Source organism: Streptomyces sp. NPDC020845, from assembly GCF_044334165.1.
Lineage (GTDB): Bacteria > Actinomycetota > Actinomycetes > Streptomycetales > Streptomycetaceae > Streptomyces.
Genome location: NZ_JBIRSJ010000028.1, coordinates 1 through 103,160 on the forward strand (window position 1 = coordinate 1; position 103,160 = coordinate 103,160).

General features: G+C 69.7%; 80 protein-coding genes and 7 pseudogenes. 42 read left to right on the forward strand and 45 right to left on the reverse strand.

Features of this window, described 5'->3' with window-relative positions:
* The 3 genes and pseudogenes from ACH4U7_RS48365 to ACH4U7_RS48375 form a co-directional block, all read right to left on the reverse strand.
* Positions 1-324 (reverse strand): transposase (locus ACH4U7_RS48365; protein ID WP_398534125.1); only part of this gene is annotated, 324 nt, incomplete at its 3' end.
* 442 nt (positions 325-766) lie between these two features.
* Positions 767-1,875 (reverse strand): annotated as a pseudogene (locus ACH4U7_RS48370) (IS701 family transposase); the annotation flags it as partial.
* A 524-nt stretch (positions 1,876-2,399) separates the two neighbouring features.
* Positions 2,400-3,095 (reverse strand): TetR/AcrR family transcriptional regulator, encoded by a 696-nt coding sequence (locus ACH4U7_RS48375; protein WP_398534126.1) that lies wholly within the window; start codon positions 3,093-3,095, stop codon positions 2,400-2,402.
* 105 nt (positions 3,096-3,200) lie between these two features.
* Here ACH4U7_RS48375 and ACH4U7_RS48380 point away from each other — a divergent pair, with 105 nt between their 5' ends.
* From ACH4U7_RS48380 to ACH4U7_RS48395, 4 genes are all read left to right on the forward strand, one after another.
* Complete coding sequence (locus ACH4U7_RS48380; RefSeq protein WP_398534127.1) at positions 3,201-4,577, forward strand: serine hydrolase domain-containing protein; 1,377 nt, start codon at positions 3,201-3,203, stop codon at positions 4,575-4,577.
* Between the two features lie 100 nt (positions 4,578-4,677).
* On the forward strand, positions 4,678-5,760 hold the full coding sequence (locus tag ACH4U7_RS48385; protein WP_398534196.1) for an integrase core domain-containing protein: 1,083 nt from the start codon (positions 4,678-4,680) through the stop codon (positions 5,758-5,760).
* Positions 5,757-6,938, forward strand: coding sequence for an integrase core domain-containing protein (locus tag ACH4U7_RS48390; RefSeq protein ID WP_398534128.1), 1,182 nt, complete (start codon positions 5,757-5,759; stop codon positions 6,936-6,938). The genes ACH4U7_RS48385 and ACH4U7_RS48390 overlap by 4 nt, the downstream gene beginning before the upstream one ends.
* 234 nt (positions 6,939-7,172) lie before the next feature.
* On the forward strand, positions 7,173-7,454 hold the full coding sequence (locus ACH4U7_RS48395) for a hypothetical protein (RefSeq protein WP_398534129.1): 282 nt from the start codon (positions 7,173-7,175) through the stop codon (positions 7,452-7,454).
* A gap of 27 nt (positions 7,455-7,481) precedes the next feature.
* Here the strand turns inward: ACH4U7_RS48395 and ACH4U7_RS48400 are convergent, their stop codons facing one another.
* The 6 genes from ACH4U7_RS48400 to ACH4U7_RS48425 all read right to left on the reverse strand — a co-directional run bounded on the left by ACH4U7_RS48400 (position 7,482) and on the right by ACH4U7_RS48425 (position 16,297).
* On the reverse strand, positions 7,482-8,450 hold the full coding sequence (locus tag ACH4U7_RS48400; RefSeq protein WP_358644658.1) for a PDR/VanB family oxidoreductase: 969 nt from the start codon (positions 8,448-8,450) through the stop codon (positions 7,482-7,484).
* 25 nt (positions 8,451-8,475) lie between these two features.
* Positions 8,476-9,912: a glutamine synthetase family protein gene (locus ACH4U7_RS48405; RefSeq protein WP_398534130.1), complete on the reverse strand. Its 1,437-nt coding sequence runs from the start codon at positions 9,910-9,912 to the stop codon at positions 8,476-8,478.
* A gap of 5 nt (positions 9,913-9,917) precedes the next feature.
* Positions 9,918-11,270 (reverse strand): Rieske 2Fe-2S domain-containing protein, encoded by a 1,353-nt coding sequence (locus ACH4U7_RS48410; RefSeq protein ID WP_398534131.1) that lies wholly within the window; start codon positions 11,268-11,270, stop codon positions 9,918-9,920.
* An 820-nt stretch (positions 11,271-12,090) separates the two neighbouring features.
* Positions 12,091-14,058 (reverse strand): primary-amine oxidase, encoded by a 1,968-nt coding sequence (locus ACH4U7_RS48415; protein ID WP_398534132.1) that lies wholly within the window; start codon positions 14,056-14,058, stop codon positions 12,091-12,093.
* The gene (locus ACH4U7_RS48420) at positions 14,055-15,647 is read right to left on the reverse strand and encodes a gamma-glutamyltransferase (protein WP_398534133.1); all 1,593 of its coding nucleotides are present in this window, start codon (positions 15,645-15,647) and stop codon (positions 14,055-14,057) included. Before ACH4U7_RS48420 ends, ACH4U7_RS48415 begins: the two co-directional genes overlap by 4 nt.
* Entirely contained in the window at positions 15,644-16,297 is a 654-nt protein-coding gene (locus ACH4U7_RS48425) for a cyclase family protein (protein WP_358706879.1), read from the reverse strand. The genes ACH4U7_RS48420 and ACH4U7_RS48425 overlap by 4 nt, the downstream gene beginning before the upstream one ends.
* 83 nt (positions 16,298-16,380) lie before the next feature.
* Between ACH4U7_RS48425 and ACH4U7_RS48430 the strand changes: the two genes are divergently transcribed.
* On the forward strand, positions 16,381-17,085 hold the full coding sequence (locus ACH4U7_RS48430) for a GntR family transcriptional regulator (RefSeq protein ID WP_398534134.1): 705 nt from the start codon (positions 16,381-16,383) through the stop codon (positions 17,083-17,085).
* A 29-nt stretch (positions 17,086-17,114) separates the two neighbouring features.
* On the opposite strand, the gene solA is transcribed toward ACH4U7_RS48430, so the two are convergent.
* The 16 genes from solA to ACH4U7_RS48510 form a co-directional block, all read right to left on the reverse strand.
* Complete coding sequence (gene solA / locus ACH4U7_RS48435; RefSeq protein ID WP_398534135.1) at positions 17,115-19,562, reverse strand: N-methyl-L-tryptophan oxidase; 2,448 nt, start codon at positions 19,560-19,562, stop codon at positions 17,115-17,117.
* Positions 19,559-21,016 carry an aldehyde dehydrogenase family protein gene (locus tag ACH4U7_RS48440; RefSeq protein ID WP_398534136.1) on the reverse strand — a complete coding sequence of 486 codons (1,458 nt, stop codon included), beginning with the start codon at positions 21,014-21,016 and terminating at the stop codon, positions 19,559-19,561. The genes solA and ACH4U7_RS48440 overlap by 4 nt, the downstream gene beginning before the upstream one ends.
* 65 nt (positions 21,017-21,081) lie before the next feature.
* Entirely contained in the window at positions 21,082-21,930 is an 849-nt protein-coding gene (locus ACH4U7_RS48445) for a creatininase family protein (protein WP_398534137.1), read from the reverse strand.
* 29 nt (positions 21,931-21,959) lie between these two features.
* On the reverse strand, positions 21,960-22,418 hold the full coding sequence (locus ACH4U7_RS48450) for a cytidine deaminase (protein ID WP_398534138.1): 459 nt from the start codon (positions 22,416-22,418) through the stop codon (positions 21,960-21,962).
* The gene (locus ACH4U7_RS48455) at positions 22,415-23,179 is read right to left on the reverse strand and encodes an amidohydrolase family protein (RefSeq protein ID WP_398534139.1); all 765 of its coding nucleotides are present in this window, start codon (positions 23,177-23,179) and stop codon (positions 22,415-22,417) included. The genes ACH4U7_RS48450 and ACH4U7_RS48455 overlap by 4 nt, the downstream gene beginning before the upstream one ends.
* Positions 23,180-23,190: 11 nt before the next feature.
* Positions 23,191-24,153, reverse strand: coding sequence for an ABC transporter ATP-binding protein (locus ACH4U7_RS48460; protein WP_398534140.1), 963 nt, complete (start codon positions 24,151-24,153; stop codon positions 23,191-23,193).
* Positions 24,150-25,169 (reverse strand): ABC transporter ATP-binding protein, encoded by a 1,020-nt coding sequence (locus ACH4U7_RS48465; RefSeq protein ID WP_398534141.1) that lies wholly within the window; start codon positions 25,167-25,169, stop codon positions 24,150-24,152. Before ACH4U7_RS48465 ends, ACH4U7_RS48460 begins: the two co-directional genes overlap by 4 nt.
* The gene (locus tag ACH4U7_RS48470; protein WP_398534142.1) at positions 25,166-25,855 is read right to left on the reverse strand and encodes an alpha/beta hydrolase; all 690 of its coding nucleotides are present in this window, start codon (positions 25,853-25,855) and stop codon (positions 25,166-25,168) included. Before ACH4U7_RS48470 ends, ACH4U7_RS48465 begins: the two co-directional genes overlap by 4 nt.
* A gap of 5 nt (positions 25,856-25,860) precedes the next feature.
* Positions 25,861-26,955 (reverse strand): ABC transporter permease, encoded by a 1,095-nt coding sequence (locus ACH4U7_RS48475; RefSeq protein ID WP_398534143.1) that lies wholly within the window; start codon positions 26,953-26,955, stop codon positions 25,861-25,863.
* On the reverse strand, positions 26,952-27,914 hold the full coding sequence (locus ACH4U7_RS48480; protein WP_398534144.1) for an ABC transporter permease: 963 nt from the start codon (positions 27,912-27,914) through the stop codon (positions 26,952-26,954). Before ACH4U7_RS48480 ends, ACH4U7_RS48475 begins: the two co-directional genes overlap by 4 nt.
* Positions 27,907-29,562, reverse strand: a complete 1,656-nt coding sequence (locus ACH4U7_RS48485; protein WP_398534145.1) for an ABC transporter substrate-binding protein — start codon at positions 29,560-29,562, stop codon at positions 27,907-27,909. The genes ACH4U7_RS48480 and ACH4U7_RS48485 overlap by 8 nt, the downstream gene beginning before the upstream one ends.
* A gap of 97 nt (positions 29,563-29,659) precedes the next feature.
* The gene (locus tag ACH4U7_RS48490; RefSeq protein ID WP_014174036.1) at positions 29,660-30,469 is read right to left on the reverse strand and encodes an N-acyl homoserine lactonase family protein; all 810 of its coding nucleotides are present in this window, start codon (positions 30,467-30,469) and stop codon (positions 29,660-29,662) included.
* A complete protein-coding gene (atzF, locus tag ACH4U7_RS48495) occupies positions 30,466-32,145 on the reverse strand; it encodes an allophanate hydrolase (RefSeq protein WP_398534146.1) in 1,680 nt (559 codons plus the stop codon). The genes ACH4U7_RS48490 and atzF overlap by 4 nt, the downstream gene beginning before the upstream one ends.
* Before the next feature lie 98 nt (positions 32,146-32,243).
* Entirely contained in the window at positions 32,244-35,828 is a 3,585-nt protein-coding gene (gene uca, locus ACH4U7_RS48500; protein ID WP_398534147.1) for an urea carboxylase, read from the reverse strand.
* Positions 35,825-36,484 (reverse strand): urea amidolyase associated protein UAAP2, encoded by a 660-nt coding sequence (locus ACH4U7_RS48505; RefSeq protein ID WP_398534148.1) that lies wholly within the window; start codon positions 36,482-36,484, stop codon positions 35,825-35,827. The genes uca and ACH4U7_RS48505 overlap by 4 nt, the downstream gene beginning before the upstream one ends.
* Positions 36,481-37,305: an urea amidolyase associated protein UAAP1 gene (locus tag ACH4U7_RS48510; protein WP_398534149.1), complete on the reverse strand. Its 825-nt coding sequence runs from the start codon at positions 37,303-37,305 to the stop codon at positions 36,481-36,483. Before ACH4U7_RS48510 ends, ACH4U7_RS48505 begins: the two co-directional genes overlap by 4 nt.
* A gap of 141 nt (positions 37,306-37,446) precedes the next feature.
* On the opposite strand from ACH4U7_RS48510, the gene ACH4U7_RS48515 reads away from it, so the two are divergent.
* Positions 37,447-38,127, forward strand: a complete 681-nt coding sequence (locus ACH4U7_RS48515) for a helix-turn-helix domain-containing protein (protein WP_358644612.1) — start codon at positions 37,447-37,449, stop codon at positions 38,125-38,127.
* 11 nt (positions 38,128-38,138) lie between these two features.
* Here the strand turns inward: ACH4U7_RS48515 and ACH4U7_RS48520 are convergent, their stop codons facing one another.
* A complete protein-coding gene (locus ACH4U7_RS48520) occupies positions 38,139-39,743 on the reverse strand; it encodes an amino acid permease (protein WP_398534150.1) in 1,605 nt (534 codons plus the stop codon).
* A 471-nt stretch (positions 39,744-40,214) separates the two neighbouring features.
* On the opposite strand from ACH4U7_RS48520, the gene ACH4U7_RS48525 reads away from it, so the two are divergent.
* Positions 40,215-40,631, forward strand: coding sequence for an integrase core domain-containing protein (locus tag ACH4U7_RS48525; protein ID WP_398534151.1), 417 nt, complete (start codon positions 40,215-40,217; stop codon positions 40,629-40,631).
* A 57-nt stretch (positions 40,632-40,688) separates the two neighbouring features.
* Here ACH4U7_RS48525 and ACH4U7_RS48530 read toward each other — a convergent pair whose 3' ends face one another.
* Entirely contained in the window at positions 40,689-40,838 is a 150-nt protein-coding gene (locus ACH4U7_RS48530) for a hypothetical protein (protein ID WP_398534152.1), read from the reverse strand.
* 434 nt (positions 40,839-41,272) lie between these two features.
* On the opposite strand from ACH4U7_RS48530, the gene ACH4U7_RS48535 reads away from it, so the two are divergent.
* On the forward strand, positions 41,273-44,191 hold the full coding sequence (locus tag ACH4U7_RS48535; RefSeq protein WP_398534153.1) for a SpoIIE family protein phosphatase: 2,919 nt from the start codon (positions 41,273-41,275) through the stop codon (positions 44,189-44,191).
* A 161-nt stretch (positions 44,192-44,352) separates the two neighbouring features.
* On the opposite strand, the gene ACH4U7_RS48540 is transcribed toward ACH4U7_RS48535, so the two are convergent.
* The gene (locus ACH4U7_RS48540; protein WP_398534154.1) at positions 44,353-45,546 is read right to left on the reverse strand and encodes an IS481 family transposase; all 1,194 of its coding nucleotides are present in this window, start codon (positions 45,544-45,546) and stop codon (positions 44,353-44,355) included.
* Positions 45,547-45,960: 414 nt separating this feature from the next.
* On the opposite strand from ACH4U7_RS48540, the pseudogene ACH4U7_RS48545 reads away from it, so the two are divergent.
* Together ACH4U7_RS48545 and ACH4U7_RS48550 are read left to right on the forward strand one after the other, a co-directional pair.
* A pseudogene (locus ACH4U7_RS48545) lies at positions 45,961-46,389 on the forward strand (condensation domain-containing protein); the annotation flags it as partial.
* A 118-nt stretch (positions 46,390-46,507) separates the two neighbouring features.
* Positions 46,508-46,648, forward strand: a complete 141-nt coding sequence (locus tag ACH4U7_RS48550) for a hypothetical protein (RefSeq protein WP_398534198.1) — start codon at positions 46,508-46,510, stop codon at positions 46,646-46,648.
* A gap of 38 nt (positions 46,649-46,686) precedes the next feature.
* On the opposite strand, the pseudogene ACH4U7_RS48555 reads toward ACH4U7_RS48550, so the two are convergent.
* The 3 genes and pseudogenes from ACH4U7_RS48555 to ACH4U7_RS48565 form a co-directional block, all read right to left on the reverse strand.
* Positions 46,687-46,734 (reverse strand): annotated as a pseudogene (locus ACH4U7_RS48555) (hypothetical protein); the annotation flags it as partial.
* A gap of 282 nt (positions 46,735-47,016) precedes the next feature.
* Positions 47,017-47,880 (reverse strand): TetR/AcrR family transcriptional regulator, encoded by an 864-nt coding sequence (locus ACH4U7_RS48560; RefSeq protein WP_398534155.1) that lies wholly within the window; start codon positions 47,878-47,880, stop codon positions 47,017-47,019.
* Complete coding sequence (locus ACH4U7_RS48565; RefSeq protein ID WP_398534156.1) at positions 47,877-49,175, reverse strand: amidohydrolase family protein; 1,299 nt, start codon at positions 49,173-49,175, stop codon at positions 47,877-47,879. The genes ACH4U7_RS48560 and ACH4U7_RS48565 overlap by 4 nt, the downstream gene beginning before the upstream one ends.
* A 273-nt stretch (positions 49,176-49,448) precedes the next feature.
* On the opposite strand from ACH4U7_RS48565, the gene ACH4U7_RS48570 reads away from it, so the two are divergent.
* The 10 genes and pseudogenes from ACH4U7_RS48570 to ACH4U7_RS48615 form a co-directional block, all read left to right on the forward strand.
* Positions 49,449-51,071, forward strand: a complete 1,623-nt coding sequence (locus ACH4U7_RS48570) for an ABC transporter substrate-binding protein (RefSeq protein WP_398534157.1) — start codon at positions 49,449-49,451, stop codon at positions 51,069-51,071.
* A gap of 1 nt (position 51,072) precedes the next feature.
* The gene (locus ACH4U7_RS48575; RefSeq protein WP_398534158.1) at positions 51,073-52,896 is read left to right on the forward strand and encodes an ATP-binding cassette domain-containing protein; all 1,824 of its coding nucleotides are present in this window, start codon (positions 51,073-51,075) and stop codon (positions 52,894-52,896) included.
* The gene (locus tag ACH4U7_RS48580; protein ID WP_398534159.1) at positions 52,893-53,753 is read left to right on the forward strand and encodes an ABC transporter permease; all 861 of its coding nucleotides are present in this window, start codon (positions 52,893-52,895) and stop codon (positions 53,751-53,753) included. The genes ACH4U7_RS48575 and ACH4U7_RS48580 overlap by 4 nt, the downstream gene beginning before the upstream one ends.
* Positions 53,754-53,789: 36 nt before the next feature.
* Positions 53,790-54,785: an ABC transporter permease gene (locus ACH4U7_RS48585; RefSeq protein WP_398534160.1), complete on the forward strand. Its 996-nt coding sequence runs from the start codon at positions 53,790-53,792 to the stop codon at positions 54,783-54,785.
* A 72-nt stretch (positions 54,786-54,857) separates the two neighbouring features.
* Complete coding sequence (locus tag ACH4U7_RS48590) at positions 54,858-55,505, forward strand: isochorismatase family cysteine hydrolase (protein ID WP_358644595.1); 648 nt, start codon at positions 54,858-54,860, stop codon at positions 55,503-55,505.
* Positions 55,506-55,722: 217 nt separating this feature from the next.
* Positions 55,723-56,742, forward strand: coding sequence for a hypothetical protein (locus tag ACH4U7_RS48595; protein ID WP_398534161.1), 1,020 nt, complete (start codon positions 55,723-55,725; stop codon positions 56,740-56,742).
* A gap of 41 nt (positions 56,743-56,783) precedes the next feature.
* Complete coding sequence (locus ACH4U7_RS48600) at positions 56,784-57,800, forward strand: phosphotriesterase (protein ID WP_398534162.1); 1,017 nt, start codon at positions 56,784-56,786, stop codon at positions 57,798-57,800.
* Positions 57,797-58,300, forward strand: a complete 504-nt coding sequence (locus ACH4U7_RS48605) for a RidA family protein (RefSeq protein WP_398534163.1) — start codon at positions 57,797-57,799, stop codon at positions 58,298-58,300. Before ACH4U7_RS48600 ends, ACH4U7_RS48605 begins: the two co-directional genes overlap by 4 nt.
* Before the next feature lie 337 nt (positions 58,301-58,637).
* Positions 58,638-59,024 (forward strand): cytochrome P450, encoded by a 387-nt coding sequence (locus ACH4U7_RS48610; protein WP_398534164.1) that lies wholly within the window; start codon positions 58,638-58,640, stop codon positions 59,022-59,024.
* Positions 59,025-59,117: 93 nt separating this feature from the next.
* Positions 59,118-59,924: pseudogene (locus ACH4U7_RS48615) on the forward strand (FAD-dependent oxidoreductase); the annotation flags it as partial.
* Positions 59,925-59,975: 51 nt separating this feature from the next.
* On the opposite strand, the pseudogene ACH4U7_RS48620 reads toward ACH4U7_RS48615, so the two are convergent.
* A pseudogene (locus ACH4U7_RS48620) lies at positions 59,976-60,184 on the reverse strand (IS481 family transposase); the annotation flags it as partial.
* 104 nt (positions 60,185-60,288) lie between these two features.
* Here ACH4U7_RS48620 and ACH4U7_RS48625 point away from each other — a divergent pair.
* Positions 60,289-60,486 carry a hypothetical protein gene (locus ACH4U7_RS48625; RefSeq protein WP_398534199.1) on the forward strand — a complete coding sequence of 66 codons (198 nt, stop codon included), beginning with the start codon at positions 60,289-60,291 and terminating at the stop codon, positions 60,484-60,486.
* Between the two features lie 117 nt (positions 60,487-60,603).
* Here the strand turns inward: ACH4U7_RS48625 and ACH4U7_RS48630 are convergent, their stop codons facing one another.
* Together ACH4U7_RS48630 and ACH4U7_RS48635 are read right to left on the reverse strand one after the other, a co-directional pair.
* Entirely contained in the window at positions 60,604-61,146 is a 543-nt protein-coding gene (locus ACH4U7_RS48630; protein ID WP_398534165.1) for a cupin domain-containing protein, read from the reverse strand.
* Positions 61,147-61,554: 408 nt separating this feature from the next.
* The gene (locus ACH4U7_RS48635; protein ID WP_398534166.1) at positions 61,555-62,193 is read right to left on the reverse strand and encodes a TetR/AcrR family transcriptional regulator; all 639 of its coding nucleotides are present in this window, start codon (positions 62,191-62,193) and stop codon (positions 61,555-61,557) included.
* 292 nt (positions 62,194-62,485) lie between these two features.
* Between ACH4U7_RS48635 and ACH4U7_RS48640 the strand changes: the two genes are divergently transcribed.
* From ACH4U7_RS48640 to ACH4U7_RS48655, 4 genes are all read left to right on the forward strand, one after another.
* On the forward strand, positions 62,486-63,448 hold the full coding sequence (locus tag ACH4U7_RS48640; RefSeq protein WP_398534167.1) for an MBL fold metallo-hydrolase: 963 nt from the start codon (positions 62,486-62,488) through the stop codon (positions 63,446-63,448).
* Between the two features lie 313 nt (positions 63,449-63,761).
* Positions 63,762-65,441 (forward strand): thiamine pyrophosphate-binding protein, encoded by a 1,680-nt coding sequence (locus ACH4U7_RS48645; protein ID WP_398534168.1) that lies wholly within the window; start codon positions 63,762-63,764, stop codon positions 65,439-65,441.
* 131 nt (positions 65,442-65,572) lie between these two features.
* Entirely contained in the window at positions 65,573-66,154 is a 582-nt protein-coding gene (locus tag ACH4U7_RS48650; RefSeq protein WP_398534169.1) for a carboxymuconolactone decarboxylase family protein, read from the forward strand.
* A 9-nt stretch (positions 66,155-66,163) separates the two neighbouring features.
* Positions 66,164-66,763 carry a carboxymuconolactone decarboxylase family protein gene (locus tag ACH4U7_RS48655; RefSeq protein WP_398534170.1) on the forward strand — a complete coding sequence of 200 codons (600 nt, stop codon included), beginning with the start codon at positions 66,164-66,166 and terminating at the stop codon, positions 66,761-66,763.
* Between the two features lie 184 nt (positions 66,764-66,947).
* Here ACH4U7_RS48655 and ACH4U7_RS48660 read toward each other — a convergent pair whose 3' ends face one another.
* Positions 66,948-68,447 carry a cellulase family glycosylhydrolase gene (locus ACH4U7_RS48660; RefSeq protein WP_398534171.1) on the reverse strand — a complete coding sequence of 500 codons (1,500 nt, stop codon included), beginning with the start codon at positions 68,445-68,447 and terminating at the stop codon, positions 66,948-66,950.
* A 238-nt stretch (positions 68,448-68,685) separates the two neighbouring features.
* On the opposite strand from ACH4U7_RS48660, the gene ACH4U7_RS48665 reads away from it, so the two are divergent.
* Positions 68,686-69,741: a LacI family DNA-binding transcriptional regulator gene (locus ACH4U7_RS48665; protein ID WP_398534172.1), complete on the forward strand. Its 1,056-nt coding sequence runs from the start codon at positions 68,686-68,688 to the stop codon at positions 69,739-69,741.
* Positions 69,742-69,919: 178 nt separating this feature from the next.
* Here the strand turns inward: ACH4U7_RS48665 and ACH4U7_RS48670 are convergent, their stop codons facing one another.
* The 5 genes from ACH4U7_RS48670 to ACH4U7_RS48690 form a co-directional block, all read right to left on the reverse strand.
* Positions 69,920-72,385, reverse strand: coding sequence for a family 78 glycoside hydrolase catalytic domain (locus ACH4U7_RS48670; RefSeq protein WP_398534173.1), 2,466 nt, complete (start codon positions 72,383-72,385; stop codon positions 69,920-69,922).
* Positions 72,382-74,685 (reverse strand): beta-galactosidase, encoded by a 2,304-nt coding sequence (locus ACH4U7_RS48675; RefSeq protein WP_398534174.1) that lies wholly within the window; start codon positions 74,683-74,685, stop codon positions 72,382-72,384. Before ACH4U7_RS48675 ends, ACH4U7_RS48670 begins: the two co-directional genes overlap by 4 nt.
* A 429-nt stretch (positions 74,686-75,114) precedes the next feature.
* Positions 75,115-75,942, reverse strand: a complete 828-nt coding sequence (locus tag ACH4U7_RS48680) for a carbohydrate ABC transporter permease (RefSeq protein ID WP_398534175.1) — start codon at positions 75,940-75,942, stop codon at positions 75,115-75,117.
* Positions 75,939-76,865, reverse strand: coding sequence for a carbohydrate ABC transporter permease (locus tag ACH4U7_RS48685; protein WP_398534176.1), 927 nt, complete (start codon positions 76,863-76,865; stop codon positions 75,939-75,941). Before ACH4U7_RS48685 ends, ACH4U7_RS48680 begins: the two co-directional genes overlap by 4 nt.
* An 80-nt stretch (positions 76,866-76,945) precedes the next feature.
* Positions 76,946-78,262, reverse strand: a complete 1,317-nt coding sequence (locus ACH4U7_RS48690; RefSeq protein WP_398534177.1) for an ABC transporter substrate-binding protein — start codon at positions 78,260-78,262, stop codon at positions 76,946-76,948.
* Positions 78,263-78,666: 404 nt separating this feature from the next.
* Between ACH4U7_RS48690 and ACH4U7_RS48695 the strand changes: the two genes are divergently transcribed.
* The 9 genes from ACH4U7_RS48695 to ACH4U7_RS48735 all read left to right on the forward strand — a co-directional run bounded on the left by ACH4U7_RS48695 (position 78,667) and on the right by ACH4U7_RS48735 (position 90,070).
* Complete coding sequence (locus ACH4U7_RS48695; RefSeq protein ID WP_398534178.1) at positions 78,667-81,117, forward strand: glycoside hydrolase family 2 TIM barrel-domain containing protein; 2,451 nt, start codon at positions 78,667-78,669, stop codon at positions 81,115-81,117.
* Between the two features lie 21 nt (positions 81,118-81,138).
* A complete protein-coding gene (locus tag ACH4U7_RS48700) occupies positions 81,139-83,256 on the forward strand; it encodes a hypothetical protein (RefSeq protein WP_398534179.1) in 2,118 nt (705 codons plus the stop codon).
* A gap of 300 nt (positions 83,257-83,556) precedes the next feature.
* Positions 83,557-83,718, forward strand: coding sequence for a TetR/AcrR family transcriptional regulator (locus tag ACH4U7_RS48705; protein ID WP_398534180.1), 162 nt, complete (start codon positions 83,557-83,559; stop codon positions 83,716-83,718).
* A gap of 34 nt (positions 83,719-83,752) precedes the next feature.
* Complete coding sequence (locus tag ACH4U7_RS48710; protein WP_398534181.1) at positions 83,753-83,881, forward strand: hypothetical protein; 129 nt, start codon at positions 83,753-83,755, stop codon at positions 83,879-83,881.
* 84 nt (positions 83,882-83,965) lie between these two features.
* Entirely contained in the window at positions 83,966-84,181 is a 216-nt protein-coding gene (locus ACH4U7_RS48715; protein WP_398534197.1) for a hypothetical protein, read from the forward strand.
* A 267-nt stretch (positions 84,182-84,448) separates the two neighbouring features.
* Positions 84,449-85,651 carry a glycoside hydrolase family 1 protein gene (locus ACH4U7_RS48720; protein ID WP_398534182.1) on the forward strand — a complete coding sequence of 401 codons (1,203 nt, stop codon included), beginning with the start codon at positions 84,449-84,451 and terminating at the stop codon, positions 85,649-85,651.
* A gap of 204 nt (positions 85,652-85,855) precedes the next feature.
* Entirely contained in the window at positions 85,856-87,676 is a 1,821-nt protein-coding gene (locus ACH4U7_RS48725; RefSeq protein WP_398534183.1) for a flavin-containing monooxygenase, read from the forward strand.
* Positions 87,673-89,322 (forward strand): SMP-30/gluconolactonase/LRE family protein, encoded by a 1,650-nt coding sequence (locus tag ACH4U7_RS48730; protein ID WP_398534184.1) that lies wholly within the window; start codon positions 87,673-87,675, stop codon positions 89,320-89,322. The genes ACH4U7_RS48725 and ACH4U7_RS48730 overlap by 4 nt, the downstream gene beginning before the upstream one ends.
* Positions 89,303-90,070, forward strand: coding sequence for an SDR family NAD(P)-dependent oxidoreductase (locus ACH4U7_RS48735; protein WP_398534185.1), 768 nt, complete (start codon positions 89,303-89,305; stop codon positions 90,068-90,070). Before ACH4U7_RS48730 ends, ACH4U7_RS48735 begins: the two co-directional genes overlap by 20 nt.
* 143 nt (positions 90,071-90,213) lie before the next feature.
* On the opposite strand, the pseudogene ACH4U7_RS48740 reads toward ACH4U7_RS48735, so the two are convergent.
* A pseudogene (locus ACH4U7_RS48740) lies at positions 90,214-90,819 on the reverse strand (hypothetical protein); the annotation flags it as partial.
* A 315-nt stretch (positions 90,820-91,134) separates the two neighbouring features.
* A complete protein-coding gene (locus ACH4U7_RS48745; RefSeq protein WP_398534186.1) occupies positions 91,135-92,091 on the reverse strand; it encodes a LacI family DNA-binding transcriptional regulator in 957 nt (318 codons plus the stop codon).
* Between the two features lie 351 nt (positions 92,092-92,442).
* On the opposite strand from ACH4U7_RS48745, the gene ACH4U7_RS48750 reads away from it, so the two are divergent.
* The 5 genes from ACH4U7_RS48750 to ACH4U7_RS48770 all read left to right on the forward strand — a co-directional run bounded on the left by ACH4U7_RS48750 (position 92,443) and on the right by ACH4U7_RS48770 (position 99,828).
* Positions 92,443-93,915 carry an MFS transporter gene (locus ACH4U7_RS48750; RefSeq protein ID WP_398534187.1) on the forward strand — a complete coding sequence of 491 codons (1,473 nt, stop codon included), beginning with the start codon at positions 92,443-92,445 and terminating at the stop codon, positions 93,913-93,915.
* A gap of 195 nt (positions 93,916-94,110) precedes the next feature.
* Positions 94,111-96,375, forward strand: coding sequence for a beta-glucosidase (locus ACH4U7_RS48755; protein ID WP_398534188.1), 2,265 nt, complete (start codon positions 94,111-94,113; stop codon positions 96,373-96,375).
* Positions 96,372-98,135 carry a family 43 glycosylhydrolase gene (locus ACH4U7_RS48760; protein WP_398534189.1) on the forward strand — a complete coding sequence of 588 codons (1,764 nt, stop codon included), beginning with the start codon at positions 96,372-96,374 and terminating at the stop codon, positions 98,133-98,135. Before ACH4U7_RS48755 ends, ACH4U7_RS48760 begins: the two co-directional genes overlap by 4 nt.
* Positions 98,136-98,189: 54 nt before the next feature.
* Complete coding sequence (locus tag ACH4U7_RS48765; protein ID WP_398534190.1) at positions 98,190-98,957, forward strand: SDR family NAD(P)-dependent oxidoreductase; 768 nt, start codon at positions 98,190-98,192, stop codon at positions 98,955-98,957.
* 91 nt (positions 98,958-99,048) lie between these two features.
* Positions 99,049-99,828 carry an SDR family NAD(P)-dependent oxidoreductase gene (locus ACH4U7_RS48770; RefSeq protein ID WP_398534191.1) on the forward strand — a complete coding sequence of 260 codons (780 nt, stop codon included), beginning with the start codon at positions 99,049-99,051 and terminating at the stop codon, positions 99,826-99,828.
* Here the strand turns inward: ACH4U7_RS48770 and ACH4U7_RS48775 are convergent.
* Complete coding sequence (locus ACH4U7_RS48775) at positions 99,818-100,432, reverse strand: RICIN domain-containing protein (protein ID WP_398534192.1); 615 nt, start codon at positions 100,430-100,432, stop codon at positions 99,818-99,820. The two genes, ACH4U7_RS48770 and ACH4U7_RS48775, sit on opposite strands and share 11 nt — an antisense overlap.
* Before the next feature lie 42 nt (positions 100,433-100,474).
* Between ACH4U7_RS48775 and ACH4U7_RS48780 the strand changes: the two genes are divergently transcribed.
* On the forward strand, positions 100,475-100,873 hold the full coding sequence (locus ACH4U7_RS48780) for a hypothetical protein (RefSeq protein WP_398534193.1): 399 nt from the start codon (positions 100,475-100,477) through the stop codon (positions 100,871-100,873).
* Here the strand turns inward: ACH4U7_RS48780 and ACH4U7_RS48785 are convergent.
* Positions 100,842-101,198 (reverse strand): annotated as a pseudogene (locus tag ACH4U7_RS48785) (acetoacetate--CoA ligase); the annotation flags it as partial. The gene ACH4U7_RS48780 and the pseudogene ACH4U7_RS48785 sit on opposite strands and share 32 nt — an antisense overlap.
* A 288-nt stretch (positions 101,199-101,486) precedes the next feature.
* A complete protein-coding gene (locus tag ACH4U7_RS48790; RefSeq protein ID WP_398534194.1) occupies positions 101,487-102,431 on the reverse strand; it encodes an integrase core domain-containing protein in 945 nt (314 codons plus the stop codon).
* 131 nt (positions 102,432-102,562) lie between these two features.
* Between ACH4U7_RS48790 and ACH4U7_RS48795 the strand changes: the two genes are divergently transcribed.
* Entirely contained in the window at positions 102,563-103,015 is a 453-nt protein-coding gene (locus ACH4U7_RS48795; protein WP_398534195.1) for a hypothetical protein, read from the forward strand.
* Positions 103,016-103,160: the final 145 nt, after the last annotated feature.

The window sequence follows — 103,160 nt, forward strand, 5'->3', positions numbered from 1 at the left end:
CGCCAGGACCAGGGCGTCGCCGGGGTCGGACTTCTTTCGCGAGACACTGTGGCGGTCGCGGTAGCGGGCAGCGGCCATGGGATTGATCGCGTACATTTTCCGCTTGCCGGTCCGCAGGACGGCGACCAGCAGGCCGCGGGAGGTCTCGATCGCCACCGGGATCGGATTCTCCTCGCTGTCGCCGTACTCGGCCAGAAGTTCCAGCAACAGCTGGTATCCAGCCGCGTCGTCCGTGATGTGTCGCTTGGCCATCAGCTGGCCTGACTCGTCGACCAAGGCAACGTCGTGTGTCTTCTCCGCCCAGTCGATACCGCAGTAGATCACTGTTCCCTCCCCATGGCGTTGATAATTGCGCTGGTCACGAGCGCTTGCGGGGCCACGCGTCGGACTAATCCCAGGCCTCGACCATGCAGGGGTCGGGCCGACACCTCACTAGTCGTTCGTGGCACCAGCGCACCACACGGGCCTCTGTCTGTGCAGGAGCTCAGGGGCTCACGTGCTGCGAGAGGTCACCGTGCAGCGGGCTCGCACCACCAATGTCAACGAGTCACGGGTATAGGGGTCGTGGACGCTGGTGGGTGCCGATCTACCGCTAGGCCTGGCAGGTCCATCGTGCTCAAGACATCCCCCCGGCGCCCCGGGCACCCGATCGCGCACCGATCTACGGGAAGACGGCGAACGCCTGTCTGTAGGTAAGCGTCACGAGCGAGGCTCGAACGGCCGACAGTCCAGATGTGAGGTCTGGGGCCGCCGTAGCAACGGATTAGTCGTGCTCGATGCGCCAGCGCAGTTTCGCGGTGCGTACCAGGGTGGCCAGCGGGGTGTCGGCGGGCAGGTCGGACAGCCAGAACTGGACGGGTTCTGGTGCGGTGGCTGGCCATTCGGCCAGCAGCCAGCGTTCGGGCAGTTCGGGGCCTTCGGCGGCTTTGCGGATCTCGCGTCCGGCGGGCCTGACCCGCAGGGCCACGAACCGTGAGTACATGCGCTTGAAGCCGCTGCGGCCGCTGCCGGGGCGGGAGCCTTCCCGCCACTGCACGGGCCGGGCGGCGGTCCGGCCAGCCGCGATGACCAGCCTCTTCACCGTCTGGGCCGCCTCGGGGTAGCCGGGCCGGGGCCGGGGGCCACGGCCGCTGTAGGGCGGGGTGTGCGGCCGCGCCTGTTCCGGATGGGCCGTGGTCGTGGTGGAGATGCCCACCACGTAGTCGAGCCCGCGTGTCTCCAGGCCGAGCCGGAAGGCTGCCGTATCGCCGTACCCCCGTCGGCGACAGCGAGGGGGACGTCAATACCCCAGGAGCAGGTTTCGTCGATCATGTCCAGGGCCAGTTGCCACTTCTCGACGTGGCCGACCTCTTCAGGGATGCCGCACCTGGTGCGGCGGGCCGTCTTGGCGGGGTCGGCCTTCGGTGAGGCGGGATCCCAGCTCTCGGGCAGGAACAGGCGCCAGTCGATGGCCGCCGACGCGCTGTCGCAGGCCAGGTGCAGTGACACCCCGGCCTGGCAGTTGGTGACCTTGCCGGCGGTGCCGGTGTACTGCCGGGTCACACAGGCCGAGGCGTCGCCGTCCTTGAGGAAGCCGGTGTCATCGATGATCAGCGCGGTCGGCTTGATCACCTGCTGCATCCTCCAGGCGAGGCGGGCGCGCACGTGCGCCGCCTCCCATGGGCTGGAGGTGATGAAGTTCGCCAGGGCCTGCCGGTTGCCGTCCTCGCCCAGCCGCGCGGCCATCGGCTCCACCGACTTGCGCCGCCCGTCCAGCAACAGGCCCCGCAAATACACCGCTCCCCACCGGCGCTGATCCGCTCGCGCGAACGACTCGAACATCTCCGCCGCGAAGTCCTCCAGATCACACCGGACCGCAGCCAACTCCCCACCCATCACAACAGGTCAACGACACACCCGATCAAACAGACACGCCACCGACGAGTGAACCTGACCAAGCCCTACTAGGTAGTACGCGTAGGTCTTCTGCGTGCCCGAACCCTCGTGCTCACGCAGGAACCGATCTGCCTCCGTGTGGAGCGTGCCCTCGGGCCAGACGATCGTCCATGATCTCCGCCCGTCCTTCCTCTCGATCTGCTGGACCCTCAAGTCCCCGACCACCACGTGCCGTACCACTTGTCCTCCGTACCGACTCCGGAACATGACAGACGTCCCTGTCCCGGTCGGTAAACGAGCCCATGACGTCCTGGTCACAGGTCCAGACGGACATCACGGGCGGCACAACCCGCGGTCGGTAAAGTCGACGTTACCGACCTGGGATTGCCCGCCCCTGCTGTCCCAGTACCGGCCTGAGCGCTCCACCTAGTACGGAGTCATGTGCACCGCTCAGGGGCATGCCGGTGTCCCGTTCTGCTGAAAGGGGCCGTGGGCTGGTCGGGCGGGTGTTGTCCGGGCGCAGGTCACTCGCGCTGGCTGGGGCGGTCGGCGGTGAGGCGGGCCTCGAAGCCGTCGAGGAGGGACTGAAGGCCGAACGCGAAGGTGTTGTCGGGCGCCGCGGCGTACTCCGTGGCGGCTGTGGTGCCGAGGCGTTCGCGCAGGCGCGGGAATTGCATGGCGGTCTCGGTGGCGCGTGTCATGGCGTCGGCCATCAGTTGCTCAGCATCTGCACCGTTCTTGCTCAACTGGCGGTTCAGCGAGACCTGCGCGGCAGGGCCGAGCCCGCTGCCGAGCACGAAGGTGAACACAGCGGCGGCCGCCCGGTCCGCGTCGGCGGCGGCGAAGCCCGCCTTTTCATAGATGCCGAGGCCGAGGTCGTTGTGCCGGGCCTGGCGGGATCCGTGCAGGAGGTGGCTGCCGAATGCCTGGACGAGCCAGGCGTGCCGGGCGAGCATCGCGTGCATGCCGGAGGCATGAGCGGTGGCGGCCGTGCGCCAGTCGGTGGCGTCGAGATCAGGCAGTTCGACCTCGGACCAGATCGCGTCGCTGGCAAGTCGGACCAGGTCGTCCTTGGTCTTGATGTGCCAGTAAATGGCTGTGGCGGACGAGCCGAGCCGTTTCGCCAGGCTCCGCATATTGAGGCCGTCCAATCCCTCGTCGTCGAGCAGCTCGATGGCCGCACGGACGATCCGGTCTACGGTCAGGGTGTCTCGCGGCATGGCTACCACCTTACTTGAACTTAGTTCATGGCAAATCTTGCACTTAGTTCGAGTGGCCGCCTACACTCCATCTCGTACTTAGTTCAAGTGCCCGAAGGGGGAGCCATGTCGCAGGACAAGCTGTCGGAGTTCGTCAAGGCGCATGCCACGGAGCTCGGCGTTCCTGGTGTCGCCGTCGGGGTGCTCCTGGACGGCCAGGAGATCTACGCCTCGCACGGTGTGACGAGCCTCGGCAACCCGCTGCCGGTCGACGAGAAGACGCTGTTCCCTCTGGCGTCCGTGTCCAAGACCTTCACGGCGACCGCGCTGATGCGCCTGGTCGCCGAGGGGAAGGTGGACCTGGACGCGCCAGTACGGAGCTACGTGCCCGAACTGAAGCTCGCCGACGAGCAGGCCGCGGCGCAGATCACCGTCCTGAACCTGCTCAACCACACCGCGGGCCTGGACTGGAACCTGATCGACGACGGCGAGGGCGACCGCTCCCTGGCCGGGCTCGTGGCGAAGCTGCCCAAACTGCCGCTGATCGCACCGCCCGGGGCCCGCGCCTCGTACAGCCAGGCCGGTTACAACCTGGCCGGGCGGATCATCGAGAAGGTCACGGGTCTGCCCTTCGAGCAGGCCATGGCCTCGCTCGTCCTGGAGCCTGTGGGCCTTGCGGACACCGTGTACGGCCTGGCGGAGGTGATGGTCCGCAAGTTCGCGGTGGGCTACAACCGCGGCGACGACGGCGAACTGCGCCCCGCCCGGCCCTGGGCAGCGTTCAAGGAGGGCGCGCGCGGCGACAACCCCGGCGGCGGCCTCGCCTCCTCGGTGAGCGATCTGCTGCGCTGGGCACGGTTCCAACTCGGCGACGGCGAGGGCGTGCTGCCAGCCGCGGAGCTGCACCGCATGCGGGAGCAGACGGTCGGGCTGCGCGCCAGCACGCTCGGCGACGGCTTTGGTATCTGCTGGTTCCTGCACAACCTGGACGGCCTGCACGGGATCGGCCACGGCGGCTCGGGCAACGGCCAGTTCGCCGAGCTGCTCATCGTGCCCGAGCGCAACTTCGCGGTGGTCTCTCTGGCCAACCTCGGCCCGGACGGCTACCCCTTCAACCAGTCCGTCGTGCGGTGGGCGCTCGAGCACTACCTCGGCATCGTCGAGAAGACGGCGGAGCCGGTTCCGTACGACGAGGGACAGGCCCAACAGGTCGTCGGCCGCTACGAGATCGACGCTATGAACCTCGTCATCGCCACCGACGGCACCCGTCTCACCCTGGCGGTCGGGATCAAGCCGGAGATCCGCGAGGCATCGGACGAGGAAATGCCCCCGGACTACCCCGCCGCAGACATCGGCTTCCTTCCCGGCGACGGTGACGAGTACATCGTCACTGAAGGCGGCCTCAAGGGGCAGCGCGGCTACTTCTCCCGCGACGCCAACGGCTCGGTCACAGGCGTCGACCTCGCCGGCCGGCTCTTCAACCGGGTCGCGGAAGCATCCTGATCCAACGCTGGCAGGGGCGGTCTCAAGCAGCCTGTGCCGCTCGAAAAGTCATCGCCGCAGGTAAGGGGGATGCGGTCAGTCCGCTGGGATCATGTCCTCCGTGATCGTGTCCTTGTTGTACAAGGTGACCCGGAAGCTGCTGACTGTTCCATCGGTGCTCCTGCGTCGTGGGACGGCGAAGGACGCGGAACTGCTGGTGCTGCGGCACGAGAACGCGGTCCTGCGTCGCCAGTTGGCCGGATCGGTCCGCTATGAGCCTGCCGACCGGTTCTGGTTCGCCGTCCTGTCCGGGCTGATACCCCGGTGCCACTGGCGCGAGATTTTCCCTGTCACCCCCGGCACCTTGCTTGCCTGGCATCGTAGGTTCATCGCCGCGAAGTGGGACTACACCGTGCGCCGACGCGCGGGACGACCACCCACCCCGGTAGCGATCAGGACGCTCGTTATGCGGTTGGCCCGGGAGAATCCGAGGTGGGGGCACCGGCGAATCCGAGGGGAGCTGACCCGGCTCGGACACCGGATTGCCGCCTCGACGGTCTGGCAGATCCTCAACGCGGCCGGCATCGACCCTTCTCCACGTCGCTCAGGTCCCACCTGGCGCGAGTTCCTGACCGCGCAAGCCGAGGGCATCATCGCGGCAGACTTCTTCCACATCGACACCGCCCTCGGCAGGCGGTTGTATGCGCTGGTGTTCCTCGAGCACGGCACCCGGCGGCTGCGCATCACCGGGGTCACCGCCCACCCGACCCGGGACTGGGCGGTGCAGCAGGCGCGGAATCTCACCGCCGACCTGGGCATACGCATCGAGACCCTGCGCTTGTTGCTGCGCGACCGCGATGGCAAGTACGGCGAGGCCTTCGACGCCGTCTTCGAGGCCGAGGACATGGAGGTCCTCAAAAGTGCGAAACAGGCTCCCCGTATGAACGCGCACTGCGAACGCGTCATCGGCAGCATCCGACGCGAAGCCCTCGACCACGTCCTCATCATGAGCGAGACCCACGCCCGCCACGTCCTCGCGGCCTACGAGCGGCACTACAACGAACACCGACCTCACCAGGCCCGCAACCAGCTACCACCCGACGCCCCCGAACAACCCGCCGCAGCGCATGGCTTCAGCGCCGGCAAAGTCCTGCGCACCCGGATCCTCGGCGGCCTCATCAACGAGTACAGATATGCAGCATGACATGCAGCGATGACTTTTCGAGCGGTACAGGCTCGTACCGCTTCAGAATTGCTGCACGCTCTCTGACCTGGGGCGATGCCTGCAGGGCCGATCCGGCACCATCGGAGCTTGTGCTTGTACGAATGGTCTACCTGATCGCCACGCGGATCTTCACGTGGCTGGTTCTGCTGTCCCGAACCTCCGTGGCCAAGGAGGCCGAGATACTGATCTTGCGGCACGAGGTCGCGGTCCTGCGTCGGCAGGTCGCCGCTCCCAAGCCCACATGGCCCGACCGGGCGCTGCTCGCCGCCCTGGCCCGGCTCCTGCCGCGGGCGTTGCGCCAGCATCGCATCGTCTCCCCGCGCACCCTCCTGGCCTGGCACCAGCGTCTGATCAAGGACAAGTGGAGGCAACCCGCCTCGCTGGGAGGCCCGCCTATGCCCGAGGAGCTGCGCGACCTGATCATCCGGTTCGGCGCCGAGAACCCACGATGGGGCTTCCGGCGAGTCCACGGCGAACTCCGTCGCCTGGGACACAGCGTCAGTCAGGCCAGCGTCCGCCGGACCCTGCGTGCCGCTGGGCTCGGCGCAGCCCCGCGGCGGCATCCGGTGCGCGGCGAATGGGCCGCCTTCCTCAAGACCGAGGCTCATGGCCTGCTTGCTACCGATCTCTTCCATGTCGACACCATCAGCCTGCGGCGGCTGTACGTTCTGTTCCTTACGGAGGTACGCACCCGCACGGTGCATATCCTGGGTGTCACCGCCCACCCCACCGCCGTCTGGGCCACGCAGCAGGCCCGACAGCTCATATGGCAACTCGGCCAGCGTGCTGGCGACTTCACCCACCTGATCCGTGACCGGGACGCGAAATTCACCGCAGCTTTCGACGCCGTCTTCGCCAGCGAGGACATCACCGTGACCAAGATCCCTCCGCGGAGCCCCAACTGCAACCCGCACGTCGAGCGGTTCGTGCGCTCGGTCCGCGAAGAATGCACCGACCGGCTCCTGATCTTTGATCGGGGCCATGCCGAGAAGATCCTCCACGACTACTCGAGGCACTTCAATGCTCATCGGCCGCACCAGGGCCGGAACCAGCTCGCGCCCCTCGACGACCCCAATGTCATCCCGCTGCCCGCAGCTCGGATCCGGCGCCGACAAGCCGTCGCGGGCCTCATCAATCAGTACCACCGAGCAGGCTGATCACCCGGCAAAGCCACAGCTCACGGGCTGTGCAGAGAATATGAATCGATACGGGCCCCACCGCAGCCTCGACCTACGAGCCCCAGACGACGACCCGCACATCATCCCCCTACCTGCCGGCACAGTCAGGCGCCGACAGGTGCTCGGTGGACTGCTCAACGAGTACCACACCACGCCGCGCCGACCGCCTCACCATCGGCAGAGAAAGCCCAGCTCAGCAGCCTGATCGGAATAATGACACCCTTAAAGGCCAAAGCCCAGGCAGGCTTCGCCGCCCTCGACTGCATCCCCTGCCCCTTCAAACCCCAGTGCACCACCAGCACCATCCGGCAGGCCACCGCTGTCACCGGCACACGCCGCGCTCGCTATCGAGGTCTGGCGAAGACCCATCTCGAACACATCTACTCCGCCGTCGCACTCAACCTGATCCGCCTGAATGCCTGGTGGAACGACCGCCCTCTGGACCGCACCCGCACCAGCCACCTCACCCGACTCGAGCACACCCTCACCGCATGACCACGATGGGCAACAGGACCGTACCCCCTACAGGTCGAGCTCCAGCACGGGGGAGGCAGACCGGCTCACACAGATCATCATGGTGGTGGCGGTGGGACGTTCGGACGGGTCGATCACCGTGTCACGATGGTCGGGGATCCCGGCCGTGACCGATGTTTCGCAGCTGCCGCAGTAGCCCTCTTCGCAGGAGTAGGGCACATCCGGCAGCTTCTCGCGGACGACGTCCAGCACGGAGCGGTCGGCGGGCACGGTCGTGCGCAACCCGGAACGGCGCAGCACGACCTCGAACTCATCGCTCTGCGAGCCGGATCGCTCCGGGAGCCCGGAGTCGGCGGGGGCGAAGCGTTCCAGGCGAGGCGTCCGTACCGGGTCCGCGGCCCGGCACAAGGCCGTCACCGCGTCGAGCATCGGTTGCGGGCCGCACGCGTAGACGGCGTGAGTGGGCGGGGAGGCGGCGAGTTCGGCGGCCAGGTCCGGCAGACCCGCCTCGTCCTGCGGTACGAGCAGCACCCGATCCCCGCCCAGCGCCACCAACTCCTCGGTGTATGCCAGACGGGACCGGTCGCGGGCGCCCAGGACCAGCCGCCAGGGCAGGCCGCGGGTGGTGAGCTCGCGTGCCATCGGCAGCAGCGGGGTGATGCCGATGCCGCCGGCCAGCAGCAGATAGCCCTCCGCGGGCACCAGCGGGAACCGGTTGACCGGGCCCCGGACCTCCAGCTCTCGGCCCACCAGGGCGGTGTCGTGGATCTCCCGTGACCCGCCGCGCCCGTTGGGCACCCGGTGGACCGCGACCGTCCACGACTCGGTGTCTGCGACGTCCCCGCACAGCGAGTAGGCCCGGCGCAGCCCCGAGGGCAGGGTCAGTTCCACGTGTGCTCCGGGCTCCCACGACGGCAGGGCGCCACCGGCCGGCCGGATCAGCCGCAGTTCCACCACGTCGCGGGCGACCCAGCGGGCCTGTTTCACCAGGAGAGGTTCGGTGGTCGGTGAGGTCATGGGGACTCCGTCGGCGCGAAGGGTGTCAGAAGACACGGAAGTACTCCCGCTGTTCCCAGTCGGTGACCTCCTGGTCGAAGCGGCTGATCTCGGCGCGCTTGATGCTCGTGTAGTAGGACACGAAGTCCTTGCCGAGGCGGCTCGCGAGCGCCTGGTCCGCCTCCAGCGCGTCGAGGGCCTCGCCCAGTGAACGGGGCAGCGGTTCGGCCCGGGTGGCGTACGGCTCGTCGGCTGCGGGGCCGGGGTGGATGTCGCCCGCCACACCGTCCAGTCCGGCGGCGAGCTGGGAGGCGAGGTAGAGGTAGGGGTTGGCGGCGGGCTCTCCGATCCGGTTCTCCAACCGCACCGACGCCGGCCCGTCACCGAGCACGCGCACCATCGCCCCGCGGTTGTCGCACCCCCACACCGCGCGGTCGGGGGCCAGCGACAGCGAGCGGAAGCGTTTGAAGCCGTTGAGGGTGGGTGTGGAGAACGCGCTCGTGGCCCGCGCGTGCCGCAGCAGTCCGCCGAGGAAGGCGGTGCCGTACGCGGACAGCGGCGGGCCGGCCGCGGCGCGGCTCCCGTCCTCGGGGGCGAAGACACCGACGCCGTCCCGCAATACGCTCTGGTGCAGATGCCAGCCGCTGGAGAACACCCCGGGCAGATGGGGGCGGCACATGAAGGTGGCGTGGTGGCCGTGGCGGGCGGCGACCTGCTTGACGGCGCCGCGCAGCAGCACCATCGCGTCGGCTGTGTCCAGCCCGTCGGCCGGCTGGAGGGTCAGCTCCAACTGGCTCGGGCCGAACTCCACCTCCAGGCTGCGCAGCGGTAGTTCCAGGCCCTCCAGGTGCGTGCGCAGGAGGTCGAGCATGGGGTCCAGCTCGTCGTACCGCAACTCGCTGAGGTACTGGTAGCCGTGGTTGAGCATGCCGACCTCGGGCGCGGCGCCGGGCTGTCCCAGATCACCGGGGCCCAGCCGGGGGTCGTCCAGCCGGAAGAGGTGGAACTCCACCTCCAGTCCGGTGCGGTACGTCATCCCGTCGGCCTGGGTCAGCACCGAGCGCAGCAGCCCTCGGGTGCAGAGCGGGACCGGCGCTCCGGAGGTGAAGCGCAGGTCACACAGGAGCCAGCCCGTTCCCGGCGACCAGGGCAGCATCCGGAAGGTCAGCGGGTCGGGCACCATGACCATGTCGGCGGCGCCGCGCAGTTCGGGCAGTCCGAGCGGCGTCTCCTTGGTGAACAGGGGGAAGACCGTCCGCCCGGAGGTGTCCTTGGCGAGCAAGGACGAGGCGATGCTGGTGCCGTCGCGCAGCACATTGGGCAGTTCGGCCACGGTGACGGTCTTGCCGCGCAGCAGACCGTGCTGGTCGGCGAAGACCAGGCGTACCACCGTCATTCCACCGGCCGCCGCGCGCTCGCGTATCTCGCCCGCCGCGGCGGTCTGTTCGGCGCTCCACAGGGCGTGGTGTTCGATGAATCCCACGTCGCTCAGCCGTCCGTTTCCAGGGGCTGCGCCCAGCTGCTGTCGGCGCGTTGCTTGGCGGTGACGGCGGCCCAGTACTCCTGCCAGCCCTCGGTGGGGCCGATGCCGTCGAGGGTGGCCGGGCCCTTGATCCGGGCGGCTTCCTCGGGGGGCAGTATCAGGGGCGGGTCGTCGCCGCGTTCGACGGCGGATATGGCCTCGCCGAGCATCCGCCGGTACATCACGATGGCCTTGTCGGAACGGCCCAGGTGTTCGCGGGTGCGGTCCTGGACGGCTCCCTGGCCCTCCACTGCCCACTGGTCGTGCACGTTGATGTCGGTGCCGAGGCCGGTGTACGTGCTCGTCAGCTGTTCCGCCGGGTCGTAGCCGTAGTTGTTCGAACGGCCGAAGCGCGGCCGGTAGTCGGGCAGGGTGACCGCGCCGACCCGCTGCCGGCGCATCTCCTGCTGGTCCACCGGGCCGCCGATGCTGGTGAACAGCGCGTACCAGTAGCAGGATGTGTCGTCGATGGGCACGTGCCACTGCGTGATGGCCGTCTCCGCGTCGAGCGGGATGTGGAAGGCGTGGGGGAAGACCTGGTGGGTGATGCGGACGTGGGTGCGGCTCCCGTCCATCGGCCGGCTCTCGGTGTCGGCGCCATCGAGGGTGCGCAGGGCGGTGATGCGGATGCCGTACGGGGTGCGGACGGCGTCGATGTCGGGCCGCCCGTACTCGCGCAGGATCTTCGTCATCGGCAGTTCGGTGCCTTGGGAGGCGGCGCGGAACTGCTTGCCGTAGCCGTCCTGGGGATCGTCGTCCTGGAAGAAGCGGTGGAGGTAGGAGGCGTGGGCGGGGTCGATGCCGACTTCCAGGGCCTGGAGCCAGTTGCACTCCAGCAGGCCCTTCCAGGCGAACGCGTGGTCGGCGGGCGCCCGGAAACAGTCGAGGGCGGGCAGCTCCGGCGGCTCGCCGGGGCCGAGGTAGCCCCAGATGATGCCGTTGAGCTCGCGCACCGGGTAGCTGCCCAGCGTGACCCGGGACGCGAGCGTGCTGCCCACGGGCTCGGCGGGGGTGTCCAGGCAGGAGCCGTCGCGGCCGAAGAGCCAGCCGTGGAAGCAGCAGCGCAGTCCGCCGTCCTCCAGACGGCCGAGCGCCAGGTCGGCACCGCGGTGCGGGCAGCCGCGGTCGACCAGGCCGAGCCGGCCGCCGTCGTCGCGGAACAGCACCAGGTCCTGGCCCATCACCTTGGGAGCCACCAGGGGTCGTATGCCGTCGAGCTCCTCACTGAGGGCGATGGGCTGCCAGTAGCGGCGCATCCATTCCCCGGCCGGGGTGCCAGGTCCGGTTCGGGTGAGCCGTTTGTTTTCTTCCTCGCGCATCGGACGCCTTTCTGTCCTGTTCGGGCCCGTGTGAGAGACGGGCGTGCAACAACTCGGAGTGTGCGGAGGCCGAGCGGCCCGCGGAGCAGGCATGCCGCCATCGCGGCGTCCGCCGTCAGCATCAGCAGCCCCGCACCGGTGTGACCGTTCAGCAGCATCGCCAGGCCCAGCGGCACCGCCGCCAGATGGGCCGCCATGAGGGGGCCGCGGCGCGGTTCGCCGGGTGCGAGCGCCGGACGCCACAGCAGCACCCCGGACACGATCCAGCACAGGTCGCGGACGGTTTGAGCGGCCGGACCGGCCGGCACCAGCAGCGGAGGCAGGTGCCACGCGTACGTCGTGACCGTCCATGCCAGGGCGCCCGACACCGCTTCCGGAAGGCGAGAGCGGGCCCGGCGCGGGGGAGGCGCGGACCGTCCGGCCCCCTCGGTCGCGTGGACGGCGTACACCAGCAGACCCGGCCCCACCCCCGCGAGCAGCTCGAACCGGGCCATCGCCCACAGATGGGCGTCGAAGCCGTCGACGGGGTGCGCCCAGCACAGCGGTACGGCCAGCGCCAGCGCACCGGCCGTCGCGGCGAGCAGGGACCGCCACGCCATACGGCGCCGCTCCGGTCGCAGGGCCACCCGGAGGGCGGGCCAGCTCACCGCGAGGGTGAACGCCGACGCGGCGGTGACCAGGCCCGGGGCGGCGTCGGCGGCGTGCGTGTGCGGAGCGTGTACCGGCCCGGTGCCGCCCGCCGTCGCGGCCGCGATGAGCGTCGCGGCCACCGCCACCAGCCCCGCCGCTGTCGGCCAGAGCGGCCGCGGCCGGGCCCGGCTCATCCGCAGCAGTGGTCCGGCGCCCCGGCCCCGTGGCCGGCCGCCGCGGGCCGCGGCGCATGGCAGGAGACGGGTGGGGCCACGTCGAGGGCCGGGTTGCGGTCGAAGAACCCGTCGGGCTCCAGCCGCAGCCGCGCCCTGGCCACCGGCATCACCGGCCACTCCTCGGGGCGCGGGAAGTGGTGTGAGCCGACGGTGGCCCACAGCACCAGGTCCGTGCCGTCCAGCGAGCGGTCCTCCTCCTGCCACTTGTGCACGCCGTCCGCGCCCGGCTCGGCCTGGTTGGGGTACTCACCGGCGACGAACCGTCGGTCCGGGTCGTAGGCCGTCGCCCACAGCTGCCGGCTCACGAACGGAGCGCGGCGGGCGCACACACTGTCCTCCCGCACCGGCAGGACCGCGGTGTTCTCCAGGTGCACCCGGTACGCCGTCGGTTCGCCCATCCGGTTGCGGGCGTCGGCGCTCTCCACCCGCCAGTGCAGCGCACGCGACGGATCGGTGCGCCGGGCTCCGTCCGCCTCGCTGAGGATGGGGCGCAGCACGGTCCGGGCGGCGTTGCCGTGCGGGTCCAGCTCCGGGTCGGTCTCGTGCTCGGCGGTGACCTCGACCAGCCGGTTGCGGGGGCCGTCCACGGCCATGTCGAGGCGGACGCTGAAGAAGTGCTGGTGGTTGGTGACCGCGACGTTCGGGGCGACCCGCCGGGCGTAGGGGGTCTCTTCGCCCTCCGCCACGCCGGTGGCGGAGAGGATGCCGGTCATCTTGATCTCCAGCATCACCGAGCCGTCCTGGTACAGCGACCAGTAGAAGCCGTAGTCGTAATTGGCCACCGTGGCGAACGCGGAGATGATCAGTCGGCGGGACCGGCGCACCTCCGTGCGGCCGCTGCGGCCGTCGTGGTGCTTCCACAGGATGCCATCGTCCTCCTCGTGCAGGCAGACGGCGTTGGGAATGACCCGGGGGACGCCGTCGCCGCCGAGCACCGCAGCGTCGAAGTAGTGGATGACGCCCAGGCAGTCGCAGCCCAGGGCCAGGGAGTTGGTGAGCGGGCCCGCGCCGTACTCGCCCCAGTCGAAGAAGTTCTTGCGGTATTGGGTGGAGGCGGTGTCGAAGTAGGGGACGTACATCTCGTTGACGGCCGCGCGCCGGATCACCTGCCGCGGGCCCTTGCCACCCGCGTCGAAGGTCAGGTCGTGCAGCACCAGGCCCTCGCGGTGGGTGAAGCCGACCCGCACCGACCAACCCTGCCAGTCGATCCGCTGACCGGTGACGGTGAAACTGGGGCCTTCGGGCTGGACCACCTCCAGGGGCCGCAGGCCCGGCCGCGGCTCCACCACTCCGGTGGAGAACACCCCGGACTCCTGTGACAGCGGAACCACGCCGTGGTCCTCGATGTGCAGGATCTCCATGGACTCCATGTCGATGATCGGCACCACGCCCTGCACGGGGCGCGCGTAGCCGTTGTCGTCCTCGGAGGTGCGGTGCCACACGCTGCCCCAGGTCAGTCGACGGCCCTTGTACTCGGGCGGTTCGAAGCCGCCGATCGACTCCGGGTCCACCATCACCAGCGACACGTCGTGGATGCCGCGCAGCGCCAGTGCCCGCTGGAAGCGCGGGTCCGCCCGGCAGGCGGCCGCGGCCTGCCGCGCCTCCTCGGAGGAACAGCCCGGACTGCGCACATCCAGCCCCCGCCAGGCGGTGCTCCGCGGCGTGTCGCCGAGTTCGAGGCCGACCTCGTAGGCGAGGTGCGCGGAGGGGCAGATCACGACCGCGCGGGCCCTCCGGGCCTCGCCGGGGGCGGCGCGGCGGGCGTGGTCCTCATCCAGTGTCACGCCCCAGAAGCGCGCGTCCTCGGTGACCCGGGCGTCGCCCCGCAGCACCTTGGCGGCCGTGGCCAGTTCGGCCGCGGTGAGGGGGTCCAGTGGATGCGGCGCATCGGCCGGTACGGGCTCGGGGGCGAGGGTGCTCATCGGGGGTTTCCTTCCAAAAATCCGGCGAGGTCTCCCGCGGCGCCGCCGTGGGGCGGGCCGTGGAACAAGGTGGCGCCGTCGGCGCGTGGATCGGAGGCGCCGTCCAGCCGGCCGTCGGCGGCCAGCCGCACAACCTGGGTGTGACCGGCCAGGTCGGTGCGGCCGGGAGCGACGACGACCGGCACGTCCGACGGGAAGCCGGGCGTGGCGGCGGGGACGGACCCGGGCTCGGCCAGCAGGGTCTGCGTCGCGTGGCCGATGTCGCGGGCGCCGACCACCCAGCGTGGCCGGTCCAGCACGGCGACCGGGTCGGCGGCCGGGTCCATCAGATCCGGCACCGTCTGGGCGAGGATCTGCGGCTGGGCCCGGCCGCCCTGGCAGCCGGCCGCCAGCAGCAAGTCGGCGGACCGGCCGAGCACGGGGCACAGGGTGTGCGGGGGCCGCAGCCCGGGTCCGAAGAGGGCCGGGTGGCCGGGCAGCAGACTGAAAGCCGAGCCGCGGTTGTGCAGCACGATGCCGGTGTCCGGCTCGCAGATGCCGGAGCCGAAGGTCTGGTAGACGCTCTGGATCAGGGAGACCGCCAGCCCCGAGGAGTCCACGGCGGTGACCGCGACCGTGTCCCCGGCGGGCCGGAACGGCGGCTTCAGCGGCCGCGCACCGGCGAGCGGCGCAGGCCGCAGCAGTCCGTCCAGGTCCACCTCCGTGCCGCGTGGATCGCCCAGCAGCCGGTCACGGGCAGCCGAGGCGTCCTGGCAGCGGGCCGCCAGGAGGCCGGTCCGCCGTGGCTCGGGGAGTGTCGCGGCCGCGGCGGCGGCCTCCAGCACGGCCAGCAGGCTCGCGCCCTGACTCGGTGGCGGCGCGGTCCACCAGCGAGCGCCGAGCACATCCAGCGTCAGTGCCTCGGCGCTCTCCGTGCGGTGGGCCGCGAGGTCGCTCGCGGTCAGTGGGCTGCCGGCCCGGCGCAGCCCGTCCGCCAGTGCCTCGGCGACCGCCCCCCGGTAGAAGGATGACGGATCGTCCGCCAGCGCACGCAGTACGGCGGCCAGCCGCGGCTGCGGCAGTGGGTCGCCCTCGTCGAGCGGCGCCCCGCCGGGCCCGGTCAGCAGCGCGCTGAGCCCGGGATCCGCGGCGATCCGCGCGGACTGTTCGCGCACGGCGCGCGCCAGCCCCGCCGATACGGTGGCACCCTCCTCCGCCAGCGCGGCGGCGTCCCGCAGAGCGGCGGCCAGGGCCCCTGGTGTGCCATGGGCTTCGGCGAGCTCGGCCCAGCCGGCCACCGCGCCGGGTACGGTCACGGTCTGCGGCCCCTGCGCGGGCATCCGCCGGTCCGCAGCGCGCAGCGCGTCGACATCGACATCGTGTGCGGCGGCGCCGGCCGACAGCACCGCGCGCACCGTGCCGTCGGGGGAGTGGACGAGTGCGATCAGGTCGCCGCCGAGAGAGCACTGGTGGGGGTAGACGACGGTGAGGGCGACCGCCGCCGCCAGTGCGGCGTCCACCGCGTTGCCGCCCCGCTCCGCCGCCTGCCGGGCGGCCGCCAGCGCCGCCGGGTGCGGCGCGGCCAGGATCAGCCGGGACGCGGCGGTCACGCCTCGTCCCGCGGCAGGAGCACGGTGCGCGACGGGGCGGCCTCGGCGCCCTGCAGCGGCACCGGGAGGGAGAGCATGTCGTACACACCGGCCGGCGTATGCAGCAGGTCGACCACCTCAAGGATCAACACATCTGCGGCGCACAGCAGTTGGTGGGTCGGCCAGTCGGTGGTGTGGGCGACGGCCTCGATGCTCAGGTAGTCGATGCCCGCGGTGCGCACCCCGGCTTCGATGAGGCGTTCCGCGCCGTCCGGGGCCAGTCCGACCCACTGCCGGGCCTTCCACGGGCTGCGCAGCACGCCCTCCGAGTTGCTGGTGCGCAGCAGCACACGCTCTTCGGAGCCGAGGCCGGCCGCGTCGAGGTCGGCGGCGGTGATCTGTTCCTTCACATGCGTCAGGTCCAGCACCCGCGCGGCGCCGTTGAGAGCGGACAAGTCGAGCTGGTCGACCGTCTTTCCGCCGTCGATGAAGTGGGCGGGAGCGTCGATGTGCGTGCCGGTGTGGGCACCGATGCGCCAGCGGCTCACATTGGAGGCGTCGCCGGCGGTGCGGGACTCGACGATCTCCACCTCGGGGCGGCGGCCCCAGTGCAGCATTCCGGGGTGGATCGGCACCGACACGTCGATGGCCTTGCCCAAATCCAGATTCATGCAGTTACCCCTTATTGGATTCGAATATGATGGAAGTGGATCCAAAAGATCTACCGACCACGAGAAGGGCTTGACCGACTCCGATGACGCCCCAGACTGACGAGGGCCCCCTCGTCGACGACATCGCGGCCCGCATTCGCACGCGGATCATGAACGGCGAGCTGCCGATCGGCAAACCGTTGCGCCAAGCGGCGCTGGCCGCCGAGTTCGGGGTCAGCCGCACCCCGGTGCGCGAGGCGCTGCGCCAGTTGCAGAGCGGCGGGCTGATCGAGGTGCAGCCCAACCGCGGAGCGGTGGTCCGGGTGCCCACGCCCTGGGAGGTGCGCCAGGCCTACGAGGTGCGCGCCGAGTTGGAGGGGCTGGCCGCCCGGCGTGCCGCCTCGCGTATCGCGGAGCGTCAGCTCACCGCACTGCGGGAGCACAACGCCGTCCTGCGCGAGGCCGCGGAGCGGGCCGCCGGTGAGGAGGCGGCCGCCGGCAGCCCCGCGACCACGGCGGCCAACGACTGCTTCCACACCGTCGTCTGCGAGGCGGCCGACAACCCTTGGCTGAGCCGGATGATCGACCGGATCAACGAGAGCTTCCCGCGCAACGTCTCCTCGCTCGCCCTCGCCGGTGACGAGCGCCACCGGCAGCTGAACATCCGGCAGCACGAGCTCATCGTCGAAGCGCTGACCGCCCGGGACGCGGACCGTGCCCAGGAGGCCATGCGCGACCACGTGATCAGCTCCGGCGAGCTTCTGACCGCCTGGTACGAGCGCCGCTCCCAGACCGTCTTCAACGGCTGAGACGGTCCCGGACCACCCGGTGGCGCCCCTCACCGCGCGCCACCGGAGAACAGCCGAGCCGGGGACAGGAAGTCCAGGTCCGGGCGGGCGGTCCCGCACACGAGATCGGCCAGTGCCTCGCCGATCGCCGGCCCGAACTTGAAACCGTGTCCCGAGCACGCCGAGGCCACCAGCGCCCGCGGCACTCCCGGTACCTCGCCGACCACGAAACGCCGGTCGGCCGTCATGGTGTAGAGGCAGGTCAGGCTCTCGGTCACCGGGCCGACGCCGGGCAGCACCTGGGCCACCGTCTCGGCGAGCAGGGCGAGTTCCGCCGCGGTCGCCGCGGGGCGGGGCGCGTTCGGATCCCAGGCCGGGCCGCTGTCCAGACCCACCTTGAGGCCGCGGCCACCGGTGGCGGGGAACCCGTACAGCAGCCCCTGCGGCAGATCCACGGAGAAGCTGCCCAGACCGGACGGGCCCAGCGGCCCCGCCGGGTCGGCGGCGAAGTAGGCGTTGACGATGCGGGTGACCGTCAGCAGCCCCGCCAGCGAGGGGACCTGGGCCGCCGTCCAGGGACCAGTGCACAGCACCAGGTGCCGGGTGCGCAGTACGCCGTCGGCGGTGCGCACCACGACCTGGTCGCCGTCCGGTTCCCAGCCGATGACCGGGGTACGGTCCACCACGGCCGCGCCCGACCGTTCGGCCAGCGTCAGCTGGACCCGCAAGGTCTCCTCCGCGTCGATGATCCCGGCCTGCGGGTCGTGTACGGCGCCGAACCCGGCGGGCAGCCGGAGCCCCGGGAAGATCCGCGCCGCCTCCTTGGGACCGACCTGCCGGCAGCCGGGGCCGCGTAGCGGATCGGGCCGGTCCATCGGCGCCGCGTACAGACCGCCGGTGATGTCGACCAGACGGGTCTTCGCGGCGTCCTCCAGCTCCTCCCAGGCCCGGTAGGCGGTGTCCACCAGACCGTCCCAGTCGGGATGGGGATAGGCGCGCCGGATCATCCGGGTCGCACCGTGCGAGGACCCGAGGTCATGGCCCAGGGCGTACTGTTCCAGGCCCAGGACATCGAGTCCGCGCGCGGCCAGCCGGCGCAGGGCGGCACTGCCGTGCACGCCGAGGCCGACCACGATCGCGTCACGGCACCGGGTGCCACGGCGTGCCGTGACGGGTGCGGGTGCGGGTGCGGGGACAGCGGCGCTGGACCGACGTGCGGGCTCCCGCGGCGGTGTGGGCGTGCCGTGCGCGCTGACGATCTCCCGCACCGCCTCGACCAGGGCGTCCAGGTCGGCCCTGTCGTTGTAGACGTGCACCGAGGCCCGCACCACCTTGGTCAGGCCCCGGGGATCCATGTCCCAGCGGCCGTGCCCCGCCGGCACCGCGATCAGATGGATCCGGCGGCGGGCGAGTTCTCGCTGTACCGCGCCGGCGTCCAGTCCGTCGACCACGAAGGTGACGATCGCGCCGCCCGCGGCCGGCGGGTCGGTGACGCGCACGCCCGGCAGTTCGGCGAGGCGTTCCCGCAGTGTGGTGGCGAGCGTCGCCAGATGCTGGGAGACGGTGTCCACGCCCAGGGCGGTCAGGTCCCCCAGAGCGGCACCCAGACCGAGGCGAAGGGCGTGTGCGGCCTCCCACAGCTCGAACCGCTTGGCGTCCGGCACCAGTTCCCAGCTCCGCTCGGCGGTCCAATGGGCACCCCGGACATCGGGCGCCTCGGGGGCCAGCCGGTCCAGGAGGGGGCGGCGGACCGCGAGCAGCCCGGTGCCGCGCGGCGCGCGCAGGAACTTGCGGCCGGTCCCGATGAGCAGGTCGCAGCCGATGGCGCCGATGTCGACCGGGAGCTGGCCGAGCGACTGTGTCGCGTCCAACAGGAAGGGAACCCCGTGCGCCTGGGCCAACGCGCCGATATCGGCGGCGGGTTCGACCAGACCCGAGGAGGTCGGCACATGCGCCGCGGTGACCAGGGCGGCGGGACCGGTGCGCAGCGCCGTCTCCAGTGCCTCCAGTGCCACCGCCCCGTCGGGGCCGTTGGGCAGCAGCTCGACCCGGACACCGTGGTCGCGTTCGGCCGACAGCAGGTGCAGGGCGCTGCTGACGTAACTGGAGCGAGCGGCCAGCACACGGTCGCCGGGTCGCAGCCGCAGCGCCGACACGGCGCGATGCCAGCCGGCCGTCGCGCTCTCGACGAGGGCGACTTCCTCCGGCCGGGCGCCGAGGAGCTCAGCGGCACGTGCGTAGACGGCTTCCAGCGCGGGGGCGGCGTCCTTGGCGGCTTCGTAGCCGCCGGACAGGCTTTCGGCGCGCAAGTGGCCGATGACCGTCTCCACGGTGACGGAGGCGGGCAGGGCCGCACCGGCGGCGTTGAAGTGGTGGCCGGTGGCGGAGCCCGGCGTGCGGGCGCGCTCAGCCGCGACCTCCAGCGCGCGGGCGGAGAAGATGGCGGGTGGCGGTGCCGGGTGCGAGGCGGTGGTCCCGGTCGTGGTGGGGGCGCTCACAGGGCGATCGTGACGCTCTTGAGCTCGGTGAACCCGTCGACGGCGGCGTCGCCGAGGTCCCTGCCGAGGCCGGACTGCTTCATCCCGCCGAAGGCCACGGCGGGGTCGAACTCGTTGTAGGTGTTGACCCACACGGTGCCGGCCTCCAGCGCCGCGACCGTGCGGTGGGCGCGTGCCAGACTGCCGGTCCACACACCGGCGGCAAGTCCGTAGTCGCTGTCGTTGGCCAGGGCGATCGCCTCATCCTCCGTGTCGAACGGGATGACCGTGGCGACCGGGCCGAAGATCTCCTCCCTGGCGATCCGCATGCCGGGGCTGACGCCGGTGAACACCGTCGGCCGCACGAACCAGCCCGGTCCGGGCAGCGGTTCGCCACCCGCGGCCACCTCGGCGCCCTCGGCCCGGCCCAGGTCGAGGTAGCCGCTGACGCGGTCGTACTGCTCCTGGGACACCAGGGGACCGATGTTGATCCCGCCCGCCAGCCCGGGGCCGATCCGCAGTGCCTCCACCGCCGGCAGCAGCCGATCGAGCAGCTCCTTGACGACCGGCCTCTCCACCAGCAGCCTGCTTCCGGCGGTGCACATCTGTCCGGAGTGCCCGAACACCGCACGCACGGCGGCCGGGGCCGCGGCGTCCAGATCGGCGTCCGCGAAGACGATGTTGGGCGACTTGCCGCCCAGTTCGAGGGTGAGCCGCTTGACCGACGGCGCCGCCGCGGCCATGATCAGCCGCCCCACCTCGGTGGACCCGGTGAAGGACACCTTGGCGACGTCGGGATGGCCGACCAGTTCCGCACCCGTACGCCCGTCACCGGTCACCACGTTGACCACGCCCTCGGGCACGCCCGCCTCCAGGCAGAGCGCGGCCAGCCGCAGCGCGGTGAGCGGGGTCTGCTCGGCCGGCTTGACCACGACCGTGCAGCCGGCGGCCAGAGCGGGGGCGATCTTCCACGCCGCGATCATGAAGGGGAAGTTCCACGGCAGTACGGCGGCGACCACGCCGACCGGCTCGCGCACGCTGTAGACATGCCGGTCGGCGCCGGATGCGTGCACGGTGCCCGACAGCCGGGTCGGGGCGCCCGCGAAGTGGCGGATGGCCTGCAGGCCGAGGTCCACATCGCCGCGCGCCCGCTCGATGGCCTTGCCGTTGTCCAGCGTGTCCAGCACCGCCAGCTCCTCGGCGTCGCGTGCCACCAGCTCGGCGAGGCGAAACAGCACGTCGCGGCGGAGGCGGGGCGGCAGTCCGCGCCATCGCCGGTCACGGTGCGCGTCGGCGGCGGCCGCCACCGCGGCGGACACCTCCTCGGGACCGGCCTGGGCGATGGTGGAGAGCTGCTCCTGGGTGGCGGGGTCGAGCACCGGGATCCGCTCCCGCGCGGTGCCCGTGGTCCACTCCCCGCCGATGAGCATGGGCTCGCAGTCCGGCAGCCGGGGGAGCACGATGCTGGGGTCCAAGGTGTTCTCCTTCTGGGTCGGGCCGCCGCCCCGCGGTCCGTTGTCCTGGGTTCCCGATCCCGGCGTCACGCGTGTCGTCCGGGGCGGTGGGTTGGATCGGGCCAGGGCTCGCGGACCGCGGCGGAGACCGCCCGGGCGGTGGTCAGGACGCAGCGGTCGAACTCCGCCGCGCCATGGGGCGGGTCCGCGTCGGTGACGTCCCTGCCCCACACCCCCGTCTCGCTGACCTGGTCCATGCGGTAGTCCCAGAAGGAGTCGAGGTCGACATGGGAGGTGGCCAGTTCCATCCGGACCAGCTCCGGCGCCAGATGCAGCATGACGGAGGTCTCGAAGTAGTTGGCGTGCATCAGCGCCCGGCCGTAGGTGACATGTCCGTCGACCTCGGGTCCCGGGTACATCGTCACGTATCCCAATGCCCGCACCCGGGCATCACGATGGCGGACCCTCAGCTTCTCGGCCGACACATCGAGCGCGCCGTTGTTCCAGATGTGCCCGTTGAGCAGGATGAACTGCCGTATCCCGGAGGCGTACAACGAGTCGATGACATCCTCGACGACCGCGATCATGGTCTCCGGCCGCAGCGCCACCGTCCCGGCGAAGTCGCCGTGGGACGCGGACACCCCGAAGCTCAGGGGCGGCAGGACGGGCACACCGGTCAGGGCGGAGACCCCCAGGGCGACGGCCTCGCAGATCCGGGTGTCCACCGCGAGCGGGAGATGGGGACCGTGCTGCTCGGTGGCGCCGACGGGGATGATGGCGGCGTTCTGGCCCGCAGCGGTGGACTTCGCGTCCGGCCAGGTCAGCTCCTCCCACAGCACCGGCGAACCGGTCCCGCCCAACCGCGCGGCGAGTTCCGGGACGTCCAGGCCGGTGGGTACGGTCCGTCCGGACGGCCCGGTGATGAAGACGGACATGTCTCCTCCCCTCTCGGGGCCGGTGGCGCTCACCACCGGCGTCGGCTCTTCTCGGGCAGCAGGTCCAAGGCGCGCAGAGGGACGGGCTCGTCCTCGTCGACCGTGGTGACCCACACGGTGGCGTCCGGGCAGTAGTCGCTGATCAGTTCGCGGCACACCCCGCACGGGGCGATGATCCGGAACCGGCCCGCCGGTTTGATCTGCACCGAGACCACCGACACGATGGCGAGCGGCGCCTCGGGGGGCAGGGCGCCCCGGGCGGTTCCCATGGCCACTCCCTCGGCGCAGATCGAACTGCGCCGGCAGGAACCCTCCACATGGATGCCGGTGTGGACGCGGCCGTCCGCGGTACGCAGCGCCGTCGCCACCTCGTGGCGGTCCGGCTGCCAGGCCCGGGCCAGCAAGGCCTGGGCCGCGGTGAGGAGTTCGGCGTCGCCCGTGCTCATCGACGGCGGGACGGGCACGGGGCTGACGTCCGCCGCGCTCATGACGTCAGGCCCAGCAGCCGGGCCATGTTGCCGCCCTCGACCAGCGCCCGGTCCTTCTCGTCCTCGACCGCCTTTGCGATCTTCATGCGTTCCAGGTCGAAGTCCGAGCCGGGCCACTCGCTGCCCATCAGGATTTTTTCGGGCCCCAATCGCGTGTAGGCGCGCTTCACGTCGCTCAGCAGCGTCGCCGATGTCTCCAGGTACACATGCGGCTGGCGTTCGGCCACGATGATCGCCTCCGGCACGTTCCACACCGCTCCCATGTGCGCGATGATCGTCGGCACCCGCGGATGGTCGCGGGCGATCTCCTCGATGGCCAGCGGCGCGCAGAACGCGTCGTCGAGAGCGTTGATCAGGACCAGCAGACCGCGCCGGGCGCACGCCTCGAACACCGGGTCCAGCAGTCCGTGGTCGGCGACGTGGTAGCCGTGCAGACTGGGGTGCAGCTTCAGACCCACCAGGCCCGCGTCGGCCATCCGGTCGATCTCGTCGATCGCGTCGTCGGCTTGCGGCAGCACCTGCCCGAAACCGAAGAAACGGTCCGGGTGCGCGGCCACCAGGGAGCTGATGAAATCGTTCTCGATGCGCTGCGCGAGCGAGCACACCATCGCCATGTCCACCCCGGCGGCGTCCATCCTGTCGAGGATGCGCCGGGGCTCGAAGGGCGTGTACGGCGGCGGAGCCTCACCCTTGCGTGCTCCGGTCAGATAGTCCGACCGGCCGCGGACGTCCTGAGTGGTGTTGTACGCGTCGATGATCAATACGTTCGTCCTTACTTGCTGGACACCAGGGGCAGATGGCAGCGCACCGCGCGCCCCGGTGAGATCTCGTGCAGATCGGGCCTGGTGGTGCGGCACCGGTCCATGGCGATGGGACACCGGGTGCGGAACAGACAGCCCTCGGGGGGATTCGCGGGGTCGGGCAGCTCGCCTTCCAGGACCTGCTGTTCGCGGGGTTCCCCGGCCCGCAGCACGGGCACAGAGGACAGCAGCGCGCTGCTGTAGGGGTGCGCGGGACCGGAGAAGAAGTCGTCCCGGGTGGCGATCTCGATGATCTGCCCCAGATACATGACGGCGATCCGGTCGGCGATGTGCCGTACGACTCCCAAGTCGTGCGAGATGAACAGCATCGTCAGCCCCCGGTCGCGGACGAGGTCCGACAGCAGGTTCAGCACCTGGGCCTGGATCGACACGTCCAGCGCCGAGACGGCCTCGTCGGCCACCACGAACCGCGGCGACGAGGCGAGCGCCCGCGCGATGCCGATGCGCTGGCGCTGACCGCCGGAGAACTCATGCGGTCTGCGCCCGCCCGCCTCCGCGCCGAGCCCGACCAGGTCGAGAAGGCCGGCCACCGCCTCCGCGGCCTCGGCACGGGTGGCGCCGCGCGCCCGCAGCAGCGGTTCGGCGACGATGTCGGCGATCCTGCGCCGTGGATTGAGCGAGCCGAACGGATCTTGGAAGACCATCTGCAGCTCGGCCCGCATCCGGCGCAGCCGCTGTCCGCGCAGCCGGGTGAGGTCGGAGCCGAGGAACTCGATCCGGCCCGAGGCCGGCTCGATCACCCGCAGCAGGGCCCGGCCGAGCGTGGACTTGCCGCACCCCGACTCCCCGACCAGACCGAGGGTCTCGCCCTGGAGGATGTCGAGGTCGATGTCTCGCAGCGCCTGGACCCGGCCGCCGGCCCGTCCCGGGTACTCCACCCGCAGCCCGCGGACCTCGATGAGCGCGGCGGTCATGCGTTGCCTCCCTGGGAGCGGGCCGTGGCACGTGCGGGGCCGGGCAGCACACAGGCGTCGAGGTGCCCGTCGTGGCCGTACCGCTGCCGGAGCGCGGGGCGCTCGGCGCACGCGGCGTGGGCGAAGGGACACCGGGGTGCGAAGGCGCAGCCGGGCGGGCGGCCCACCCCGGTCAGCGGGGTGCCGGAGATGGTGGGCAGCCGCCGTAGGACCGGACCGTCGATCGGCGGCACCGAGCCGAGCAGCCCCATCGTGTACGGGTGCTGGGGGCGGAACAGCACCTCCTCCCGCAGGCCCTGCTCCACGATCCGCCCCGCGTACATGACGGCCACCCGGTCGGCGACCTCGGCCACGACCCCCAGATCATGGGTGATCAGCAGCACGGAGGTGCCGTGGTCGCGCTGGATCCGCTTGAGGACCGCGAGGACTTGGGCCTGGATCGTGACGTCCAGCGCCGTGGTGGGCTCGTCCGCGATCAGCAGGGCCGGGTCGTTGGCCAGGCCCATGGCGATCATCACGCGCTGGCGCATCCCGCCGGACAGCTGGTGCGGGTAGGCACGCGCCGCGCGGTGCGGGCCGGCGATGCCGACCTCCGAGAGCAGTTCCACGGCACGGCTCATCGCCTGCTCGCGCTCCACGTCGCGGTGGGCGCGGATCATCTCGGAGACCTGGGCGCCCGCCCGGTGCAGCGGGTTGAGCGCGGCCAGCGCGTCCTGGAAGACGACCGCGATGTCCTTGCCCCGGACGTCGCGCAGTTCCCGTTCGGACGCGGCGACGAGGTCGCGGCCGCCGAAGGACACTTCGCCGCTGATGTGGGTGCGCGGGCCGCGGTTCAGCCCGACCAGGCTCATCGACAGGGCGGACTTGCCGGACCCCGACTCGCCTACCAGCGCCAGGACTTCGCCTTTCCGCAGCGTCAGATCCACCCCGTCCACGGCCGGCAGGCGGCCCGCCGGAACGTCGAACCGCACGCGCAGATCGCGGATCTCCAGCACGGGGGCGGGCGTGGATGTCATGAGGCGGCGCTCACGGCCAGCGCCGCCGCGTGAATCATGTCGGCGACGCGACGCGGCCACACGAGCGTCGTGTAGTGGCTGCCCGGCACGTGTTCGACGGTCGCCTTCATACGTGTCGCCATGTCCTGCTGGGCCTGCGGGCGCAGCGTGCGGTCGTCGTCGGCGACCAGGTACCAGCTGGGCAGACGGCGCCAGGCGGGGATACCGGTCGGCTGGGTGAAGATGAGGTTTTCCGACTTCCGCCCCTCGGTCTCGACGATGGCGCGTTGGTCGGCGGAGAGGTCGGGCCCGATCTCGTCCCAGAACTCCGGACTCGGCTCCGACTTCCATTCGCCATTCGGTCCGCGCCGCATGTACTTGGAGATCTCGGCCGGTTCGTAGCGCTCGACGATCTCGTTGACGGTCTCGCCCTCATCGGGGCCGAACGCGGCGATGTACACGAGGCCCTTGACCCGCGGATGGCGGCCGACATTGCTGATGACCGCGCCGCCGTAGGAGTGCCCGGCCAGTAGCACCGGGCCCGTCGTCTCCGCCACGGCGGCCGCGGTGTGGGCGACGTCGTCCTCCAGCGAGGTCAGCGGGTTGGTGACGATGAACACCCGGTGGCCGAGGGCGGTCAGCAGGGGCTCCACCGCCGCCCAGGTCGTCGGCCGTCCGCCGGCACCGTGGACCAGCACGATGTCCATGCGGGTCATCCTTTCCGTATGCGCGGGTCGAGGACCGTGTAGAGCAGGTCCACCGCGTGGTTGACCAGGGTGAACAAAAGGGCTATAGCGAGGGCGGCTCCCTGGACGACGGGGTAGTCCCGCTGGAGGACGCCCTGCACCAGCAGGTGGCCGACGCCGGCGTACGAGAAGACCGTCTCGGTGATGACCGAGCCGCCCAGCAGGGACCCGAACTGGAGCCCGAGGACGGTCACGATGGGCAGCCAGGCGTTGCGCAGCACATGGCGGCGGATCACCACGCTCTCGCTCAGGCCCTTCATACGGGCGGTCCTGACGAAGTCGTCACCGAGGACCTCCAGCACCGAGGCGCGGACGATGCGGGTGATGAACCCGGCCATCGACAGAGCCAAGGTGACCGAGGGCAAGATCAGGTGCTCGATCCAGGGCCACACCAGCTCGGGGCGGTTCTGAAGGATCGCGTCGAGCAGCACGAAATTGGTCGTCGGGTGGTAGTTCAGCGAGCTGGGCAGCCGGCCCAGGACCGGCAGCCAGCGCAGCCACACGCCGAACACGATGATGCCGAGCACGCCGAGCGCGAACCAGGGCAGCGAGAAGCTCACCGTGGCCACACCCCGGATCACGGTGTCGGTCCAACGGCCCTTGCGCAGCGCGGCGACGACACCGCTTGAGACACCGAGCAGGACCGCGACGGTCATCGCCGCGAGCGTCAGCTCGATGGTGGCGGGGAGGGCGTCGGCGAGCAGCCCCAGGACGCTGTTGGACCCGTAGAACGAGCTGCCCAGGCGCAGATGCACCAGATCGTCGAGGAAGGTGCCGTACTGGGTGAGCAGCGGCTGGTCCAGTCCGAGTGCCCTGCTGACGCGCTCTTCGTTGGCGGACACCTCGGCCGCGGACAGGCTGTTGCCGCCTGCCGCGAGCGAGGTCGCCGGTGAGCCGGGCAGCAGGCGTATCGCCAGGAACACCAGGCTGGCCAGCGCGAACAGCACGATGGGGATGACCGCCAGCCGCCGTAGGACCAGCAGGACCGTGCGGGTGGCCCACTTCGGCCGGTGTGTGCGCAGCGGGCGGGACACGCGAGCGGCGCCGGCGGAGGCACTCACGCGGTCCCCCGGGGGTCGAGCGCGTCGCGCAGGTCGTCGCCCACGAAGTTGCACGCGACGACGAACATCAGGGTGAGCGTCGCGGGCAGGACGACCAACCGGGGCGCGGAGAAGAGGAACTCCTGTCCGGCCTGGACCATGTACCCCCAGTCGGGTTGCGGCGGCTGGATCCCCAGGCCGAGATAGGACAGGCCGGCGGCGAAGCCGGCCGCGACCGAGAGTGTCATGACGATCTGGGCGAGCATCGGTCCGGCGATGTTCGGCAGCAGTTCCCGCACAAGGATGCGCGGGGTGCGGGTGCCGCCGAGCCGGCAGGCCACGATGTAGTCGCGGGCGGCCTCGCGCGCCGTCAGCGCGCGGGCCAGCCGGGCGAGACCGGGCGCGAGGGAGATGCCGATGCCGAAGATCAGGCTGCTGGTGCCGGCCCCGGCCGCCGCCACCAACAGGATGACGAGCAGGATGGAGGGGAAGGCGAGGGCGAGGTCGACGAGGCGCATCAGGATCTGCTCGACGACGCCGCCGGCGTATCCTGCGACGAGTCCGATCCCGGTGCCGACGGCGGCGGCCAGCGCGGTCGCCGCGAACGACACCAGCAGCAGCGGGCCGGCCCCGTGCACGAGCCGGGCCAGCTCGTCGCGGCCCAGGTCGTCCGTGCCGAGCGGGTGGCCCGCGGAGCCGGGGGGCAACAGCGCCGACGGGGTCTGACGCAGCGGGTCGGCCTGGACCAGGAGCGGGCCGACGGCCGCCACGAGGATCACGGCGATCAGAACGAGCCAGGACAGCGCCGCCGGCCAGGACCGCGCCACCCGGCGATGGCGCAGCAAGGCGAGAGCAGAACGCCGTTCGGTCGAGGGCGAGGGCGAGGAGGAGGATGGGGAGGGGGACGCGGGCGGCCGGGCGGCCGCTACGGGTGGTGTGCCGGTGGCCGTGGCATCCGCCGCGGCCGTGGTGTCAGACACGGGCCTTCTCCATGTAGCAGCGGTGGTTGGCCAGCGCACTGGTGTTCATGTTCTTCACCTGCGAGCCGCTGACGACCAGGTTGCTGAAGCAGGCCAGCATCGACAGCACCATGTACTCCTCCGCCCAGCGACGCTGGATCTTGGTGTAGGCGGCGGTGCGCCGCCCCCCGTCGGGGAGGTTCTTGGCCTCGACCAGGTCTTTCGCGAGCGTGTCGACGCCGTCTAGGCTGCTCATGCCGGAGAGCGCGGAGCCGTAGATGCCCGCGGGGTTGGCCATGGCGCCGACCATGTCGTCGGCGTCCGGGATGTAGGTGTTGCGTTCCCAGATCATCAGGTCGTGGTACTCGTCGTTCTTGTCGAGGAGACGACTGAAGTACGTGGCCGGGTCCACCGAGGTGGTGGACACCTTGAACCCGACGTCGGTGAGGTTCTGGGCGATGATCTGGGCGGCCTTCGGGTGCCAGGAGTCGCTGGCCGCCATGATGCGGACGCGGCGGCCTTGGGCGCGGGCCTCGGCGATGAGTTTCCTCGCCTCAGTGGTGTTCTGGGTGCTCAGGTCGGCCAGGCTGGTGTCGTAGGAGCTCTGGGCGGGCGGGATGGCGTATCCCTTGGGTTCGCTGCCGATGCCGAAGAACGCCTGGGCGAGGATGGCCTTGCGGTCGATGGCCAGGTTGATGGCCTTGCGTACTTTGAGTTCGGGGATGCGCCGGGCGTCGATCATCATGATGGCGTTGGCGCTGTACGGGGTCTTGTAGACCTTGACCGAGTCGTCCTTGCGCAGCCGGGCGACCGCGGAGTACGGGGTGAACTGAGTGGCTGAGATGTCGCCGCTGAGCAGTGAACTGACGATGGTCGACGGGTCTTGTACCTGGCGCAGCACCAGCCGGTCGACGGGAGGTCTGCCGAGCCGGAAGCCGTCGAAGGCCTCGAGGGTGATGGACTGGCCGGAGGTGGCGGAGGAGAACTTGAAGGGGCCGGTGCCGACGAGGTGCTTGCCGATGTCGGCACCGTACTTCTTGAGCGCCGCCTTGGAGATGATGCGACCGCCGATGTCGGACAGCTTGCCGAGGACGGTTCGGTCCGGCTCCTTGAGGACCATCTTGACGGTGAGGTCGTCCTCGGCGGTCAGCGAGGCGACGTTCGAGCCGAGGCGCGCGAGTGGCCGGGTGGCGCCCTTGGGGAGGGTTTTGTCGTCGGGGTCGAACTGCCGGTTGAGGCTGGCCAGGACGTCGGCGGAGGTCAAGGTGGTGCCGTCGTGGAAGGTGACGCCGTCCCGCAGGGTGAAGGTGTAGGTGAGCTGGTCATCGGAGATCTTCCAGCTCTTGGCCAGGTCCGGGGTGGGTTCGTTGGTCTCGAAGGAGATGAAGGTCAGACCGCGGCAGACACAGTCGACGGCCATCCAGTCGCCCAGCGAGGTGTAGAAGGCCGGGTCGACGACGGCGCTGGTGGCGTCGATGGCGAGGGTCAGAGTGCCGCCTTTGCCACTTCCCCCGGCGTCGTCAGCCGCCACACCACAGGCGCTCAGCAATGCGGGGAGCCCGAAACCGACTCCCACTCCGAGGAGCCCCGCGCCCCGGAGCATGGTGCGGCGCGACACCGCCGACGCGGCAGAGCCGGGCGAGGGCGATCCGTGTGGCTGGTCCGGCATGTGGGCCTCCTTGGGCACCGATCCGAAGAATGGATCTAATGTGCGCTGACTTGGATCCAATTATTCGGTGAGTGGAGTCCTCCTTGTCTCCAGAACGTTAAAGGCGTGTGAAGCGGGCCTGTGAGGACGTTCGCAGCCGTGGCCAGACCACGGGGTCATGGCCGGGAATGAGCTCGTAGCCGCGCTCGGCCGCGATGCTCTTGAGTTGGCGGATCGGCTCCACGGTCTGCGCCGGATCGACCCCGATGGAGGCGCCGATGGGAAGCTCGCGCTCGATGTTCTCGGTGAGATCGGCGGCGTCGAAGGCGAACACGAAGCCGCCGCCGTCCGCGAGGTCCACCACGAAGCTCTGGTGTCCCGGCGTATGCCCGGCGGTCAGCACGGCTGTCACCCCGGGGGCGATCTCCACGTCGCCGTCGGCCTGTCGCCAGTCGATGCGGGGGTCGTCGAAGTCGACCCGGAAGATCGAGTTGCGCTCGACCTCCGGCTGCCCCGAGAGACCGTAGGCCAGCTCCGCGCGTTGCACATGCACCGGCACACGGCCCGCGAAGTGCTTCAATCCGCCCGCATGGTCAGCGTGCAGATGGCTGACCGCCACCGCGTGGATCGAGTCCATCGCGACTCCGGCCGCGTCGAGGGCCTCCTCCAGCGGCTCGCCAGGGCCCGGCAGGATGGGCTGGTAGGCGGGGGAGCCGTAGAAGCGACGCCGCAGTGCCGGGTCCCGGATCAGCGCCGTGTTGAAGCCGGTGTCGAGCAGCAGCCAGCCGCCGTCGCACTCCAGGAGAACGGCGGGTACCGGTTCGCGCAGCCGTTCCTCGTACGGGGCGCCATGCACCGAAACCGACTTGGGGAGTTCCTCCCAGCCGAGCAGCAGTGGCACGATCCGCCGCACGCCGCGCCGCGTCACGGCCGGTTCCCGTGGGGGTGCGGGTGCATCGGCACGGGCTGGTCTCCGGCGGCGAGGTAGGACCGCCAGCCGCCGAACGGCGTGATGTCCTTCGCGTTCTCGAGTCCGGACGGCTCACACAGGAAGCCGGGCACATGTGTGCCGTCGACGAGCTCGACGCTGCCGATCGCCATGGGGCGGGGGAGTGTCGCGACCAGCGTGCCGAGTCCTTCCGGCGGCAGCTCCCATACCTCGGCCTCGATGGCCGCGCCGCCGTCCGCGACCCGTACCAGGCCCGGCTTGGCGGGCTCGGTGGTGAGGGCGTACAGCCGGTAGTGGGGTGCGGTGACGGTCGTGTGGTCGTGGCGGGCGCCCAGCGCGAGGAGCTGGGGGTTCAGTGGCTGCCCGGTCAGATGGGCTCCGATGACCGCGACGCGGGTGGGCGGGGTGAGCCGGGCCGCGATCCGGGCCAGCCGCTCGTCGGTGTGGGCCGGGCCGATCAGCATCACACCGAAGGGGAGTCCGCCGACGGTGCCGGCCGGGACGGCGACCGCGGCCAGGCCGAAGAGGTTGGTGGAGTTGGTGAACCGGCCGAGGCGGGCGTTGCTGCCGAGGGGATCGGCGGCGACCTCGGCGAGGGTGGGATGGCCGGGAGCGGTGGGCAGGAGCACGGCGTCCGCGTCACCGAGGGCGGCCAGTGCCTGGGCACGCAGCGCGGCGAGCTTCTCCTGGTCGGCGAAGAGGCGGTGGGCGGGGATGGCGCGGGCGCCGCGGATGATGCCGGCCACGGTGGGGTCGAGGTCGGGGGTGTCCTTCTCGATGAACTCGCCGACGGCGGTGTAGCGCTCGGCGACGAACGCGCCCTCGTACAGCATCGCGGCCGCCTCGGTGAACGGCGCCAGGTCGAGGGGCTGGAGGCGGGCTCCGGCGGCTTCCAGGCGGGCGGCGGCCGCCTCGTACGCCTCCGCCCAGCCGGGGTCCAGCTCGCCCAGCTGGTCGGTGGAGGGGACGGCGACCCGCCAGGGGCCGGGGGCCCGCTCGGGGAGGCGCGAGGGCGCCGTGCTCATGTACGACAGCGCCTGCTCGGCCTCGGGGAGGGTGCGGGCGAAGACGGTGACGCAGTCCAGGCTCGCGCAGGCGGGGACGGTGCCCTCGGTGGGCACCAGACCGTAGGTCGGCTTCAGCCCGTATACGCCGTTGAAGGCGGCCGGGACGCGGCCGGATCCGGCGGTGTCGGTGCCCAGGGCGAGGTCCACGAGGCCGAGCGCCACGGCGACGGCGGAGCCGGAACTGGATCCACCGCTGATCCGGGCGGGGTCGACGGCGTTCCGTACGGCTCCGAAGGGGGAACGCGTACCGACCAGGCCGGTCGCGAACTGATCGAGATTCGTGGTGCCGAGGACGAGCGCGCCGGCGGCCCGGAGGCGGGCGACGACGGGGGAGTCGGCGGTGGGTTCGTACGCGTACGAGGGGCAGCCGGCGGTCGTCGGCAACCCCGCCACGTCGATGTTGCCTTTGACGGCGAGCAGCCGTCCGGCCAGCGGCAGGCGCTCCCCGGCGGCCACGCGGGCGTCGATGGCCCCGGCCTCGGCCTCGACCTCCGCCCGGGGGCGGAGGTCGATCCAGATCTCCGGGCGGTCCACCTGGGCGATGCGGGCGTAGGCGGCGCGGACGCGCCGGAGGGCAGAGGGCGGCATGTGATGCTCCTTGGGGACACGGAGGGACACGGAGGGACACGGAGGGGGCGGGCGGGTGCCGGGCGTCGCGACGCCGCTCCCTACTGCACCCCAGGTCGTTAGGCCGCCGGGCCCAGGATGAGCAGGGGAGAGCCCGGTTCGACCTGGTCACCGGGTTTGGCGAGGACCCTCGCCACCACGCCGCCCCGCGGCGCGTGCACGAAGGACTCCATCTTCATCGCTTCCAGAGCGAGCAGCCGCTGTCCGGCCGTGACCGTGTCCCCCGCCGCGACCGCGACCTGCCAGACGGAGGCGGCGAATTCCGCCTCCACCAGGTGGCCGCCGGCCGGGACCGCGAGATCGGCCGGCGGCTGGGCGGACCCGGCCGCCCGCTCCGCGCGGGCGAACTCACCGGCCGCCTCCCACGCGTCGCGCTCCGCCGCGAAGGCCGCTGCCTGCCGGGATCGGAACGCGGCGATGGAATCGGCGTGGGCGGTCAGGAAGCGCTGGTGGTCGGCGAGGGCGAAGGTGCCCTCCTCGATCCTCGGCGCGAAGCGGCCCGCCGCCATGTCGGCCCGCAGTTCGAGTAGTTCGTCCGCTTCGGCGGGGTACCACTTGATGCGGTCGAAGAAGCGCAGCAGCCAGGGCGAGCCCGGCTGGAAGGCACCCCGCTGCTGCCACCCGGACCACACCTGCGTGGTCCGGCCGACGAATTGGTAGCCGCCCGGCCCCTCCATGCCATAAACGCACAGATAGGCGCCCCCGATGCCGACGGAGTTCTCCGCGGTCCAGGTCCGCGCCGGGTTGTACTTCGTGGTGACGAGGCGGTGGCGCGGGTCCAGAGGAGTCGCCACGGGGGCGCCCAGATACACATCGCCCAGACCCAGCACCAGGTACTCGGCGTCGAAGACCGTGCGGAACACGTCGTCGACCGAGTCGAGACCGTTGACCCGGCGGATGAACTCGATGTTCCACGGGCACCAGGGGGCGTCGTCCCGCACCCCCGCCATGTAGCGTTCGATCGCCTCCCTGGTCGCCGGGTCGTCCCAGGACAGCGGCAGGTGGACGGTGCGGGAGGGCACTACCAGTTCCTCGGTGGGCGGGAGCTTTGACTCGATCCGGCGCAGCACGGACAGCAGCTCCGGCTGCGGCAGGACGTCGGGGTCCGTCTGGACCTGGAGCGAGCGGATGCCGGGGGTGAGGTCGGTGACACCGGGGAGACGCTCGGCCGCCACCGCCTCCATCATCGCGTGCACCCGCATCCGCAGACCCAGGTCCAGCTGCATCGGCCCGAACTCGACCAGCACATTGTCATCGCCGCTGCGGCGGTAGGTGACGGCTTCCCCCTGGTGTTCCCCCCGGTATTCCGCCCGGTGGAGCACGCCGCCGTCCACGATGACCGTCCGGTCCGGAACGGGGTCGACCTGCGGCGTACGGCGCAGGGCGGACGCGGCGCGGTCGGTGAGCGGGACGAACCGGACCGTGTCACCGGGCCGGACCTGGCCCAGCTTCCAGCGCTGCCCCTTCACGACGGTCGCGGGGCAGACGAAGCCGCCGAGCGAGGGCCCGTCGGGCCCCAGCAGCACCGGCATGTCCCCGGTGTAGTCGACGGCGCCCACCGAGTAGGGGGTGTCGTGGATGTTGGACGGGTGCAGGCCCGCCTCGCCGCCGTCCGTACGCGCCCAGCGGGGTTTGGGCCCGACCAGGCGGACTCCGGTCCGGGCCGAGTTGAAGTGGACCTTCCAATCGGCGTCGTAGAAGTCGCGGATGTCGTCCTCGGTGAAGAACTCGGGCGCGGCATGCGGGCCTTCGACGGCTCCGATCCGCCAAGAGGCTCCGAAGGCCGGGCGGTCGGCGGTCGGCACCGGGGCGCCCGCTCGGGTCGTGGTGCCACCGTGCAGGACGTCGCCGGTCCGCAGGGCCCGGCCGCCGTGCCCGCCGAACCGGCCCAGGGTGAACGTCGCCGCACTGCCCAGAAACGCGGGGATCTCCAGGCCGCCCGCGAAGAGGACGTACGTCCGAAGGCCGTGCCGGCCGGGGGCGCCGACGGTGAGGACCGCCCCCGCCGGGACGGTCACCGGCTCCCACTGGGGCACCGGTTCGCCGTCCACGGTCACCGGGGCCGGGGCGCCGGTCACGCACAGCGTAGTGGCGTGGCTGAAGCGCAGCGTGGGGCCTTGGAGCGTGCACTCCAGGCCGGGCGAGCCCTCGTCGTTGCCGAGGGCCCGGTTGCCGAGGCGGAACGACAGGTCGTCCATCGGGCCGCTCGGCGGGACGCCGACCTGCCAGTAGCCGGTGCGGCCGGGCCAGTCCTGGACCGTGGTGAGGGTGCCCGAGGCGGTGACCTCGATGCGCGGGGTCGGGTCGGTTATCCGCGCCAGGGTGGCGGTGGAGTGTTCTGCGGTCCGGAACTCCGCGTCGGCCAGGGCCGCGCGCACCAGCCCGAGGTTGGTCTCGATCCCGTCCACCCGGGTCGCGGTCAGCGCGGCGTCCAGGCGGCGAAGCGCCTCCGTCCGGTCGGCGCCATACGCGACGATCTTGGCCAGCATCGGATCGTACGACGTCGTCACCTCGGCTCCGGTCTCCACCCAGGTGTCCACGCGGACGTCCGGGGGGAACGCGACGTTCGTCAGCAGTCCGGCGCTGGGCCGGTGCCCGCGGGTCGGATCCTCGGCGTATACGCGGGCCTCGATGGCATGGCCGCGCGGAGTTCCCGGATCGCGCACCACCGTGGTGTCTCCCTGGGCGAGCCGCAGCATCCACTCCACGAGGTCGATGCCGTAGATCTCCTCGGTGACCGGATGCTCCACCTGGAGGCGGGTGTTCACCTCCAGGAAGTACGCCTCCTGGCGGGCCGCGTCGTAGACGAACTCGACGGTTCCGGCCGAGCGGTAGCCGACCGAGGCGCACAGATCCCGGGCGGACGCGGCGAGCGAGGCCCGGACGGCATCCGGCAGGCCGGGAGCCGGGGCTTCCTCCAGCACCTTCTGGTTGCGGCGCTGCAGGGAGCAGTCCCGGTCCCCCAGGGCGACGACCCGGCCGAGACCGTCGCCGAAGACCTGCACCTCGACGTGGCGGGCCTGCTCCACCAGCCGCTCCAGGAAAACTCCGTGGGAGGAGAAGGACGCCGAGGCGACGCGCTGCACCCGCTCCCAGGCGTCGGCGAGTTCGTCGGGGCCGTGACAGGCCCCCATGCCGATGCCGCCTCCGCCGCCGGTCGCCTTCAGCATCACCGGGTAGCCGATCCGCTCCGCCGCGGCGTGGGCGGCGGGGAGATCCGGGAGCAGCCCGGTGCCCGGGGCGAGCGGGACTCCGGCGCGCTCGGCGGCGGCACGCGCGGTGTGCTTCGCGCCGAACAGCTCCAGCTGCTCGGGTGAGGGGCCGACGAAGACGATCCCCGCCGCCTCGCAGCGGCGGGCGAACTCCGCGTCCTCGGAGAGGAATCCGTACCCCGGGTGGATCGCTCCCGCGCCCGTGTCCTTCGCGGCCCGGAGCACCAGATCGGCGTTCAGATACGAATCCTTGGCGGGGGCGGGGCCCAGCCGCACCGCCGTGTCGGCGAGATGGACGTGCGGGCTCGACCGGTCGGGGTCGGAGAAGACGGCGACGGTGCGCAGGCCCAGGCGGCGGGCCGTGCGGATGATACGCGCGGCGATCTCGCCCCGGTTGGCCACCAGCAGGGTGTCGAAGCGGTCGAGGCTCATGCGGCGGCCCCGGTGATCGTCATCTCCACCGCCGTGGGCTCGAAGCCGTTGCAGGGGTTGTTGATCTGCGGGCAGTTGGAGACGAGGACGAGCACATCGGCCTCGGCGCGCAGGGTGACCCGCAGCCCGGGCGCCGAGATGCCGTCCACGATGCCGAGCGTGCCGTCCTTCTCGACCGGCACGTTCATATACCAGTTGATGTTGGACACCAGGTCACGCTTGCCGAGGCCGTGCCTGGCCCCCTCGGCCAGGAAGTTGTCCACGCACGCGTGCTGGGACCAGGTGTGGTGGCCGTACCGGAGGCTGTTGGACTCCTTGGAGCAGGCGCCGCCGACCGTGTCGTGTCGCCCACAGGTGTCCTCGACCACCGTCATCAGCGGGGTGTGCTCGTTCGACAGCAGCACGGAGCCGGTGGTGAGGAAGATGTTGCCCTGGGCGTGGATGGTGTCGGGCGCGCTGTAGCGCACGGTGGTGTCGTGGGCGTCGTAGACCAGGAAGTCGACCGCCTGGTTGCCGTGCAGATCGGTGATGGTGAGCAGGTCACCGGCGGGGACGACGGCCGACCAGGCCGCCCGTGCGGGGACGACGGTGACCTTGCGCGCGGACTCGTCCGTCCGCTCGGGCCGCGAGGCGGGCGCAGGGTGTGCGGTGGTCATGCGAGCCCCCTGGCGGTGAGGAATTCAGCGGTGTTGAGGAAGGCGCGGTGGCTTTCGGGGGCGGCGTCCCACAGCGGGTCGCCGGGCGCGGTCGGCGCGGCCCGCCAGGCCAGTACCTCCAGCGGGGTGCTGGTGTACTCGGCCCGGGGATCGGCGGGGTGGGGAACGTTGGCGATCAGCACGGTCAGGTCCTGCTCGGCGCGCAGGGTAACCCGGGCGCCGGGGCCGGCGGAGCCGGTGAAGTCCACGGAGCCGTCGTCGGCCGCCCGCACGCCCTGGAAGAAGGAGACCGACGGCGGCAGGTCCCGCGGCTCCAGCCCGTTCTTGAGCGCGGCCAGCTTGAACAGCTCACGGCCCGCGGGAGAGGCGGACTGCGGGGTGCCGTCGCCATAGCGCTCGGTGTTCCGGACGAGGGTGGAGGTGCCGCACAGCGCGTCGTGCCGGCCCGAGTCGTCCGCGACGACGGAGGCGAGCACACGGCCCTGGTCGGAGAGGAGCAGGCTGCCCTCGCCCAGGTAGGCGTTCCACTGCACCTTGACGGTGTCGGCCGCGTTGAGCCGCTCCCAGGGCCGGTCCGCGACGTAGAGCAGCAGATGGGCACAGGCGTCGCCGCGCAGGTCCGTGAGCCGGAGTTCGGTGCCGCGGGCGAGGACCCGGTGGGTGTAGTTGCCGCCCGCCACGGTCTCCGCCCACACGAGATGGCCGGCCTCGCACGGCGGGGAGGGCCAGTCGGTGGCGGGCACCACGGGCATGGTCTCGGCGCGGGTGCCCTCCTGGGCGCGGGCGTGGTCCCGGGCTTCGTATGTCGTCGCTGTCGCCATCGGTCGCCTCCATTTCTGTCGCTTGACAGAAATTAGGGGGAGGGTGCGTCGGTCGCGTTGCCCGCCTGTTGCGGCCCGGTTACCCGGCCCTCACCGTGGTCGCCGGACGGGGCGCGGGCGCGGATGTGCGACGATCTGCGCATGAGCACTCCAGGAAAGCGGGTGGGCCGGCCGCGCGCCGCGGGGCGGCTCGACAGCGGCCTGTCGCCGCGCGACGAACTACTCGCCGCCGCAGCCGAGTTGTTCACCACCCGTGGATACGCGGCGACGACGACACGGGCCGTCGCCGAGCGGGCCGGCATGCGGCAGGCCACGATGTACCACTACTTTGCCGGCAAGGAGGACCTCCTCGCCGAGCTCCTGGAGTCCACGGTCACCCCCTCGCTGGCGCTGGCACACCGGCTGCTCGCGGCCGACGAGGCCGCGCCGCCCGAGGCCCGTCTGTGGTTTCTGTGCAGCTCCGATGTGCGCCTGTTGTGCGGCGGACCGCACAACCTCGGAGGCCTCTACCTCCTGCCCGAAGTGCGCAGCGAAGGCTTCGCAGGCTTCCACCACGTGCGGCTGGAACTCAAGGAGGCGTACGGCCGGCTGCTCGCCGCGACGGAGAGCTGTGGGTCGCTCGACAAGGACGAGCTGGCGCTCCGCACGGATCTGGTCTTCGGGCTCATCGAAGGGGTCATCCTGATCCACCGCTCGGACCCCGACCGGCCCACCGACGCGTTCGCGGCCGCGACGGCGGACGCGGCGTTGCGCGTCGCGGGCGTGGCGGAGGGGGCACTGGCCGGGGTGCGCGAGAAGGCGGTGGGGCTGGCGTCGGTATGAGCCCCCGGGCTCTACGGGCAGGCTCTACCGGCGGGGGAGGCGGGCGAGAGCCGCGCGGCGGTCTCGGCCGGTGCCGGCGACGAGGAAGCCGAGTCCGTGGTGCGGGCCCGCCACTTCCGGTAGGCCGCGCCGAGCAGTACCGAGCCGCCCAGGAACAGCGCGGTGAACCACTGGAAGTACCAGTGACCGCCTGACGGGTCGTAGACGGCGGCGCGCGGCCAGGCCAGGTTGACGGTCATGAACAGGCCGTAGACCAGGGCGAGGACGTTGATCGGCAGCCCCCAGCGCCCGAGTGAGAACAGCGGCTTGCCCGTCTCGTCCACGCCTCCCGCCATGTCTCCTGCCGCGGGCCAGCCGCCGCGCAGCCGCCGCACCAGCATGGGGCCGGTCACCATCGCGTACGCAAGATACAGCATGGCGATGCAGGTCGTGCCGATCGCCAGGAACGCCTCCGGCGAGGCCAGATTGAGCAGGCACAGGCCCGCCGCGCCCACGCCGACCACCAGGGCCGGTCCTTTCGGCATGCCGGTGGACGGAGACACCTTCGCCAGCGTCCGCGAGGCCGGCAGCACCCCGTCCCGCGCCATCGAGAAGAGCATCCGGGTGGCGGAGGTCTGGATCGCGAGCGTGGCCACGGCGATGGCCACCACCACGTCGGCCAGCAGGGCCTTGCCCACCCCGTCGCCGAGGCTGCTGGTGAGGACGTACGACAGCCCGTCCGAGGCCAGCCGCCCGTCGGTCAGGCTGGGCGCGGCGAGCAACCCCCCGAGCACCAGCAGGGTGGCCAGCACCCCGGCGGAGACGAGAGCGGTGAGGATCGTGCGCGGCGCGGTGTGACGGGGATTGTGGGTCTCCTCGCTCATCTCTCCCGCGCTGTCGAAACCGATCAGGACGTAGGCTGCGGCGAACGAGCCGACCAGCACGGCCGTGACCGCCCCGCCCTCGCCGCCGGTGTGCAGGGTGACTCCCGTGCCCCGCTCCGCGTGGGTGAACAGCAGCACGATGATCAGGACGGCGCCGACGATCTCGGCGGTGACCCCGATCCGGTTGACCGCCGAGAGCACCTTGTTGTCGAGGACGTTCACGACGGTGGTGAGCGCGAGGAGCGCGACGGCGAGAACGGCGGCATTGGCCGCGCCCGAGGCGGAGAAGGGCGCCGGATCGCCCCCGAGGATCTGGAAGCCCGACCAGATCGCGGGCAGGACCATCTGCAGGGCGAGCGCGGCGGCCGCCACCACGACGATCTGGCCGATCACCATGATCCAGCCGGCGTACCAGCCGAAGGCGGGTGTGCTGAGCCGCGTCGACCACTGGTAGATCGCCCCCGAGATCGGATAGCGGGCGGCGAGCTCGGCGAAGCACGCCGCGACCAGGAGCTGCCCGAGTAGCACGGCGGGCCAGGTCCAGAAGAAGGCCGCGCCACCGAAGGAGTAGCCGAACGCGAAGAACTGGAAAACGGTGGTCACGACGGAGATGAAGGAGAAGCCGGCAGCGAAAGAGGCGTACCGGCCCAGGGTGCGGTGCAGCTCCTGGCGGTATCCGAATCCGGCGAGCGCGGCTGCGTCGGCGGCGGCCGCCGCTTCCTCAGCTTCGGAGTGTGGTGCGGTGGCGGTCATGGCGAGCCCCAGTCACTGGTTCCTGTCGGATGACAGAAATTAAGGAGAGGGTGTTTCGCTGGCGTGTCGCGGCCGTGTCCATGCGGTCCCCAGGTGCTCACCTCAACCGTGCCGCGGCGCGCGGGCAGAGCCGCGTACCGGTTCAAAATGTCCGCATATCCGCTGAGCTGCAGTTTTGCCGAGTGATCAGCTTGCGCGGCGGTACTGACGTTCGGGTCGTCCAGGGGCGCGAGCTGATCCCGGGCAGGTGTCGATGTGGAACAGGCCGGTGGCGAGCAGGCCGTGAGCTTGGGCCTTGAGAAAGGCGGCCCAGTCGCCGCGCGCAGCCTCTCAGCGGGGTGCGGGCCCGAGGCCGACGGCGCGCAGGATCCGGCGGACGGTGCCGTGAGACTGCGCGTGCCGATAAATCGTCCGTGCAGCTCAGGCGGCTCTACGTCTTCTTCGTCATGGAGATCAAGACCCGGCGCGTCCATGTCCTGGGCGTCACCGCCCGTCCCACGGGCGCATGCTGGGTGCATCCGGTTCCTCATCCGCGACCGGGACAGCAAGTTCACCGCCGCATTCGACGCCGTCTTCGTCGGCAACGGCACGTCCGTCATCCCGACGCTGCCGCAAAGCCCACGGTCCAACGCGTTCGCCGAACGATGGATACACGCAGCCCGCACCGAATGCACCGACAGAATCCTCATCACCGGCGAACGCCACCTGCGCACCGTCCTCACCATGTATGCCCAGCACTACAACTCCGGACGGCCCCACCGCAGCCTGGGCCTACGTGCCCCAGACGACCACCCGAATCATCCCCCTACCTGCTGGCACGGTCAGGCGTCGGCAGGTACTTGGTGGACTGCTCAACGAGTACCACACCACGCCACCCCGACTGCCTGACCGTCCACAGAGAACGCCCAGCTCAGCAGCCTGATCGGAATATTGACACCCTTCAGTTCAGGCGAGCAGTGCACGGTCCGGCCATCCGGGCTTGGGTGCGGTGATCTGTCGACGCAGGACCGCGAGCTCGTGCCGCAGGATCAGTATCTCCGCGTTCTTGGCCGCAGCAGATCGAGGCATCAGGAACAGCCATGCGAAGATTCGCATGCCGATGAGGCAGACAAGTCGAACCAGCACGAGGACTGATCATGCCGGGCACCTGCTGGTCAGCTGCGTTGTCTCAGGTCAGGCCCGGTGAAGCCATTTCGAAGCGCTACGGGGCGAGCCGGTACTTCGCCGCCGCGTCCTCTACACCGACTGATCCCTTCCATCACCCAGCGTCACCGCTCCACAACAAGTGGATGAAAGCCATTTCTCTCGTGGCTATCAGCCGGGACTCAACTGGCCGCCCATCTTGAGCTCCGCGCGCTGCCATGGGCGGCGGCGCCAGTGTTTCACAGCACTGATCGGCCGTGTCTCGGCCGATACATTTAACTACGCAATTAACACCTTTCTGTGCTTTATAGGATAATTTCTACGTGCGCAAGCGGACCGCTGCTTCGCCTGCGCAGCCCGGCCAGGCCGATGATCGGTAGCAGTCCATGGCACGAAACACGCGCAGCACGAAACGGATAACACGCTGGTCCAAGGAGGACAGGCTGCGCGCGCTTGCCGCGTTTGGTGAGGACGTCACGGAGACCGAGTCCTTGAGCTGCGCCCTGCACCATGTGGTCGCCGAACTCGGAGGCCTGGGCGGAATGGCGCATCTGACGGGCCCCTGGGCGGGGTCGGGGCTGCGTCTGCTCGCCGTCGACGGTCTACCCGCAACGCAAGCGCGGCAATGGGAGGACCGTGTGGTCCGGCATCCGATGAGCCCGGTCGACCCCATGCTGGACGGGAAGTGCCGATGGCGGCCGATACGGCCCCGGGACAGCGGTCGCGACCCCGGCGCCGGCCCGCTTCCGGAACACCCGGGGAGTGCGGCCGTGTCCGGAATCGCCGTGGTCCCGATGGTGTCGCGGGAGCGAGTACTGGGCACTTTGTCCGTCATCTGTCTGGAAGGGGAGCCGACAGGCGTAGAGCGCGCCTTTCTGGAAGAGGTCGCCCACCGCGTCGCCGGACATCTGGGCCGCTCCCTCACCGCTCCCCGCGGCGCTTCCTCCGAATGGTGGCTGGAGCAGGACGGCGGCTCCCGGCTGAGCGAGGCCGCCAAGGCCGTCAGCGTAGGGGCCTGGGACTGGAACATCCGCACGGGCGAGCTTTTCTACGACGAGCAGGCCATGAGGGTGCTGGGCATCGATCCCGACACCTACGACCGGCGGATCGAGTCCTGGGTGGACATGGTCCACCCCGATGACCTGCCATGGGTGATGGCGGACACCGACGAGGCGATCCGCACTCGCAGCCTCTACAGCGTCGAATACCGCATCCGCCGCCCCGACGGGACCTCAGGCTGGGCGCAGGCCCGCGGCCGGGTGATCACAGGTCCGGACGGAGAGCCGACGCACATGGTCGGCACGGTGTGGGACACGACCCACACTCGGGCCGCCAGGGACGCCGTCGATCACGCCCTGCGGCACATGACGGACGGATTCGCTGCCGTCGACGCCGACTGGAGAATCACGTTCGCCAACCCCGAGGCCGAGCGGGCACTCGGACCGGTCCCCGACACCAAAGACCGCTCGTTGTGGGCCATCCCCGCCGCACGGGCACCCGAGTTCAAGGAGATGTGCCGACGCACCATCTCGGAGGGCAGGCCGGTGAGCACCGAGCTGTGCTCGTCCGCCAACCAGCGCTGGTACGGCCTACGCCTGGTGCCGGTGCCGCAAGGGCTGACCATCTACTCGACCGACATCACCGACAGGAAAATCAGGAAGGCGGAACGGGAGGCCGCGGAACGCAGCGCGGCCGAACGCTCCGCGCGCATCGCGCGCCTGACTGCGGCGCTTGCCGAGGCCATCACCATGCGGGACGTCGTGGAAGCGACGGCGGAACACGTCCTCGCACCCTTCGGAGCCACCAGGCTGGCCGTCCTGACCATGGAGGACCGCTCCCCTCGCGTCGTCGGCTCCATCAGATACGGCGAAACCCAACTGGATCTCTTCCGGGCACATGACCCACACATCACCGCCCCCGTGGCGGAGGTCGTCACCACCCGTGTTCCGCTGTTCATCACGTCCGCGGGAGAGCACAGGGCTCGCTACCCGCTCTCCGCCAAGGTCCTCGTCACCGACGAGGACCAGTCCTGGGCCTTCCTGCCTCTGATCGTCTCCGGCCGGGTGACCGGATGCTGCGTGATCGACTTCGCCGGGCGGCAACCGCTTACCGGCGAGGAACGGACCCTGCTCACCGCACTCAGCGGGTTCATCGCCCAGGCACTCGAGCGCGCCAGGCTCTACGACTCGGAGCACAACCGCGCACAGGAACTACAGCGTGGCCTGCTGCCGCAGAAGCTTCCCCCGCTGCTCGCGATCGGCGCCGCGGCGCGTTATCTGCCGGCCGACCGCCACCTCGACGTCGGCGGCGACTGGTACGACCTCATCGCCTTGTCCGCCGAACGCGCCGCACTCGTCATCGGCGATGTCATGGGCCACGGGCTGTCGGAAGCAGCCACCATGGGACGTCTGCGCACCGCCGTACGCACCCTCACCGAGCTCGAACTCGCTCCCGACGAGATTCTCACCCACCTCAACGAACTCGTCAGCGATCTCAGCGATGACTCCTACGCCACATGTCTGTACGTCGTTTACGACCCCACGACATGCCTGTGCGAGTTCGCCTCCGCCGGCCACCTTCCGCCGGTCGTCATGCACCCCGATCACTCCGTGCGAATCCCCGAGATCCCCACGAACTCTCCTCTGGGTGCCGCCACACCACCGTTCGACGTCGTCCAACTGGAAGTACCGGACAACAGCCTGTTGGCGCTGTTCACTGATGGGCTGGTGGAATCACCCGGCCAGGACATCGACGAGTGCGTCGACAGATTCACCGGAATCCTGGACGCGGCGGTAGGCAAGGAGGTCCGGCCCAGCCTGGAGACGCTCTGCGACACCATTGTGTCCGCACTACTGCCGACCCAGAAGAAGGGCAGGGACGACGCCGCTCTCTTCCTCGCACGCACTCATGCGCTGACTGCCGAGAACGTCGCCGCATGGCCCCTTCCCACAGACCCCATGGCGGCGCGCCGGGCACGTGAACTGGTCCGTGGGCAACTCGCGCTCTGGCATCTCGACGATCTTGTGATGACCACCGAACTGGTCGTCAGTGAACTCATAGGAAACGTGGTGCGCCATGCACAGGGTCCTGTCGCCCTGCGCCTGCTGCGCGGGCGCAGCCTGGTCTGCGAGGTCTCCGACGGAAGCCTCACCACGCCCCACATCCGCAGGGCTTCCGACACTGACGAGAACGGTCGCGGCCTTCAGCTCGTCAGTGCCCTCGCGCACCGCTGGGGAGTCAGATACGGCACTTCAGGCAAGACCATCTGGACCGAGCAACTGCTCCACACGCTTCCCGCGATCTGAACTGGCTTTCCGCCCGGGAGCGCATGATCCAGGGCTTTACGGTCCTCGCGGGTGAGGATGGGCTGGGGGTCAAGGGGGCGCAGGTTCAAATCCTGTCGTCCCGACCAGTGTGATGTCGCAGGACATCGGAATGACCCCGAACCCACGATTGGGGTTCGGGGTCATCGTCGTTGTGGGCCGGGTGGGCGGCCGGTTGGCTGGTAGTCGCGGCTGGGGTCGATGGTCAGGTCACGGAGGAGTTCGCCGGTGACGGCGTTGACGATCCGGACGTCGAGGTCGTTGACCAGCATGATCACGTGGGTTCCGGCGTGGGTTCGTCCGACGCCGATGCGGTGGAGGCGTCCGGCCAGGCGGAGGGTGACAATGCCGGATTCGTCGATGCGGTCGTGGCGGAGGCGGGTGTGGGTGTCGGCGTCGCGGCTGTGGGCCGGTAGGGCCTTGGGCCGGGTGGTGTAGACGGTGGCGGGGGTGGCCCGGTGGGGCAGGGACCGGCGGGGTCGCTGGTGGTTGTAGGCGTGGGTGAACCGGTCGATGAGGGTTTGCAGCTGGGGGAGGGTAGTGGGCTGGTCGGGCTGCGCGCGGAGCCAGTTCTTCATCGTTTGTTGGAAGCGTTCGACTTTTCCGCAGGTGGTGGGGTGGTTGGGGGCGGCGTTCTTCTGGGTGATGTGCAGGCGGCGCAGTTCGTGTTCCAGGGCGTTGCGGCCGCCGCGGCCGCCGGAGAGGCGGGTGGTGAACACCATGCCGTTGTCGGTGAGGGTGGAGGCCGGGATGCCGTGCGTGGCGACGGCTTGGCGGAAGGTGTCGAGGACGATCGGGCCGGTCACCCGTGGCCAGCAGGTCACGTGCAGGGCGTAGCGGGAGCAGTCGTCCAGCCAGGTCAGGATCTCGGTGTCGGTGCCGGCCTTGTCGGCGAGGCGGTGGTGGGTGAAGTCCGCCCGCCAGGTCTCGTTGGGCAGCTCGGCCTGGAAGCGGATATAGGACGAGCGGGGCCGCTTCCTGGGCGCGGGAACGACCAGGCCGTGGGCGGTCAGATGGCGGCTGATCGTGGCCCGCGACACGCGCAGATGGTGATGGTGCTGAAGATGCCACGCGATCGTCTCCGGCCCGGCGTCCAGACCCTGCTCGGTCAGCTCCTTGCGGATGCGGACGATCAGGTCGACCGTGTCCGGGGCGAGCGCGGTGGGTGAGGTCTTGGGCCGCCTCGAGCGTGGCTCGAATGCCGCCTCGCCCTCAACTCGGTAGCGGGCCACCAGACGGCTGACCCAGCCCTGCGGCACTCCGTAGGCCCGCGCGACCTCGCCCTGGGTACGGCCCTCTACGACGACAGCAGTGATCACCAGACGCCTCTTCGACATCGCCAGACCCTGCCCCCGAGGTCATGCCGATGTCTTGAGACACCCCATTCGATGTCCTGAGCGAGCACACGGCCGTCCCGACCAGCGTTTTTGCGGGTCGGAGGCCGTTTCCGTAGAGATGCGGGAACGGTCTTTTCGGTGTGCTTGGGGGTTGTGGCCGCATGCGCCGCGCGGGTGGCTGGGGTGTTGGTGTAACTCGTTGTTCTGGCCGGTGCTTTGCTGACGGTGATCTGGTTGTGGAGTCGCGGGTTGTGGCCGCAGGGGGTGGTCGCGGGCTGGGCAGATGCACCTTCTGTCCGGCGGCGGTGAGGGCTGTGTCGATGGCGTTGACGGCGGTGCGGGCGGCGCTGTTCGCCCTGCCTTCCGCTGGTGGCGAGGGTGGCGCGTCCCCGAATGCCGGTGGTGTTTGGGTGTTTGGTGCTGGTGGTGCATCACGTGGTAAGTGATGGGTGGTCGTTGGGTCCGTTGTGACGGGATCTGTCGATGGCCTATGCGGCGCGGTGTGCGGGGCGGGCGCCGGGGTGGGAGCCGTTGCCGGTGCAGTACGCGGACTACACCCTGTGGCAGCGGGCGTTGCTGGGTGAGGCCGATGACCCGGGCAGTGTGCTGGCCGGGCAGGTGGCCTACTGGCGGGAGCGGTTGGCGGGTCTGCCGGAGGAGTTGGTTCTGCCGATGGATCGTCCGCGTCCCGCGGCGGCTTCGCATGAGGGCGGCTGGGCGCCGCTGCGGGTGGAGGCGGATCTGCATGCGCGGCTGGCTGCTTTGGCCGCTGGGCAGGGCGTGACGATGTTCATGGTCTGGCAGGCCGCCCTGGCCGTCCTGCTGTCCAAGCTGGGGGCCGGAGACCGCTCCGATCACGGCCCGGGTGCCGGTCTCGAACAGTGTCATCAGCTCGACCTGGGGATAGCCGCCGTGCGGGCACCGCCCCGGCCAGCCCCGGTTGCGCTCGCTGTCAGGCACCTTGAGCGAGCTGCAGCCGTCGAACGACACCGTCCGATACGGGCCGAACCGTACCCCCGATGTGGTCGGCTGGGCCAACGGCCCGGCCAGCACCTCGAACAACACCCGCACCGGCGCGCGGCACATCGCCAGGAGGAAGTAGACGCCGACCCGCGAGGGCAGATCACGCAACCGCCGCTGCACGGTCCTGGTCTCGGACAAGACCGCGTCGACCAGCTCGAACGGCATGATCGGCGTCAGTTCTCCCAGATGTCCGGGAGCGAACCGGCCCGCGGCCACAGTCACCGTACGGATGATGGCCGTCAGCGCCGACGGCGAGACACAATGAACAGGCAACGGAGCTCCTTGCGGGACAAGCCGTCTTGGACGACTGCCTGTACCAACGAGCTCCGTTGCTCCACGTCAAGAATCCGTCAACTCCCCTTGCGTGACCTGTAGAAACGCTAACTACCCGGCCTTGGGGCAAGCCCCCCAAGTGGTTTCCCCATGAGGTCTGTCAAGGCTTCTCGATCACCAGGGGCGTGATCTGGTAGCGGGACCCGAATCCGAATCCGAATCCGAATCCGAATCCGAATCCGGACCCGGAGCCGCGCCCTTGCTCCCGAGGTGCGGTGTGCGCCCTGTGGAGCGGTAGCGGGCCAGCGCGGCTTCGGCGCGGGTGATGATGTCGGGGACGGCGGAGCCGTCGACGCCGAGCAGCCGGAGTGATCCTCGTACCGCCGACTCCGCGTAGCGTGCGCGGTCCCCCTCCCCGCCCCACTGACGCTGTGACACCGAGGCCTCCACCAGGGCGAAGACGAGGTCCACATCGCGGGCGAGGTCGGCGGCCCGCTCGGGTGGGTGCAGCGTGGCGAGGGCGGCGCGGCCGAACTCCCGGTACGTGTCCCGCAGGACGGTCTGTGCGGAGCGGGTCGGTACGAAGTCGTCGTCCTCCAGCTCCGGCAGGTGGTAGACGACATGGAGGTTCAGCCGGTCGCGCAGCAGGGTCTCGAGGTCGAAGGCGACCAGGGCACAGACCCGCACGACGGGGTCGAGGTCCTGTGCCGCCAGCCAGTTTGCGAACTCCAGCGCCGGAGTGACGGTGCTGGAGAGCAGTGAGGTGAGGATCGCTCGCTTGTCGGCGAAGTGGTAGTACATCGTCGACTGTTTGATGCCCACGGCTTCGGCGATCTGACGGGTCGTGGTCTTGCCGTACCCCTGCTCGCCGAACAGCCGTGACGCCGCCTGGAGGATCTCCTCCCGGGTGCTGAGCCCGTTGCGCTGCTTGGGCGCGGAGCGCGGACGGCCCGGCTTTCCGGCGGCGGATCGCTGCGGTGCGAGGGGGGACGGCTGTGTTGCCGGGGCGGCTCCCGTCTCATCGGCGTCGTGCGTCACGCGGCTCGCTCCTGTCCGGCACCGAGGTCACTCGCCACGTCCTTGACCACGCGGCCCCCCTGGATCACGGTCCGGATCGCGTCGAGCTCGCCGAGCGCCGCGATGTCGGTCAGCGGATCCACGTCGGTCAGCACCAAGTCGGCCCGCAGCCCGGCACGTACGGTGCCCACCTCGTCGTCGAGCCGGCACATCCGGGCCGCGACGCAGGTGCCCGCGGCGATCGCGGTGGCGGGGGAGAGGCCCAGGCGTACCAGCAGCGCGAGTTCGCGCAGGTTCCGGCCGTGCGGCGCGATGCCGGCATCAGTCCCCAGCACGACGGGCACGCCGCTGGTGAGCGCGATCGACAGGCGTTCGAGTGCTGTCTCCCGCAGCTGTCGGCGTTGCTCCACCAGGTGTGGAGGCCCGTCCTGGCGTACGGGACGGGTCAGCGCGGACAGAGTGGGGACGAGGTACGTGCCCCGCTCTCCCATCTCCTCCAGCGTGGCGTCGTCCACCAGATAGCCGTGCTCGATGCTGCGTACGCCGGCCCGTACCGCGGCCGTGATGCCGGCGGCGCCCTGGGCGTGGGCCGCCACGCCCACCACGCCGTGGCGTTCCGCCTCGGTGACGACCGCGCGCAGTTCGGCCTCCGTCAGCCCGCCGGACTCCGGCGCGCGGCGCGGGCTGGTCATGCCCCCGGTCGCCGCGACCTTGACCCAGTCGGCCCCCTGGCGCACGACCTCGCGCGTGGCCCGGACGAACTCGTCCGGGGAGTCGGCGACCGCGCCCGCGCCCGGGCCCGAGTCGAGCGGTGTGCCGCTGACGGTCCGCCAGTCCCCGTGGCCGCCGGTGATGCTGAGGATCCGCAGCGCGATCTGCAGCTCCGGGCCGCGCACATAGCCGGCGTCGAGGGCGTCCCGGAATCCGGAGTCGGCACCGGCCAGATCCCGCGCCGAGGTGATGCCGGCGTCGAGCGTCGCGGACAGGGCGGGCACCGAACGCAGCGTCAGCAGACTCTCCGGCGCGAGCACGGTGTCGAAGCGGGCCGCCTCCGGACTGGTGCTCACATGCACGTGGCAGTCGAAGAAGCCGGGCAGGAGCGTGTGTCCGGCGGCCTCCAGGATCCGCAGCCGTGCGGGGGAGACCACCTCGGGCAGGTCCAGGGTGCCGGTGGGCGCGACCGCGCGGATCCGGTCGCCCTCCACCAGAACGTCGCGGCCGGGCGCGGGACTTCCCGCTGAGCCGTCGACGACGGTGACGTTCCTCAGCAGCAGCGCGGGGGTGGGGGTGGTGGTGGCGTGCTCGTCCTGCCGCACGTGCGTCCTCCTCCGTGGTCGATGCGGGCGGCCCGGGACGGACATCGGTTCCGGGGCGCCCGCCGGGGCACAGCACTTCCGGTCCGGGCGGAGTCACCGTACCAACAGCACAAGGGGTTTTCTATCACTGACAGAATTTACCGCCCGGACATCTTCGGCAACGCACGGGAAACCCTCGCCGACGCTCTGGCGCCTAGTTTTCGGTCACTGACAGGAATCCCCGAGTCCTCCGCGCGGCCCGCCCGCCGGGGCCTCCTCCACGAGAGGGTCCTGATGCGATCCAGCGACAGAACCACCTCCCCGGCCACGGCCACGAACAAGGACCGTGCCCCCGCCCGGCGCGGGCCGCGGGCCGGCGTCGTCACTGCCGTGGCCACCGTCCTGGCGCTTACCGGATGTTCGGCCGGTCACTCCGGAGCCGCCAGGGGCAAGGACGTGTTCACCGCGGCCGTCGTGCAGAACTACACGACGCCCCCTGACCCCGACATCAACTACGACGGTCCCGGCCTGAACATCATCCAGAACACCTACGAGGGCCTGGTCAAGTACGAGGACGGCACCGACAGCGCCAAGATCGTGCCCGCGCTCGCCACTGCCTGGAAGGTCTCGAAGAACGGCCTCACCTACACCTTCACCCTCCGCGACGGCGTCACTTTCCACGACGGCACCAAGCTCACCTCCAAGGCGGTGGCGGACGCGATCAAGCGCCGTGCCCAGGTCGGCGGCGGATCCGCCTACATGACCGCCGACGTCACCAAGGTCGCCACGCCCGACGACCACACGGCCGTCCTCACCCTGTCCGCGCCCAACTCGGCGTTCCTGGACTACCTCGCCTCGCCCTTCGGCCTGAAGCTCATCAGCCCCGGCGTCCTCGAGAAGCACGCCGGGAAGGACCACGCCCAGACCTGGCTCACCAGCCACGACGCCGGCACCGGACCGTACGAACTGGCCTCCGCCAAGACTGGCAGCCGCTACGAACTCACCGCCTTTCACGACTACTGGGGCGCCAAGCCGAAGTTCGGCACCGTCGAGCTGGAGATCTCGCAGAACGCCGCCGCGACCCAACTGGCGCTGGAACGCGGCGAGATCGACGCCATCCTCGGCAACCTCAACAAGTCGGCCTTCGAGTCCTACGCGCACAGCAAGACCGTCACGACCAGCACCTTTCCTAACCTCACCACCCAGATGATCTACGTCAACCCGAAGTCGAAGGCATTCACCTCGGCCGGGCAGCGCAAGCGGCTCTTCACGGGCATCGACACCAGGGGCATCCTGTCCGCCGCCATGGGCAGCTTGGAGGAACCCACGAGCCAGCTGTTCCCCCAGGGCATGCTAAACCCCGGCCTCGACGACCAGGGCATCACCTTTGACAAGGCCGCACTTGCTGACATTGCCGCGTCCTCTCCCGCCAAGGGCCGCACCGTCCGCATCGGTTATGCCGGCAGCAGCGCCGACGGCAAGGCGGTCGCCGAGGAACTCGCCTCCCGGATGAACAGCGCCGGACTCAAAGCGGAGGCCGTCGCCTACGCCGCGGGCACCATCTACAAGCTGACCGACGATCTCTCCGCCGCTCCTGACCTGGCCGTCTTCTCCGTCTTCCCGGACGCCGGCCACCCCGACTCCTGGGGCCGCATCATCTACACCCCGAAGGGCGGCCTGGACCTCTTCGGAGCCGAGGTCGACGGCCTCGATGCCGGCCTCGACAAGGCACTGACCACCACCGACCAGTCCGCGTACGGACCCGTCGCCCGCTCGGTCATCGACTCGCGCAACTGGTTTTCCATCGGCTCGCTGAACACCACCCTGCTCACCACCCCGGGCATCAGCGGCACCCGGAAGGCCCAGAACCTGCTTGAGTACAACGTCCTGCACTTCGCCGCCCTCGGCCGCTCCTGACATGGCACCCGACACGACCTCGGACCTGACGGGAACGGACGACGTGACGACACAGGACGAGCGGCCCACCCTGTCGGTGCGCGACCTCGACGTGCGTCTCACCCGCGACAACGGCACCGTCCACGCCGTACGCGGCGTCAGCCTCGACGTGCACCCGGGTGAAATCGTCGCCATGGTGGGGGAGTCCGGCTCGGGCAAGAGCGTGCTGGGCCTCGCCGTGATGGGACTGCTGCCCCACCGCTCCCGGCCGCAGGTGGGCGGCTCGGTCCTGCTGGGCGGCACCGACATGGTCGCCGCCGGGGACGAGGCCCGCCGCCGGGTGCGCCGTCGGCATGTCGGGGCCGTTTTCCAGGACCCGATGACCTCGCTCGACCCGACCATGACCATCGGCGCCCAGCTCGCCGAGGTGGCACCCGACCGGCTCGAACGGCTGCGGCTGCTGGCGGACGTCGGCGTGCCCGACCCCGAGGCCCGGCTCAAGGCCTTCCCGCACCAGCTCTCCGGCGGCCTGCGGCAGCGCGTGATGATGGCCCTGGCCGTCGCTCGCAAACCCTCCCTGATCGTCGCCGACGAGCCCACCACCGCGCTCGACGTCACGGTCCAGGCACAGGTCCTCGACCTGCTGCTGTCCCTGCGCGACGACATCGGCTGCGCCGTTGTGTTCGTCACCCACGACCTGGGCGTCGCTGCCCGGATCAGCGACCGGATCGTGGTGATGTACCGGGGCGGCCTCGTCGAGCAGGGCACCGCGGACGAGATCTTCCAGCACCCTCGACACCCCTACACCCGGCGGTTGCTGGCCTCACGGATCGACCTCGACACCCCACGGGACCGGCCGCTCACCCTGGGCCGCCCGACGGGGGACGAGGCGGAGGACGTACGGGAGGAGGACGCGCGGCCGCCCCGGCCGCGCACCGTGACCGAACTGGCCGGCGGTGGGCGCGGCCGGGCCGTGGACGCGAACGGGGTGCTGACGAGCGGTCACGCACCGCCCGTCAACCGCGACCTGCCCGACCGATGGCCCGAGCCGGTCATCGGCGGCGACCTCGCGTTGCGACTGCGCCAGGCGGCCCGGGTCTTCCGCTCCGGACCCCCGTGGGCCCGCAGGGAACTGCACGCGCTGCGCGGCGTGGACCTCGACGTCGCCCAGGGCGAGTCGGTGGCGCTGGTCGGCGAGAGCGGCTGCGGCAAGTCGACGCTGCTGCGGATCGTGGCCGGCCTGGACAAACCAACCTCGGGCGAGGTGAGCGTGCTCGGCAGCACTCCTCAGATGGTCTTCCAGGACGCCGGCTCCTCCCTCACTCCGTGGCTCACCGTCGGCGAGATGCTCGACGAACGGCTGGCCTTGACGGCCGGACGGCTGACGCGCGCCGAACGCCGGGCGGCCGTCGCGGACGTCCTGGAAACCGTCGGCCTGCCCGCCGCCACCGCCAACGCCCGCGGCGGCCAGCTGTCCGGCGGCCAGCGCCAGCGGGCGGCGATCGCGCGGGCGGTGATCGTGCCGCCCCGGGTCCTGCTGTGCGACGAGCCCACCTCCGCCCTGGACGTGTCCCTCGCCGCGACCGTGCTCGACCTCCTCGGTCGGCTCCGCAGGGAGTTGGGCATGTCGATCCTCTTCGTCACCCACGACCTGGCTGCCGCCCGGATCGTCGCCGACCGGATCGCTGTCATGCGCGCGGGCCGCATCGTCGAGGAAGGACCCACCGAGCGGGTCTGCTCGGCCCCGGCCGAGGAGTACACCGGCGCGCTCCTCGACGCCGTCCCCGGCCTCCGTCCCCGCCGGCCCACTCCCGGCCCGGCCGCCGCGACAGGAGGTGCCCGATGACCACGATCAACCCACTGGCGGCCGGACGGCGCCGGACGTACGCCGAAGCCGTCCGCACCCGCAGCACCACCGCGGACCGGGCGGCGCTCGGGGCCCTCGCGCTGCTCGTCCTGCTGGCCCTGCTCGCTCCGGTCCTCGCCCCGCACAGCCCCGTCCTGCGATCCGGCGACGCCCTCCTGCCGCCGGGCAGCGCCGGCCATCTGCTCGGCACCGATGCCCTCGGCTACGACCTGTTCGCGCGCGCCCTGTACGGCATGCGCGCCAGCCTGTTCGCCGCCGTCGTCGTCATCGCCTCCGGTGTCCTGGCCGGCGGACTGGTCGGTGTCCTCGCGGGAGCCCTGCCGGGCTGGGTGGACGGGCTGCTGATGCGGATCACCGACCTGTTCCTGGCACTGCCGGGACTCGTCATAGCGATGGCCGTCGCCGCCTCCCTCGGCGCGAGCTACCGCAGCGCGCTGATCGGCATCGCCGTCGTGTGGTGGCCGATGTACGCGCGGCTCGTCCGCGGTGAGATCCGCGCCTGGGCCGCCCGGCCGCACCTGGAGGCGGCCCGGCTGGCCGGGGTGCCCTGGGGACGCCGGGTCACCCGTCATCTGCTGCCCGGCGTCCGCTCGACCGTGGTGATCGCCGCCAGCCTGGACGTCGGCGGACTCGTCGTCGCCCTGTCCGCGCTGTCCTTCATGGGCCTCAGCTCGCCCGCCCCCGCACCGGAGTTGGGTGCCATGGCCGCGCAGGGCATGCAGTACCTGCTGACGGCCTGGTGGGTGCCGATCGTGCCGGGCGTCGCCGTCATGCTCCTCGCCCTCGTCGCGAACTACGCCGGCGACGCCGTCCGCGACATGCTGCGGCGCCGGTGAACCCGCCCGCCCGTCCTTCCGGAGAGGACTGACACAGTGAAATTCGTCCTGCGCCGCGCTGTGGCGACGGCCGGGGTCCTGCTCGCCCTGACCGTGGCCCTGTTCGCGCTCCAGGAGATGTCCGGCGTCGACCCGGCCAAGGCGTACGTCGGCGCCAACGCCTCCCCGGCCGCGGTCGACGCCGCCCGCGCCCGCCTGGGACTCGACGAACCCCTTGTCCCCCGCTATCTGCACTACCTGTCGGGGCTGCTGCACGGGGACCTGCAGAACTCGCTGCGTACCCGCACCCCCGTCGCCTCCGACCTTGCCGACGTCCTGCCCGCGAGCCTCGAACTCGCCGGCTGCGTCCTGCTCGTCGCCGTGCTCCTCGGCACCGTGTTCGCCTACCTCACCGCGATGCGCCGACGCGGCTCCGCGGTACTGCGCGGCGTGCTGTTCGCCGGTGCCGCCGCCCCGTCCTTCCTGCTGGGCATGGTGGCGCTGCTCGTCTTCTACGGCCACCTCGGCTGGCTGCCGTCCGGCGGACGGACGTCCTTCCGCGACGCCCCCACCGGGCCCACGGGCTTCCTGCTCCTGGACACCCTCCTGGCCGGGCGGTTCGACGTCTTCGGCGACGCGGCCACGCATCTTGTGCTGCCCGCGCTGTGCGCGGCGATCGCCCCCGCCGTGGCGATCGGACGAGTCCTGGCCGACGGGCTTACCGCCAACCTGGAGGCCGACCACGCCCGGACCGCCCGCGCGGCCGGCCTGACGGAGCGGGCGGTCCTGCTGCGACACGCGGTCCGCAACTCACTCGGGCCCGCCCTGTCGATGGTCGGCATCCAGGCGGGCGCCCTGCTCGCCGGACTGGTCGTCGTCGAGAAGATCTTCGACTGGCCGGGCGTCGGCTCCTACCTGGACAGCTCGGTCGCGGCTGCCGACCTGCCGGGGATCACCGGGGTCGCGCTGCTGCTGGGCGTGGTCTACGTCGCGGTGAACGCCGTCGTCGACGTCCTCCAGGTCCTGGCGGACCGCCGACTGGCGCTCGTCTAGCCGCCACACCCACCCACACACCTGGACACGGCCCCAACGGCCGTTGTCCGCACGGAGAGAGGAAAGATGCAGATGAACGTAGCAGGCAACGCCGTCCTGATCGTCGTCGACATCCAGGGCGGTGATGTCGAGCAGTCCGCGTCGCGCACGGAGATCCCACACATGGCGGGACGCGCCGAGCGGACACCGCGAGTGCGCGAGCTGATCCGCCGCACCCGCGAACAGGGCATCCCCGTCGTCTGGATCCAGGAGGTCCACAAGCCGAACCTGGTGGACATCGGCCGTGAACTCGATGGCGCCGAGGGACCGCACTGCATCGAAGGATGGCCGGAGACCGAGCTGTCGAAGGGCCTGGAACCGCGCCCGGACGAGTTCCTGATCCGCAAGCGCCGCTACTCGGCGTTCTTCGGCACCGAACTGGAGATCGTACTCAAGGCCTACCGGGCCGAGACCGTGATCCTCATCGGCGGGCTCACCGACGTGTGCGTGCACTACACGGCCGTCGACGCCCACCAGCACGACTATCGGGTGCGCGTGGTCACCGACTGCGTCGGCGGGTCCACCCAGGAGGCCCACGACGCCGCGCTTCGGGCCGTCCACTACCTCCAGCGGGACGCGCTCGTCGAACAGGCTGAGGTCCTGCGGTGGCTGGAATCCGCGGACCCCAACCCCGAAGTGGCCCGCGCCGACCGGACCCACCTGGTGGGCCGCCCCGCCTGACCCACGACCGCATCCGCCCCGGTGGCCCATCACGTTCCGGCCCAGCCGGCACGCGAGGGCGGCGGGACGGGAGCCACCCCATGAACCGGAAGGGAAACCGCCCCCATGAGCCGTAAGTCAACCGCCCCATGAGCACGCCCGGCGCGCCGGTTCACCGCCACACCGCACGGCACAGCGAGGACGTACCCGCCAGGGGAGCCGCCGCGGGGGACTCGGCATGATCGAAACAGTTCTCGGCCCCGTCGACGCCGCCGCGCTCGGCCCGACATCCATGCACGAACACCTGCTGAGCGACAGCCGCGTCCTGCACCGGCCGCCGCGCGAACCGTTGCCCGCCGACCCGAGGGTCACCATGGAAAACCTGGGATTCCTGCGCTGGAACCTGCTCGCGCTGGAGGACAACCTCGTCCTGGACGACCCCGACACCGTCGTCGCGGAACTGCAGCCCGCCCGCGCGCTGGGCCAGTCCTGTGTGGTCGACCTGACCACCTGGGGACTCGGCCCGCGGCACGCCGAACTCCCTGCCCTGTCAAGGGCGTCGGGCCTGCACGTCGTCGCCGGCTACGGGGCCTATCTGGGCCGGTCCCACCCGGACTGGCTGCGCGCGCTCGACGAACCGGCCCTCGAGGAGCACTTCCACCGGGCGCTCACCGACCGCATCCCCGGCGTCGCCTACCGGGCCGCCCTCCTCGGCATCATCGGCACCGGTGCACCCGTCGAACTCGCCGAACGCCGCATGCTGCGCGCCGCCGGGCGGGCGGCCGCCCGCTGCGGCGCTGCCGTCGGCGTCCGGCTCGATCCCGGGGCCCGGCTGGGCTTCGACGTACTGGAGGTGCTGGCGGCCGCCGGACTGTCGGCCGAGCGGGTCGTCCTCGGCAACGTCGACGAGTACATCGACCCGCCCTATCTGCGAGAACTGGCCTCCGCCGGAGTCACGTTGGAGTGGTGCTTCGGCAACGAGGCCTACTACCGGGACGGCTACAAGGACGCCACCGATGCCGAACGCCTCGACGCCGTCGAAGAGTTCCTCGCCGACGGGTTCGCCGACCGCATGGTGCTCGGCTGCTCCGTGTGGACCAAGACTCAGCTGCGCCGCTACGGCGGCATGGGCTACGACCACCTCCTGCGCCGGATCGTGCCTGCCCTGCGCGGCCGCGGCATTCCCCGACAACAGCTCGACACCCTGCTCGTCGACGTGCCCCGCCGCCTGCTGGACCGGCCCGGGCCGTCCGACTGAACCGGCGCCGACGCGCCGTTCCCGCCCACGGAAGGCCATCCATGCCCGTCCACACCGTTCTCGGCCCCGTCGACGCCGCCGCGCTCGGCCCGACCTCCATGCACGAACACCTGCTCAGCGACCTCAGCCTGTGGGCACGTCCCGCCCCGCCCGGCGAACCCCCGCTGACCGGACCCATCCGTCCGCAGGACATGGCCCGACTGCGCTGGAACGCTCTGTCCGTCCCGCAGAACCTGGTCCTGCACGACCCCGGCGTAGCCGTCGCCGAGATGACCGCGCTGCGGCAGGCGGGCGGCGCCGCCGTCGTGGAACTGACCCTGCGCGGCATGGGCCGCCGCCTGGTGGAACTCCCGGACATCTCGCGCCGCAGCGGCGTCACCATCTGCGTCGGCACCGGCTGGTACGTCGACACCACCCACCCCGACGACGTCCGCACAGCCGACGTGGACACCCTCACGGTCAAGCTCCTGACCGACCTGCGCGACGGCATCGACGGCACCGGCATCAAGCCCGCCCTGATCGGGGAGCTGGGCACCAACCACCCGCCGACCGAGGGCGAGTTGCGCGTGGTCGCCGCCGCGGGCCGGGCCGCCGCCGAGACCGGCTGCGCGGTCAACGTGCACCTCTCCTTCCGCGGACAGGACGCCCTGTCCCTCGTCGAACTCCTGCTGTCCGAGGGCATGTCCGCCGACCGCATCGTGCTCAGCCACATGGACGAGGTGCTGGACCGCGCCTACCACAAGGACGCCGCCCAGACCGGAGCCGTCTTGGAGTACGACACCTTTGGCACGGACTTCTCCTACGGCAGCCCTGATCTGCGTTCGCCCGCCGACCACGAGCGTCTCGACATGGCCGCCTGGCTGCTCTCCGAAGGCCACCAGGACCAGCTGGTGATCGGCTGCGACGTGTGGACGCAGTCCAACCTGCTGCACAACGGCGGCTACGGCTACGAGCACCTGTTCCGCCGCATCGCGCCCGCGCTGGAGAAGCTGGCCGGTCCCGAGGTGCTGCGCCGCATCCTGGTCGACACTCCGCGCCGCCTGCTGGACCGTCCGTGAGCCGCCCCGCCGAGGGCGCCGAGGCCCGCGCTGCACGGCTCGGTCTGCGCATCCCCGACTACGCCGACCCGCCGTACGGCGGCCGGTACGGCACGGTCAAGGCGTTCCACCGCAGCGGGAGCCTGATCCTCCTCAGCGGATTCACCCCTGAGGACCGAACAGGTACCCTCCTGCACCCGGGGCGGCTGGGGGCCGACGTGTCCCTGGCACGGGGCCGGGAGGCGGCCCGCATGGCTGCGGTCAACGCCCTGGGCGGCGTCCGGCTCGCCCTGGGGTCCCTGGATCGCGTCACGGCCGTCGTCCGCGCCCTGTGCTTCGTGGTGTGCACGCCCGAGTTCGAGGAGGTTCACCAGGTCGCCTCCGGGGCCACCGACGTGTTCACCGAGGTCTTCGGACACGAGGCGGGGGTGGGCGGCCGTGCGGCGATCGGCGTGATGCAACTGGCCCGCGGCAACTGCTTCGAACTCTGGCTGACGGTCGAAGCCGATTCGGCCGACTGATGTCGGTCGCCGACGGGAGAGATCTAGACCCGGACTTCGCGGGTCGCTGATTCGTATGGCGTGACCGCTCGTGTTTCGCATTTTTCTTGATCGTTTGTGGTGTGAACTGGATGGCTGTGTATGGCTCGTTGGGGTGAGGAGAGCCGCTACTGCGCCGGGAACGGGGATCGCTTTCAAACACCGCCCCGAACTCGTCCCTGATCCGCATGGCCAGGCAACCGCGCGGGAACGCAGCACGGGCGACCCCGGCCGTGGACTCAGGCACCGCAGGCGCAGGCAACGGACGCATCGACATGATCTCCCCCTCGCCCCCAGGAAACAGACCCGACAACGAGCAGTGTCCACCGCACCCGAAGGTCATTTCAGGCGAACCATCACATCGACCAACAGAGTCCTTCAGGCCCGCGAGGTCGAACTTGCGGGCGTCACGCACCCGAAGGGCTCGCGGGTACTGGTCCTGCACGCCTCCGCCAACCGGGATCCCTTGGAGTGGGACGACCCGGACACCTTCGACATCCGCCGTGACGCGGGCCGTCAGCTCCGCTTCGGACACGGGACCCACGGCTGCGCCGGACAGGGCCTGGCCCGCCTGGAGACTTCTGCCATGCTGCGTGCCCTGGTCCAACGCGTCGACCGGATTGAGGCGACCGGCCGACCACAGTGGGCCCTGAAAAACATCATCCACCGCTTGGAGCGCTTGCCACTCGAACTCGTCCCCGCCTGAGTGAGCCCCAGCCGCGCGACGTTCCGTTCCGTGCGCATCCTCTCCGCCGACACCAGTGCTCTCTGCCTGAAAGACCTGTTGAGGACGACAACGATGAAGATCTCCGTCGACTATGGACGCTGCGAGGGCCACGGGCTGTGCGCCGAACAGGCCCCGGCCGTGTTCAGCCTGGACGACGACGTCGAGCTCACCTACCGCTTCGAGGATCCGAGGTGCCCGACAGGCATGTCGCCGCCGCCCGTTCGGCAGTCGACGCATGTCCGGTTGCGGCCCTGCGACTTCCGTCATGGCGACGCCGCCCTCGGTCATCATCGTCGGAGAGTCGCTCGCCGGACTACGGCACGGGAACTGCGCATCATCGGCCACTGTGGGAAGGTCACCGTCATCGGTGCCGAGGAGAACGGGGCGTACTCACGACCACCCCTGTCCAAGGCGGTCCTCAGGGACCCGGCCGCCGACGACACGCTGAGCCACCACCTCGACGGGCTGGACGTCGACATCGTCCGCTCGGCCGCGGTCGGAGTCGACACCGACCGCTGTGTGGTGACCACTGCGGACGGCCGACAGTTCGACTACGGGGCACTGGTCGCCGCCCCCGGTGCCGACGCCCGCAGGCTCGCCGCACCAGGCCAGCGCGGCGAACTCGTACTGCGCACCCTTGACGACGCCCGCCTGCTCCGGGCGCGGCTGGAGACCAGCGCCTCCGCGATCGTGCTCGGCGCGGGTTTCCTGGGCATGGAAGTGGCCGGCGCCTGCGCCGCCCGCGGCATCCCGGTCACCGTCGTGGACGTCGCCCGGTCGCTGGAGCGGATCCTCGGCGGCTACCTCTCCACCGCGATCACCGCACGCACCGAGGCGTACGGCATCCGGTTCGTCCAGGCCACCGGGTATGCCACCCTGGCTGGGGACCCCGTGAACGGCGTACGGCTGCCGGACGGAACCGAGTTGACCGCGGACCTTGATGATCCGGCGTTCGGTGCGAGTCAGGGTGCGGCGCGGGCTCGTGTGCGGGCGGGAGGGGCGGTCGGTCATCGCTGGGCGGCGGTCGGGGAGACCTGGGAGCGCTCGGCGGCCCGGCGCAGCGTCCAGCCGTCCTCGACGACGCAGCGGGCCAGGCGCAGACGGCCGGTCTCGGTCAGGGGTGCATTACGGTGAGGCAAGAGGGCCTTCTCGGTGCTCGGTGGAGATGTCGCAATCCACACCGAAGCCGGAAGGCCCTCACCCGTTCAAGAGCACCAAGCCGTGCCGTCCGTCACCAACCTCCATGGATAGAACACCCAGCCCTCAAGGCGGGGGGCCTCTGCCCCTGTCCGGCGAACCCACCAGCGTGGTGGGCAGCGTGGCCGAAGGGCGCGCCCTGCTCACCTGGACACGGACCGGCGGGCGTTCCACCGTCGTCGCCTATGGCGTGCGGAAACCGGTCACCGCGCTCCGCGCACTGGCTGCTCAGGCGCGCACCTGAGCACCCCTGGTACTTCGAGCAGCAGTTGGCGGGGCAGGGCATCCGGCTGCTGTGACCGGGCCCATAGGGTGAGCCCGCACGGGCTCGGTCACAGCAGCCCATTCCGGCGTGCGGGGCCTATTCGGCGAGTTCCCGCGGCAGTGCGTCGGTCATGCTGCCGAGTATCAGGCACGGCTCGGTGCCGCGGTTGCTCCAGCCGTGATTGCTGCCCTGGATGACCACCGTGTCGGACGGCTTCAGCAGGATCTCGTCCTCGTCGAGGACGAGGTATATCTCACCCCGAACGATGTGGAAGACATCGAGAGTGTCGGTCTTGTGCATCGTGGGGTGGCGAGGCTTGTCGGCCTGCGCGGGCTGGTGGTTCTCCGCGGCTACTTTGTTGAGGTCGGCGAACAGCTTCTCGGTTGTCTCGGGGTCGGGCTCCGGCCAGAACTCCATGGCGCGCACCAACATGCCGTTCGGGAACGGGGATCGGGCCGCGCCACCCTCCACCGATCGGTCTCCGGGGATGCTGTTGTCGACCGGGGTTTCGCGGGTCTTCCACAGCGTTGCGCGCCAGAAGAAGCCGGGAAATTCCTGCTGGTTGGGTACGCCCGTTTGGAGAACGGCCGATTTGCCCTTGTCGTCGAGGCCGACGACGTAACGCCTCAAGTCTGCCATTGGCGATCCTTTGAGTGGTTGCGGAACGCAGGTGAGCACGTGCCGAAGAAACCGCTGGGCAGAGCGGTGGCCGGTAAAAGGGAAAACGGGCCTCGACTGCGGCGGCGAAGGGGCTCACGCGTTTCGAATGCATTGTTGCCACTATTGATTCATCGCGTCAAGAGGCAGCTAATGAATAGCGTTTGGTTGCGGATGGGTGCGGCCGGGTAACCTGACCAACCCGGTTTTTCCGCAGTTGAAAAACCGTGAGGTAGGTAATTCCGTACGTGGTTTTTGGTGCGAAAAGGGAACCGAGGCGGAGGTTATCGTCGCTGCTCCCGGTGCCAATGGTTTCCGCTGAGTCGAAGGCGGAGAGCCTACTGTGCGGGCGCGGTGCCGAGCCGCGCCCGCGTGCATGCTGAGAGCGTATTACTCGCCCAGTTGTCCTGCGGTATGCGGAGTGGTCGCGTGCGTGCCTCCCCCCGGCCACAGTGTGCGGGCGGCGTCCGACAGCCCCTCAACTCCTGAGGGGCCCAGGACGGTCAGCTGGAGAATGAAACCGGGCATGATCGTCGCGATCAATTGGGCGAGTTCGTCTGCTGAGGCCCCCTGGGGCAGGGTGCCGACATTTTGATGCTCCCGCACGATCTTGACGATTTCACCGCAGGCCTCGATGATTGTGGCTTTGATCCGCTCGGTGAGTGCCGGGATGTACAGCGATTCGGACCACACCAGCAGCGTGAGGGCGGCGAAGCCGTTTTCCACGTGCTTTGCCTTGATGACCTCGAAGAGGTCGGTGAGTGCTTCTCCGATGCCGACCGTGGGTCTTTGATCGGCCAGTTTGCGGACTTCGGCGACCACCTCGCCCAGGTTCTCCTCGGCGATCGCGACGATCATGTCCTGCTTGCCGGCGAAGTACCTGTACACGGCTCCCGTGGACAGGCCCGTCTCCGTCAGTACGTCCTGCATGGTCGTCGCGTGGAAGCCGTTGCGCACGAAGCAGCGCCTCGCAGCGCTCAGGATCTCCGCGCGGCGGGCGTCTAGGTACTCCTGGCTCACCTTGGGCATGCTCGCAGCGTACATGAAAAACGAGCGGTCGTTCTCCTTGACGATGAGCTGCGCCCCGGTGCACAGTGGACAAAGACAACGGGTGTTCGTTTTTTTTACGCCTAGCATGCTTCCACGGACCCCCGACCGGGCTCCCTCAAGCACAGGACGCAGCTGTGCGGCTGCGTATCCGATCAGCCAGGCACGGATGGCCTACTCGGCGCCCCGAGTGCGCTCGCCGGCCCGGGCCCTTGCTCCAGGAATCCCCCGCCGAGCCGTGGGCACCGCGGACCCGCTAGAAGGAGAACGAATCATGAAGAAGCGGTTCATCGTCGCCGCGGCTGCCGCGGTGCCGGTGGCGCGCCTGGCCCGCAGCTTCGCGTCGTCGCCACTGCCTGTGCCTCCCCCTCTGTCCGACTCGATTCCGAATCCCGAGGCCAAGCCGCCGGCGGAACTGGACGTCGTCGCGGTGCCGACCGGCGTCAACAAGCGCGTCGCCGCCTACGGTTACCGCGGCGGGTCATTCTTCGAGAAGCGTGACTTCAACATGGGGGCCGTCCTCATCAAGCACCCCAGCGGCGATCTGCTGGTCGACACCGGGTTCGGCCGCGGTATCGACCAGCAGATGACCACCATGCCGCCCTTGTTCCAGCGCATGACCAAGTACGAGATGTGGAAGCCGGCACGGGACCAACTGGAGGCCGCCGGCTACGACTTCGGCCGACTCGCCGGCATCCTCCTCACCCACGCGCACTGGGACCACGTGAGCGGCCTCCCGGACTTCCCCGACGTGCCGGTGCTGGCCACCGAGCGAGAGAAGGCCGCCTTCGACAGGGAGGGCATGCACGGCTACTTCGGCCCACCCTTCAGCGAGGCCAGCATCCCCTGGAGCGTCATCCGCTTCGAGTCCGGTCCCTACCTCGGCTTCCCCCGCAGCCACGACGTTCACGGCGACGGATCGATCGTCTGCGTTCCCGCCTCTGGGCACACCCCAGGCAGCATCATCGTGTTCGTGACGCTCGCCAACCACTTGCGGTACGCCCTGGTGGGGGACCTGGTGTGGCAGCGCGAAGGTCTTACCCGGCTGGAAGAACGTCCCTGGCTGGTGCGGAGGTTCGCCGATCTGGACGCGGATGGCAACCGACGCAATCTCCTGCGGATGGCCTCCATCCTCCAGCGCATCCCCGACATGATCGTCGTGCCCGCCCACGACCAACGCGCCTTCGCCGAGATGACCACCCTGCCCAACGTGATCACCAAGGGCCTCATCCTCTGACGGCATTCGGCCGTGGCTCGAGGAAGGCCGCCGACACCCGGTCCCTGGCCCCAGGCGTCCGGGGGCCTGACAGCAGGTGACACCGAGCTTCGACCGACGATTCGGCGCTGCGAGTTCCGCGGCCGCTCGGGCTTCCGGCCCGGCCCCAGCGTTCCACCGAAAACCGCTGGTACCGCCATTTTGCGCCCCGCGGTCTCGACAGCGGCCAAGGTGCCGCGTCCCAGCGGTGAAGCAACCACATGTTCTGAGCCGATGAAGAGAGAAACTTGTGACGAAAGCAAGCGGTGACACCGCAACGGAACACAAGACCGAGATGGATGCGCCCAGGGTCGCGCACGCTGTGGCCAGGGCCCTGAAGGACAACGGGATCGACCGTATCTTCCTGGTCACCGGTGGCGATCTGCTGCTGTGGCAGGCGCTGCGCGATCACGGCATCGCCATGCACCTTGCACGCAGCGAGGCCGCGTCCGTCGTCATGGCCGACGCGTATGCCCGGGTGACGGGCAAACCCGCGGTCGTCTACGGGCAGTGGGGGCCGGGTGCGGCGAACGTCGCCGGAGCGCTCGCGGACGCCTGGTGGGCACACAGCCCCCTCGTCGCAATCACCAGCACGGTGTCCACACGGGTCGAGTACAAGAACGAGTACCAGGAGCTCGATCAGCCGCCGATGTTCCAGTCGGTCACGAAGTGGCAGGCGCGTGTCACCCGCGCGGACCGCGCCGGAGAACTCGTCGCTCAGGCCGTGCGCACCGCGGCCGCGGGATGCCCACGGCCTGTGCACCTCGACATCCCCTTCGACACGATCATGGAAGTCGCGCCGAACGCCCGCTACGCGCCTGCCTTCACGCCCACGCCGCCAGCCCCGTCGGCGAGCGCGGTGGACGACATCGTCAGCAGGCTCGCCCGGAGTGAGCGGCCGATGATCCTCGCCGGGAACGGAGTGCTGCTCGCCGATGCCGCGCTCGACCTGGTCGCACTCGCGGAGACCGCGTCGGTGCCCGTCCTGACGACACTCGGCGGGAAGGGCGCCATACCCGAGAACCATCCGCTGTCGGTCGGCGTCGCGGGACGATACTCAAGCAAGATCAGCAACGAGATCGCGCGTGAGGCGGATCTCGTCCTGGCCATCGGTTCGGACCTCGGAGGTCTCGCGACCGACACCTACACGCTGCCCTCGGCCGCCACCGAGGTGGTCCAGGTCGACCTCTCGCCCGAGGCCATCGGCAGGACGCGCGCCGTGCAGGCGGGTGTGGTCGCCGATGCCGGCGAATTGTGCCGCTCACTCGCCGCGGCGCTGACCTTGGAGCCGGTCACCGACGCGCGCCGCACGTGGTGCGAGTCCGTCCAGCAAAGGCGCGCCGCCTGGAAAGAGGATTTCCAGGCAGTGGCGAGCCGACCTGCCACCGGGCATGTGCGGCCCGAGGCCATCGTCTCGATCCTTCGGGAACTCACCCACGAGCGCGACCTGCTCGTCGTGGACACGGGCTTCATGGGGGCCTGGGGCGGCGCCCTGTTTCCCGTCCATTCGCCCGGCCGGACGTTCCTGCGCGCCGCCGGCACACTCGGCTGGGCCTTCCCCGCCGTCCTCGGAGCCCAGCTCGCGGCGCCGACGGGGCAGCGTGCCTTCGCGCTGGTCGGCGACGGTGGCTTCGGCTACAACGTCGGAGACCTCGAAACCGCGATGCGACTGGACATCCCGGCGGTGACCATCGTCCTGAACAACGCGAGTCTCGGGTACGAGCACGTCGGCTTCAAGCACGCCCTCGGAGGCGATGTCGTGCACGAGGTCTGCGATTTCATCGACATCGACCACGCGAAGGTCGCCGCCGCGTACGGACTGTTCTCGGCTCGCGTCGATTCGGCGGAGGACTTCAGGGGAGCCCTGAAGCAGGCGATCGCCGGCGCCCGCCCGGCACTGATCGACGTCGTGGTCGACAAGGAACGGATCGCCCCGGTCACCACGTTCGACGCACTGCTCAAGCGCGATGTCTGAGCCGGCCCGGTGACCACGACCAAGGCATCGTCGACACGACGACGTGCTGATCGGCTGGTCCACCGGGTCTCACTGCCCTGGAAACGCACCTGAACGCTCGGTGTTCGGCTGTCGAGCACAAGGAGATCACCATGCGACTGCCACTGATTCCCCCTACGGAGCTGACCGCCGAGCAGCGTCCCCTCTACGAGGCCTTCGAGAAGATGATCCAGGCCGAGGAGTACCAGGGCTTCGAGGTCCGCGACCCCGACGGTGCGTTCGTCGGGCCGTGGGGCGTGATGCTTCACTTCCCCGACCTCGCGGTGCCGCTCGGCCAGTTCATCGATGTCGCCCAGAAGCTGCCGGGCCTGAGCGAGAGGGCGCGGCAGGTCGTCATCCTGACCATCGGCGGCAGGTTCAACGTCGCCTACGAGCTCTACGCGCACACCCCGCTGGCCGTGCGCGCCGGGCTGCGCCCGGACCAGATCGCGGCCCTGAGCGCAGGCTCGCGCCCGGCCGACCTGGGCGAGGACGAGCTCCTCGCCGCGGATGTCGCCTCCGCCCTGACCCGCGGTGGCGCGGTGCCGGGGCCCCTGTACGACGCCGCGGTCGCGAAGCTCGGCCGGCAGGGCTTCGCCGCGGTCGCTTTCATCACCGTCCACTACTTGGCGCTCGGCACTCTGCTCAACGCGTATGACGTGCCCACCGGCCGCGCCGTGACTCATACCGACTAGGAGTGAATCATGCCCGATATCAACGAACTCAAGGCGATGCTCGAGAACCCGGATGACTTCGGCACGTTCGGGCGCTTCGCCGAGACGCCGGTCGACCAGATGTCGCCGGAGATGCGCGAGGCGTTCGACTTCACGCTGAAGCTGCGCGGACTCGTGCCGGGTCCGCACAAGATCTGGGCGGCGAACCCGACGCTCCTCAAGACGGTCGCGCCGGTCGGGGCGTATTTCCAGACGAAATCGACGTTGTCGAAGGCCGAGATCGAGATCGCCACCTGTGTGATCTGCGGGCGCTGGGGCGCCGCGTACGCCAGCTACGAGCACGAGAAGATCGGTGTGATCTTCGGAGGGCTCGACGCGGAGAAGGCGCAGGCGCTGATCGCGGGGCTGCCTACCTCCTTCGACGACCCGCGGCAGCATATGGTGTACGAGCTCGCCTCGACGCTTGCCGCTGCGCGGATCGTGCCGCAGGGGATGTTCCAGCGGGCGCAGGAGCTGCTCGGCGACGCCGGCATCGTGGACGTGACGGTCCTGATGGGCTGGTTTAGCGCGGTCTCGCTCACCCTGATGGCCTTCGACGTTCCCTCGAACGCCGTCGGCCTCGATCAGTAGGCACATCGAAGCGCCTCACCGGCAGCCTCGTCGAGTACTGCCCGGCCGGACTCGCCCTGGTCCTGGTCGTCGTCGAGCGCAGGGACGGCATGACGGTCCGCCGACTCCGTCGACTCGGCGGACCGTCACGCAGGCCGTGATCAGGGACGGCCATTCCCTTCGCGCTCTCTGCGGCACGTGCTGTTCAGCGCCGCTTCACGGTGCCGGAGGGACGCGTGAGGGTGCCCTTGTCCGAGAGCACGACCGCCACCGCGGAGTAGGCGGGGACGTCGACAGCGCGCAAGGTGACGGTCTCGTCGTGGACGGGCACCCGGTTCACGTGGGTGGGCGTGACGGCGGTGTTGGTTCCGGTGTCGGCTGTGAACGTGGTCGCCGTGACGTTCTTCGTGGTGTAGCCGGTGGTGTTCAGCGTCGCGTCGACCTTCTGCCGATCAGCGGTGTCGTTGACGAGGATGACGCCCTTCTGCCCGTGCACGTTGGTGAAGGCGACGGCGTTGGTCAAGCCGCCCGCGTCGGTGGCCACGGTGGAGAACCGGCCGTCCCCGAGGCCGGCGTCGACGGAGAGCAGCCGGTAGGCCCGGGTCTGCGGCCACAGGGTCGCGGAGGTTCCGTCCCAGTCGTAGATCGCCTGGGCGATGACGCATCCCGGGCAGTTCTCCTGCGGGTCCAGCGTGACATTGCCCGGGAGCGCCGACATGAACGCCGCTCCGGTGATGATCGGCTGGTTCGCGAAGTTGACCAGGGTGTTGGCGACATAGGTGGTCGCCTGGTTGCCGACGACCTGCGGGGCTTTCGTGTCGCCGTAGTAGTTGTGGTTCCACTCGTTGATGTAGACGGGTAGGCCGGAACGGCCGGTCGCGTCGAGCAGCGCCTTCAACTCGGGCAGCTTGGCCTTCGCGACAGGGTCGGCCGCGTAGGTGTGGTACGAGACGAACTGGATGTCTGTCGCCGACAGCCTCGGGTCCCGGAGAATGGTCCCCATCGCCCCGAAGTCCCCGCCCTGTTTGTCGTCTCCGTCGCCGCCCACGGTGACCGTCCGGTCGACGGCCCGGATCGCCCGTACGGTGTAGAAGTACAGGTCGGCGGCAGCGGACTGCTGGGACGTGTAGGGGCTGCCCGACCGGTTGACCATCGAGGAGGTCATCGGCTCGTTGAGGATGTCGATCTGGTCGATCTTCGACGAGTAGTGCGCGACGACCTTGCGGATGATGTCTTGCCAGACAGCCCAGTCCTTCGGAACTCCGCTGTTGGTTCCGCTGTAGGTGAGCCAGGCCGGTGCCTGGAGGATGTTCAGCTGCGTGGTCATCCGGCTTGCCTTGGCGTGATCGAGCCAGGAGAGCACGCTCCAGTCCCAGTTCTCCGGGTTCTGGATGCCGTCGACGTTGTTGACGTAGTCCTGGAGGGTCATCCCCGCGAACTTCCCGGCGAAGAGGCGGTCGACGTGCAGGGTGCCCCGTTCGAGCTTGACGCCGACACGCTGCAACTTCGGGTAGACGTCGTCCTGGTGGTCGCGGCTGGGCTCGTTGGCGAGCCCGAACAGGGCGGGTTGCGCGGCCGGGTTCACCACCTGGGCGAAGTCGGCGGTCACGGCGGTCGACGCGGCGGACGCCGGGTTGGCCGCCGGCAGGGCGCCGACCATGGTGACGGCGGCAGCGACCGTGACGAGTCCTCTGAGTGATCGCATGGGTGTACTCCGATCTCGACGTTGAGAGGGGAAGGCGGGGCTAAAACCGCTTTCAGTCGAAAGCTCGTGCGGAGCGTAGTTCAGTCGTCAGGAGTGCACAACAACGCGGACAGAATCCGGCTGGTGTAGACTAAAACCGATTACAGGATGGGGCTTTGAAGGCTGCGGACCGGTCCGTACGGGCGTCTGTGCAAGCTGGATCCCTGGGTGGTCGCGACTGAACGAGAGGCTGGAGAGCATGACCGACGGGGACGCCAAGCCGCTGTCGAAACCAAAACCGCGCCGGCCCGGCCGGGCTGTCACGATCGAGGATGTCGCCCGGGTCGCGGGTGTCTCGAAGGGCACGGTTTCGCGGGTCCTCAACGGACATGACTGGGTCAGCCCGAAGACTCGGCAGGCGGTTGTCGAGGCGATGGCTTCGACAGGCTTCGTCGCAAGCGCCAGTGCGCGCTCGCTCGCCACGAGCCGCACGGGGAACATCGCCTTCGTGCTCGGCGCACCTCCGGTCCGGCTGTTCGAGGACCCCAACTACGCAGTTCTGCTCCAGGTGATCACCGAGGAACTCGCAGAACTCGACTATGCGTTGATGCTCCTCACCGCGAGCACTCAGGCGGAACGGGCGCGTGTCGCCCGGTTCGTCAGAGAAGGCCATGTGGACGGCGTCATCCTCGTCCTGGTCGGCGACGCGGGTACCGAGGAGCTCATCTCGTTGCTCCGCGGCAATCGCATGCCGGCCATCGCCTGCGGTCACCCTTTCGTCGGGGAGGACCCCCTTCCCTTCGTCGCCGCCGACGACACGCCCGGGGTGCGGCAGTTGGCCCGCCATTTCCTGGCGCGTGGCTACCGCTCGACCGCCGTGATCGCCAGCCACCTGGAGACCAGCGGCGCCAAGTCGAGGGTCGCGGCGTTCGCCGGTGAGGCGCCCGGACTCGTCCGGGACGATTTGGTCATCGAAGCACACGAGTACTCCAGGGCGGCCGGCAAGAACGCCATGCGGACCCTTCTGGCGGCCCGTCCCGGCATCGACTCCGTTTTCGCCGCTTCCGATCTTCTCGCCGCCGGGGCGATGGACGCCCTGCACAAGGCTGACATCGCGGTACCCGGGCAGATCGCCGTGGCCGGTTTCGACGACTCGACGATCGCGCAGCAGACCGATCCGCAGCTGACGACGGTCCGGCAGTCCGTGGCCGACGTGGCCCGCCAGATGGTCGCGCAGCTCAGGATCGGCCTTGACGGAGGAGCCATGGCCTCGGTCAGCGTTCCCACACAGCTTGTGATCCGCGAGTCCGCCTGACCGGGTCCGGCCGCTCCGTCCGGGAGCGGGCGTCGACGGCCACCCGGCCCTGTACGGCTTCCGGCGGAGGACGACCGATCAGCGCCCCTCAGGTACGGCACCTGCGGCTCCACGGGCCGCGGGCACCGTACAGAGGTGTTGCCCCGGCGCCGGCTCGGCCGGTACGGATGACGACCGTTCAGCCGGCGTTCCTGCTGAGCACCACGTCGTCCGGGGCCAGTATCTCGACGTCGACCGTGGGCGGCGCTGTCACGTCGAGCGTGATGCCCGCCGCTGTCCTTCGCCACCCCACCGTGATGCGTCCCCGGGGGGAGAGGAACGACTCCTCGATCCACTCCACGGTTTCCAGGAACGTGGGTTTGACCCGCACGCGGGCCCATCCGACCGATTCGGGGTGCTGCCGCAGACCGACCACGTCACCGAGGATCCACTCGTCGATCATTCCGAGCATGAAGTGGTTCTGTGACGCCTGCCCGAACGGTGCCTGGGGCCCTGCCCACGACTCGGTCAGTGCCGTGGCACCGGACGCCACCTGGTGCCCGTAGCCCGGAGCGTCCACACGCCGTATCAGAAGGTCGATCAGGTCGCTGCGCCCCGACTCGGCCAGCGCGCGCAGGAAGTGCGGCAACGCGATCTCCCCGACCGTCAGCGCTCCGTCGTCGGCGGCGATGCGCCCGACGAGTGCGTCGGCGGCAGCTTGGCGAGCGGCCGGGTCCGGCGCGAGAAGCCAGCCGAACGCCCAGCTCGCCTGACTGCCCGAACCCCAGCGCCCGTCACGGAAGAAGCGGGCCTCGATGCGCGACCGCAGGGCCCTGGCATCGGCCTCGAACCGCGCGCCCGCTTCCTCGTGGCCCAACAGTCGGGCCGTCCACGTCGCGGTCCGGAGGGCCTCCCACCAACCCACGCTGGCGACCAGCCCCCGTGGCGTACTGTCGTCCAGTTCGATCCAGTCGCCCAAACCGTGGTCGAGGAGACCGTCGACCGACCGGGTCCGTAGGTGGTCGAGGAAGCGCCGCGCCGCGGGCCAAGCCTCCCGCAGGGTCGTGGTGTCCCCGGTGTGCAGGTAGAGCCGCCACGGCACCTCGATGAGGGCCCGGCCCCAGTTCGGATCGTCGCGGAAGGCGGTCTGGTCGTCCTTGTGGCGGTCATAATCGAAGACCACCAGCTCGGGCACTGTGGTGGGCACCATGCCGTCCGGGGTCTGGGCCTCCCTCATGAGGCCGACCGTCTCGCGCAGGTGCGCCGAGACGTCGTAGCCCCGCGCGAGCGTTTCGAAGCACAGATAGTCCTGTTCCAGCCAGCCGAGTTTCTCGCGGTGCGGACAGTCGGTGAAGACCGAGTACATGTTGCTCTGCACCGCGCGGTCGACCATGGCGTGCAGCCGGTCGAGGAACGGATCGGAGGTGCGAAGCGACCCGACCCGGACGTTGTCCGCACGCATGGTCTCGAAGCCGAGCACCGTGTCGGGCTCCTCGGGGCTCAGCCCACCGAGTTCCCAGTACCGCGCTCCGTGGTAGACGAAGGACGGACGCCACACGGCGGCAGAACCGGCCGGCCGTACACCGTCCCGGATCGGTGACCCTGTCGACGCCTGCGTGATCGCCTCCTCCTCGTCGAGGAGTTCGGCAGGCCGCAACGTGACGAGTCGCCCGGGCACGGCCGCGGTGAGCGTGAGCACGGGCCGTCCGGCGGCGTTCACCCCGAAATCGACGAGGCGGTCGCCGTTGGGTCTCCTCGTGACCGACACCGGTTCGAGGCGCTCCACGACCCGGATCGGTGGAGCGGAACGCCAGCGGATGTCCGGCTCCAGCGGCAGCTGAGCGGCCTGGATCCAGGCGGACTCGATTCCCTCTCTCCAGTCCTCGCCGCCGTACCAGTGCGCGACGGTCGTGGCTCCCAGCCGGGCATCCCAGGTGCCGTCGGTGAGGACTTCCGTCGTACGGCCGTCGGCGGTCTCGACGGTCAGGCGCGCGGCGGCCCAGGGCCGACGGCTGCTCACGAACTTCGTGTACCGGCCCGTGAGACGGGGGACCCAGGAGACGCCGCCGCCGAGCCGCACGGTGATCTCGTTGGTGCCCGCTCGCAGCAGCCCGGTCACGTCGCGCACGATGGCCGGCACCTTGCCGCCCGGAGTGCCGTATCCGGGATCGAGCTCCGAGCCGAGCGCCGGCAGTCCGGCTATCTCCACGGCGACCACGCCTTCGACGGCGAGCGAGAGGCGCGCCCGCACCGGGGCCGCGTCGAGGGCGAAGACCCGCCGGAGTTCCGGAAACGCCGCGGGGGACTCGGCGCCGAGCCAGTCGGGATGGGTGATCGGACGTGCTCCGCCGAGTCCGGCAGGGGCGGCCTCGATGACGGCGGTCTCGCTTGTCGACTCACCGTTCGCACCGCTGACCCGCACGAACCAGCTGACCTGCTGCTCCGGCATCAGGGGCGCGGCGGGCCAGGGCAGCAGGTGACAGGAGGGGGCGACGTCGACCACCGCGAGGCGGGTTCCGTTCGCGGGATCCGCGCCGTCGACGACGACCACGCGCACGGAGTCGGGGCGCCGGGACCCTTCGAGGCGCCAGGTGAGAGTCGGCCTCGTGTCGGGCAGCCCCAGCGGGTCGACGAGTCCGGCAGCCTGCAGACCGACCGCCCTCATACGAGCCTCCAGACGACGCTCTCCTCGAGCCGGACGCCGTCGACGGCGCACCAGGGCGCGGACACACGGGCGAGGAGTTCGCGGGCGGGTGGGGCGAAGCCGATCCGGGCTCCGTCGCGCAGTGGGACGACGTGCAGGGTGACCTGTGATGCGGCGGTGATGCCCAGAGACCTGACGTCGAGCTCCCACCTCGTCCCGTCCCAGAAGCGGTCCGCCACCGGCGTGCCGTCCACACGCAACTGGGCCACGTCGCCCAGCCAGTCGACGACGAGGACGCTGTCCCGGTCATGGTCCTGGAGCGACAGTGGCAGGGAGAGCCGGTGGACCGCGGCCACCCGGTCGATGTCCTGCCGGGTAGGGGCGGATTCGCGTCCGGAATGGCTGCCGTAGGAGTCCGGCGGGCAGGAGTGCGGGCGGATCAACGTGGTGGCGATCGCCGCACCGCGCCCCTCCGCCGGCGCGTGGGCGGAGAGTCGGGCGAAGCCCTTCCTCGCTGTGTCCCACTCCAGACATTCCGGAGCCCGCACCGACCGTGCCCTGAGACCGTCCTCGTCGGCCCACACGGGAGCCGTCGACCTGATGAGCCGGCCGTCCACCATCCAGAGGTCGGCAGCCGTCCGCTCGTCCACCACGAGCACGGTAAGAGATCCCGCGTGGGACGTCAGATGCAGAGGATCGCCGACGGGCAGGTCGAAGGGACCGGCGCCGAGTCGGCCGAGGCTGCGCGACGTGGCGACGGTACCCGCCGCCCATCGGGCCCGCGGCACGATCCCGCGGTGCGCCCGGAGCACCAGGGTGGGCGTCGGCCCGTTCACCACCGTCAGCGCGGAGGCGGTGGCCCAGTCGAGCGTGACACCGCTGACGGACAGCCCGAACGGCCAGCGGGCGATCGTGCCTGCCGGGACGGTCACCGGCCGGTCGGGCAGGATCACCGGGCCGGTGGGCGTCGCGACGCGGAACCGGGCCGCCTCGTAGTCGTCGAGCGGCTCGTGCGGCTGATGCCGGTTGACGAACACGAATCCCCGGTCGCCGTCGCTGCGCACGGCCCACCGCAGAGTGCTCCGGTCGTGGACGCCGTCGGGCAGGGCGTCCGGGAGCACGGAGGACATGCCGGCCAGCTGGGGTCCGAAGGACTCGACGAAGAGGTTGTGTTCCCGCAGGGGCGCCAGCCCCGGGGACGGCCGGCCCGAGGCACCGATGGGCGCGTGGAAGTCGTAGTCGAAACGGGGCATGTCGTTCGGGTAGCCGGTGCGGTGCGACTCCTCGGTGCCGTCGGCACCCGCCGGATTGACACCGCCCGCGTACATGTAGAAGCCCTGCCAGACCGAACCGTTGCCGATCTTCACGTTGGCGATGGCCGCGGCGTCTGCGGCTGCCGGGGCCGGACGACGGTGGTAGGCCGTGGCCATGCCCGCGCCCAGCTCGCACGTGGCCGCCGGGAAGGAGGTGCCGGGCCTGGTGCTCAAGGCGGGCGCGGGCTTGGCGGCGCGCTGGTCGGCTCCGATCCCCGGGTCGTCCCACGTGTGCGAGAAGAAGAAGTGTTCGCGGAACGTGTCGTCCCACGCGGCGTCCCAGTCGACCCAGAAGCCGTCGGAGTAGCCCCCGAACACGGGAAGAACCGCACCGGGAGGAAGCTGAGCACCTCCCCAGCCCGTCGCGGTCCACACCGGGGCCCTCAAACCGGCCGCGCGGGCCGTTCGTTTGAGGGTGAGGAGGTGTTCCGGCTGATCGTAGAGTTCGTTCTCCACCTGGATGCCGATAACCGGACCGGACGGGGTGCAGACGGGTGCCAGTACGCGGCCCAACACGGTGAACCACTCGCGTACGAAGGCGAGGTAGACCGGGTTGTCCCGTCGGGTCGCGGGGCAGGCGGCGACCACCCAGTCGGGGAGGCCGCCGTTGCGTGCTTCGCCGTGGCACCACGGGCCGATGCGCAGCACCACCTCCAGGCCGGCTGCCGCCGCCTCCTGGACGAATCCGGCGACATCCAGATTGTCGCCGAACCGGATGTCGCCCCTGGCCTCCTCGTGGTGGAGCCAGAACACATAGCTGGCCACTACGGTGATGCCGGAGGCCCGCATGAGGCGCAATCTCTCGGACCAGCGGTCGCGGCGGACACGGCTGTAGTGGAACTCGCCGGAGACGGGGATCCACGGCTCCCCGTCCCGCTCCAGGAACCGGCTGGTGAGCGAGAGACGGTCGTGCCGGTCCGCCTCGGTGCCCACGGGGGGCCTGCTGAACGGGCCGGGCTGTCGACCGGGCCCGGCGGTGAGGACGGCTGAGGAAGTCAGTGGGTTCATGAAAGTCCAGTCGGGGACGCCTCGAAGGGCTACGGCAACTCGTGGGGCGCGGAAGGAGGGTCGAAGGGGCCAGGGGACCGTGCTGTCAGTCATGGCGTGCGCGGACGAGTGGGAGGGTCCGTCCGCGGACGCTTGTTTCAACGCCGGCGCGTCACTCCCCGTGGGGCGGCCGGGCGGGGACGACGTGCGGGAGCGGCAGAGGTGTGGAGCAGCGTCAGCGGATGCCTGCGGGCGACATGCGCGGGAAGGAAGGGGCACTTTGCGCCGAAGGCGAGGCCGACCACGGCCCTCGTGCTCGCCTGAAGAAGGGCGCCGGGCTTTGTGCCGGGCGAGCGGACGGCGGCCGTCCCGCCCCGGCCGTCGAAGCTCACCGCAGGGGGCGAGGGCGCCGGAGCGGCAGCGGGGGAACGGGCTCCATGCCGTCGCCGGTCATCCCTTGACAGCGCCGTTGGTCATTCCGGCGACGATCTGTCGGTTGAAGAAGACGTACATGATCAGCGGTGGAATCGTGACGAGCAGAATGTCGGTGAAGAGCAGGTTGTACTGGTTGAGCGTTTGGGTCTGGAAGTTGAAGAGAGTGAGCTGAACCGTCGCGTTCTCACTGCCGGGAAGGAAGTACAACGGGCCCGTGAAGTCGTTGAACACGGCCACCGACTGCACGACGATCACGGTGATCACCACCGGCCTGAGCAGCGGGAGTATGACCCTGAAGAACAACCGGACCGGGCCCGCACCGTCGATCACGGCGGCCTCGTCGAGTTCGCGGGGAATGGTGGCGACGAACGCCCGGAAGAGGAGCACGCACAGGGACAACCCGTAGGTCGCCTCGATGAGGATCATGCCTCCCAGCGTCTTGAAGAGGCCGATTCCCTGCAGAACCCAGATCGTGGGAACCACGGCCGGCGGCACGATCAGTCCGGCCATGACGAAGAAGTTGATCACCGGGTTGAGGCGGCTCGGACGGCGGTGCAGGACGTAGCCCGTCATCGCGGCCAGCACCACCATGATCGTCACGCTGGCCACGGTCAGGAGCGCGCTGTTGACGAAGGCCGTCAGCATCATGTTGTCGTTGTAGGTGAACACGTCGACGAGGTTCTGCCAGGCCACGACCTTCGAAGGCCACGAGAAGTTCAGCTCGGCCGCCTCCGCGGGGTCCTTGAGGGCCTGGAGGACGATGAACGCGAACGGAACGAGGAATACCACCACCGACACCAGAATGGCGGCGGCGCCGATTGTGTAGCGCTGAGCCCTTCTCATGTCTGCGCCTCCCGCCTGTTGAGGAAGCGCGACACCGGAACCATGATCACTGTGACAACGACGAACAGTACGACGTTGCCCGCGGTGGACAGGCCGTAGAACCCCGCTTGGTACTGCTTGTAGATGACCGAAGCGATGACGTCGCTGGTGAATCCAGGCCCCCCGTTGGTCATGGTCCAGATCAGGTCGAACGAGCGCAGGCCGCCGATGAGCGAGAGGATGACGACCGTCCCGATGGCGGGCCGCGACAGGGGAAGGGTGATGCTGCGGAAGACCCGCCAGGGCCCGGCACCGTCGACGCGTGCCGCCTCGAAGTACTCCTGCGGGATCGCGACGATGCCCGCGATCAGGATGAGTGTCGCCACACCGACGCCCTTCCAGATGTCGACGGCAGCGACCGTGAGCAAGGCCGTGTGCGGGTCTGTCAGCCAGCCGGGCCCCTGGATGCCGAACGTGTGGAGCGCACCGTTGACGGCCCCGTGGTAGGGGTCGAGCAGGGACTTGAACGTCAGGCCCACACCCACCGTGGAGACCAGGACGGGGAAGAAGACGACCGCTCGGAGATAGCCGCGTCCCAGGATGGGGGAGGTGAGGAGCACCGCCAGGGCGAAGCCGATGACGACTTTGGCCGCGGAGGTGACGAAGCCGTAGATGAAGGTGTTGATGAGCCCCTGGTACAGCTGGGGTTCGCGGAAGAACTCGACGAAGTTGTCGAAGCCGATGAACTGAACGTCGAACAGCGTCCACCGGGTCAGAGCGAAGTAGAAGGACACGATGGTCGGAGCGGCGAAGAAGACGGCGTAGAGGGCCGCCCCGGGGAGGTGGAACCAGCGGGGGTACAGGGTGCTCAGGCGTGGTGGGCGTCTCGATGTCTCGAGGCCGGCCCGTACGGGCCGTGGCCGTGGTCTTGCAACGGTGCTCATGTCGCGTTCTCACAATCGGAGGGGCAGGCAGGTGGCGTCCGCCCGGCCCGCTGCTCAGTCGGGCCGTCGGTGGTGCTCGGTCACCAGCCCTTGAGGCCGAGTTGCTGAGCCTGCTTCTTCACGTCCTGGTCGTAGAGCGAAGCTCCCTTGGAAGCCGAGGTGAGGCCCGAACCGACCTGGACGGCGATGTTCTCGAGGTTCGGGCCCTTCACGGGCGACTGGAATTCAAGTGCGGAGGCGGTCTTGTGCTCGTCGAAGTACTTCTGGACGTCGTCGAGCAGTGAGGGCCCCTTGTTCGGGAGCTTGCAGTTCGAGATCGTGTACGGACCGGACGGGGTGAAGTCACGGTTCTGGATGGCGCAGCCCGAGGGGCTGTTGATGAACGCCACGAACTTCTTGGCCGCTTCCAGCTTCGCCCCGGTCGTGGTCCTCGGTATGTAGACCGCGCTCGGCTGCCACACCGTGAGCGTGGTGTCCGCCGCGTCGTCCGCGGGCAGGGCGAAGAATCCGACGTTGTCCACCGCGTGAGGTTGGTTCTGCAGGATGGTCGCCACGAGCGAGCTGAGCATCGGGTACTGGGCGCCGGTACCGGTGGCGACCGCCTTCAGGGCGGCGGCGTTGGTCATCGATGCGAAGTCCTTGTTGAGCAGCCCGTCGTCGTTCAGTTCGGCCAGGTGCTGGAAGCTCGCCAGGGCCGGCGGATCGGCGTACTTAGCCCGGCCGGCCGTGTACTCGGCCGCCCACCCGGCGTGCTGCGCCTGGATGTTGGCGTAGTCGCCGAGGATCATCGTCTGGCTCGTCCACGTGTCTCCGTAGCTCTGGAGGACCGGTGCGACCGAGGGATCCGCGGACTTGATCTTCTTGCTGTTCGCGATGAACTCTCGCCAACTGGTCGGCACGGTGAGGCCGAGCTTCTTGTATACGTTCCGGTTGTACATCACGCCGCCGGCGAGCGAGGTGCCCAAGGGGGCGCCGTAGAGACCCTTGTCCGTGCTCACGGACGCTTTGAAGTCCTTGGTCAGGTTGCCCGCCCAGGACTGGTCGCTCAGGTCGACGAGGAAGTTGTCCGGGTTGAGCGCCTGCATCAGCGAACCCGAGTTGTAGTAGAAGACGTCGTCCATCTCGCCGGTCGCGAGCTTCGTCTTCACCAGGTTGTCGGCCGTCTGGCCGCCCGGCTGGGTGTCGAGCTTGACCTTGATCGACGGATTCTGCTTCTCGAACGCCGCGATGAGGTCCTTGCCCAGGGTGGTGCTCGTGACGTCGTTGCCGGTCAGGAAGGAGATCGTGCCCTTCCCGTCGGAAGAGGCGTCGCCGGTCCCACATGCCGTGATCGATGTGCCGGCCAGGGCCACCGCGCCGGCCAGCAGGCCGACCCGAGTAGTGCGCGTGATCTTCATCTTTACCACTCTGTAAGGCCGAGGTTTCGGATATTGGTTCCAGCCGGACGGCTAAAACCGGTTACAACGTAGGTCTAAAACCGGTTCCAGTCCAGAGGTCTGCAGTGCTGTCGTCTCCTCTGTGGGGCCGGCCGGTCGGTGGCGCGAAGGTGTTGACGGCGGGTTGGCTGCTCGGTCGGGTGCGGCGGGCGGGGCGGTGATCCATGGTGCTCGGCTCCGGGGCGGAGTGCGGCGGCCGGCGGTGAGCGCTCGTCCTGGCCGTCAAGTTTTTTGAATGATAGATTTTCGATGCCGAATCAACGCGGTCACTCAAGGTGAGCTCGCCGAGGTGTATCGCGTCCTGCGGGGCCGCGCGCGCCCTCGGTCGGCTGGGAGTCGACCACTCATGTAGCCCGGGAGTCCACATGATCCGCACGTCCTTCAACGACGGCTGGCAGGTCCGACCCAAGGTCAACCCGTTCGCCGAACTGTCCGGTCACGTGGTTCCGTTCCGGCCGGTGACCCTGCCGCACGACGCGATGATCGAGCAGCACCGCACGGCTCCGGACGGCGAGGTCACGATGGAGGGCGCCGCGGGCGCGTACTTCCCCGGTGGCGTCTTCGAGTACCGCAAGACCTTCACCGTCCCGGGGGAGTACCGGGGCAAGCGGCTCTTCGTCGAGTTCGAGGGCGTCTACCGCGACGCGACCGTCCACATCAACGGCGCCTATGCCGGCCAACGGCCCTACGGCTACTCCCACTTCCGCATCGACGCCGATCGTTTCCTGCGGTTCGGCGAGGACAACGAGATCCGTGTCGAGGCCCGTGCCCACCGGGACTCGCGCTGGTACACGGGCGCGGGCATCTACCGCGACACCTGGCTGCTCGTCGGCGACGTGGTCCGCATCGCACCCGACGGCGTCAGGGTCACCACCCCCGACATCGACGACTCGCGCGCCGTGGTCGAGGTCGCGACCGACGTGGCGAACGACTCGATCGAGGTGTGTACGGTCGACGTCGTCACGGAGATTCGGGACGCGTCAGGGGCGGTCGTCGCGACCGACGTGTCCAAGGCGACGGTGCCGCCCGGCGAGCCGGCGACGGTCCGGCAGCGCCTCTACATGCCCTTCCCGGCCCTGTGGAGCCCCGAGACGCCGACCCTCTACGACTGCCACGTGGCCTTGGTGGGCGTGGACGAGGAGACGGTCACCTTCGGTATCCGCTCGCTGCGCCTCGACCCGCAGCGAGGCCTGCAGCTCAACGGCGAGACCGTGAAGCTGCGCGGCGCCTGCGTCCACCACGACAATGGCGTCCTCGGGGCCGCGACCTACGCCAGGGCCGAGGAACGGCGGGTCGAGATCCTCAAGGGGGCCGGGTTCAACGCGATCCGCATCTCCCACCAGCCGATGAGCAGGCCGATGCTGGACGCCTGCGACCGCCTGGGCATGCTCGTCGTGGACGAGGCGTTCGACGTGTGGACGTCCGGCAAGAGCGAGTTCGACTACAGCCTGAACTTCCCGGAGTGGTGGGAGCGCGACATCGAGGCGATGGTCGCCAAGGACGTCAACCACCCCAGCGTCATCATGTACTCGATCGGCAACGAGATCCCCGAGACCGGCTCACCCTTCGGGGCCGTGTGGGGACGCAGACTCGCCGAGAAGGTCCGCTCCCTGGACGCCACGCGCTATGTCACCAACGCCGTCAACGGCATGCTCGCCGTGATGTCCGAGCTGGGCACCTTCCAGCAGCAGGCGCTGGCGCAGGCCACGCAGGACGGCGCCGGCATCAACACCCTCATGGCGGACGCGGGCGACGCGATGAACGCCATCAGCTCCTCGGACCTGGTCAGCGAGCGCACGGCCGAGTCCTTCGCGGTCCTCGACGTGGCCGGCATGAACTATGCCGAGGCACGCTACGCCCTCGACCGCGACCTGTTCCCGAACCGGATCATCCTCGGCACCGAGACCTTCCCCACCCGCATCGCCGGCAACTGGCACCTGGTGGAGGAGTACGGACACGTCATCGGCGACTTCACCTGGACCGGATGGGACTACCTGGGCGAGGTCGGCATCGGCCGCCCCCAGTACCTCACCGAGGACGGGCCACGGCAAGCGCACAACGCGCCGTACCCGCACCTCGTGGCGGGGTGCGGCGACATCGACATCACCGGCCATCGCAGGCCCGCTTCCTACTACCGTGAGATCGTCTTCGGTCTGCGCGCCGAGCCGTACATCGCGGTGAGGAGGCCTGAGCACCACGGCAAGACCTGGGCGGGGTCGCCGTGGGCGTGGAGCGACACCGTCTCCAGCTGGACCTGGCCCGGCTTCGAGGGCAAGCCGATCACGGTCGAGGTCTACAGCGACGCCGACGAGGTAGAACTCCTCGGCAACGGCAACTCCTTCGGGCGGCGACCGGTGGGCGCGCAGCACCGTTTCCGCACCGAGTTCGAGATCGTCTACGTTCCCGGGGAACTGGTCGCCGTCGCCTACCGGGACGGCGTCGAGACCGGCCGCACCAGCCTGCAGTGGGCCAACGGGCCCGTACGGCTGACCGCCGAAGCCGATCGCCAGGTCATCCGCGCGACGGGCGGCGACCTGGCCTACGTGCCCCTCACCCTCACCGACCCGAACGGCACCTGCCACACCGGCGCCGACCGCCTGGTCAGCGTCGAGGTGTCCGGGGCCGGGGAGCTGATCGGCTTCGGCAGCGCCGATCCGTCGACCGAGGAGCGGTTCGACGCCACGGAACGCCGTACGTACGAGGGGCGCGCGCTGGCCGTCCTGCGACCCACCGCCGTGGGAGAGATCCGACTCACCGCGACCGCGCCGGGATGCGACCCGGTGGACGTCGTCGTCACGGCCGAACAGCAGCCGTAGCCACCACCAGGAACAGTGACCATGATCGACCGAGAATCCCTCGTGCGCCGGCACACCATCGAGATCACCCGACCCGATCCCTCCCACGTCCTGACCGTCGGCAACGGCGACTTCGCCTACACCGCCGACATCACCGGCATGCAGACCTTCGTCGCCTACCACGACCAGTCCGCGGCCCTGGCCGAGCAGCGTCTCGCCGTCCACAACGCGACCATGTCGAACTGGGGATGGCACTCCATGCCTAATCCCGACGGGTTCGTTCTGGAGGACGCGATGTCGACCTATCAGACGGCACGTGGCCCGGTGCAGTACCCGGACAAGTTCGACATCGCCTCGATGATGGGGGGCGAGATCGCGGAGGAGTTCCGCGCCGGTGCCTGGCTGCACATGAACCCGCACCGCATCGACCTCGGACGCGTCGGACTGCGCCTGCGTCCCGCACTCGACGCCGAGCCGGAGGAAGACCCCGATGCGCTCACGAACACTCACCAGCGACTCGACCTCTGGTCGGGCACCATCAGCAGCAGCTTCGAGTACGCCGGTCAGGAGGTGCGGGTCACCACGGTCGCCCACCCGCACCATGCACGGGTCGCCTTCCGCATCGAGTCGGAGCTGTTGGCGAGCGGCCTCGCGGGGATCGTCCTGCGGTTCCCCTATGCCAGTGACGGCTTCTTCCAGACCTCCGACTGGGCCTCGCCCGACCGGCACGAGTCGACACCGGAGCACTTGGGCGAAGGCGCGGCCCGGATCCGGCGGGTACTCGATGACACGACCTACGCGGTAAGGCTGGACTGGACGGAGGGCGCGCTGTCCGCGACCGGGCAGCCGCACGAGTTCGAGCTGACCGGTTCGGCGACCACGCTGGAACTCGTGGTCGGCTTCGCTCCGGACGAGGAACCGGGTGGCGACACGTTCGCCTCTGTGGCCGGGGCGGCAACGGCATGGTGGCGCGACTTCTGGACCTCGGGTGCCGCCATCGACTTCGCGGGCAGCACAGACCCGCGCGCGGCCGAGCTGGAGCGCCGCGTCGTCCTGTCGCAGTACCAGACCGCCGTGAACAACGCCGGCTCTCTCCCGCCCCAGGAGTCGGGACTCGTCGCCAACTCCTGGCAGGGCAAGTTCCACCTGGAGATGCACTGGTGGCACGCCGCCCACTTCGCTGCCTGGGGCCGCCCTGAACTGCTCGCCCGCAGCATGGACTGGTACCTGTCCATCCTCGACTCCGCGCGCGACACCGCCCGGCGGCAGAGCTACGAGGGCGCCCGCTGGCCCAAACACGTCGGCCCGGACGGACGGGAGAGCCCGTCGGACATCGGCGCACTGCTCGTCTGGCAGCAGCCCCACCCCCTCTACCTGCTCGAACTGCTCTACCGCAGCGGCCAGGAGGGCCGGCGAACGCAGCTGGTCACCCGCTTCGCCGAACTCGTCGAGGAGACGGCCCGGTTCATGGCCTCCTTCGTCGAGGAGCGCTCCGGCACCTACCACCTGCCCGCTCCCGTGATGCCCGCGCAGGAGTTCTACGACGCGAGGACCACCGAGGACCCCACCTTCGAACTCGCCTACTGGTGGTACGGACTGGAGATCGCCCAGTCCTGGCGCGAACGCCTCGGCCTGGAGCGTGACAAGCGGTGGCAGCAGGTCCAGGACAACCTGGCCGCGCCGCACCGGGATCCGCAGCGTGGGACGTACACGGCGATCGCGACCGAGCCCTGTCTCCGCCGCGACGACCACCCCTCGATGCTGTGCGCCCTCGGTGTCGTCCCCGACGGCCCGCTCATCGACGCGGGCGTGATGGAGGCGACGCTCCTCGATGTCCTCGGCGACTGGCAGTGGGAATCCGCCTGGGGCTGGGACTTCCCGGCCATGGCGATGACCGCCACCCGCGTCGGCCGTCCGGACCTCGCCGTGGACGCCCTGCTCATGGACACTCCGAAGAACACGTACTCACCGGTCGGCCACAACCCTCAGTTCGGCAGCCCCCTGCCGCTCTACAACGCGGCCAACGGCGGCCTGCTCGCCGCCGTGTCCCTCATGGCGGCCGGCTGGGACGCCACCGGGGCCGCCGGCACCGACTGTCCGGGCTTCCCACGCGACGGCACATGGCAGGTCCGGCACGAGGGCTTCACGGTCTGGCCCTGACGATGGGATCACCTGCCGACGAAACAGACCGACATGACCACGGTTGGGTGAAAGCCCGACGGCCTCTGGCGTCCGGTCTCGCCGCGACGCCGGAACGAAGGTCACCCGGCTCAGCGGCACGTGCGCTGATGACCGGTTCACACTGCTGTCGGACGTCGGCAACCGCGCCTCCGACATCGGCGAGCGCGTCCGCCCTGCTGTGCCTTTCAGGCCGCTGGCGAGCGACGGTCGACGTCGAGATACAACAGTGCGGGCCATACGCCGACTCGCTGACGAACACGGTGAAGTACGGTCTGTCGAGTGACGAACCAGCGGAAGCCACGAGGCCCGTACCGCAAGAGCGCGGAGCGCCGGGAGCAGATCCTCCAGGCCGCCTACGAGGCCATCGACGAGCACGGAGAACGGGCCTCACTGCAGGACATCGCCGACCGGGTCGGGGTGACGCAGCCGGCGCTGACCTAACTACTTCCCCACGCGCGACGACCTGCTTCTCGCGGTGCTGGAACGGAGGGACGTGGTCGGCAAGGCCTTCGCCGGCGCCGCAGGGGAAGGCCAGACCATGGTCGACGGCATGGTGGCGAGTACGCGCCATACCACCGACCATCCCGGCCTGGCCAAGCTGTAAGTCACGCTCTCGGCGGCGGCCACGGATCCGGAAAGCCCGGCGCACAGCTACTTCACCGAGCGCTACCGGAGCCTCGCGGCCGAGATCACCGAGTACGTTCAGGAGCAGCAGGAAAACGGCGTGGTCCGGGCCGACCTACCGGCCGACCACCTGGCCGGGACCCTGCTGGCGGTGCTGGACGGCCTCCAGGTCCAGTGGATGCACGAGCCAACGGTGGACATCGCCGCGATCGCCGAGACGTTCACGCGGATGCTGTTGCCTTCGGTCGATTCGGTGCCCGAGGCCGGGCAGGCCGACTGACCAGAGCCGGTGTCCACCAGGACCGTGCCGCCCACGGCAGCGCTACCTGAGCGGTACCCGTGCACTTCTGGCGCGCAGGCTGGCTCTGAAGTTTTTTGAGTGATAGATTTCCGGCTTGACGACGTTTCTGTGATCGTGGGGTTCCCCGTCCCGTTCATGCTCATGCGGCAACCCCGCCCGTCGCGTCCATCCCGGCCTGCCCATACCTGAACGCCCCCCGGCGTCCCGCGTGCGCCGACGGCCGGACCGAGATCCTGGAGACACCCGATGAGCCGCAATCCCGCCCTTCGCGCCGACTTCCTGTGGGGTGCGTCGACTTCGCCGCACCAGATCGAGGGCAACAACCTCAACAGCGACTGGTGGCACTCGGAGCACCAGAACGCAAGTCACCTGGAGCTGAGCGGCGACGCCTGCGACAGTTACCACCGCTACGGGGAGGACATGCGACTGCTGGCCGACGCCGGCCTGAACGCCTACCGGTTCGGCATCGAGTGGGCGCGCATCGAGCCGGAACCCGGAGAGTTCTCGAGGGCCGAGCTCGCCCACTACCGACGCATGATCGACACCGCGCGCGGCCTCGGCCTCGAACCGGTCGTGACCCTGCATCACTTCACCAATCCCCGCTGGTTCACCGACGAGGGCGGATGGACGAGCCCGACCGCCGTGGACCGCTTCACCCGGTACGTCGAGCGTGCCTGTGCGATCCTCCATGACGTGACCTGGGTCTGCACCATCAACGAGCCGAACATCCTGGCCATGATGAGCGGCATGGCCGCGGCGGTGGCGGAGGGTGCGGACCTGAACCTCGGCGCGGACGTCCGGATGCCCACCCCCGACCCAGCCATTGGCGAGACCCTCGTGCGAGCGCACCGGGCCGCTGTGGCCGTCGTGCGCGAGCACACGTCGTCGAAGGTCGGCTGGACGGTGGCGCAACAGGCCCTCGTTCCCATGACCGGCAGCGAGGAGGTGTACGCCGAACTGCGGTGGGCCTGGGAGGACCTCTACCACCACGGGGCCCGCGGGGACGACTTCCTCGGCGTGCAGTCGTACACCAGCCAGTTGGTGAGCAGGGACGGCATCGTTCCCGCTCCCGAGAGCCCCGACAACACCCTCACCGGTTGGGCGTACCGACCGGACGCCCTCGGCATCGCTCTGCGACATGCCTGGGAGGCCACGGAGGGGATCCCCCTGCTCGTCACGGAGAACGGCATCGCCACCGCCGACGACACACGCCGGATCGCCTACACGACGGAGGCGCTGGGGCACCTGTACGACGCGGTCGCCGAGGGGGTCGACGTCCGGGGGTACCTGCACTGGTCCGCGCTCGACAACTTCGAATGGGGACGGTGGGCGCCGACGTTCGGTCTCATCGCCGTCGACCGTGAGACGTTCGAGCGCACCCCCAAGCCGAGCCTGGCCTGGCTCGGCAGCGTCGCCCGCAAGGGCGGTGCCTTGGAGGCCGGGGCCTGAGGGGGGGGCGCGCTCACGACAGCCGGTCCTCGCAGATGGGCGGCCGGATGAGCGCATCCCGTCCGCCCCGACGCGGGCCGACAGCCGGATCAGGGACCCGGCCGAGCGAGCCGATGACTCCGACGATGCCGTCGTAGATGTCCGGGGCGCCTACGAGGCAGTCCGCACACCCCCGATGGAACACAGAGAGGAAACAGGACACCGATGTCCGCCCCCCACACCTCCTCCATCCCGCACGGTCTCGGGCTCGACCTCGAGGCCCTGCGCGCCCGCTACCGCGCCGAACGCGACCGCCGCGTCCGCCCCGACGGCAACGCCCAGTACCGGGGCGTCGGCGGCGAGTTCGGCTACTACGCCGAAGACCCCCACGCCGACCCGCAGTTCACCCGCGAACCCCTGCACGACCGCGTCGAGACGCTCATCGTCGGCGGTGGCTTCGGCGGTCTGCTCGCCGCGGCCCGGCTGCGGCAGGCCGGCGTGGAGTCGATCCGGGTGATCGACAAGGGCGGCGACTTCGGCGGCACCTGGTACTGGAACCGCTACCCGGGCATCCACTGCGACATCGAGTCGTACGTCTACATGCCCCTGCTGGAAGAGGTCGGCTACGTCCCGAAGTGGCGCTACGCGCCAGGTGAGGAGATCAGGCAGCACGCGCGGGCCATCGGGCGTCACTTCGATCTCTACAAGGACACCTGCTTCCAGACCAGCGTGAGCGAACTGCGCTGGGACGAGGCCGAGTCGGAGTGGATCGTCGCCACCGACCGCGGCGACCGCATCCGAGCCCGCTACGTGGTCGTCTCCACCGGAACCCTCAGCCAGGCGAAACTCCCCGGCATCCCCGGAATCGAGACCTTCAAGGGCCACACGTTCCACACCAGCCGCTGGGACTACGCCTATACCGGCGGCGACGCGAACGGCGGACTGCACAAGCTCGCCGACAAGCGCGTGGCCCTCATCGGCACCGGCGCCACGGCCATCCAGGTCGTGCCCCACCTCGGCGCCGACGCCGGGCACCTGTACGTGTTCCAGCGCACGCCCTCCTCCGTCGACGTACGCGACAACCGACCCACCGACCCGGAGTGGGCCAACTCCCTCGGACCGGGCTGGCAGCGGCACCGCATGGACAACTTCCTCAAGGTGGTCACTGGCGTTCGCGCCGACCAGGACCTCGTGAACGACTCCTGGACCAGCAGCGCCCGGCTCCAGGAGAAGCTCATCCCCACCAACGCCTACGCGGACGTTCCGGCCGAGGAACGCGAACGGGCCTACGAGATCGCCGACTTCCAGAAGATGAACGAGATCCGCGCTCGTGTGGAGGCGGTCGTCGAGGACCCGGAGAAAGCCGAGAAGCTGAAGCCCTGGTACCGCTACATGTGCAAGCGGCCGACGTTCAGCGACAGCTACCTCCAGACCTTCAACCGGCCCAACGTCACCCTCGTCGACACGGCTGACACCCACGGCGTGGAGCGGATGACGGAAACCTCCGTGGTCGTCGGCGACGCCGAGTACCAGGTGGACTGCGTCATCTTCGCGACAGGTTTCGAGACCGGCGTCTCCGGGATCCTCTCCGGACAGCTCCCGGTGTACGGCAGGGGAGGCGTCCATCTCTTCGAGGCCTGGGCCAAGGGCCCGAAGACCCTGCACGGCTTCTACACCCACGGCTTCCCCAACCTCTTCCAGCTCGGTCCGCTGCAGAACGCGTCCGCCGTGAACTTCGTCCACGTCCTCGACGAACAGGCCCAGCATGTCGCCGAGATCGTCGCCGCGGCCCGCAAGCGCCGGGCCCGGTACGTCGAACCGACCCCCGAGGCGCAGGACGCCTGGCTGGCCACCCTCCGGGAAAACGCACCCGACCTGCACGCCTTCCAGGCCGAGTGCACCCCGGGGTACTACAACAACGAGGGCATGCCCAGGGAGCGGAACGAGGCGTACGCCGACGGACCGGTCGCCTTCCACGGCCTGCTCAGGCGCTGGCGTGCGGACGGCGGCATGGACGACGTGCTGGTGGGAGCGGAGGAGGCGTGAGGACCCCGTATCCCAACCGGTTCGACGGAGCCGGCGATCGGACTGTCACGAGCATCCGTTGGCAGGCGAGGCGGCTCAACTCGCCCAGCAGGCTGTGGGGTGCGAACGGCGTCGCGTTCGGTCCGGACGGGCGCTTGTACGTCGCTCAGTTCCTCGCCGGGCAGATCAGCGCCGTCGACCCGGCCACCGGGGACGTCGACGTCGTCGTGCCGATGGACGGCCCGGTGCAGTCGCCGGACGATCTCGCCTTCGGCGCGGACGGGTCGATGTACATCGCCGACCTGGTCCCGGGCTGGGTGTGGCGGCGCAGCCCGCAGGGCGCGTACACCCTGGTCTCGGCCGAGGTGAAGGTGCCCAACGGCATCACCTGTGTCGGGGACCGCCTCTTCGTCAACGAGATGCGTCCGGGCGGTCGTCTGCTGGAGCTGTTCCCGGACGGCGGTGAAGCCGTGGTGCTCACGGAAGGGCTCGCTCTTGGCAACGCCATGCAGCTCGGCCCGGACGGCTGGCTGTACTACCCGCACATGATGACTGGTCAGGTCTGGCGGATACCGCCGGACGGAGGTGTGCCCGAGATGGTGGCCGAGGACGTGCACGAGCCGGTCGCGGTCCGCTTCGACCAGGGCGGCGTCCTGCACGTCCTGTCCCGGGGCGCGGAAGGCTTCGTGACCCGGATCGACCTGCACGGCAGCGGCTCCCGCACACTCGTCACCAGCGGGCTGGTGGGCCTGGACAACGCGGCCTTCGACGCTGACAACCGCATGTTCGTCTCCAGCTACGCCAGCGGAGGCATCTCCGAATTGCACCCCGACGGCCGCACCCGTGAGATCGTCCCCCGTGGCCTCGACGGCCCCTTCGGCGTGACGGTCGATCTCGGCGGCACGGTGTACGTGGGCGACCACTATCGGCTGGCGAGCCCGGTACCCTCCGACGAGGGCGACACCACCTCCCTCACTCTGTTGCCGCCGTTCGTGCACGGGCTCGCCAACGCGGGCGGCTTCGTACACCTCACCTCGCAATACGGCGATGTCCACACCTACGACCCTGACCACGGGACCACACGGGAACGAGCGACCGGACTCGACCAGCCCGTCGGTATCACCGTGGGGCCCGACGGATCGCTGGTCGTCGCAGAGGCGGGCGCCGGCCGGGTCGTGGCCATCGACGACAGCGGCATGGTCACTGTGCTCACCGAAGGGCTCGGCCACCCCATGGACGTGGCCTTCGACACCGAAGGGCGCTGCTATGTGAGTGACGACCGGCTCGGGGCGGTGCTCCGGATCAAGGAGGACGGGACGACGGAGGCTGTCGCGAACGGGCTCGGTGCACCGCAGGGACTGGCAGTCCGCGGCGACGAGTTGATCACGGTGGACGTCGAGCACCGGCGGCTGTGGACCGTCTCGCTGACCACGGGAGAGGCCAGGGTGGATGCTGCGGACCTGCCGGTCGGATCACCCCCTGACACCGGTGGCCGGGCCGAACCCGCGCTGTTCACCCACGGCATGCCCGGTTCGCCGAGCCCCTTCGCGGGCCTTGCCGTCGCCCCGGACGGTTCCCTTCTCCTGTCGGCCAATGGAGAAGGAAGCGTATGGCAGTTGAAAACGTACACGGAGAAGGGTGCATCACATGATCAACACGGATCTTGAAGGTCGCGGTGTCGTCGTCACCGGCGCCGCGTCCGGAATCGGCAGGACCACGGCCCTGAAGTTCGCACACGAAGGTGCGAGGGTTCTCGTCGCGGACCTGGACCGGGCGGGTGCCGAGGGGACAGTCGAGGAGATAGGTGCAGCAGGGGGAGCCGCCGTCGCGGTCGTCGGTGACCTGAGCGACCAGCAGGTGGTGGCCGAAGTCGTCGAGCGGGCCGTCGGCGACTTCGGGCGTGTGGACGTCCTGGTGAACAATGCCGGGATCATGGACCGTATGTCCGCGCTCGGCGAGACCGACGATGCGGAGTGGGAGCGGGTCATCCGCATCAATCTCACAGCGCCGTTCCTGCTGACCCGCGCGGTATTGCCGCACATGCTCGCTGCCGGACGCGGCTCGATCGTCTTCACGGCGTCCGAGGCCGGCCTGCGCGGCAGCGCGGCAGGGGCCGCCTACACGGCCTCGAAGCACGGCATCGTCGGCCTGGTGAAGAACCTGGCCGTCATGTATCGGGGACAAGGCATCCGCGCCAACGCCGTCGCCCCCGGTCCCACCGCGACCAACATCCGAGTGGACACCGGTGAGGGAGCCCACGGCCCCACCGCCATCGGCCCGTTGATCGGAGCAAACATCGGCCGACTGGGTTCGGCGGAGGAACAGGCTGCCGCGATCGTCTTTCTGGCCTCCGACGCCGCCTCGTTCGTCAACGGCGCCATCCTTCCCGTCGACGATGGCTGGGCCGCCGTCTGAAAGAAGGGTTTCGACACGGGCGCCGGAAGGGCCTCATTCATGGGAGCCCGACTGGTGACTCGCCAGCGGAAGGCGAAGTGTTCCGCGTGGACGTGGTCCCGGGGGATGCCCTGGCGGTGGAGGTCCCGGCTGAGGTCTTCGACCATGGACGCGGGGCCGCAGAGAAAAACGTGGGTCTCCGGCATGAGCGGGCCGGCCGTTGTCCGGATCCTGTCGGCGGTGAGATGGCTCTGGCTGCGGCTGAACGTCGGGTGGAGGCGGAGACCGGGAAGACACTCGGCCGCCTCCGTCAGCTCCGCGAGGAACGGTGCGGTGTCGGCGGTCGGAGCGCAGTAGAAGAGGTCGGCTTGGGGGAGCGTGCCGCTCGGGTGCGTGAGCCAGCCGAGGAACGGGGCGATGCCGATGCCGCCGGCGATCCAGATCTGACGGGGTCCGCCGAGGGTGTGGTCGAACATGCCGTACGGGCCGTTGAGGGTGACGGGCAGTCCTTCGCGTACGTCCGTGTAGAGCTTCTGGGTGCCGCGGCCGAGCGCGCGGACGGTGAGCCGGACCGAGCCGTCGGGCTGGACTCCGGCCACGCTGAGGTCGACGATATCGGTGGCGGGCCGCGAGACACGGCGGATGGTGTAGTCGGCCTGGGGCTCCCTGCGCCGCAGCACCAGTTCGTCGTAGGCGTAGGCGTAGGCGTAGGCGTAGGCGTAGGCGTAGGCGTAGGCGTAGGCGTAGGCGGCCAGGCCGACGGTGGCCATGGTGACGTAGAGGGCCAGGAGAATCGCGGATCCGTTGATGACGAGGTCGAGGAACCAGCCGTGCACGAGAGCGGACAGGAGCAGCAGGCCGGTGAAACGGTGCAGGAAGAGCCAGCGTTCGTGGGGCAACCGGAGGATGCGACCGACCTGGCCCAGCGAGATGAGGACCAGCACGAGCACGCCGATGGCGGACGCGGCGCCGGGCCCTGCAGTTCAATGACCCCTGCGGCTACGCGAATTCCGCTGCTTGCCGTCAGCCGCCCGCCACTACAGCCACCACCGATCACCTTGGCCGGGGCAGAGCCCCACCTGAGATCAGCTGCTCCCGCCTTGGATGACCCGGAGACGCACTTCGGTGTGCGTGTCACTGATCGCGTCCTTGTCCAGGCGGGAGAGGATCGACTGGACGGTTGCTTCTGCCACCGCGGATGTGTCGTACTCCATGGTCGTCAGCGGGGGAGTGGTGAGACGGGAGAGTGGGGTGTGGTCCATGCCGATCAGCGCCAGGTCTTGCGGCACTCGCCATCCGCGGAGCGACGCGGCATGGAGCAGGGCGGTGGCCACGTCATCGTTGTAGCAGCCGACGGCGAAGCCCGGATCGCCGAGCTGGTCCAGCGCGGCCACGGCATCCGCGGCGTTGATCCCGAGTGTGAGGATCCGCGGGTCGTCGACGCCGCGCGTGTGGCACTCGTCCGCGAACTCACCTTCACGAGGGCCGCCGAAGGTGTCGCTGCGTGCATCGTGCAAGTGGGCGTAGGCGAGGTGCCGGTAGCCCCGGTTGATCAGGTGGCGCGCCTGGAGCCTGCCGATCTCGGAGTTGACGTCCGGGTGTGACGTGCTCTCCGGGTCGATCGCCTCGACACCTCGACGCTCGAGCAGCTGTCTGTCGGCGTCGGAGAACGGGGTGAGGGACAGGATGGCCCGTGGCTTCATCCCGACGACAAGGCGATCTAGTGATGCCGCAGTGTGCGTGGAGAGCTGAAGAACCAGGGCCAGTCCGCGCCGGGACAACTCGTCGGTCAGGGCGCCGTAGATGTCCTGCAGGTTTCCACCGAAGGTCGTGTCGGGGATGAGCGCGATGACGATGTCGCTCGACCCCTTGGCCAGCGTGCGCCCCGCTGCGGAGGGTTCATAGCCGAGTTCGGCGACGGCCTGATGTACGCGCGCCCGTGTCTCCGCTGCGAACTGGTCTCCGCGGCCGTTCAGGATCTGGCTGACGGTGGATCGCGAGACGCCTGCCCGGTCGGCGACGTCCTGACTGGTAGCGATCACCGTTGCCTCCGTTTCTTCATGGCCCTCGCCGCACTCTATCGCTATTGACGCGCGACACCTACAGTCTGCAGCACTATTGACGCGCGTTAATAGGCTCTGCTTAGGTCTTGACGCGCGTTAACAGTCAGTGGCCTGTCGCCGCGCGACACCTGAACTACCGGCGAGGTGTCGGGAGCCATACATGGAGATCTCCCTGCACGGAGGCCGCATGGACCCCGGCCCCCTCATCGAGTTGCTTGAGCGCGGCAGCGCCCCGACTTCGTGAGCCCGCCCACGGCGTACACAGTCCAGCACGCACGCCGATCCCGGAGGCTCCGCAAGCTCCCGAACCACCTGATTGAAGGGCCGCACATGTCACAGAAACTCGCCGTCACCGAGGACACCCCGGAACCGAAGGCAAGAGTCCGGTTCGGAGTCCGGCACTCACTCATCCTGCTCGCCCTGGTGTGGACCGCGCAGGTACTCCCGATCGTCAGCCTGCTGGCCGGCAACGCGCAGTCCGCGATCGCCATTCACTTCCACACCACGCAGATCGCCTGGTTCGGATTGTTGGGCGTGCTGATCGGGACGTTCGTCATGCCCTTCGTGGTCAAGGCCGCCGGAATGTACGGCAAGAGGCGCACGATGATCGTCATCTCCGTGCTCGGGCTCGTCGGTGACGTCATCGCGGCCCTCGCGCCGAACTACGCGACGCTGCTCGTCGGGCGGGCTGTCGCTGGGCTGTACGTGCCGATCGCGGCGCTCTCCTACTCCATCGCGCGTGACGTGTTCCCCCGCCACCTGGTGGGGCCTGCCAGCGGACTCATGGGCGGCGGTCTCGGCCTGGTCGGCCTCGGCGGCCCGTTCCTGTCCGGGTGGGTCATCGACGACTACGGCTTCCGCGGCGCTCTGTGGTTCATGGCGATCGCCACGGTGTTCAGCCTGATCCTGCTGATCGCCGTCGTGCCCGAGAGCCCTGTCCGCGAGGAGCGTGCCCGCATGGACTGGCTGGGCGGAGCGCTGCTGGGAGGCGGGCTCACTGCCATGGTCTACGCCATCGGGCAGGGCGCCGAGTGGGGCTGGACCAGCGGCAAGCTCTTCACCTACCTCGGCGCGGGCGTGCTCGCGGTGATCGCGTTCGCGGTCTTCGAGAGCCGTGTCGCCAACCCCCTGTTCCCGCTCTCGATGCTCAGTCAGCGCAGAGTCTGGACGGTCCTGCTCGCCACGGCGGTGGTCGCGGCGGCCGTCTACTCAGTGGGCACGGTCACGCAGTTGCTGGCCCTCATGCCGAAGATTCCCGGTCTGTCCGCGGGCCTGGGCTGGTCGGCGACGAAGAGCGCGGTGGTGAGTAGCCCCGTGAGCGTCCTGATCATAGCGGTGGCGGTCGTGACCGGTGTACTGGCCCGCCGGATCGACGCTCGCTTCCTGCTGGGCACCGCCGCGGTCTTCGCCGCCACTGGTTTCGCTATCGGCTCCCAACTGCACCACTCGGCATCCGACATCATCATCGTGGGTCTCGTGGCCGGAATAGGCACCGGTATGACGGCCTCCATCGTGCCCATCATGATCATCGGGACGGTTCCGCCCGAGGAGCAGGCACTGGCCAACGGGGCTCAGAGCATGGTGCAGGGAGTCGTTCAGGCGGTCGTCATCCAGCTCACCTTCGTCGTCATGGCCAAGGGCGGCACAGTGCTCAAGGGCACCCAGTTCTACGGCGACTCCGGCTTCTCCCACGGGTTCTGGTTCGCGGCCGGCTGTGTCGCGCTGGGCGGTCTCCTCATCCTGCTGATACCGAAGGTCAAGCGGCTCGACGAAGCCGAAGTAGGCCAGGCGGCGACCGCCTGACCGAGCCTCGTCGGGCCGGCCTCCCGGGATGCCCGAGGCTCGACAGTCCGGACGCCCATGACGTCCCGGTGACGTCATCGGCGACCTCGGAGTCCCGCGAGCCGGATCCGTTCGCCGACCCGCACGTACGTGCGGGTCGGCCCGCCCACCAACTCTCACCGTGGCCCAGCCCGGTCCAGCGCAGAAAGAATTTTCATGGCGAAAGTCGACCTGCATGTTTTGTCGCTCGAACAGAAGGCATCGTTGCTGACTGGCGGCGGCTTCTGGTCCACCGCGGCCGTCCCCGAGGAAGGCGTCGACGCGATCGTGCTCTCCGACGGTCCCCACGGGGTCCGGCGTCAGAAGCACGGCACCGATCACCTGGGGCTGCACCACAGCGAACCGGCGACCTGCTTCCCGCCCGCTGTCGCGGTGGGGTCGAGCTGGAGCGAGGAGGTGGCCGCGAAGATCGGCACAGCTCTCGCCGAGGAGGCCCGCGCCCTGGGCGTGGATGTCCTGCTCGGACCCGGCGTCAACATCAAGCGCTCCCCCCTTGGCGGACGCAACTTCGAGTACTTCTCGGAGGACCCGCTGCTGTCCGGGGTGCTGGCCACCGCCTACGTGAAGGCTCTTCAGGCGGGCGGCGTAGGGGCGTCGCTGAAGCACTTCGCGGCCAACGACCAGGAGACCGAGCGCATGGTCATCAGCGCCGATGTCGACGAACGTACGCTGCGGGAGATCCATCTGGCGGCTTTCGAACGCGTCGTCACCGAGGCCGAGCCGGCCACGGTCATGTGCTCCTACAACAAGATCAACGGTATTCCGGCGTCGGAGAACCACTGGCTGCTCACACAGGTCCTGCGCGATGAATGGGGGTACGACGGCGCGGTGATCTCCGACTGGGGCGCGGTGCGCACACGTCCCGTGGCCCTGAACGCCGGTCTGGACCTGTGCATGCCCGGACCGGGGCACCACGCGACGCAGACCCTGGTCGAGGCCGTACGGGACGGGCGTGTCGAGGAATCGACGGTGGACCGCGCGGCGGAGCGCGTGCTCGCACTCGTCGACGCGGCCGGCGACCGGACAACCGCTCCGGATCTGGACGCACACCACGAACTAGCTCGCGAACTCGCGGCCGAATGCGCGGTCCTCCTGAAGAACGCGCACGGCACCCTCCCGCTCGACCGAGTGTCGTCCGTCCTCGTGGTCGGGGAGTTCGCGACCATACCTCGCTATCAGGGCGGCGGCAGCTCACACGTGAACGCCACACGTGTCGACGTCCCACTCGAGTGCGTCGAAGCCCATACCGCCGCGCGGGGGACCACGCTCACGTACGCGCGGGGTTTCGACATCCGCGACGAGGACGGCGACGCGCTCCGCGAGGCAGCGGTGCGCGCAGCGGCCGACGCCGAAGTGGCCGTCGTGTTCGCGGGCAACCCGGAGGCTGAGGAGACCGAGGGACTGGACCGCATTCGCCTCGAACTCCCGCCCGCGCAGGTGAGGCTCATCAAAGAGATCGCGGCGGTCGCCCCGCGGACCGTGGTCGTGCTCGCGAACGGAGGGGTCGTCTCGCTCGAGGACTGGCACGACGACGTCGACGCGATCCTGGAGGGTTTCCTCCTCGGCCAGGGTGGTGGCGCGGCACTCGCCGATCTCCTCTTCGGCGCGGCCAACCCCTCCGGCCGCCTCGCGGAGACCATCCCCCACCGTATCGAGGACACCCCCACCTATCTGTCGTTTCCCGGGGAGCAGGGGCACGTCCGCTACAGCGAGGGCGTCATGGTCGGGTACCGCTACTACGAGACGGTCGGTGCCCCGGTCCGCTACCCGTTCGGACACGGCCTGAGCTACACCGATTTCGACGTCACTGAGCTGCAGGTGCAGGTCGAAGGGCCGGCCGAAGCATCGGTGGCCGTCACAGTCACCAACACGGGAACGCGCGCCGGAAAGTACGTGGTGCAGGTGTACGTCTGCACGCAGGCTGGTCCCGTGCGGCGCCCGGAGCGCACGCTCGCGGCCTTCGCCAAGACACACCTCGAGCCCGGACAGGCGAAGGAGGTCCACCTGCGGCTGGACCGGCGAGCCTTCGCGTACTGGGACGTCCTCCTCTCCCGATGGGTCGTGCCAGACGGCACCTACGTCGTCCAGGTCGGCGAGAACGCCGCCACCGTGCTTCACGAGCAGACCGTCCACCTCGACGGTGACGGCATCCACCCGCCGCCGTCGCTGCAGTCGAACGTCGGCGAATGGCTCGCGCACCCCGTCGCGGGCCCCCCGCTTCGGGCTCGTATGGCTCCGCTCATGGCGCAGGGCGGAGCGGAACTCGACGACGCCGGCGACCAGACGAGCATCGTGGCGTCGATGCCGATGGCCCAGATCCTCAACCTGAGCGGCGGAGCCATCGACGGCGACTGGCTCCTGTCGCTGCTGGCCGATTCCGACTCCACTTCCCCCAGCGAAGAAGAAAGCAGGAACCGATGACATCCGACTCCCGCGACGGCACGACACGGGCCGTCTGCAATCCGCTGAACCTGCCCTATCGCTACCAGGACCTGCGCCCCATGTCCGGCGGCCGGACCGTGCACCGGGAAGCGGCCGACCCGTCGGTGGTCCGGTACCGCGGCCGGTTCTACCTCTTCGCGTCGATGTCGGCCGGCTTCTGGCACTCGGCGGACCTGCTGACCTGGGAGTACCGACCCAGCCGGAAACTTCCCGCGCTCGACTACGCCCCCGACGTGCGGGAGATCAACGGGGCCCTCTACGTCTCGGCGTCCCGGCAGACCGACAGTCCGTTCTTCCGCAGCGAGGACCCCCTGTCGGACGACTTCACCCAGGTGAACCCGGGCTTCCCCTTCTGGGATCCGAACCTCTTCCAGGACGACGACGGTGCCGTCTACTTCTACTGGGGGTGCTCCAACAAGGAACCCATCACCGGCGTCCGCGTCGACCCGGAGACCATGGACAGGATCGGCGAACCGGTCCCGCTCATCAGCGGCGATCCCGAACAGCACGGCTGGGAACAGGTCGGGGAGAACCACGTCAAGACCGAACCCACGACGGAACTGGCGAAGGCGATCGCCGAGTACCTCGGTGACGCCCCGTTCATCGAAGGTGCCTGGATGACCCGTCACCAGGACACCTACTACCTGCAGTACTCCGCACCGGGCACGGAATGGAACACCTACGCGGACGGCTACTACACCGCGGCATCGCCGCTCGGGCCGTTCGCGTACGCGCCGAACAGCCCGTTCTCCTCGAAGCCCGGCGGCTTCGTCACCGGCGCGGGGCACGGCAGCACCTTCCAGGACGAGTACGGCAACTGGTGGCACGCCTCGACCATGCGCATCTCGGTGCACCACGAGTTCGAACGGCGCGTCGGAGTCTTCCCCGCCGGGTTCGACGCCGACGGCGCGCTCTTCTGCAACCAGAACTTCGCGGACTACCCGATGATCATGCCGGATCGCCGGATCGATCCGTGGACCGGCACCTTCGCCGGATGGATGCTGCAGTCGTTCCGCGCGAGGACGACCGCGTCGTCCTTCGCGGAAGGCCACGAACCCGACCTCGCGGTCAACGAGGACATCCGTACCTGGTGGACCGCCGCAACGGCCCAGCCCGGACAGTGGCTCCAGATCGACCTGGGCGAGGAACGCACCGTCTCGGCGATCCAGCTCAACCTCGCCGACCAGGATCTGGCCGCGCACGCGCCGGAGAGGACCGACGGTGGCGAAGCCACCGGGGCCTGGAGGGCGATTTACCCCGATCTCCAGCCGACCGAGGTCCTCATCGAGATCTCGCGGGACGGCGAGCAGTGGGCCACGGTCTCGGACAACCGGGGATCGGGCGAAGACGCTCCGCACGCGTTCATGGTGCTCGAGAACGCCCGACGAGCCCGGTTCGTCAAAGTCACGGCCGGCCGGATGCCCTTCGACGGCCCCGTCTCCATCAGCGGCCTGCGCGTCTTCGGCACCGGCGACGGAGCGGCACCCGCGGCCGCCACCGCGCGAGCCAGGCGCGTCGACGACCTCACGGCCAGGCTCGACTGGGAGCCCTGTGAGAACGCCCACGGGTACAACGTCCGCTACGGCATCGCGCCGGACAAGCTGTACCACAGCTGGCTGCTCTACGAGCAGCACGATCTCGATCTCCGAAGCCTGAACGCGGGACACGACTACTGGGTGGCCGTCGACTCCTTCAACGAGAACGGCATCACGCCGGGCCCGGTCGTGAAGATCACCTGAGGTCCGCCCGACCCGCAGCCGCCCCGTCACCGACAAGAACGTAGGAGATCATTCATGCAGGGCCTGCACGACAAGGTCATCGTCTTCGCCGGAGCCGGCGGAATCGCCACCGCCACCGCGAAGCTCCTCGGCGCCGGGGGCGCCCGGATCGTGGTCGGTGACGTCGTCGAGGCGTCGGCCGAGACCACTGCCCAGGCAGCCCGGGACGCCGGCGGCGACGGCATCGCCACCGTCGTCGACATCGCGGACGAGAGCCAGGTCAAGCACCAGATCGACCTGGCGATCAAGACATACGGTCGCATCGACGGCCTGTTCAACGTCGCCGCGAACATCCACCAGGACGAGGTCGCCAAGGACACCGACGTGACCGGCATCGACCTGGGCGCGTGGCAGCGCACGATCGACGTCAACCTCACCGGATACCTGCTCACGCTCAAACACGCGCTGCCCCATCTGGTCGCCGGCGGCGGTGGATCCGTGGTCAACACCCTGTCCGGCGCGGTCTACGCCGGGATGCCCGACAAGGTCGCCTACTCGGCGACCAAGGCCGGCATCGGCGCACTCACCCGCCACGTCGCCCGCCGCTACGGCAAGGACGGCGTGCGCTGCAACGGGGTCGCCCCCGGCCTGGTCATGACCGAGCAGACCGAACGCAACCTGCCCGAGGAGTTCCGCGACATGATCCTCGCGACCACCCCGGCGCCGCGCCACGGCCGGCCCGAGGACGTCGGCGCCACCGTGGCCTTCCTCCTGTCCGACCTCGCCCAATGGACAACCGGCCAGATCCTCTGCGTCGACGGCGGCACCACCATGCGCCCCTGAACCACGCTCGACGGCCGTTCGGCCGCGCGTCCCGATCGACCGTCATCAGCCTCTGACGCCGACCACCTCTCGATACGAAGAAAGCAGCCCCATGGGAAAGCTGGACGGGAAAGTCGTCATGCTCACCGGAGCCTCCTCGGGCCTGGGCAAGCAGCAGGCGATCCGGATCGCCGAAGAGGGCGCCAGCCTGGCGATATGCGCGAGGACCGAGAGCAAGCTCTTCGAGACCAGGAAGATCTGCGAGGACCGAGGGGCCGAGGTGCTGGCGATGCCAGTCGACATCATGGACCACGACGCGCTGTCCGCGTTCGTGTCCGCGACCGTCGATAAGTTCGGCACCATCGACGTGCTCGTCAACAACGCGCACACCATCACCGTCCCGGCGCCGTTCCTGGAGAAGACCATCGACGATCTCGATGTCGAGATGCGCAGCTCCGTGTACGCCTACTGGCACCTCATGAAGCTCTGTTTCCCCTACTTGCGTGATCGGCCCGGAGCCGGCGCGTCCATCATCAACTTCGCCTCGGAAGCGGGCGTGATGGGCGACGCGCTGTACGCCCCGTACGCCGCGTCGAAGGAGGCGGTCCGAGGGCTGTCGCGGGTCGTCGCGAGGGAATGGGGACAGTACGGGATTCGCGTCAACACCCTGTGCCCCAACGGCATGACGGACAACATCTCGGGTGGCCTCGACTGGATGGAACCGCGGACACGCGAACACATCGAGAAGAGCTTCGTGAACAACCCGTTCGGTCGCGCCGGAGACCCCTACGAGGATGTCGCTCCGGTGACCGTGTTTCTCGCGTCGGACGACAGCCGGTGGATCACGGGGCAGAACCTCCATGCGGACGGGGGTGGCCTGATCAACGCCTGAGGATACCGATCAGTCTGGCAGACGCCTGAGCGGTCCGATCCCCTTTGCAGCGTGCCGAGGTGCACCTCGGCACGCTGCGATCCCTTCCTCCTGCTGGAGAGCCGCTTGCCGCCCCTTGGACGGCGAGCCGCTGCTGGTTGGCGCCGGTGCTGCGACTCCCCTGGCTGAGGGCCGCACCGTTGCCCGTCGACGCTCTGGCGACTTGGAGGCACAGCCCGCCGTTGACGTTGGTGAACGTGACGTAGCCGCCGATTACCGCAGCCTTCCGCCACAGCTGGTGCGTGCCACCGTCACAGGACATTGGTCGGCGGTCGCACCGTCGGTCTTGGAGGCTATGTCCACGCTGTTCTGGTCGAGGTAGGGGCCGGTGACGCTGGTGGACCGTCCGGCCACGGTGCAGTAGGTGCTGTTGACTCCGCTGCTCGACGAACAGACCGTCGTGGTCCTTGTCCGGACCGCTGGTGCAGCTGTGGCTGGCCCGCCGATCGACCACAAGCTCACCGGACGGCCTGCAGTCCGCTGCAGGGCTTCGCGTATGTGGCGGTCGGCACTCCGGGACGAACCGTCGAGCAGGCAATGCGCCACTGGCAAGGAGCTGCGACATGTACGCGAAGAGTCACGCCTTCCCCAGCGTGAGGTCGGTCGAATGAGTCGCACGTTGCTGCGCGGCGCACAGGTGATCAGCATGGCGCCCGGCCGACCGGACGTGGAGCGCGTGGACATCCTGGTCGATGACGACAGGATCGCCGCCGTGGGCGATCACCTGGACAGGTCCGATGACGACACCATCGACTTCTCCGGGCGCATCGTCATGCCCGGACTGATCAATGCGCACCTGCACACCTGGCAGTCCGGACTGCGCTGCGTGGGCGCCGACTGGACCCTGTTGCAGTACCTCACCCACCTGCACGGAGGCGTCGCCCGGCACTACAGCCCCGACGACATGTTCATCGGCGCCCTCGCCGGCGCGCTGAACCAGATCAACTGCGGTACCACCACGATCGGTGACTGGTGTCGGCGGGGGCGCCTTGGAGCAAGCGCTTGACGGGGACTTCGAATTTCTTGCCGGTACGGGTGTGGGGGATGCCCGGCGCTTCGAGGATCTCGTCGGGCACGTGACGGGGTGAGGCGCCGGTGCGGATGGCGTGGCGGATCTTGTCCTTCAGGGCGTCGTCCAGTTCCACTCCGGCGGCGGGGACCACGAACAGCGGCATCCAGTAGCCGCCGTGGGGTTCCTCGGCGCCGATGACCAGGGCTTCGGTGATCTCGGGGAGGCGTTCGACGACGTCGTGGATGTCGGCGCTGCCCAGGCGTACGCCGTTGCGGTTGAGGGTGGAGTCGGAGCGGCCGTGCACGATCACCGAACCGTGGGAGCATCGTGGCGTCGATGCCGATGGCCCAGATCCTCAACCTGAGCGGCGGAGCCATCGACGGCGACTGGCTCCTGTCGCTGCTGGCCGATTCCGACTCCACTTCCCCCAGCGAAGAAGAGAGCAGGAACCGATGACATCCGACTCCCGCGACGGCACGACACGGGCCGTCTGCAATCCGCTGAACCTGCCCTATCGCTACCAGGACCTGCGCCCCATGTCCGGCGGCCGGACCGTGCACCGGGAAGCGGCCGACCCTGCGCTTGCCGAATATCTTGTCCGTGCAGGTCACGCGGCATGTCTGTATTCGTGGAGGATGCCGCCAAGGCGGTCGTGGCGTCGTATGTCGGGGTCGTTTAGCTTGTCGGGATCGTTGATTGGTGTGGGGAGTGGGTGTAGCGGTCGGGCGTTCGCGATGCCCTGGTGCGGTCGGTGGAAGTTGTAGAACTGCTCGAACTCTCGTAGGGCGTGGAGGAGGTGGCGCTGGTTCCAGATCAAGGTTCGGTCCAGGAGTTCGTGTCTGCAGGTCTGCACCCACCTTTCCATGATTGAGTTCATTCTCGGCATCTGGATTCCGGTGAGGACAATTTCGATCCCCGTGTCCTTGAGGACGGCGTCGAACAGGGCGGGGAACTTCCCGTGCCTGTCCCGGATCATGAATCGTGCCCGGCAGCCGACGTCTTCGAGATCCATGACCAGGTTCTTCGCCGCTTGGGTTACCCGGGATGTGGTCGGGTGTGCGGTGGCGCCCAGGACCCGGATGCGGCGACTGCTGTGTTCGATCACCGCGAGTACGTACATCCGCGCGCCGGACAGGGTGACCGCCTCAAAGAAGTCACAGGCCAGGAGGGCGCCGGCTTGGGAACGCAGGAAGCCGGCCCACGTGCTGGAGCTCCGGCCGGCCGCCGGATCGACGCCGGCATCCTTCAGGATCTTCCAGACAGTCGACGCGGCCACCTTCACCCCTAGCACGAGCAGCTCGCCATGAAGGCGCCTGTAGCCCCAGCTTGGGTTCTCTCTGGCCAGCCGCAGCACCAGAATCCGGATGGACCGTGCTGTACGAGGTCGACCGGGTCGCTTGGGCCGCGATAAGGCGGCATGACGGCGCCTGGACAGGTCGCGGTGCCAGCGCAGCACCGTGTCAGAGGGCGGTATGTGAGTGAATAGACGGTTTGTCGTCGCCTGAACGTGTAGCAGTGTGGCGTTCCGGCGGGTGGGGGCCGTGGGCATCATTCAGAAGGCAGCACTGGCGACCAAAGCTCCTGCCGAGCGTTTCGGACTGGACAGCTGCACACACGTCAAGCAATGGGAGAAACTGGGAAACTAGCAAGAGTCGACGGACGAGCCTGCGAAGGAGCCGTGCGGTGGGCGACGAGTCGCTGTTCTATCGGCCGGGAAGCACGCTGCTGACCGCGATCCGCGCGTACACGGGCGGGCCCACGCCGAGTCGCCCTGACGACCCGGCCGTCCGTTTCCATCCCGGCGGAGTCACGTACCACCAGGCGTACGGATACGTTCCCGTGATCAAACTGGGCTGGCCGGCGGTCCGCGCGGTCGCCATCCTCCCCGGACCGGTCCCGGACCGTCAGGCTCTGTGCGTGTACCGGTTCAACGAACCACCGGAGGCCGACGTCCCGGCCAACGAACTATTCACCGGCACCGGGCGGGGCCTCGGAGTCCACTTTCAGGCGCTGTTCGGCACGAAACTCGTGGTGCACCTGCACCATGTACGAGGCCCGTCCCCAAGGAAACTCGCCCAGCGCCTACCAGCCTGGACAGGCGGCCGCATCACCCTCACCACCGAACGCCCAGCCTGAGAGGGCGTTTGAGGTAGGCAGATTGCCCTTGATGCCCTAGTAGGACTCCGTTAGTGGGCGGTTCGTGAGTCTTTGAGTCGATCTGCTGTCGCCTGATGGTGTGGCGGTGGGGCGGAATCTGCCGGTCCGCGGTTGGTGGTCTGGT

Coding starts and splice junctions, on each gene's coding strand:
- ACH4U7_RS48415 (WP_398534132.1), bottom strand. CDS start 14,058: ATGAGCACCCTCGCCCCCGAGCCCGTACCGGCCGATGCGCCGCATCCA.
- ACH4U7_RS48775 (WP_398534192.1), bottom strand. CDS start 100,432: ATGTCGCAGCTCCTTGCCAGTGGCGCATTGCCTGCTCGACGGTTCGTC.
- ACH4U7_RS48790 (WP_398534194.1), bottom strand. CDS start 102,431: ATGATGCCCACGGCCCCCACCCGCCGGAACGCCACACTGCTACACGTT.
- ACH4U7_RS48625 (WP_398534199.1), top strand. CDS start 60,289: ATGGATAGAACACCCAGCCCTCAAGGCGGGGGGCCTCTGCCCCTGTCC.
- ACH4U7_RS48505 (WP_398534148.1), bottom strand. CDS start 36,484: ATGACCACCGCACACCCTGCGCCCGCCTCGCGGCCCGAGCGGACGGAC.
- ACH4U7_RS48695 (WP_398534178.1), top strand. CDS start 78,667: ATGATCCGCACGTCCTTCAACGACGGCTGGCAGGTCCGACCCAAGGTC.
- ACH4U7_RS48645 (WP_398534168.1), top strand. CDS start 63,762: ATGGATGCGCCCAGGGTCGCGCACGCTGTGGCCAGGGCCCTGAAGGAC.
- ACH4U7_RS48680 (WP_398534175.1), bottom strand. CDS start 75,942: ATGAGAAGGGCTCAGCGCTACACAATCGGCGCCGCCGCCATTCTGGTG.
- ACH4U7_RS48580 (WP_398534159.1), top strand. CDS start 52,893: ATGACCACGATCAACCCACTGGCGGCCGGACGGCGCCGGACGTACGCC.
- ACH4U7_RS48445 (WP_398534137.1), bottom strand. CDS start 21,930: ATGTCCGTCTTCATCACCGGGCCGTCCGGACGGACCGTACCCACCGGC.
- ACH4U7_RS48510 (WP_398534149.1), bottom strand. CDS start 37,305: ATGGCGACAGCGACGACATACGAAGCCCGGGACCACGCCCGCGCCCAG.
- ACH4U7_RS48530 (WP_398534152.1), bottom strand. CDS start 40,838: ATGCGAATCTTCGCATGGCTGTTCCTGATGCCTCGATCTGCTGCGGCC.
- ACH4U7_RS48535 (WP_398534153.1), top strand. CDS start 41,273: ATGGCACGAAACACGCGCAGCACGAAACGGATAACACGCTGGTCCAAG.
- ACH4U7_RS48700 (WP_398534179.1), top strand. CDS start 81,139: ATGATCGACCGAGAATCCCTCGTGCGCCGGCACACCATCGAGATCACC.
- ACH4U7_RS48570 (WP_398534157.1), top strand. CDS start 49,449: ATGCGATCCAGCGACAGAACCACCTCCCCGGCCACGGCCACGAACAAG.
- atzF (WP_398534146.1), bottom strand. CDS start 32,145: ATGCCGCCCTCTGCCCTCCGGCGCGTCCGCGCCGCCTACGCCCGCATC.
- ACH4U7_RS48375 (WP_398534126.1), bottom strand. CDS start 3,095: ATGCCGCGAGACACCCTGACCGTAGACCGGATCGTCCGTGCGGCCATC.
- ACH4U7_RS48460 (WP_398534140.1), bottom strand. CDS start 24,153: ATGACCGCCGCGCTCATCGAGGTCCGCGGGCTGCGGGTGGAGTACCCG.
- ACH4U7_RS48485 (WP_398534145.1), bottom strand. CDS start 29,562: ATGCCGGACCAGCCACACGGATCGCCCTCGCCCGGCTCTGCCGCGTCG.
- ACH4U7_RS48675 (WP_398534174.1), bottom strand. CDS start 74,685: ATGAACCCACTGACTTCCTCAGCCGTCCTCACCGCCGGGCCCGGTCGA.
- ACH4U7_RS48685 (WP_398534176.1), bottom strand. CDS start 76,865: ATGAGCACCGTTGCAAGACCACGGCCACGGCCCGTACGGGCCGGCCTC.
- ACH4U7_RS48780 (WP_398534193.1), top strand. CDS start 100,475: ATGAGTCGCACGTTGCTGCGCGGCGCACAGGTGATCAGCATGGCGCCC.
- ACH4U7_RS48670 (WP_398534173.1), bottom strand. CDS start 72,385: ATGAGGGCGGTCGGTCTGCAGGCTGCCGGACTCGTCGACCCGCTGGGG.
- ACH4U7_RS48525 (WP_398534151.1), top strand. CDS start 40,215: ATGTCCTGGGCGTCACCGCCCGTCCCACGGGCGCATGCTGGGTGCATC.
- ACH4U7_RS48635 (WP_398534166.1), bottom strand. CDS start 62,193: ATGCCCAAGGTGAGCCAGGAGTACCTAGACGCCCGCCGCGCGGAGATC.
- ACH4U7_RS48725 (WP_398534183.1), top strand. CDS start 85,856: ATGTCCGCCCCCCACACCTCCTCCATCCCGCACGGTCTCGGGCTCGAC.
- ACH4U7_RS48410 (WP_398534131.1), bottom strand. CDS start 11,270: ATGCGCGAGGAAGAAAACAAACGGCTCACCCGAACCGGACCTGGCACC.
- ACH4U7_RS48590 (WP_358644595.1), top strand. CDS start 54,858: ATGAACGTAGCAGGCAACGCCGTCCTGATCGTCGTCGACATCCAGGGC.
- ACH4U7_RS48430 (WP_398534134.1), top strand. CDS start 16,381: ATGACGCCCCAGACTGACGAGGGCCCCCTCGTCGACGACATCGCGGCC.
- ACH4U7_RS48660 (WP_398534171.1), bottom strand. CDS start 68,447: ATGCGATCACTCAGAGGACTCGTCACGGTCGCTGCCGCCGTCACCATG.
- ACH4U7_RS48595 (WP_398534161.1), top strand. CDS start 55,723: ATGATCGAAACAGTTCTCGGCCCCGTCGACGCCGCCGCGCTCGGCCCG.
- ACH4U7_RS48380 (WP_398534127.1), top strand. CDS start 3,201: ATGTCGCAGGACAAGCTGTCGGAGTTCGTCAAGGCGCATGCCACGGAG.
- ACH4U7_RS48575 (WP_398534158.1), top strand. CDS start 51,073: ATGGCACCCGACACGACCTCGGACCTGACGGGAACGGACGACGTGACG.
- ACH4U7_RS48400 (WP_358644658.1), bottom strand. CDS start 8,450: ATGACCTCACCGACCACCGAACCTCTCCTGGTGAAACAGGCCCGCTGG.
- ACH4U7_RS48630 (WP_398534165.1), bottom strand. CDS start 61,146: ATGGCAGACTTGAGGCGTTACGTCGTCGGCCTCGACGACAAGGGCAAA.
- ACH4U7_RS48540 (WP_398534154.1), bottom strand. CDS start 45,546: ATGTCGAAGAGGCGTCTGGTGATCACTGCTGTCGTCGTAGAGGGCCGT.
- ACH4U7_RS48735 (WP_398534185.1), top strand. CDS start 89,303: ATGATCAACACGGATCTTGAAGGTCGCGGTGTCGTCGTCACCGGCGCC.
- ACH4U7_RS48520 (WP_398534150.1), bottom strand. CDS start 39,743: ATGACCGCCACCGCACCACACTCCGAAGCTGAGGAAGCGGCGGCCGCC.
- ACH4U7_RS48425 (WP_358706879.1), bottom strand. CDS start 16,297: ATGAATCTGGATTTGGGCAAGGCCATCGACGTGTCGGTGCCGATCCAC.
- ACH4U7_RS48770 (WP_398534191.1), top strand. CDS start 99,049: ATGGGAAAGCTGGACGGGAAAGTCGTCATGCTCACCGGAGCCTCCTCG.
- ACH4U7_RS48515 (WP_358644612.1), top strand. CDS start 37,447: ATGAGCACTCCAGGAAAGCGGGTGGGCCGGCCGCGCGCCGCGGGGCGG.
- ACH4U7_RS48450 (WP_398534138.1), bottom strand. CDS start 22,418: ATGAGCGCGGCGGACGTCAGCCCCGTGCCCGTCCCGCCGTCGATGAGC.
- ACH4U7_RS48720 (WP_398534182.1), top strand. CDS start 84,449: ATGAGCCGCAATCCCGCCCTTCGCGCCGACTTCCTGTGGGGTGCGTCG.
- ACH4U7_RS48750 (WP_398534187.1), top strand. CDS start 92,443: ATGTCACAGAAACTCGCCGTCACCGAGGACACCCCGGAACCGAAGGCA.
- ACH4U7_RS48650 (WP_398534169.1), top strand. CDS start 65,573: ATGCGACTGCCACTGATTCCCCCTACGGAGCTGACCGCCGAGCAGCGT.
- ACH4U7_RS48760 (WP_398534189.1), top strand. CDS start 96,372: ATGACATCCGACTCCCGCGACGGCACGACACGGGCCGTCTGCAATCCG.
- ACH4U7_RS48755 (WP_398534188.1), top strand. CDS start 94,111: ATGGCGAAAGTCGACCTGCATGTTTTGTCGCTCGAACAGAAGGCATCG.
- ACH4U7_RS48470 (WP_398534142.1), bottom strand. CDS start 25,855: ATGGACATCGTGCTGGTCCACGGTGCCGGCGGACGGCCGACGACCTGG.
- ACH4U7_RS48665 (WP_398534172.1), top strand. CDS start 68,686: ATGACCGACGGGGACGCCAAGCCGCTGTCGAAACCAAAACCGCGCCGG.
- ACH4U7_RS48465 (WP_398534141.1), bottom strand. CDS start 25,169: ATGACATCCACGCCCGCCCCCGTGCTGGAGATCCGCGATCTGCGCGTG.
- ACH4U7_RS48765 (WP_398534190.1), top strand. CDS start 98,190: ATGCAGGGCCTGCACGACAAGGTCATCGTCTTCGCCGGAGCCGGCGGA.
- ACH4U7_RS48640 (WP_398534167.1), top strand. CDS start 62,486: ATGAAGAAGCGGTTCATCGTCGCCGCGGCTGCCGCGGTGCCGGTGGCG.
- ACH4U7_RS48600 (WP_398534162.1), top strand. CDS start 56,784: ATGCCCGTCCACACCGTTCTCGGCCCCGTCGACGCCGCCGCGCTCGGC.
- ACH4U7_RS48655 (WP_398534170.1), top strand. CDS start 66,164: ATGCCCGATATCAACGAACTCAAGGCGATGCTCGAGAACCCGGATGAC.
- ACH4U7_RS48390 (WP_398534128.1), top strand. CDS start 5,757: ATGACATGCAGCGATGACTTTTCGAGCGGTACAGGCTCGTACCGCTTC.
- uca (WP_398534147.1), bottom strand. CDS start 35,828: ATGAGCCTCGACCGCTTCGACACCCTGCTGGTGGCCAACCGGGGCGAG.
- ACH4U7_RS48395 (WP_398534129.1), top strand. CDS start 7,173: ATGACACCCTTAAAGGCCAAAGCCCAGGCAGGCTTCGCCGCCCTCGAC.
- ACH4U7_RS48690 (WP_398534177.1), bottom strand. CDS start 78,262: ATGAAGATCACGCGCACTACTCGGGTCGGCCTGCTGGCCGGCGCGGTG.